Genomic DNA, 98,738 nt, shown 5'->3' with positions numbered 1-98,738 from the left:
GATCCGCCCCAACGGCGACAACACCCGCCCCGCCATCGCATAACCGAACGCGAACGCCACGATCGTCAAACCCAACAACGCCAGCAGCGACCGGTTGAGGAGGTTGTTGAGGGCCACCGCCCGCTGGTGCATCAGGCAGTTGTTGACCGCCTCCTGGAGCAGCGCCCCGGAGGTCTCGGTGGGCAGGTCGCAGATGTCGCTGGTGGACTGGAACTTCCCGCCGAGGATCTTCAACGGCAGGGCGCTGCCGTCGTGCAGGGCGGCCGCGGCGAGCATGTAGATGATCGTGAGCAGCACGATGCCGGCCATCAGGAACATGCCGCCGTAGAGCAGCGTGAGCCGTATCCGGATCGTGGGGCGCAGCCAGGGGAAGGGCCGCACGTTGACCGGTTTCGGGTCCCAGGCGGGTTTGGGCGGGACCGGAGGCGGCGGTGGTGCGGCCTTGGAACTGGAGAAGGAGGGCAGGGAGGGCATCGGCGGTCAGATCCGGTATCCCGAGCCGGGCACGGTGACGATCACCGCGGGCTCGCCGAGCTTGCGGCGCAGCGTCATGACCGTGACCCGGACGACGTTGGTGAACGGGTCGGTGTTCTCGTCCCAGGCCTTCTCCAGGAGCTGCTCGGCCGAGACGACGGTGCCCTCACTGCGCATGAGGACCTCCAGGACCGCGAACTCCTTCGGGGCGAGCTGGACCTCCCGGCCGTCTCGGAAGACCTCGCGGCGGTTGGGGTCGAGCTTGATCCCGGCGCGCTCCAGGACGGGCGGCAGGGCCACCGTGGTCCGGCGGCCCAGGGCGCGGACCCGGGCGGTCAGCTCGGTGAACGCGAACGGCTTGGGCAGGTAGTCGTCCGCGCCGATCTCCAGGCCCTCGACGCGGTCGCTGACGTCACCGGAGGCGGTGAGCATCAGGACGCGGGTGGGCATGCCCAGCTCCACGAGCTTGCGGCAGACGTCGTCGCCGTGGACCAGCGGCAGGTCCCGGTCGAGGACCACCACGTCGTAGTCGTTGACCGCGATCCGTTCCAGCGCGGCGGCGCCGTCGTAGACCACGTCGACGGCCATGGCCTCCCGGCGCAGTCCGGTGGCCACAGCATCGGCGAGCAGCTGCTCGTCCTCGACGACGAGAACACGCACGTCGCAGTCCTTCCTTACGGCCCGCGATGAGCAGGGCACAACAACGTTCAGAGCCCTTCCATCCTGCCCCGAAGAGTCATAAACCGGCGGTAAGAGGGGTGGAGGAAGGGGTCGGGGGCGGCTGCGGCCCGGATTCCCGGACCGGTTGAGGTTTCCCTGAGCGTGCGCGTGGGGAGGACGACTGCACACCCGCGATCACGCCCTGTATCGGCGTCTTGGCACGCTCCGTTTCCCTCGCAGGGACCACGCCGTGATCGACCCACCCGTCGGCACACCCCCGTGCCCACCGACCCACGACGAGGGGGCGCACCATGGACGCGTTCACCGCAGGTATTTTGCAGCGCATACGGAACACCGAAGCCGATCTGGTCCGGGCCCGCGAGTCGGGTGACGAGCTCCTTGCCGAGGTTGAGCTGGCAGAGCTTGAGGACTTGCAGCGCCTGGCGACCGAGCACGGCGTGCGGTACACCGTCAGCGCCTGATCCGGCCCGCCCAGGACGGCGGCTGCGCCCCGGCACCAGGGGAAGGTGCCGGGGCGCAGCCATGTCCGCACCCGGTGCGGGCAAGGTCAGTCGTGCCAGGCGCCGAGGTCGTCCAGCAGCGGCTGGAGTGCGCCGAAGACACCCGGGGAGGCGGCGACGGTCAGTTCGTGGGCGGCGGGGAGGCCGGGGCGGCCACCGGTGAGCGCGCCGGCCTCGTCGGCGATGAGGACACCGGCCGCGTGGTCCCAGGGGTTCAGGCCGCGCTCGTAGTAGCCGTCGAGGCGGCCGCAGGCCACGTCGCACAGGTCGATGGCGGCCGAGCCACCGCGGCGGATGTCGCGGACCTGCGGCAGCAGGGCGCGGACGACCTCGGCCTGGGCGGCGCGCCGCTCGGTGAGGTAGCCGAAGCCGGTGGCGATCAGGGCCTGCGAGAGCGGCGGGGCGGGCCGGTGGCGGATCGGCTCGCCGTTGAGGTGGGCGCCGCGGCCGCGGACGGCCTGGAAGGTCTCGCCCCGCATCGGGACCGCGACCACGCCGACGACCGTCTCGCCGTCCTGCTCCGCGGCGATGGACACCGCCCAGGAGGGCAGCCCGTAGAGGTAGTTGACGGTGCCGTCCACGGGATCGATGACCCAGCGCACGCCACTGGTGCCGGGGCTGCCGGCGCCCTCCTCCCCCAGGAAGCCGTCGGCGGGACGGTGCTCCCCGATGAAGTCGGTGATCAGCTTCTCGGAGGCGAGGTCCATCTCGGTGACGACGTCGATGGGGCTGCTCTTGGTGGCGGCCACCCCCAGGTCGGCGGGGCGGCCGTCGCGCAGCAGGGTGGCGGCGCGGTGCGCGGCCTCCAGGGCCAGTTCGAGGAGTTCGTCGCGGAGTTCGTCGTGGACGGGGTCGGGGTGCTGCGGGTCGGGCACGGTGCTCCTTGCTCGGACGAGCGGTGGTCGGGGGCTCAGGCGGAGGTCTGGGCCGTGGGGCCGGTCCAGTCCGCGCCGGCGGCGGCCGGACGGGCGGCGCGGGCCGGGCAGCAGCCGAGGGGGCACAGGTCGTGCGAGGCGCCGAGGGCGCCCAGGGCGCACCGTTCGGGGGTGGTGCCCCGTTCGGCGGCTGCGCGCTCCAGGAGGAGGTCGCGGACGGCGGCGGCGAACCGGGGGTCGGCGCCGACGGTGGCGGAGCGGGCGACCGGCAGGCCCAGGTCGGCGGCCTTGGCGGTGGCCTCGGTGTCGAGGTCGTACTTGACCTCCATGTGGTCCGAGACGAAGCCGATGGGGGCCATGACGACGGCCGGGACACCGGCGCCGTGCAGGTCCTCCAGGTGGTCGCAGATGTCGGGTTCCAGCCAGGGGATGTGCGGCGCGCCGCTGCGGGACTGGTAGACGAGTTGCCAGGGGTGATCGATGCCGGTCTCGTCCCGTACGGCATCGGCGATGACCCGGGCGACGTCCAGGTGCTGGGCGACGTAGGCGCCACCGGTGCCGTCGTCGGTGTGGTCCTCGGGGGTGCCGGAGGTGTCGGCGGCCGCGGTCGGGATGGAGTGCGTCGTGAAGGCGATGTGGGCGCCGGCGCGGGCCTCCTCGGGGAGTCCGGCGAGGGAGGCGAGGACGCCGTCGACCATGGGCCGGATGAAGCCGGGGTGATTGAAGTAGTGGCGGAGCTTGTCGACCTGCGGGACGTCCAGGCCCTCGGCCTGGAGGGTGGCGAGCGCGTCGGCGAGGTTCTCGCGGTACTGGCGGCAGCCGGAGTACGAGGCGTAGGCGCTGGTGGCGAGGACGGCGATGCGGCGGTGGCCGTCGGTGACCATGGTGCGCAGGGTGTCGGTCAGGTAGGGCGCCCAGTTGCGGTTGCCCCAGTAGACCGGCACGTCGAGGCCGTGGTCGGCGAAGTCCTTGCGGAGTGCGTCGAGGAGCTCGCGGTTCTGGGCGTTGATCGGGCTGACGCCGCCGAACAGGAAGTAGTGCTGGCCCACCTCCTTGAGGCGCTCGCGGGGGATGCCGCGGCCGCGGGTGACGTTCTCCAGGAACGGCACGACGTCGTCGGGGCCTTCGGGGCCTCCGAAGGACAGCAGCAGCAGGGCGTCATAGGGGCGGGGGTCGCACTGTTCTGGCATGCCTCCGATCCTCCCACCCCCCGGGCGACAGCGAGGGGTCAGGCCCCGGTTGGGCGGGCCGGAACCGGGGCCGAAACCGGGAGGCGCCGGACGCCCCGCCACCCGTAAGCTGTATCGACCACAGACATTCCTTACCGACTTCCTCACCCGGCGGAGCACCCCGTTGCCCAGTCCCTACCGCGCCATCTTCGGGCGCCCCGGCACCAAGTCGTTCTCCGCCGCAGGGCTGCTGGGGCGGATGCCGCTGTCGATGATGGGCATCGGCATCGTCACGATGGTGTCCCAGCTGACCGGCCGGTACGGGCTGGCGGGGGCGCTGTCCGCGACGCTCGCGCTGTCGGCGGCGGTCCTGGGGCCGCAGATCTCCCGCCTGGTGGACCGGCACGGGCAGCGCCGCGTGCTGCGTCCGGCGACGCTGGTGTCGCTGGCGGCGGTCGCCGGGCTGCTGCTGAGCGCCCAGCAGCGGTGGGCGGACTGGACGCTGTTCGCCTTCGCGGCCTGTGCGGGCTGCGTGCCGAGCGTGGGCTCCATGGTGCGGGCGCGCTGGGCCGAGCTGTACCGGGGCTCGCCGCGGGAGCTGCACACCGCGTACTCGTGGGAGTCGATCGTCGACGAGATGTGCTTCATCGTCGGCCCGATCCTCTCGATCGGGCTGTCGACGGCGTGGTTCCCGGAGGCCGGGCCGCTGTTGGCCGGGGTGTTCCTGACGGTCGGGGTGATCTGGCTGACCGCGCAGCGCGCGACGGAGCCGGTGCCGCATCCGCGCGAGCAGCACACCGGAGGATCCGCGCTGCGGTCGCCGGGACTGCGGGTGTTGGTGGCGACGTTCGTGGCGACCGGCGCGATCTTCGGGGCGATCGACGTGGTGACCGTGGCGTTCGCGCAGGAGACCGGGCACAAGGCGGCGGCGAGCCTGGTGCTGGCGGTGTACGCGTTGGGGTCGTGCGTGGCCGGCGCGGTGTTCGGGCTGCTGCACCTGGCGGGGCCGCCGTCGCGGCGGTGGCTGGTGGGGATGGTCGCGATGGCGGTGAGCATGGTGCCGCTCCAGTTGGCGGCGTCGCTGAGCGCTTCGCTGGTGCTGCTGGCCGCCACGCTGTTCCTCGCCGGGTTGTCGATCGCGCCGACGATGGTGACGACCATGGCGTTGGTCGAGGAGCACGTGCCGCGGACGAAGTTGACCGAGGGCATGACGTGGACGAGCACCGGACTCGCGGTGGGGGTGGCGCTCGGCTCGTCGGCGGCCGGCTGGGTGGTGGACGCGGCCGGGGCCGCGCGCGGCTACCTGGTGCCGCTCACCGCGGGCGTCCTGGCCGCGCTGGTGGCGCTGGCCGGCTACCGCTGGCTCCGTCCCCGGGGCGTGCTGGCCCCCGCCTCCCCCGCGGCCGGCAGCGTTCCGGCCCCGACGCAGTCCGCCGCCGATCACCACGACGAGACACGGGCGGGCTGAACCGCGCCTCCTGGCGCAACGGCGCGGACCGGTGTCCCACGGGCACGCGGTCCGCGCCGTTGCCGCACCGACGCTCCTCGTCCCACGGGAGCGCGCCCTTCTGCCCTCCGTTCCGTCCCCGCGCCCTGGCCGCCTTCCCGTCCACCGCGCCGGCACGACCGTCGCTCCTTTTCCGCGCCACCCCGCGTGGCGCCCCACCACCCCACCACCGCGGGTGACTTCACAGGCGCGCCGTTGACTTCGGGCGCGGCCGCGCACGGCCGGCCTCCCCGCGCTCGTGCCCAGCGGACGCCCCCTCGCGACGGCTCCGCGAACATTCCCTGTTACCGCCGGTACGAGATGTCCGGGAGCCTTGCGATTACGCCCGTTTTCCCAGTGGTGTGATTCCGCTCACCCCTCCTGGCAGCGCCGTCGGCGGCTGGCATCATGCGCTGACCAACGGCGGCCGAACACGGCCGGCCCGCGCGGAGGGGAGGGATCGTCACCATGGCAGTCACCGACGTCATCGGCGGCTCGGGAGGGCGCGGTTCGGGAGGGCCCTGGCGCAACTGGGCGGGCAACGTGACCGCCCGCCCGGCCCGGAGCGTGGCGCCGTCGAACACCGAGGAACTGGCGGCCGCCGTCCGGTCCGCCGCGACGGACGGCCTGACCGTCAAAGCAGCCGGCACCGGGCACTCGTTCACCGCGGCCGCGGCCACCGACGGGCTGCTGATCCGCCCCGAGCGGCTGACCGGGATCCGCCGGATCGACCGTGCGGCAGGCACCGTCACCGTGGCCGCCGGCACCCCGCTCAAGCACCTCAACCAGACGCTGTCCGCGCACGGCCTGTCGCTGACGAACATGGGCGACATCATGGAGCAGACCGTGTCGGGCGCCACCAGCACCGGCACCCACGGCACCGGCCGGGACTCCGCATCGCTCGCCGCGCAGATCACCGCCCTGGAACTGGTCACCGCCGACGGCTCGGTGCTGCGCTGCTCCGCCGAGGAGAACCCGGACGTGTTCGCCGGGGCGCGGCTGGGTCTGGGCGCACTGGGCGTGGTCAGCGAGTTGACGTTCGCGGTGGAGCCGGAGTTCCTGCTGACCGCCCGCGAGGAGCCGATGGCGTTCGACGAGGTGAGCGGACGCTTCGACGAACTGGTCGCCGAGAACGAGCACTTCGAGTTCTACTGGTTCCCGCACACCGGCAACTGCAACACCAAACGCAACAACCGCAGCCAGGGGCCGGCCGCGCCTCCCGGTCGGCTGAGCGGCTGGATCGAGGACGAGCTGCTGTCCAACGGCGTCTTCCAGGTGGCGTGCACGGTCGGTCGGGCTGCGCCGGCCGCGATACCGGGCATCGCGAAGGTCTCCAGCCGCGCGCTGTCGGCCCGTACGTACACCGACATCCCCTACAAGGTGTTCACCTCGCCCCGTCGGGTGCGGTTCGTGGAGATGGAGTACGCGCTCCCCCGGGCGGCGGCGATCGAGGCACTGAGCGAGCTGAAGGCGACGGTCGAGCGCTCGGACTTCAAGATCAGTTTCCCGGTGGAGGTGCGGACGGCACCCGCCGACGACATCGCACTGTCCACGGCCTCGGGCCGGGACACCGTGTACGTCGCGGTCCACATGTACCGCGGGACGCCCCACCAGGCGTACTTCGGGGCCGCCGAGCGGATCATGACGGCCCACGGGGGCCGGCCGCACTGGGGGAAGCTGCACACCCGCGACGCGGCGTACCTCGCCGGGGTCTATCCGCGGTTCGGCGAGTTCACGGCGCTGCGCGACCGGCTGGACCCGGAGCGCCGGTTCGCCAACGGGTACCTGCGACAGGTACTGGGTGACTGAGCGACGACGGGCCGGTCACTGACGCGCCGCGGCCCGGTGTCCCAGAGGGGGCACCGGGCCGCGGTCGTGGGTGGTCCGCCGGACGGGCGGGCCGCCCGGGGGCGATCCTTCGTCAGGGGGTTCAGGGTGCGTTGGGATCGGGCGACTGTCGGCCGCCGGGGTTCTGCTCGCTCTGCTGGTGCCCGGGAGTGGCGCCGCCACCGGTCGAACCGGATCCGTCGCCCTTGCCACCGTCGGTCCCGGTGGACGGGCTCGGCGACGCGTCGGGGGACGAGGAGGTGCCGGGGCTGGGGGAGCCGGTGGCACCGTCGCTCGGGGTCGGCGTCGGGTTCTCGCCCTGGTGGCCCGTGCCGCTGTCGGTGCCGCTGCCGCCGGAACGGCTGGGGTCGTGCGACGGAGTGCCGCCGTCGTGGCCGGTGCCGTTGCCGGTCGAGCGGCCCGGGTCCGGGGTCTGCGGCGTACTGGGCCGGTGCGGGGCGACGTTGCCGGTGGTGAGGTTGCCGATGGTGGTACCGCCGTTGCCGCTGGCCGACTCGCCGACGAGCAACTCGGTGGCGGTGACCGCCCCCATGGCGAGCACGAAGACGGCGAGCGCCCCCAGTGCCGGCCGCTTCCAGCCGCGCAGCCGGGTGCCGTAGGTGGCAGTTGCCTCCTCGGTACCGGGCGGCATGCTGCCGGGCACCGGGGCACCGGGCGCACCGACCTCGGGCAGTATCGCGGTCGTGGCCGGTGCCGTGTCCCGCTGAGCCGCCCGGCCCAGCGCCATGGTCTGCTCGGCCGGCCGCGCCATCAGCCGGGTCGCTTCCGCGTCCGGGCCGGGTGGCTGCTGGGCCCGCGGGATCAGCTGGGTGCGGGCGGTGGCGGGCCCGGGATCGCGGGCCCGGACGGAGGTGACCGGGTCCTCCGTGCCGTGTTTGTCGAAGGTGGGCAACACCATCGTGGGACCGGCGGGTCCCGTGTGGTTGGTGGTGGTCTGGGATCGGGTGGTGGAGTCGCGGCGCGGCTTGGGCCTGGTGGTGACCGCCGCTTCCTTGATCTGCTCACCGGTGCGCCGGAACAGGTGCTGGAATATCGTGCCGCCGGTCGTGGCGACGATGCTGACGACGCCTGCGCCGATGATGGTTCCGTACACACCGAGCTGACCCGCGAGGAACGCGGCGACGGCCGCGGCGAGCGCGCTGCCGGAGACCTGGGCGAGGCTCAGGTCGATCCGCTTCTCCTTCTGCTTCGTGTCGGCTTCGGTTTTTTCGTCCATCTCCTACCTTTGATCGCCCCTTCGATCCATCTTGCATGGAGAAGTGACCAAATGGCGGAGCTATTAGTTCCGAATCTGTGGAATCTGTGAAGCACGCCACCTTCGCCGCAGGTAGAGAGGTCGACAAGGCGACTTGCCCCCGTGGGACGCCCAGAACTTCCGCGGCGCGGCGGTCCACTTCGGTGGCCCGAATGGAGTACTGTGGCGAGCCCTGGCCCCGGTTCCCGTCCGGCTGCCCGGACCCGCGGGAGGGGCACCGAAGGCGACACCCTCCCTGGGCCACCGTCGCTCGGCACGGGTCGTCGGTGACAGGGGAAGCGGCATGGTCACCGAGCGTTGCAAACTGGTAACCGTGTCATAACGGCGTTTCTGGGCCAAGCCCCGACACGCCGGGCAACTCGGCAATGTTGTGGCAGGCTGCACCCGGGCAGGCCACACTCGACTAGCGGAAGCAGCGACGCACGTGACGTCGGCAGGCACCACCCGGGAGGTCCCCATGCCCGAACTGCGTGTCGTGGCCGTCTCCAACGACGGCACACGGCTGGTGCTCAAGGCTGCGGACAGCACCGAGTACACGCTTCCGATCGACGAGCGGCTGCGCGCCGCCGTCCGCAACGACAGAGCGCGGCTCGGCCAGATCGAGATCGAGGTCGAGAGTCATCTGCGCCCCCGGGACATCCAGGCGCGGATACGAGCCGGTGCCTCCGCTGAGGAGGTCGCACAACTCGCCGGCATCCCCGTCGACCGGGTGCGCCGCTTCGAGGGGCCGGTGCTGGCCGAGCGGGCGTTCATGGCCGAGCGGGCCCGCAAGACCCCCGTCCGTCGCCCCGGCGAGAACACCGGCCCGCAGTTGGGCGAGGCCGTCGCGGAGCGGCTGCTGCTGCGCGGTGCCGACAAGGACAGCGCGCAGTGGGACTCCTGGCGCCGGGACGACGGCACCTGGGAGGTGCTGCTCGTCTACCGGGTCGCAGGGGAACCGCGGTCGGCGACCTGGACGTACGACCCGCCGCGTCGCCTGGTGCAGGCCGTGGACGACGAGGCGCGCGCGCTGATCGGCGAGAGCGACGACACCCCCGAGCCGAGCTTCCCCTTCGTGCCCCGCATCGCCCGGTTGCCGCGCGACCGGCCGCTGGACCGTGCACTGGACCGGCAGATGCCCGAGCGGTCCGGCGAGGACCGCGAGCGCGAGGCCCGGACCGAGGAGGCCACCGGCGAGCGGGAGCGGGATTCGCTGACCAGCCTGCTGGAGGCGGTACCGAGCTTCCGGGGTGACATGGTCGTCCCGGAGAGCGCCAAGACGGCACAGCCGGACGAGGCCGAGGAGTCCGAGGTCGAGGAGCCGCCGGCTCCGGCGGCGAGCGCGGGGGCGGGTGCGGGTTCCGCGTACGCCGACGTACTCATGCCGCGGGCCGTCGCCGGTCACCGCGATCGGCTCACCGGGACGACGGACCGGCAGGCCGAAGCGGACGGCGTGCGTCCCGGGCGCCGGGCCGCGGTGCCCAGCTGGGACGAGATCGTCTTCGGCACCCGGAGGAAGAAGCCGGAGTAACCCGGAACGACACCGTCCGGCCCTGTTCATGCAGGGCGTTCCGCCCGCTCCCGTACGTCGGGGGCGGGCGGACGTCGTTGCGCAGGGCCGCGGCGGGCCCCAGCGGCTGCTCAGCCGGGCTGCGGGCCAGTGGCGACGGGGCGGGAGGGGTCGGCGCACCATTCGCTCCAGGAGCCGACGTACAGCGCCGCGGGAATGCCGGCGACGGCGAGGGCGAGGACCTGGTGGGCGGCGGAGACACCGGAGCCGCAGTAGACACCGACCTCGGCGTCGGCCGTGGCACCCAGCGCCGCGAACCGCTCGGTGAGTTCGGCGGCGGGCCGGAAGGCCGTCGTGCCGTCGGCGACGTTCTCGGTCGTGGGGGCGGACACCGCGCCGGGGATGTGGCCGGCCACCGGGTCGATGGGTTCGGTCTCGCCCCGGTAGCGCTCCCCCGCCCGCGCGTCCAGGAGGACGCCGCGGCGGGCGAGTGCGGCCGCGTCGTCCGCGGTGAGCAGCGGTACCGCTCCGGGAGCCGGGGTGAAGTCACCCGCCTCCGGAGTCACTTTGTCGACACTCATGGTGCCGCCGGACGCCCGCCAGGCGGCGAGGCCGCCATCGAGGACCCGCACGTCCGGGTGACCCGCCCAGCGCAGCAGCCACCACGCGCGGGCGGCGGCCCAGCCCTGACCGCCGTCGTAGGTGACCACCGGACGGTCGGCGTCGACACCGGCGGCCCGCATCGCGGCGGTGAAGGCGGCGAGGTCGGGAAGCGGGTGCCGACCCGTCGCGCCGGGCGTCCCGGCGAGTTCGCCGTCGAGGTCCACGTAGACCGCGCCGGGCAGATGGCCGGCCTCGTACTCGGGGCGACCGGGCGGGCCGCCCAGCTGGTAACGCACGTCCAGGAGGAGCGGAGCGTCGGGGCCGGCCAACTCGCTCGCGAGTTCGGTAGCGGTGATGATGGCATTCATGGGACTCATCCTTGCGTAGCGGTGACTACGTACAGAAGGCGGGTGCCCACCCTCCGTATGACGGAGTTACGGGGCGTCGCCACGCCGCCGGAACGGAAGATCAACGTTAAAACGGGCATTCTCCCTCGTGGACGCGTCGTGAACGGCGCGGCCGGGGCGCACACCCAGTGACAGGGTGCGAGCATCTGCTCGGGACCCGCGCCCGTACCGCACATGGCCAGCACCCCGATGCTCCGAGGAGAGAGTGACGATGACGACCGAGGCAGCAGCCCGGCGGATGCCCGGTGCGCCCTGCTGGGTGAGCCTCCTGGCGCACAGCCTGCCCGCGACGCAGGAGTTCTACGGCGCGCTCTTCGGCTGGGAGTTCCGTCCGGGACCGCAACACTTCGGTCCGTACGCCCGCGCCTTCCTCGACGGCCTAGAAGTGGCCGGGGTCGGTGAGCTAGCGGCCGACCGGCATCTGCCGGTCGCCTGGACCACCTACCTGGCCAGCGACGACGCGGACGTGACCGCCGAGCAGATCCGCTCCTGCGGCGGCACGGTCGGCGTCGGCCCGCTCGACGCCGACGACGCCGGCCGGATGGCGATCGCCTCCGACCCCCAGGGCGCGATCTTCGGCGTCTGGCAGGGGCGGACGATGCTGGGCACCGCGGTCAGCGGCGAGCCGGGCACCCCGGTCTGGAACGAACTCGTCACCCAGGAGACGAACTCCGTCGCACCGTTCTACGAGCACGTCTTCGGCTTCGAGTCGGAGGCCGTGGTGTCGGCCGACTTCGACTATCTGACGCTGCACATCAAGGGGAAGCCGGTCGCCGGCATCCACGGCGTCGGCAACGCGCTGCCGCGCGACCGGGGTCCGCACTGGATGACGTACTTCGCCGTGCCGGACACCGACGCCGCCGCGCGCCGGGTCGTCGAGTTGGGCGGGCACGTGCTGCGGTCGGCACGGGACTCGGCGCACGGCCGGGTGGCGACCGTCGCCGACACCGAGGGCGCGGTCTTCGCCATCATCCAACGGCGCTGAGCGGCCTTGCGGCAGCCCGGGCCCCAAGGAGCGTCCGGCGGACCAGGCTCGGGGCCGGCGGCTAGCGCTGGGCGTCGACCGGCAGGACGTCGGGCGACAGGGCGGCCGCGCGGGCGGTCGCCGCGGTCTGTCGGCGGCGGTGGTGGCGCCGACACAGGACTTCGTAGCCGACCTCGGCCGGCCGCTCCGCGCCGGCACCGTCACTGCGCACGTCACCGACGACGACCTGCGCGCCCTCGACGACCATCCGCCCGTCGACCGTGCGGGCGTTGTGCGTGGCCCGGGCGCCGCACCAGCACAGGGCCTCCACCTTCAGCACCTCTATCCGGTCGGCGAGTTCGACCAGCCGCTGGGAGCCGGGGAAGAGCTTGCTGCGGAAGTCGGTGGTGATGCCGAAGGCGAAGACGTCGAGTTCGAGGTCGTCGACGACCCGGGCGAGTTGGTCGACCTGGCCGGGGGCGAGGAACTGGGCCTCGTCGATGATGACGTAGTCGACCCGGCCGCCGGAGCTGAGGGATTCGACGACGTGGAGGTAGAGGTCCAGGTCGTCGACCACCTCGACGGCCTCCGTGACCAGGCCCAGGCGGGAGGAGAGCTTGCCGTGGCCGGCCCGGTCGTCGCGACTGAAGATCATGCCCTGAAGGCCGCGGGTCGAGCGGTTGTGCTCGATCTGCAGCGCCAGTGTCGACTTTCCGCAGTCCATCGTTCCGGAGAAGAACACCAGCTCGGGCATGGGGGTTTGCGGGCCTTTCGGGCTCGTACGGAAGGGACGGTGCGGGGCGGACGATGCGGAGGCGCGCAGTCGGGTGCGGCCGCGGGTCAGGTACGGACCTCAAGGAGCGGAACCAACTGCTCCACCGGGGTCATCGAGCCGTGCAGGCCGACCATCTGCGACTCCCCTGGTTCCCGTTCGCTGGCGATGATCGCCATGTCGGCGTGGGCGGCGGCGACCACGTCGCCGATCCGGGCGCGGACCCGGTCGTCGACGTGCGGTCCGAACCAGCCCGCGGCGATGGCCTCCTCGCGGCTGGCGACCCACATCTGGTCACCGACCACCTCGCGCCAGACGGCGAGCACGTCGGCCGCCGCGCCCGGGTGGGCGTACACGTGGCGGGCCCGCCCCTCGCCGCCCAACAGGCGGACGCCGGCGCGGAGTTCCCAGTCCTCGTCGAAGTCGATCCGGGACTCCGGGTCGAAGGGGATGTCGATCATGCCGTGGTCGGCGGTGACGTACAGGGCGCTGCGCGGTGGGAGTTGTTCGGCCAGGCGCTGGGCGAGGCGGTCCACGTAGAGGAGTTGGCCGCGCCAGGCGTCGGAGTCGACGCCGTAGCGGTGGCCCTTGCCGTCGACCTCGGAGTAGTACGTGTAGACCAGCGAGCGGTCAGCGGCGGCGAGTTGTTCGGCGGCGAGGTCCATGCGTTCCTCGCCGGAGAGACGGCCGTGGAAGGTGCCGCCGCTGAGCGCGATCCGGGTGAGCGGGGTCTGCGCGAAGTCCGGTGCGGAGACCTGGCAGGTGTGGATGCCGGCGGCGTCGGCGAGCTGGAAGACGGTGGGGTACGGCTGCCAGGCGTGCGGGTCGGTCCACGGGCGCCAGCGCAGCTGGTTCATCAGCGCACCGGTCGCCGGGTCCTCGCAGGTGTAGCCGGGCAGGCCGTGGGCGCCCGGTGGCAGGCCGGTGCCGACCGAGGCGAGGGAGGTGGCGGTGGTGGCCGGGAAGCCGGCGGTGAGCGGCTGGCCGGTGCCGTTGGACGAGGTGTCCAGGAGGGAGGTGAGGAACGGCGCCTCCCCCGGGTGGGCGCGCAGCAGTTCCCAGCCGAGGCCGTCGATCAGGAAGACGCAGGCGCGGTCGGCGGGGGCCAGCGCCATGTCGGTGGTGACGCCGGGCAGGCCCTGGCCCGCGGTGATGGCGGGCAGGAGGTCGGCGAGCGAGCCGGTGCCGTAGCGGGGCACCGGGGCGGTCAGCGGGTCGAGCGGTTCCGGTTCCGGCCAGATGGGGGCGGCGTGGACCATCAGCGAGTGCTGGTGGTGGCCGCGGTGGCCTCGGAGAGCGCCTGGGCGAACGCGAGCGTCTCGCGCACCGAGTCCGGGCCGTCGCCGGCCTCGCTGACCCGGAGGGAGAGGTCGTCGGCGGTGGACGAACCGGTGTAGCCGTGGTCCGCGTCGCAGTTGGGGTCGCCGCAGCTGGCCGGCTCCAGGTCGAGGCGGGCGACGGCGCCCCAGCCGATGGTCAGCACGACCTCGCGGGGCAGCTGGCCGGGGGTGTAGGACTCGGGGTTGGCGACGACGCGGCTGAGCACCACGGACGAGATCCGGCCGAGCTTGACGGACTCCGTGGAGGTGGTGGCGTAAGGGGACGGCGAGGTGGCGTCGGCGGCCTGCTCGTCGGTGTGGCTGACGATGAAGCGGGTGCCGGTCAGGACCAGGACCGTGACGTGCCGGCGGACCTCGTTGGCGTCGAAGGTCGTCTCCTGGTGGACGAGGTACGACACCACCGGCTCGCCGCCGACCGCGGCCTGCACCGCCTCGGCCACGAGCGTCGGGTAATAGCCACTGCGCTCGATCGCCGCGCGCAGCCCCTGGGTCGTCGTACCGGTCTTAGCCATGGGGTCCATCTTACGGGGCCCAACGGGTCGCGAGACCCTCAGTAGACGGGCAGCCGACGGGGCCCGAGGTCAGTGGTGGCGGGCGGTCGGGCGAGCCGGACCGAGGCGCCCAGGACGGCCAGGCCGTGCGGGGCGACGACGACGGGTTCGAGGTCGACGGCGACCACCTCCGGATGGTCGTCGACGAGCCGGGAGACCCGCAGCAGCAGGTCCTCCAGGGCGGCGGTGTCCACCGGCTGGGAGCCGCGCCAGCCGAACAGCAGCGGGGCGCTGCGGATCGACCTGATCTGCTCGTTGACCTCGCGGTCGGTGGCCGGAATGAGCCGGTGAGCTATGTCGCCGAGAAGCTGGGAGGGCGCACCGGCCAGCCCGAAGGAGAGGACCGCGCCGGCAGCGGGGTCGATGGCGGCGCGGACGACGGTGTCGACCCCGCGCGGCACCATCGCCTGGACGACCGGTCGCAGCTCTTCGGGGGAGCCCAGGAAGTCGGTCAATTCGGCGTAGGTGCGGCGGAGTTCCGCCTCGCCGGCGATGTCGAGGCGGACGCCGCCGAGATCGGCGCGGTGCCGCAGGTGGGGGGCGGTGGTCTTGAGGGCGACGGGGTAGCCCAGGCGGGCTGCGGCCTGGACGGCGGCGTCCGGGTCGGGGGCGGGGAGGGTGGGGCGGGGGTGGATGCCGTAGCGGGCCAGCAGGGCGTCGGCGTCGGCGGGCGGCAGGGCGACGGAGCGGCCGGGGGCGATGTCGGTGGTGAGGCGGTCGAGCAGCCGCTCGATGTCGGCGCCGGCCGCCGCCTCCTGGATGTCGTCGTACTCGGGCACCCGGCCTGGTTCGGCGGCGGCGCGGCGCCACGCGGCATACCGGACGGCCTCGGCGAGGGCGCGGACGGCGCGCTCGGCGGCGGGGTAGGCGGGGATCCGGACGGGGCGGGGGTCGGCCGGGGCCTCGGGGGCCGGCGCCCGATCCGGGGTCCCCGGGGTGGCGCTCCGGGGTAGGGCGGTCGGTTCCGGCGCGTGCGGGTCGTGGGGGGCGGGTGGGGCGGCGAGCGTCTCGGCCAGGTCGTCCATCGCGAGGTGGACGACGGTGACCGGCTTGCCCGCGTTGGTGGCGGCGGCGGCGCGCAGGGCGGCGGCGAGTGCGGTGCCCTCGCTCTCCCCGTGGGCGGTGGCGCCCTCCTCCCCCATCCAGGGGATGGCGGTGACGACGACGGCGTCGCAGGTGTCCCCGGCGAGCGTTTCAGCCAGGGCGGCGCGGAAGTCCTCGGGGGTCGCGGCGGACGGCAGCACCCGGGGGCGTTGGGGGCGCAGTCCTTCGGTGAGGCAGGCGTCGTAGGCCAGGAGGGCCAGCGATTCGGAGTTGCCCAGGATGGCGATGCGCGGGCCGGCCGGCAGTGGCTGGGCGGCCAGCACCAGGCCGGCGTCGATGAGTTCGGTGACGGTGTCGACGCGGATCACGCCGGCCTGGCGCATCAGGGCGGCGACGGTGCTGTCGGGGACGCGGACGGTGGGGACGGCGTGGCCCAGGGGGGCGGTGCCGTGGTGCCGGGCCCCCTTGGCGACCACCACGGGCTTCACGGCGGCGGTGCGGCGGGCCAGCCGGGCGAACTTCCGGGGGTTGCCGATGGACTCCAGGTAGAGGATCGCGACGTCGGTGTGCGGGTCGTCGTACCAGAACTGGAGGAGGTCGTTGCCGGAGACGTCGGCGCGGTTGCCGGTCGAGACGAAGGTGGAGATGCCGGCGATGCCGCCGTCGCCGGGGCCGCGCTCGTGGAGACCGCTGAGCAGCGCGATGCCGATCGCGCCGGACTGGGTGAACAGGCCGATCCGGCCGGAGCCGGGCATCTGGGGGGCGAACGAGGCGTTCAGCCGGACGTCGGGGGCGGTGTTGATCAGGCCGAAGGCGTTGGGGCCGATGAGGCGCATGCCGTAGGAGCGGGCCTGCTGGAGCAGGGCGCGCTGCCGCTCGCGGCCGTCGGTGCCGGCCTCGGCGTAGCCGGAGGAGAGGACCAGTACTCCTTGGACGCCGTGTTCGCCGCAGTCGCGGACGACGTCCGGGACTGCGTCCGCGGGGACGGCGATCACCGCCAGGTCGACCGGTTCGCGGATGTCGCGCAGCGTGCGGGCGGCGGGGACGCCCTCGGGCTCCAGACGGCGCAGGTCCTCGGGGAAGGCGTGGTTGACGGCGTGCACCTGGCCGGTGAAGCCGGCGTCGAGGATGTTGCGCAGGGCGGTGCGGCCGACGCCACCGGGGGCGCGCCCGGTGCCGACGACGGCGATCGAGCCGGGTGCGAGCAGCCGCTGGACGGAGCGGGCCTCGGCGCGCTGCTCGCGGCCGCGCATCACGGCCAGGGACTGCTCGGTCGGTTCGAGGTCGAATTCGAGGCGGACGACGCCGTCCTCGAAGGTGCGCTTCTGGGTGTAGCCCGCGTCCGTGAACACCTTGATCATTTTGGTGTTGGCGGGCAGCACCTCGGCGGTGAACCTACGGATGCCGCGTTCCCGGGCGACGGCGGCGATGTGCTCCAGGAGGGCGGAGGCGACGCCGCGGCCCTGGTGGGCGTCCTGGACCAGGAAGGCGACCTCGGCCTGGTCGTCCTCCGGGCTCTTGGCGGGCAGCCCGCGGGCGTCGATCCGGTCGTAGCGGACGGTGGCGATGAACTCGCCGCCCACGGTGGCGGCCAGGCCGACCCGGTCGACGTAGTCGTGGTGGGTGAACCGGTGGACGTCCCGGTCCGACAGCCGCGGATACGGCGCGAAGAAGCGGTAGTACTTCGATTCGTCCGAGACCTGCTCGTAGAAGGAGACCAACCGCTCGGCGTCGGCCGGCGTGATGGGCCGGATGCGCGCCGTCCCGCCGTCGCGCAGCACCACGTCGGCTTCCCAGTGGGACGGGTACGCGTGATCCGGCGGCGTCTGCATGCGGACAGCGTACGGCGGGGCACCGACAACCGGCTCGACGTGCGTACGCTCGATTTCCCGGGCCCACCGCAGCGGGTCCGAGGGCCCGGAAAGAGGGCCGCAAGGCGGTCGGGAACCGGGACGAAGGGCTGCGGGACCACTCCTGGCAGCGTGCGAGAATGGTCTAGACAACAGTCACGACTTTGAAGGGCAACACCATGGCTGAGCGCCGCGTCAATGTCGGTTGGGCCGAGGGCCTGCACGCCCGCCCCGCGTCGATCTTCGTCCGAGCGGCCACCGCCTCCGGTGTCCCGATGACGATCTCCAAGGCCGGCGGCAACCCCGTCAACGCCGCCTCCATGCTCGCGGTCCTGGGCCTGGGCGCCCAGGGCGGCGAGGAGATCGTGCTGGCTTCCGACGCGGACGGCGCCGAGGCCGCGCTCGACCGCCTGGCGAAGCTGGTCGCGGAAGGTCTCGAGGAGCTCCCCGAGACCGTCTGAGGAGCACCGGGGCCACTCGCCCCTCCTTCCCTTCTCCTGATGCGGCCCCACCGCGGCAACCGGGACATCCGGCTGCTGCGGCGGGGTCGTTTTCTGTTGCGCGGCGGCGGAGCCCGCCCCTCGTTCAATTCCCCGCGTAAAGAATCAACCGGCCGGGCGAACAATCTCCTCGCGCACGGAAATGAGTCACCGGCCCACGAACAGTGCCCGGCACGTTCCCGACACCGAGATTCGGAAATCAGCACAACCGTGCTCGAACTTGCCCGCCCGATTTCGCGCCGCTTCTCCGTTCCCGAACTTCTCGCTCGCGTGCACCGGCCATTCCCGAGGACATCGGCACATTCCTGCCACTCCCCTTTTGTATACGGGGTGATTGTTAAGCGCGGGCGCGTGCCGTGTTGACGGGCCGTTTCGCCTCGCTCACAGGGGGAGCGGCGCGACGCAGCCGGTACACGGGCCGGGACCGCTCGATGTGCGCCGCCATGAGGGCGCGCGCCCGCTCCGCGTCACCACGGACCACGGCGTCCAGCACGGCGCCGTGCTCGTCCCAGGAGGCGGAGGGGCGGGCGGGCGGCTCCACGACGTACATCCACTCGATCTTGCGCCGTAGTTGCATGAGCAGGGCGCTGAGGCTGGGGCTGCCGGTGGCCTGGGCGAGCGTTTCGTGGAACCAGGCGTCCAGTTGGTGCAGGTCAGCGGGGTGGCCGTGCCGGACCCGCTCACGACCGAGTCGCACCAGGCCGCGCAACACCTTGAGGTGGGCGGCGCTGCGCCGGGCGGCCGCGCGGGCGGCGCCCAGCGGCTCCAGGGCGGCCCGGATGTCGAGGAGGTCGACGGCCTCCCGTTCGGTGAGTTCGGCGACGCAGGCACCCGCGTGCAGGCGCGTGGTGACGAATCCTTCGGACTGGAGGGTGCGCAGCGCTTCCCGCACCGGGACCCGGGAAACGCCGTATCGCGTGGCGAGAACGTCCTCGATCAGCCGGCTTCCCGGCGCGAGTGCTCCCGAGACGATGTCGTCGCGAATTGCCGTGCACACCGCATGCGCGGAAATGTGACCTCGCATCGTCTGCGCCTCCACCGTAATCGCCGGAAACCGCCGCCGTTCGACGGCTTTCCCCGACTGTATTCGACCGGCGCGCATTTCCTCTCGCGAGGTCGGGAATTCATGGGTGCTTTTCGGACGGCGGGCGGGGCGCCATTCGGGCGGCGGGTCGATGGCCATGCGGAAGCGCCCGCGTGGCCAGGAGGAGGGCCGCCCACCCTGGGGCAACAGCAGAGCCCCGGCTCACCAGGTGGTGGGCCGGGGCTCCGGGGGACGGTACTGCGGCGGAGAGGTTCGCGGTCGGATCAGACGCTGACGCCGTGCGCGCGGAGGTAGGCGATCGGGTCGATGTCCGAGCCGTAGTCGGGGCCGGTCCGGGCCTCGAAGTGGAGGTGCGGGCCGGTGGTGTTGCCGGTGTTGCCGGAGAGGGCGATCTGCTCGCCCCGGCTGACGGACTGGCCGACCGTCACCCCGATCGACGAAAGGTGACCGTATTGGGTGTAAGTGCCGTCGTTCATCCGGAGCACGATGTTGTTGCCGTACGCGCCGCCCCAGCCGGCTTCGACGACGGTGCCGGCGCCCACCGCGTGGACCGACGTGCCGGAGGCGGCGTGGAAGTCGATGCCGGTGTGGCTACCGGAGGACCACAGTCCGCTGGACGCCTTGTACCCGGTGGAGACGTAGGAGCCGGTGACGGGGGCGACGAAGGTGTTGAGGAGCTTGCGCTCGGCCTCGCGAGCGGCGCGCACCTTGGCCGCGCGCTCCTCGTCCGCCTTCTTCTTCGCCTCGTCGGCCCTCTTCTTCGCCGCGTCGGCCAGCCGGACGGCCTCGGCCTCGGCCTTCGCGCGGGCCGCGGTGGCCTCGGCGGCCGCCTGCTGCGCGTCGGCCTGCGCCTCGATCCGGCCGGCGAGCTCGTCGCCCATCACGACCGCCTGCTGGAGGCCGGTGTCATGCGGGGCCGACTCGTCCGTCGCGGCCAGGGCGGGCGACGCGACGGAGGCGACGACGCCGGAGGCCGCGAGGGTGGCTATGCCGGCGAGGTTGCGGGTGGTGCGAGCGGTGCGGCTCGCACGGCGGTGCTTCCCGGTGGCACGGGTGAACGCCATGTACTGGCTGGTCCTTTCCTTCCCTCTCGCCTACCGGGTTAGCTGACGGGTTCGGAGCAGGAAGGTCTCCTACGGGCTCCTCCGGAGAGGGGTCCGATTCACCCCAAGGGACGGTTGGGTCCCCGGCTCCCCTGGCTCGCGCCGTACGGGGACTCGGCGATGGCTGTCCGGTGCCACTGTTGTGGCGGACTTGTGACGAACAGCCGGACCGACGCTAATCGGGACAACTTTCAATCGGCAAACAGAACCGGATTTTTGTGCGCCACGCCACACGCGAATCGGGCAACCGACGCAACCGGCCGGTCACCACCGCCCCATCACGACGGCGGCTGTCCGGAGCCGCAGGTTCCGGACCGGTGGCCCCACGGGGCGCACGAACGAAGCGGCCCCCGTGGCAAGTGACCGCCACGGGAGCCGCTTTGTCAATGACTGACGAGGCGTTCGATGACGCCCCGTCACAGGAGGGGTCAGCCGCTGACGACCGTCACCTCTCCGATGCCCAGCGCCTTGACCGGCTCGGCGATCTGCGCCGCGTCACCGACCAGGACCGTCACCAACCGGTCCACCGGGAAGGCGTTGACGACCGCGGCGGTCGCCTCGACCGTGCCGGTCTCCGCGAGCCGGACGTACAGCTGCGCCTGGTAGTCGTCGGGGAGCTGCTGCTCCACCTGGTCGGCCAGCGTGCCGGCGACGGCGGCGGAGGTCTCGTACTTCAGCGGCGCGACGCCGACGAGGTTCTGCACGGCGACGTCGCGCTCGGCGTCCGTCAGCCCCTCGGCGGCGAGGGTGCGCAGCACCGTCCACAGGTCCTGGAGGGCCGGCCCGGTGGAGGCGGTGTCCACCGACCCGCTGATGGCGAGCATGGCGGCGCCGGTCGCGCCCTCCGGGGAGGACGGCGCCGAGGAGCGCAGGACCTGCCCGAAGGCGCGCACGCCGTAGGTGTAGCCCTTCTCCTCGCGCAGCACCCGGTCCAGGCGGGAGGTGAGGGTGCCGCCGAGGCAGTACGTGCCGAGCACCTGGGCGGGCCACACCCGGTCGTGCCGGTCCGCGCCGATCCGGCCGATGAGCAGCTGGGTCTGGACGGCACCGGGGCGGTCGACGATCACGACGCGGCCGGTGTCGTCCGCGACGACCGGGGACGGCTTCTGCGGCTCGGCGGTGGAACCCGTCCAGGCGCCCAGGGTGTCGGCCAGCGCGGCGTCCAGGTCGACGCCGGTGAAGTCACCGACGATGACGGCGGTGCCGGTGGCGGGGCGGATGTGCGTGTCGTAGAAGGCCCGGACGGCGGCCGCGTCGATCCGGGCGACGGTCTCCTCGGTGCCCTGACGGGGCCGGGACATCCGGGAGGTGGCCGGGAAGAGCTCCTTGGACAGCGCCATCGCGGCCCGCCGGGCCGGGTTGGCGAGCTCGTGCGGGATCTCGTCGAGGCGGTTGCCGACCAGCCGCTCGACCTCCCCGTCCGGGAAGGCGGGGGCGCGCAGCGCGTCGGCGAGCAGGCCCAGCGCGCGCGGCAACCGGGACGCCGGGACCTCCAGGGAGACCCGTACGCCGGGGTGGTCGGCGTGCGCGTCCAGGGTGGCGCCGCAACGCTCCAGCTCGGCGGCGAACTCCTCGGCGGTGTGCTTGTCGGTGCCCTCGGACAGGGCCCGGGACATGATCGTGGCGACGCCGTCGAGGCCCTCGGGCTCGGCCTCCAGCGGGGCGACGAGGTTGACCTCCACGGCGACGACCTGCTGGCCGGGGCGGTGGCTCGTCAGGAGAGTGAGCCCGTTGGGCAGCTGGCTGCGCTCGGGAGCCGGGAAGGCCCACGGCTTGGCGGCACCGCTGCGCGGCTGCGGGTGGAACTCCATGGTGCTCACGGGGGTGGTGGCGTCGGTCACTTGGCCGCCTCCTCTTCCTCGGTGCCGGCGGCGTCGGTCTGCGCGGTGGGCTCGTAGACGAGCGCGGCGCGGTTGTCGGGGCGCAGCCGGGCCTTGGCGACCGCCTGCACCTCCAGCGGGGAGATCTCCAGGACGCGCTGGACGGCGGTCAGCGCGAGCTGCGGGTCGCCGAACAGGACGGCGAAGCGGCACAGTTCGTCGGCGCGGCCGCTGACCGTGGCGAGCCGGTCCAACCACTCGCGCTCCAGCTGGGCCTGGGCGCGCTCCATCTCCTCCGGGGTGGGCCCCTCTTCGGCGAAGCGGGCCAGCTCCTCGTCGACGGCCGCCTCGATGGCGGGCACCTCCACGCCACCGGACGCCTTGACGTCCAGCCACCCGAGCGAGGGCGCGCCGGCCAGCCGGAGCAGGCCGAAGCCGGCGGCGACGGCGCTGCGGTCGCGCCGCACCAGGCGGTTGTAGAGCCGGGAGGACTCGCCGCCGCCCAGGATGGTGAGGGCGAGGTCGGCGGCGTCGGCCTCACGGGTCCCGTCGTGCGGGAGGCGGTACGCGGCCATCAGGGCGCGGGAGGGGACCTCCTCCGCCACCACGGTGCGCAGCTGCTCGCCGATGGTCTCGGGCAGGCTGCCGTCGCGCGGCGGCTGCTTGCCGTCGTGCGAGGGGATCGAGCCGAAGTACTTCTCCACCCAGGCCAGCGTCTGCTCGGGGTCGATGTCGCCCACGATGGACAGGACCGCGTTGTTGGGCGCGTAGTAGGTGCGGAAGAAGGACCGCGCGTCCTCCAGGGAGGCGGCGTCGAGGTCGGCCATCGACCCGATGGGGGTGTGGTGGTAGGGGTGGCCGTCCGGGTAGGCCATCGCCGTCAGCTTCTCGAACGCCGTGCCGTAGGGGACGTTGTCGTAGCGCTGGCGGCGCTCGTTCTTGACGACGTCGCGCTGGTTCTCCAGGGACTCTTCGTCGAGCGCGGCCAACAGCGAGCCCATCCGGTCCGCCTCCAGCCAGAGCGCGAGCTCCAGCTCGTGGGCGGGCATGGTCTCGAAGTAGTTGGTGCGCTCGAAGCTCGTGGTGCCGTTGAGCGAGCCGCCGGCGCCCTGGACGAGCTCGAAGTGGCCGTTGCCCTTCACCTGCGCGGAACCCTGGAACATCAGGTGCTCGAAGAGGTGAGCCAGGCCGGTGCGGCCCTTGACCTCGTGGCGCGAGCCGACGTCGTACCACAGGCAGACGGCCGCCACCGGCGTCAGGTGGTCTTCGGAGAGCACCACGCGCAGGCCGTTGGCCAGCCGGTGCTCGGTTGCTGTCAGGCCGCCGGAGCCGGCTTCTTCAGTGGCCGTGTGACCCATGGGCATGTACGTCCCTTCGATCCGCTTGCGAGGAAGTTCTGTCACTGTATGCAACCGCGTCGGCATCTGGCGAAGTTCCCGTGAGGAAGGCCCCGAACGTGCGCCGCGCTCCACGGCGGGGCGGGAAGGGGGGAGTCGTGGTGAGCGTTGTCAGTGGGGCGGTCCACAATGGTCCGCGTCAGACTCATCAGACTCGCCGGTCGGTCCACCGGCCGGCCGGTCAACGTGGATCCCAGCGTTGGTCCGAAGCGTTGACCCAATAGCGTTGATCCCACAGCGTTGATCACACATCGGCAGTAGACGCAGCAGAAGGAGCCGCAGCCGCGATGGCCCGCCGCAGCACGAAGACCCCGCCGCCGGACGACTTCGAGGAGAGGATCCTCGACATCGACGTCGTCGACGAGATGCAGGGATCCTTCCTCGAGTACGCGTACTCGGTCATCTACTCGCGCGCCCTGCCGGACGCCCGCGACGGTCTCAAGCCCGTGCACCGCCGCATCCTCTACCAGATGAACGAGATGGGCCTGCGGCCCGAGCGCGGGTACGTGAAGTGCGCCCGGGTCGTCGGTGAGGTGATGGGCAAGCTCCACCCGCACGGTGACGCGTCGATCTACGACGCCCTGGTCCGCATGGCGCAGCCGTTCTCGATGCGGCTGCCCCTGGTGGACGGGCACGGCAACTTCGGTTCCCTGGGCAACGACGACCCGCCCGCCGCGATGCGGTACACCGAGTGCCGGATGGCGTCGGCGACGTCCCTGATGACGGAGTCCATCGAAGAGGACACCGTCGACTTCACGCCCAACTACGACGGCCAGGAGCAGGAGCCGGTCGCCCTCCCCGCCGCGTACCCCAATCTCCTCGTCAACGGGACGTCCGGCATCGCCGTCGGCATGGCCACGAACATGCCGCCGCACAACCTCGGCGAGGTGATCGCCGCAGCCCGCCACCTGATCAAGCACCCGAACGCCGATCTCGAGGCCCTGATGCGCTTCGTGCCCGGTCCGGACCTGCCGACGGGCGGCCGGATCGTGGGCCTGGGCGGGGTGCGGGACGCGTACGAGAAGGGCCGCGGCACGTTCAAGATCCGTGCGACGGTCGCGGTGGAGAACGTCACCGCCCGCCGCAAGGGCCTGGTCGTCACCGAACTCCCCTTCGCGGTCGGCCCGGAGAAGGTCATCTCCAAGATCAAGGATCTGGTGGGGACCAAGAAGCTGCAGGGCATCGCGGACGTGAAGGACCTCACCGACCGCGAGCACGGCCTGCGGCTGGTGATCGAGGTCAAGAACGGCTTCCACCCCGAGGCCGTGCTGGAGCAGCTCTACAAGCTCACGCCGATGGAAGAGTCCTTCGGCATCAACAACGTCGCCCTGGTGGACGGGCAGCCACTGACGCTGGGCCTCAAGGAGCTGCTGGAGGTCTACGTCGACCACCGCTTCAACGTGGTGCGCCGACGCAGCGAGTTCCGCCGCACCAAGCGGCGCGACCGGCTCCACCTGGTCGAGGGCCTGCTGACCGCCCTGGTGGACATCGACGAGGTCATCCGCCTGATCCGCTCCAGCGAGAACAGCGCCCAGGCCAAGGAGCGTCTGATCGACCGCTTCGCGCTGAGCGAGGTGCAGACCCAGTACATCCTCGACACCCCGCTGCGCCGGTTGACCAAGTTCGACCGGATCGAGTTGGAGGCCGAGCGCGACCGGCTGGAGTCCGAGATCGCGGAACTGACCCGGATCCTGGAGTCGGACGCCGAACTCCGCAAGCTGGTCTCCGGCGAGCTGGCGGCGGTCGCCAAGAAGTACGGCACGCCGCGCCGGACGGTCCTGCTGGAGTCGGCGGGGGCCCCGGTCGCCGCCGTACCGCTGGAGGTCTCCGACGACCCGTGCCGGGTGCTGCTGTCCTCCACGGGGTTGCTGGCGCGCACCACCACGGCGGAAACGGCGTTCGATCCCGACGCCAGGCGCGCCAGGCACGATGTGATCATCTCGGCGGTGCCGGCGACCGCACGCGGTGAGGTCGGCGCGGTGACGTCCGACGGGCGGCTGCTGCGGCTGTCGGTGATCGACCTGCCGCAGCTTCCGGACACCACGACGCCCAGCCTCTCCGGTGGCGCCCCGATCTCGGAGTTCCTGAGCCTCCAGGACGGCGAACAGTTGGTGTGCCTGACGACCCTGGACGAGTCCTCGCCGGGTCTGGCCCTCGGTACGGAACAGGGCGTCGTGAAGCGGGTGGTGCCCGACTACCCGTCCAACAAGGACGAGTTGGAGGTCATCACCCTCAAGGACGGCGACCGCATCGTGGGCGCGGCGGAGCTGCGCACCGGGGAGGAAGACCTGGTCTTCATCACCGACGAGGCACAGTTGCTGCGCTACCCGGCGTCGCAAGTCCGACCACAAGGCCGGCCGGCGGGCGGGATGGCGGGCATCAAGCTGGGCGAGGGCGCGAAGGTCATCGCCTTCGCGGCGGTCGATCCGGCCGTGGACGGCGTGGTGTTCACGGTCGCCGGGTCGCACGGCACGCTGGACGATTCGGTGGCCACGGCCAAGCTGACGCCGTTCGACCAGTACCCGCGCAAGGGCAGAGCTACCGGTGGCGTGCGCTGCCAGCGGTTCCTCAAGGGCGAGGACTGCCTGACGATGGCCTGGGCCGGCTCGGCACCGGTGCGGGCCGCCGACGCCAAGGGCGCGGCTGTGGAACTGCCGGAACCAGATCCGCGCCGGGACGGCTCCGGCATGCCACTGACCACGAAGGTGGCAGCACTGGCCGGTCCCGTGTAACCACGACGAGCTGGGTACGCGACGCCGCCGGGATGGTGAAGAGCCACCTCGGCGGCGTCATTCGTAGGCGGGGGATCACCTCGACGGGGAGGGCGCCGGGGGCATGCCGCTGTTTCTCCCTCCTGTGACCGCAGCCGGCAGGGGCAACGTAGGACGAGCGGACGGAGTGGACAGGCCATAACCAGTTCCCCCGCCCCACTTCATTCCTCCCGCGAAGGCACGTACCTCAGCACACCCCACATGCTGTTCTCGTCAGCCTCCTCAGGGATCAGCTGGCGGCAGTTCTCCAGCTCCTTACGCAACGCCGGGGCGTCGATCCCGCTGCCGATCATCACCAGTTGGGTGGTCCGCTCCTCCCTCTTCGCCCAGGGCTCGGGAAAGAAGCGCAGGAAGTTGCCGACCGCGTGCAGCACGAACTTCTGGCGGTTCTCCGGGACGTCGAAGTGGACGAACCCCTTAATGCGGTAGAGGCCTCCGGGACGGCTGTCAAGGAACTCCATCAGCCGACGGGGATGCATCGGCTCGCGGGACACGAACTCCACGCTTTCGTAAACGGCGTGGAGATGCCCGGCGTGGTCGTGGTCGCATGCGTAACAGCCCAAGTGATCACGCTCATCGCCTGGTTCCTCACTCCGCCCGGGAACCCTGTCAGCGGAAGCCTCACGCAGCAGATCTTCGAACGACAGCTGGCGTACGGTGGCATCGCGGTCCTCCCCCGGCCCGCGGTCGAAGAACATCTCCGGATCGATCCGCCCGAAGGCCGTACAGAGCACCGGCCGACCAGGAGCAAGATCCGCGAGCCTGCCGATCAGTTCGTGACGCGCCTCGTCCTCGATCCGGTCGGCCTTGTTGAGTACCACGAGATCGGCGATCGCCACGTGCCGGTCGAGTTCGGGGTGCCGCGCACGGGTGTCGTCGAATTCCGCGGCATCGACGACCTCGATCAGCCCTCCGTAGACGATGCGGTCGTTGTCACTCGCAAGGATCATCCGGATCAGCTCCTGCGGCTCGGCCAACCCGCTGGCTTCGATGACGATCACGTCGATACGCGCGGCAGGGCGAGCCAGCCGCTCCAGATAGTCGTCCAGTTCGCTGGTGTCGACCGCACAACACAGGCACCCGTTGCCGAGCGAGACCATCGAGTCCACCTGCCCGGCGACCGTCATGGCATCGATCTCGATGCTGCCGAAATCATTGACGATCGCGCCGATCCGGGTGCCGTCGCCAGCACGCAGCAGATGGTTGAGGAGGGTGGTCTTGCCTGACCCCAGGAAGCCCGCGAGGACGACGACCGGGATCTGTTGCGTGGCCAAGGGAGCGCCTCCATGGAGCGGGCGGCGGGCCGCACGGCCCGGTGGCGGACGGCTGTCGATCGTAACGGACCACCTACGTCGCGGCCCGACCTGCTTCACCCCATTCGATCCCCCGGGCCAAACGTGCCACGATCGCGACCACCCGCCGTGACGCACCGGGCACCCGGACGCCCCCGACCACCCCGCAAGGCGCACTCACATCTTCGAACCCTGCCGACTTGGAAGGACTACCGCGCCGACCATCTGAAGCAGGCCACTCGCCCCGTGCTCAGGGCTTCCGCTGATCCACAGGGGGTTTGGCTGACGCTGGCCGCCGGCGCCTCGCGCTCACCGGTCGGCGCCGCAGCCGTCGGCCTCCGTGCCCGACTCCGCTGTACCGGAAGCCGCACACGCCACCGCCACTGGTCGTAGCTTGCCTCGCCACTCTTCCGGCATTCCGGACATGGAGCTCCGGGTTAGGCTCACCTTCGTGAGCACATGCACCAGCGCTTCTCTCGACGCCGCCGAACCCCTCGCCGGAACGGCAGCCACCGCCCGGACCTGGCTTCTGATCGAACAAACCGGGCCGTGGGGTGCCAGGGCGCTGACGGACAGCCACTTCGACCCGGACCTCGGCCGGGCCCTGGAAGCCGCGGCAGACGGCACTGGCGTACGTGTTGCTCTCATCCGCCGTCCCGGACGCCACGCCGACCTTCATGGCGCTCCCCGACGCCGGCTCTTTCTCGCGCACACCGCGCCGGGCCACTCCTGGATCCGCACCACCACCGTCACCGATGTGCGGGCCGCGCTCGGCCTGGATTTCAGCGCCGCGGGAGCCGGAGACCATCGTGGCCTGTGGGAGCCGTACACCGGCGAACCTGTGGTCTTGGTGTGCACCAACGGCAAACGGGATCGCTGTTGCGCGCTTTTCGGCCGCCCGCTGGCCGCCCGCCTGGCCGCCGAGGGCTGCGTTACCTGGGAGGTGACACACATCGGCGGCCACCGCTTCTCCCCCACCCTTTTTGTCCTCCCCTACGGCTACGCCTACGGTCGCGTCACGGCTGAGCTCATCGAGAATGTCGTGGAAGCGGCGCGTGGTGGCCTCGTCGCCCTCGACCAGTGCCGCGGCCGCTCGACGTGGGACCGACCGGCCCAGGTCGCTGACCTCGCGGTCCGTAAACTGCTTCGGGAATGGCGCGCGGACGCACTCGACGTCGTAGGGACCGACTCGGTGCGGCCCGAACCGGGGGATGCCGACGGCGAGTCTCCCGCTGCCGGGGCTTCTGCGGGCTCCGTTCGCAGTTGGGCGATTACTGTCGCGCACACCGACGGCCGCGCCTGGCGCGTGGTAATCGACCAGCGGACCGATGGCGCTCCGGCGCCCGCCAGCTGTGGTGCGCCGCTCGGTCCACCGACGCGTATGGCGGTCGCGTCCATCACCGCTCTTGCAGGCAGCGCTGCCGCCGGGGGGCCTCTCGTACCGGCTCTGCCGCCGCGCTGACGTCCGGGGCGGTTCCGGCCCGGCGGCCTCCCCACCTCGCTTCGATTGACACGTTTCGCTGGCTGGCTCCCCATGTGCCCCAACGGCACGAGCCAACACGATCCCCAGGGCCAGTCCCAGCGCAGCGCCACATCCGAGGCCCAACACCAGCCCTGCGGCGCGCAAGCCGATGGCCCGATACCCGGTGCCTCGCACCACCGCTCCGGCCGTCCCTGCACGACCCACCACAGCACACACGCCTGCGCTCCCCTCCGCACGCGGCCATCGCGCGCACTCAGCTGGTTCCGTCACCACGCACGGTGATCCGCGGCGTGACGAACGGGCACGAGACACCCACTGGCTCTCGCACCTGACCTCGCGAGATTACGCACGCCCAACGCGCCACCGCAGAGGCTGTGGATAACCCCAACTCCGCTCCTGGCACCGGCTTGACCATGCTTCGAAGAGCCCTGCCGAAGCCCCACGAAGTGGACGCCGCCCGGCGTCCGTCTCTGCAGATCGCCTCCGGCGCAAAACTCAGATCAGAACCGCCGAACCGCCGCCGCCAACAGCGCCTGCTCATCCCGCAGCGCAGACGAGTCACCACAACCGGTCACGACGCTGACGTACCTGGAGGATCGGCAAGGCCGTGCCGATAGGCATAGTGAATCGCCTGCGCCCGATCACGCAGTCCGGCCTTGGCGAAGAGATTGTTGATGTGGGTCTTCACGGTCGCTGCGGAGACATGCAAGGTCCGGGCAATTTCGGGATTGGTCTGCCCTCCCGCAACGAGACGCAGGACGTCGACCTCCCGCGCCGTGAGCCCGTCCGGCGGCTCATCGGGTGGTGAGGGGCGGCCCGGGGCAGGTTCGGCGATGCGCTCCAGCAGGCGACGCTGGATCTTCGGCGACAACCCGGCCTCGCCCGAGAGCACATCGTCGATGGCGCGGACGATCTCGTCCCCGTCCGCGTCCTTGGTGAGGTATCCACGAGCGCCGGCCTGCAAGGCAGGGAAGAGCGAGTCGTCGTCGGCATACGTGGTGAGCACGACGACCTGGGTTCCCGGGTGATCCGTGCGGATGCGGCGGGTGGCTTCAACACCGTCACAGCGCGGCATCCGCAAGTCCATGAGGACAACGTCGGGGCCAAGTTCAGCGACCATGCGGACGGCCTCGTCACCGTCGGCGGCCGAACCGACAACCTCAATGCCCGGCAGCAGTCCCAGCAGCATCACGATGCCTTCGCGGACCACCGTCTGGTCATCGGCCACGACCACGCGCGCCGTAGTACGCGCCGTCATGCCGGCACCCACAACCGCACCACAAAACCCTCCTCATCAGGGCCGGACTCCAGAGTTCCGCCGAGGAGTTCGGCCCGCTCCCGCATCCCGAGGAGACCGTACCCGGAACCGCTCTGCCCGAGTTCCCCCGGTTGGCCTCGACCGCCCCGGTCACGCACCACCAGTCCCACGTTGGCGTCGGCGTACTCCAACCGCACCCGGACCTGGGCACCCGGTGCGTGCTTGCGCACGTTCGTCAGCGCCTCCTGCGCGACCCGTCGCACCGTGAGCCCCGCCTCCGCGGTCAGTGCGCGCTGCTCGCCCACGACGTCCAGCTGCGCGCCTTCAGCGGCCGTCAGGCGGCGCAGGAAGTCCTCGACCGGGGACATCTCTCCGCGCAGTGCAGAAAGGGCCTCACGCGTGCCGTCAAGCCCTTCTCGCGCCATTCCACGGCAGGCCACCACCCGCTCCAGGAGCTGATCACGGTCTGCCTCCAGGTCGGCGCTGCGCTGGATCAACTGCCGGGCCGCCTCCAAGTGCACCAACTGGGCGCTGAGGCTGTGCGCGAGGATGTCGTGGATCTCGCGTGCGATCCGGCCCCGTTCAGCGAGCGCTGCCGATTCTGCCTCGGCTTTACGGGCTGCACGCTCCTGAGTCAACAGCCTCTGAGCGTTCCCCCGCGCCTCGGCATCGAGGCGGACGACATAGCCGGCCAGGGCTAGGCCCACCGCAGTCACCGTAGTGGTCAGCCAGTTGCCGTTGTTCACCGCGGCGAACGCACCGAGTGCAACGGCAGAGCACGGCACCGCGGCCCTGAGGGGCAGTCGTTCCATCGCCGTCAGGGCGCAGGCGCACCACAGCACGATCGCCGGCAGACGGGCGCCGACCAGGAAGAAGCCGAAAGCCGCGGCCTCCAGAACGACGAACAATCCGATGGAGAGCCAGAGCCGCCGCTGCAACGTCATGCGGAAGAAGCCCCGGAACGCCACCACGGCGATGCCCAATGCGGCGCCCGCTGCAGCCAGCCCCCAACCGTCGAAGGTGCCCCTCCCGAAGGTGGCCCAGAGCATGCCGGCGATCACCAGGACGCGGACGCCACGGCCGATCCACAGACGAGTCTCGCTCAGGCCCTCATGGGTGAGTGACTCCCGCAGCGGCCATCTCGTCCAGGCGTTCGACGGCACGTCGGGTCCTTTCGGTGCGGGGCGCAGGGGCTCAGCCCGCAACAGGGACACGGTACGTCTGCTGCGCTCCCTGGGCCCGCCACGCAGTGACGCCGGCACGGGTGAGCAGCATCGCAGCTACGGACAGCAGCGTCGTCTGGCTGCTCTGGTGAACGCCGAAGGCAGCCGCTATGCCCATGAGCCCCAGACGCAGGGCCATGCCGCCCAGCCACACTCCTGCCGCCGCCCAGGTTCCCTTGGTCCAGACCGCACCGTTCTCGTCCGTCCAGATGCGTGTCGTCCACGCCCATGCCGCACCACTGGCCAGGCCGATCAGCAGGGTCACGATCAGCAGCACCACGGAGGTGGCGCGGTGCGACGGGTCCACGAGACCGGGCTGCCGCAGTCCCATGAAGATCAGGATGACTGGCATGAGCCACCATTTCCGGCCTTCGGACGTGATGCGCTGCGCCGTGAACTGCCGGGCGAAGACGATCGCGACAACTGCGATGAGCACAGCGATGTTGAGCAAGCCGCTCATGGCCTGAGCCTCCGTGGAACGGGAATTTTCGACGTTCCCGACGCTACGGAGAGGACCCGGCCTCCTGGATCGGCGCCAGGGTGGGGCGCGGGTGGAAATGCCGACGGGCGTCTCTCCACCCGCGGGTGGAGAGACGCCCGTGTCGCGCGGGTGCCGGCTCAGGTGTCGATGCGCGAAAGGTCCAGAGTCGCGGCGGAGTTGGTGATGAACTCCTTGCGCGGTGCGACTTCGTTGCCCATCAGGAGGTCGAACGCCTTCTCCGCGGCTTCGAGATCGCTGATGTTGATGCGACGCAGCGTGCGGTGGCGCGGGTCCATGGTCGTTTCGGCGAGCTGGTCGGCATCCATCTCACCGAGACCCTTGTAGCGCTGCACGCTGTCCTTGTAGCGGACGTTCTTGCGCTGGAGCTCCAGGATGGTCTGTCGCAGCTCGTTGTCCGAGTACGTGTAGATGTACTTCTCCTGGCCCTTTTTGGGGTTGATCAACTCGACTCGGTGCAGCGGCGGGACGGCGGAGAAGACCCGGCCCTGCTCGACCATCGGCCGCATGTAGCGCTGGAACAGCGTCAGCAGCAGACAGCGGATGTGGGCGCCGTCGACGTCGGCGTCGGCGAGGAAGATGACCTTCCCGTAGCGGGCGGCGTCGATGTCGAAGGTACGGCCGGATCCAGCCCCTATGACCTGAATGATGGCGCCGCATTCGGCGTTCTTCAGCATGTCCGAAACCGACGACTTCTGGACGTTGAGGATCTTGCCGCGGATCGGCAGCAGCGCCTGGAACTCTGAATTCCGGGCCAGCTTGGCGGTGCCGAGTGCCGAGTCCCCCTCGACGATGAACAGCTCGCTCCGGTCGACGTCGTCACTGCGGCAGTCGGCCAGCTTGGCCGGCAGCGACGAGGACTCCAGCGCCGTCTTCCGACGCTGGGCCTCCTTGTGCTGGCGTGCGGCGATGCGCGTACGGGCCGCGGCGACGACCTTGTCCAGGACGGAACGCGCCTGCTGCTTGGCGTCCCGCTTGGTGGAGGTCAGGAACGCCTTGAGTTCCTTGCCGACGACCTGCGCGACGATCCGGGACGCGGCGGAAGTGCCCAGTACCTCCTTGGTCTGGCCCTCGAACTGGGGCTCAGCGAGCCGCACCGTCACGACGGCGGTGAGGCCCTCCATGGCGTCGTCCTTGACGACGTCGTCCTCGGCCACGCGCAGCAGCTTGCTGGACCGCAGCACCTCGTTGACCGTCTTCGTCACGGACCGCTCGAAGCCGGCGACGTGGGTGCCGCCCTTGGGGGTGGCGATGATGTTGACGAACGACTTGAGCGTCGAGTCGTAACCGGTGCCCCAACGGAGGGCGATGTCGACGCCCAGTTCCCGAGTGACTTCGGTGGGCGTCATGTGGCCGCGCTCGTCCAGGACCGGCACGGTCTCCTTGAAGGTGCCCTGGCCGGTGAGCCGCAGGACGTCGCAGACGGCCTTGTCCTGCGCGAGGTACTCGCAGAACTCGCTGATGCCGCCGTCGTAGCGGAACGTCTCTTCCGTCTTCCCGGCGCCGTCGATGCCGCGCTCGTCCCGGACCACGAGCGTCAGGCCCGGCACCAGGAAGGCGGTCTGGCGGGCGCGGGCGTGCAGCGTCTCCAGGGAGAGCTTGGCGTCCTTGAGGAAGATCTGCCGGTCCGCCCAGTAGCGGACGCGGGTGCCGGTCTTCGTCTTGGTGATGCGCTTGCCCTTGTGGAGCCCGTTCGCCGGCTCGAAGGGGGCGTCCGGGCCGGCCTTGGCGAAGGTGCCGGGGACGCCGCGGCGGAAACTGATCGAGTGCGTCTTGCTGTTGCGGTCGACCTCGACGTCCAGCCGCGCGGAGAGCGCGTTGACGACGGAGGCACCGACGCCGTGCAGACCGCCGGAGGCGGCGTACGAGCCACCACCGAACTTTCCGCCGGCGTGCAGTTTGGTCATCACGACCTCGACGCCGCTGAGCCCGGTCTTGGGTTCGACGTCGACGGGGATGCCGCGGCCGTTGTCCTGGACCTCCACGGACCCGTCGCCGTGGAGGATCACCTCGATGTGGTCGCAGTAGCCGCCGAGCGCCTCGTCGACGGAATTGTCGATGATCTCCCACAGGCAGTGCATCAGTCCGCGACTGTCCGTCGAGCCGATGTACATGCCGGGACGCTTCCGGACGGCTTCCAGACCCTCAAGGACGAGCAGGTGCCGCGCGGTGTAGTTGGAACCGTCCCGGTCTGCCCCGGTCAGCACTGCGGTGGACGGCACGGACATCTCGGCGGTCACGCGGTTCGCTCCTCGCTGAATTTCTGGCAGTCCGCATTCCGCGGACTCGGTTGTGGCGGTGTCGCCGGTGAGAGGGTACCGAGGCCTAGTAGAGCCGATGTGACGCCACCCGTGAGCGTGACCATGGTAGTAGAATTTCGCTCGTACGTTCGATCGCTCGATGGGGTGACGTCCGAGTGACGTGCACATCACGTTCCCTTCGAGGCATGAACCATTTAGGCTCCGGGCACGTCCTCATCAACAACCGGCAAGCCAGCCGGGGGGACAGACTTCAGCAACCAACGTGAATCAGACCACCACGCAATACGGCTCATTCGCCGCCACCCGGCAGCACCCGGCTCCCTCGAAAGAAATTTTCGGGGAAAAGGCACGAGCGGGAACGTTTTCGGCCTGGTTGGATGTTGACCCTGGTACGACAGCTCGTCGAGCTAGAGAAGAGGCGACGTGACTACTGTTCTGACACCCGCGAGCCCGCTGACGGCCGCTGACCGGTGCGACCGCTGCGGCGCCCAGGCATACCTGCGCGTCGTCCTGATGTCCGGCGGAGAACTGCTCTTCTGCGCCCACCACGGCCGCAAGTTCGAGCCAGAACTCAAGAAGATCGCCGCGGAAATACAGGACGAGACGGAGCGGCTCACCACCACTCCGCAGTCTGCGTCCGAAGAGGAACGCTGACACTTCGCATCCACGACGAGCGAGTAGCGGCCCAGTGCCGTGCGGCGGGCGGTCTTTCCGGCACCACCGGGGAGGCCGCCCGTACTCGTCCCTTTTGCAGCGCCTACGGGTCCCGTGAGCCGTTCAGCCGGCGCCGTGCGTCAAAACCGCCGGGAGGAGCGCGGAAGCCCGCGTGTACACCCCCGGGCTGCCCACACGCCCGCAGCCGGTCCCCCACGACACCAGCCCCACCAATTGCCCCCGCACCACCAGCGGGCCCCCACTGTCCCCCTGACAGGCGTCCCGCCCGCCCTTCGGCTCTCCCGCGCAGAGCATGGAGGCCGCGTTGTACGTCCCGTCGGCACTTCCCGGGTAAGCCTGCGCGCACACCGTGTCACGCAGGACGTTCACCCTCGCCGACCGCAGCCGGGACGCGTAGCTGCCGTCCCCTGTCATGTCGCCCCACCCGTAGACGGTGGCGGTGTTTCCCGCCTCGTAGACGCCGTCGTTCGGGGGGGCTATCCGGATCGGCTGATTCGGGACGCGCTCCTGGAGGGCTATGACCGCCATGTCGTCCTCGTTGGTCCAGCTGTTGTAGTGCGGATGGATCCACACCTTGGCGACCTTGACCTCCTGCCCTTCCTTGGCGGTGAGGTTGTTGCGCCCGACGACGACGCGCAGGTCCTTCACCTCTTGCCACGGCAGTCCCAGCACTTCCCGCCCCAGGCAGTGCGCGGCCGTGACCACCGTGGCGTGCCCGACCAGGACACCGCCGCAGAACTGACCGGAGCGCTGCTCTCCGAACCGCTGATGGGAAGCCAGGGCGACCGCCCAGGGGCTCCGCGAGGGGCGAACGGGCTTCCCCCCGACCACCGACTCATCCGCGGCCGCCGCGGACGGCACAGCGAGGATCAGCGCAAGGGCCCCGAGGGCGGCGCGTATGGTCGGGCGCATACGGACTCCTGACTCTGGGACAGCGGTCACCCACCCAGAGTGACCCAAACGGGCGCGCCCCGCACCCGGACGGCCGCGAGCCCGGCCTCCCACAGAGTGGAGGGCCGGGCTCGCGGCGCGGTGGGCCGTTACGGCTAGTCGAGGTAGTCCCGCAGCACCTGGGAGCGCGACGGGTGGCGCAGCTTCGACATGGTCTTGGACTCGATCTGGCGGATCCGCTCACGGGTGACGCCGTAGACCTTGCCGATCTCGTCGAGCGTCTTGGGCTGGCCGTCCGTGAGGCCGAAGCGCATGGACACCACGCCGGCCTCGCGCTCGGAGAGGGTGTCCAGCACCGAGTGCAGCTGCTCCTGCAGGAGCGTGAAGCTGACCGCGTCGGCCGGGACGACGGCCTCGGAGTCCTCGATGAGGTCACCGAACTCGCTGTCGCCGTCCTCGCCCAGCGGGGTGTGCAGGGAGATCGGCTCGCGGCCGTACTTCTGGACCTCGATGACCTTCTCGGGGGTCATGTCGAGTTCCTTGGCCAGCTCCTCCGGGGTGGGCTCGCGGCCCAGGTCCTGGAGCATCTGGCGCTGGACACGGGCCAGCTTGTTGATGACCTCGACCATGTGGACCGGGATACGGATGGTCCGGGCCTGGTCGGCCATGGCGCGGGTGATGGCCTGGCGGATCCACCACGTCGCGTAGGTCGAGAACTTGTAGCCCTTGGTGTAGTCGAACTTCTCGACCGCGCGGATGAGACCGAGGTTGCCCTCCTGGATCAGGTCCAGGAAGAGCATGCCGCGACCGGTGTACCGCTTGGCCAGGGAGACGACCAGGCGGAGGTTGGCCTCCAGCAGGTGGTTCTTCGCCCGGCGGCCGTCCTCGGCGATGATCTCCAGTTCGCGCTTGAGCTTCGGCGCGAGCTTGTCGCTGTTGGCGAGCTTGTCCTCGGCGAACAGGCCGGCCTCGATGCGCTTGGCGAGCTCGACCTCCTGCTCGGCGTTGAGGAGCGGGACCTTGCCGATCTGCTTCAGGTAGTCCTTGACCGGGTCGGCGGTGGCGCCGGCCGCGGCGACCTGCTGGGCGGGGGCGTCGTCCTCGTCCTCGTCCGACAGCACGAAGCCGGCGTTCTCGGCGGTCTCGGCCTCGGTGGGCTCGCCCTTGCCGGGAGCCGGGGTCTCCTCGGTGAGCTCGTCCTCGAGCAGGTCGTCGACGTCCTTCTTGGACGACGTCTTCTTGGCCGTGGCCTTCTTGGCCGTGGTCTTCTTCGCGACCGCCTTCTTGGCGGTCGTCTTCTTCGCCGCGGCCTTCTTGGCGGGCTCGGACTCACCGGCGGCCGGGTCCGCCATGGGGGCGGCGGTCGCGGCGGTGGTGGTCTTCTTCACCGTGGCGGTCTTGGCCGCGACGGTCTTGGTGGCGGTGCGCTTCGCCGGACTCTTCGCTGCGACGCTCTTGCGGGTGCGCTTGGGCGCCTCTGCGGCACTGACCATCAGCGTCACACCCTCCTCGTCGAGGATTTGGTTGAGGCTGCGCAGAACGTTCTTCCACTGGGTTGGCGGAATCTGGTCAGCCTCGAAGGCCCGACGCACGTCATCGCCGGCGATCTGCCCATCTGCCTTTCCCCGCTCGATGAGCGCCATCACAGACTCGGACTCGGCGATCTCCGGCGGGAGCGTACGGGATGTGCTGGCCGACACGAACAACCTCTCGGAACGATGGAAACGGCTTCCGACCCCGTCCACTGTGGATCGGAGCCGACGACCGCCGGTGGGGATGGACCGACGGCGCAGGGGCAACCGGGGAGTTGAACAGCGCCACGAACGCCGCTCGTATTCCCTCCTCGGCTATCACCTCTTACGTCATCGCGCTCCCCCCGAGAGCGTTACGCCCAATCTGCGTGGCCCGAGTCACACCCCATAACGACCCCTTCCCCGCCATATGCCATGCAATCCTCTCAAAACCTTCCGCCGGATCCGGTAGAGGGCCCGGATCCGGCGATCTTGTGCTCCTTCGGTACGTACGGCGCGCCCTCGACAGCGGCATACGGAGCACGAGCGCGCGCGGTGCTTACGGTCCGCACGTGGTCGGGTACGCGCCTTCAGTGCTCGCGCGGCGCGGGGACGACGTGGTCCGCGGGGGTGCCGGCACCCTGACCGCCGTTCTCCCCGTGGGAGGCGAGGAGCTGGCGCATCGCGGACTCGGCGGCGGTGGCGTCGCCGGAACCGATGGCGTCGACCACCCGCATGTGCTGACCCACGGACGTCTCGACCGGCCGCTCGCAGCCGCCGCTGGCTCCGCCGGAGACGTGCAGGGCGGAGGTGACGATGCCCGCGAGGTGCTCGAGCATGCGGTTGCCGGCGAGCTGGAGGAGCAGGGTGTGGAACTCGGCGTCCGCGCGGGCGAACGTCATGGTGTCCCCCTGGGCCGCGGAGTGGCCCATGATCTCGACCATGTCGGCGAGCCGCTGCTGGATGTCCTCCCGGGCGTGGCCGGCGGCGAGCCGGGCGGCGAGCGGTTCGATCGTCCAGCGCAGCTCGCACAGCTCGCGTCGCTGGTCGTCCCGCTGCGGCCCGTAGGCACGCCACTCGATGATGTCGGGGTCGAGGAGGTTCCAGTCGCTGACCGGACGCACGCGGGTGCCGACGTTCGGGCGCGCGCTCACCAGGCCCTTGGCCTCGAGGACGCGCAGTGACTCGCGGACGACGGTGCGGGAGACCTCGAAGCGCTGGCCGATCTCCTCGGGGACGAGCGGACGGTCGGCGCCGAGATCACCGGAGACGATCATCTGGCCGAGCTGCTGGACGAGTTGGCCGTGCAGGCCGCGACCGCGGCTGCCCGCCGCGCGTCGGCCGACCCGGCCGATGTCTGTCTCGGAGCCGTCCCAGACCGAGGAGACGCGCTCCGAGCGCTCCTGGCCGGTCGCGTTGGCGGCGTTGGCAGCGTTGGCGTAGGGATAGCGGTCAAGCTCGCCGGGGCCTGCGAGGCCGGTGTCGCCGGGGCGAGCCGCGGTCATCATGGTGTGCGCAAGGGTACTCACGCATCTTTTGTCGGCGGCACGCTGAACGGCCTTGAGGTCTTTGGTGAAAAGCACACGAAAGGGTGATCGCCCGTTATCTCGCAATTGACGCTTTATCGGAAAGAAATGCGCTTTCGGGGGCGAGTTGTGGGCAGCGGGCGCAACAACGGGGCCTGAAAGCGGGCGTTTTGGTCACACAGGGCCGCCATCGCGTTAGCACGGTGAACACATAAGCGCAGACCAGAGCCAGGGGCAGCAACCGCCTTATGACCGGGGCCGGTTGGGGCTTTGGATGACGGCGCGAACGGTGTGCGTCGATCACTTCCGGACGCCAGGTGGTGCGCGGCGGGCGGACGTGGGAAGGGTGCCGTGGCGCGGGCCGTCGTTGTCGTGGTGCGCCATCGTGCCCGGCGGTCAGTTGGGACGGGTGGACGGGGAGTTGCCGGGTGCTGCCTGGCGGGCCGGGTGATGACCGTGGGGCGGAAATGTGGCGGTGTCGGTGAAGTCGCCTGGGGATTCACCGTCGCGGGGTCGCCGGGTTCCGGCATCACGGTGGGGGTGGGCATGCGGTGGTCGCCGGTGCCGCTGGAGTGCCGAGGTCACCGAGGACGGTGGGTTCGGTGGCGGCTCGTTGACGGTGAGGAGCATCTAAGCCCGGGAACCGGCAGGTGGCGCGCAGCGGAGGTTGGTGGCTGGCCGCCGCCCGAGGGCGCAAGCCAGCAACCCGGCCCGGTGGTGGCGGGAGGGCTCGGCTGCCGTGGGACGGCACCGGTCCGTGCGGGGCGCGGGGGTGGGTCAGACCTCCGGGCGCAGCATCGGTGGGTTGAGCAGGGTTGCGCCGCCGGCGCGGAAGAGCTGGGCCGGGCGGCCGCCCTGGCGGGTGGTGGTGCCGCCGGTGGGGACCAGGAAGCCGGGGGTGCCGGTCACCTTGCGGTGGAAGTTGCGCGGGTCGAGGGCGACGCCCCAGACCGCTTCGTAGACGCGGCGCAGCTCGCCGACGGTGAACTCCTGCGGGCAGAAGGCCGTCGCGAGCGAGGAGTATTCGATCTTGGATCGGGCGCGTTCCACCCCGTCGGTGAGGATGCGGGCGTGGTCGAAGGCGAGCGGGGCGGCCAGGTCGCCTTCGCGGGCGTGGGTGTTGTTCTCCTGGTCCAGGAGGGTTTCGACGGGGGCCCAGCGGGCGCTGTGGGCGTCCCCGCCGGCCCGGGGTGCGGGCAGGTCGGGGGCGAGGACCAGGTGCGCGACGCTGACCACGCGCATGCGGGGGTCGCGCTTCGGATCGCCGTAGGTGGCGAGCTGTTCGAGGTGCGCGCCGTACGCGGGCGGCGGGCTGCCCTCGGGCGGGTACGCGTGCAGGCCGGTCTCCTCGACGAGCTCCCGCGCGGCCGCCTCCGCCAGGTCCTCGTCGGCCCGGACGAACCCGCCGGGCAGGGCCCAGCGGCCCTGGAACGGCGGCTCACCGCGGCGTACCGCCAGCGCGCACAGGGCGTGGCGGCGCACGGTGAGCACGACCAGGTCGACGGTGACAGCGAAGGGCGGGAAGGCCGACGGGTCGTAGGGAGGCATGTCGTGATCATAGTCGTCCGCCTGACGATAAACAGGTCATGCGGGCGTCAGGCCCTCAGTTGCAGACCGTCCGCGGCTTCCTCGACCATGCCCATCCCGAGGCGGCTGATCCGCACGGCGAAGGGGTGCTCGGCGATGGTCAGTCCGGTCAGTTGCACCGCCCCGAGCGGGGCGTTGCCGAGCGGGCGGACGGCGACCGTGCCGGCCGGCACGTCGGGGCGCAGTCCGGCGAGGGTGATGAGTATCTGCACCGCGCCGGCCGCCGCGAGGGCTGCGGGACGGCAGGCCGCAGGGTGCGGGACGGGGACGCTGCCGGCCGTGCGCTGCTCCCCAGCGAACATCTCCGGCAGGCGGTAGCCGAAGTGCTCGGCGGCGTCGAGGAGTCCCTTGGCCAGGGCTCCGGCGGCGGCTTCGTGGCCGGCGGCGGCCAGGCCGATGGCGGCGACGGCGGTTTCGTGGACGCGGACCGCTCCGCTGCGGTGGCCGAAGGGGTTGTAGCCCCTCTCCTTCGCGCCGAGTCCGCGCAGGCCCCAGCCGGAGTCCAGGGCGGGGCCGCGGAGCAGTCGGGACAGTTGATCGGTCTGGGGTGCGTCCAGCAGGCCGGGGGCGAAGGCGCCGCCGCCCAGCAGGCCGGTGTCGAGGAGGTGGGCCGCGGTGGCCCCGAGGTGCGGGACGGGGCGGCCGTCGCCGGTGAGCAGGGCGGCGGGGTGGCCGCCACTGCGGTCGTCCACCCAGAAGTCGGTGCGGAAGCGGGCGCGCAGTTCCGCCGCCCAGTCGCGGAGCTCGGGGGCGCCGGGGGATCCGCAGGCGTCGAGGAGGTCGGCGCCGAGGACGGCGGCACGGTGAGCGTGGGCCTGGGTTTCGCAGCGGTAGGGGCCGTCGGGTGCGGGGTCGGGGAGGTAGCCGCCGCGGTCCGCGCCGCGTGGGTCGGTGGCGGTGCGCAGCCATTGGAGGCAGCGTGCGGCGGCGGGTAGCAGTCGCTCGGTCTCCTCGTCGGGCAGGCCCCAGCGGCGGGCCTCCGCCAGGACGGCCGGGAAGAGGAGCGTGGCTTCGATGCCGGTGCACCCGGCCGGGGCGTGTGGTCCGGCGTCCCGGAGCGGGCCGGGAATTCGGCCGAAATCCGCTCCCGGGGTGGCCTGTTGGGTGCGGGCGAGGGTGCGCAGGGTGCTGGCGACGAGCCGCGTGCCGAGTGGGAGGAGCATCCGGGCGGTCCAGAGGGCCTCGGCGGGTGCGAGGCCGCAGCGCCAGGGGAAGCCGCCGGCGACGAAGACGTCGGTGGGCAGGGCCGGGTCGCGCATGAGCAGCCCGTGCAGGTCGTCGAGGCTGCCCGCCATGAGGGCGTCGGCCCGGGGGTCGTCGCATTCGAGGCGGCCGGCGGACCAGGACCGCGGGGGCCGATCGTGTCGGCTGCGGGGGCCGGCGTGGCCGGTGCGGGGGCCGGGGACGAGGGTTCCGCCGTTCCGCCTGACCGGACTGGGCGGGCCGGCCGGGCCGCTCTCCAGGCGGGGGTGGAGTTCGATGGTGCGTCGGCCGCCGGGCGGCAGGTCGAGTTCCCAGCGGAGTAGGCCCACAGCGGCGAGGACGTCCTGGGGCGCGGGGGTGGCGGTCACCACTGCGTGGGCGCCGCGTCCGGACCAGCGGAGGCCGGATCCGTGGACGGCGGCGCGGAGTTCGGCGCCGGGGAGGCCGACGGCGGCCGCTCCGAGGTCGGCCAGGTCGGTGCCCAGGTGGATCTCGACGGGCAGTCGGACGGGGCGGGTGGCGCTGCTGTGGAAGGTGATCCGCTCGGTGCCGTCGGCGGACCGCAGGCGCTCCATGCGGATCTCCGGGTCCGGCCCGCACTCGCCCGATCTGCGGATCACGCCGGTGAAGTGGGCACGGTCCGCGCCGACCAACCGCCCCTGGACGGCGAGGGGTTCCTCGCCCGCGACGCGTACTTCGCAGCGGGCGAGGATCCGCCGGCCGTCGCGGTAGCAGCCGTCCAGTCCCTGGCCGGTCAGCTGGCCCGTGGGGGGCGACACGGCGAGCGACGGCAGGGCCATGCAGACGAGCACCGCATGGACCGCTTGGGGTTGGGGCGGACGGGTCGGCGGGGTGTGCCGTTCCGTGGTGGTTCGGTGGGCCTGGGTGAGGGGGACGATCCCTGGCACGCTCTGCGCTCCCTGGTGAGGTCGGGGCTCCAATACGGCCTACGCCACTCAGGTGAACGGTGCGGCCGGCGCCCAGGTCACGCCGGCCGTGCCCGGCCCGGTGCGGTCACTGTCGGCTTCGGTCACCGTCCTTCCCCGTCCGGCGGGTGTCGGTCGTGCGGGGACGGGGGCCGGTGCCGCCGCGTGGCCCGCGGGAGCGGGTGGCGTTCGCCGGGCGCGAGGGTGCCGGCCGCTTGGTGGATCGTCGTCGGCCCGGCGTGGCGGTGCCGCCGCCGGCGGCGGCCTCTGTCTCGTCGCGCTGTTGGCGCAGGCAGCGGCGGAGCGGCTCGGGGTCCAGGCCCTCGTTGATGGCGCGGTGCAGCAGTTGGGCGAAGAGGCAGTCGGGGTCGGCGGCCAGGGCTCGGCTGAGGGCGACGCGGGCGGAGGGGCCGTCCGCCGTGGACCAGCACACCCAGCCGGCGAGGGTCAGGGGCGCCGCCGCGTGTTCGACGTAGCCGCCGGTGCAGCGGCGGGCCAGGGCGCGCCACAGGCGGAGCGCCGCGGCGGCGTCGGGGCCGTCCATCCATTCCGCGGCCCGGTCGCGGGTGGCGCGGTCCTGGAGGCCGAGGATGAGGGTGGCGGCCTCGGCGTCGGTGATCAGTGCGTCGTCGCAGGCGTCGCGGGCGCGGTTGCTGCCGGCGGGGGTGTCCTGGCGGAACCGGTGGATCATGGCGGTGGCCAGTCGGAGGGTGGCGCGGTGGACGGTGGTGACGCCGTCCGGTCGGAGCATCTGCGGCAGGAGTTCGGAGGCGGCGGTGTCGAGCGCCTCCTCCTGGTCGGTGCCGCGCCGGCCGGTGCGGGGCGCGAGCCGGGACTCCATCTCCTTGAGCGAGCCGCGCACCTGCATGCCGGCGTAGGCGGCGGCCGCGGCCATCACGGACGTACCGGGCAGGCACAGGGCGGTGCCGTCGGCGGGGCAGCAGCGGTAGTCGGGGCAACAGTAGGACCAGTAGCGGCCGTTGGAGAGGCACAGGGCTTCCAGGACGGGCACGTCCAGGGCGCCGCAGGCGGTGCGCAGTCGCTGGGCCAGGGGGCGGAGACGCTCCTTGACGTCCCGGCCGCTCTCACCCGGCGCCGGTTCCTTGCAGAGGAAGACGAGGATGCCGACGAGGCGGTCGGTGCGCTTGCGGGCGCCGGAGATCAGGGAGTCGGCGAGTTGGTCGCTGACGTCGGGCCAGTGGGACGGGTCGGCGGGGATGCCGAGGCGCAGCCGGCCGCCGAAGCGGGTGCGCTCGCCGTGCAGGGCGACCATCACGATGCTGTCGTCCGGGTAGAAGCCGAGCAGGTACGGCAGTGCGTCGGCGAGCTCGGCGGGGCCGCGCAGGACGACCTGGGGTGCGGCGGGCGGGCTCGCGGCCGCGTCGGGGGATCCGGATCCGTCGGTGGGGTCGGCCGGGGTGTGGGGTGCGGCGGGGTCGGTGGTGGGTGGTCCGTAGGCGCTGCAGGAGAGGGCGGGGGTCGGCGGGTCGTAGGGGGTGCCGGGGGTGCGGTCGGGGGTCGGCGGGCGGGACGGGTCCGGGCCGGGCGTGGTGGTCGGCGGTGCGGGGTCGCCTCCGGTGCCGGGCCGGGTGCTGCCCCGACCGCGGGGGCCGGGCACTCGGCTCCCGCGGTCGGGGGCGCCGTTGTCGTCGGGCGAGGGGGCGCCGTCGGCGCGGGGGTCGTCGGAGTGCGGCTCGTGCGGTTCGCTGTGCGGATTCATGGCTCGAAGATCCCGCGGTCGTGCGGGGTTCCGCGACCCCTGTGGATAACTCTCGACCGGCGCGGTTTTCCACAGTTCGAGGTGGGGGTTCGCGCGTTGTCAGTGACATCGGGTTGCATGGGGGCATGAGCAACGAAGACCTGCGTGCCGCGGCCGATGCCGTCCTCAGCCGACTCGTCGGGGATCCCGGCGGGACGGCCCGGCTGCGCGAGGACCAGTGGCGGGCGATCGAGGCGCTGGTGGCCGACCACCGCCGTGCCCTGGTCGTGCAGCGCACCGGCTGGGGCAAGTCCGCGGTCTACTTCGTCGCGACGGCGCTGCTGCGGGCGCGCGGCAGCGGGCCGACGGTGATCGTCTCGCCGCTGCTCGCGCTGATGCGCAACCAGGTCGACGCGGCGGCCCGCGCCGGGATCCGGGCGCGCACCATCAACTCCGCCAACACCGAGGAGTGGGACACCGTGCAGGCCGAGGTGGCGGCCGGTGAGGTGGACGTCCTGCTGGTGAGCCCCGAGCGGCTCAACAACCCGGACTTCCGCGATCAGGTGTTGCCCAAGCTCGCGGCGGCCACCGGGCTGCTGGTGGTGGACGAGGCGCACTGCATCTCCGACTGGGGCCATGACTTCCGTCCGGACTACCGGCGGCTGCGCACGATGCTGGCCGATCTCCCGCCCGGGGTTCCGGTGCTCGCCACGACGGCCACCGCCAACGCCCGGGTGACGGCCGACGTCGCCGAGCAGCTGGGGACGGGTGAGGGCGCCGCCGAGGCCCTGGTGCTGCGCGGGCCCTTGGACCGGGAGAGCCTGAGCCTGGGGGTGCTGCCGCTGCCGGACGCCGCGCACCGGCTGGCGTGGCTGGCGGACCATCTGGACGACCTGCCGGGCTCGGGGATCATCTACACGCTCACCGTCGCGGCCGCCGAGGAGGTCACCGCGTTCCTGCGGCACCGGGGGCACACGGTCGCCTCGTACACCGGCAAGACGGAGAACGCCGACCGTCAGCAGGCGGAGGACGACCTGCTCGCCAACCGGGTGAAGGCGCTGGTGGCGACGTCCGCGCTGGGGATGGGCTTCGACAAGCCCGACTTGGGGTTCGTCGTGCACCTGGGTTCGCCGTCGTCGCCGATCGCGTACTACCAGCAGGTGGGCCGGGCCGGCCGCGGTGTCGAGCACGCGGAGGTGCTGCTGCTGCCGGGCCGGGAGGACGAGGCGATCTGGAAGTACTTCGCCTCGCTGGCGTTCCCGCCGGAGGAGCAGGTACGGCGGACGCTGGACGTGTTGGCGGCGGCGGACCGGCCGGTGTCGCTGCCGGCGCTGGAGCCGCAGGTCGAACTCCGCCGCTCCCGCCTGGAGATCATGCTCAAGGTGCTCGACGTGGACGGTGCCGTCCACCGGGTCAAGGGCGGTTGGACGGCCACCGGCCGGCCGTGGGCGTACGACGCGGAGCGCTATGCGTGGGTGGCGCGGCAGCGGGCGGCCGAGCAGCAGGCGATGCGGGACTACGCCGCGGGGTCGGGGTGCCGGATGGAGTTCCTGCGGCGGCAGTTGGACGACGAGGAGGCGGCCCCGTGCGGCCGGTGCGACAACTGCGCGGGAGCGCGGTTCACCCCGGAGGTGTCCGCCGCCGCGCTGGACGCGGCCCGTGGTGAGCTGGGCCGCCCCGGCGTCGAGGTGGAACCGCGGCGGATGTGGCCGACGGGGCTGCCGGCCGTCGGCGTCGACCTCAAGGGTCGGATCCCGGCGGGTGAACTGGCCGCGACGGGCCGTGCGTTGGGGCGGCTTTCGGACATCGGGTGGGGCAACCGGCTGCGGCCGATGCTCGCCCCGCAGGCGCCGGACGGTCCGGTGCCCGACGACGTGGCATCCGCGGTGGTGACGGTGCTCGCCGACTGGGCCAAGGGTCCCGGGGGCTGGGCCTCGGGGGCCCCGGACGCCCCGGCGCGCCCGGCGGGCGTCGTCAGCCTCGGCTCGCACAGCCGCCCGCAGTTGATCCGGTCGCTCGCCGAACGGATCGCGGCGGTGGGCCGGATGCCGTTCCTGGGCACCGTGGCCTCGATGGACGACGACCCCGGGACGAGGATCCCGCGGAGCAACAGCGCCCAACGGCTGCGGGCCCTGCACAGCACGCTGGTGGTGCCGCCGGAACTGGCCGAGGCGTTGGCGTCGGCCGGCGGTCCGGTGCTCCTGGTGGATGACTTCGCGGACACCGGTTGGACGCTGGCGGTGGCCGCGCGGTTGCTGCGCAGGGCCGGGGCCGACGCGGTGTTCCCGCTGGTCCTCGCCGTGCAGGGGTAGCCGGCACGGCCGCCGGGGCCGCGGGGGACGGGACGGATCACCCGGGTATCGGAGGGCGGTGCGGTGGGCAGGGATAGCGGCGGTGTACCGGGATTTCCAGCCGTGCGCGGGGATTTGCTCGTTGCCGCAAGCCTGTACGAGCCGCGAGAATGGGAAGTGCTTCCCGGTGTCCGGCCGTGCGCGGTCCGACAGGGTCATGCCGTGGTGCGCCGGCGCGCCCGGTAGCAGCCCGGAGCGTGGACGCGCAGACGAAGGGAGGACGATGGCCTTCGGATTCGCCCGGCCCCCGCAGGACCCGCCGCCCGAATCGGCCGATTCCACCGCTCGCCTGGGGCGACTGTTGGAACCTGCGGAGTGGGCGTCGGCCGGAATCCCCCTCCTGCGCAACCCCCGTGACGTCGTCGCCGACCTGTACGGCCTCCATCTGCCGGGTCCGTCCAGCGTGATCGTGGCGGTGCTGGACGGTCAGGAACGGGTCGTCGCCAGCGCGTCGTTCACCGCTCCGACGGTGGCCCCCGACGGCTGGGCGTACCGCAACGCGCTGTTGGACCAGTTGCGTCGGGTCATTCCGCACGATCTGCGGCTGCGCGTTCCGGTCCGGACGGCCGTGCTTCTGCACTGCCGGGAGGACGGGCTCCGGTGGACGGAGGCGGACGGTGCGTGGATGTGGGGGCTGCGGGACGCCTGCACCCTGCACGGGCTCCGCTGCGGGGCGTTCATCGCGCTGACCCGGGACCACTGGCAGGTCCTGGGCGAAGGGCGGGGCGGGCGGCGGCCCAGGGCGCCGGCCCCCGGCAAGCCCCATGGTGCGGACGCGGTGCGCGCGGGCCCCGGCCACGGCGCGCGCGGCGGGACCGGAGCAGCCGCCCCCGGGGACGTCACTCCCCCGCCTGCGGCACCGCCGCGTGACGTGCGGCCCCCTGGGGGGCCGGCCGCCCCCCAGGACATGCCGTCCGGCCAGGGGCAGGCGGCCGCGCAGCATGTGCCGTCGGCGCGGAGTGCCGCGCCGGGCGAGCAGCCGCGGAACGGCGGTCGGGGCGCGTCCGTGCGGACTGCCGGCGGTACGGCGGACGCCCGGCGCAGCCGGGCGTCGCGCTGAGCGCCGCGGGCCCGGGCGGACGCCCGCAGTCCGGGCGCGCCAACGAGCCCGACCGGCCATGAGGGCCGGCGGGCCACGCCGGGCAGCGGCGATCAGGCGTGGGCGCCGAGCACCGCGTTGATCCGCTCCGGGTCGCCGCAGACGATCAGCAGCGCTCCGGCTCGGGCCAGGGCAGCGGGCAGTGCCCGCGCGGTGGCGTCTTCGTTGGCGGCATTGCCGTCGTTGACGGCGTTGCCGTCGTTGACGGCGACGACCACGACGGGCCGCCCGGTGACGCGTTCGGCGCCGGCGTCGGCGTAGAACACGTCGTCGGCGGCGTCCTGCTGGGCCCAGTAGGACGCCGCGCCGAAGGACAGTTCGTGGGTGGCCCACGGGTGGTTCTCGCCGGTGGTCAGCACCAGGATCTCGCCCGGCGGGCGGCCGGAGTCGAGGAGCAGGTCGACGGCCTCGTCGGCGGCGTCGACAGCTCCCCCGGCGGGCGCCGGGATCAGCTGGAGCTGGGGGCCCGCGGCGGTGCCGGTCGGGGCGACCGGCGGCTGCGGGGAGTCGGTGCGCTGCACCGGCGGGGCGGGAACGGGCCCGCGCGACGGGGCGGCGGGGCCGGGCTTGCCCGGACGGGCGCTGGAAGCCGGGGCGCCTCGCGGCGGGGCGGGGCGGGGACCAGGACCAGGGACGGGACGGGGGGTCGGCGCGGTGCGGCCGGCGGCCGGAGTTGCGCGGGGACCCGGGACACTCTCGTGAATCTGAGGCTCCTCGGGGATGAGAGGCATAAAGGGATGTCTATCAAACGTAGGTGCGGGACATGTCAGTGGGTACCGAATTCCTGCCCCGCTCCGCTCAGAAGTCGAAGCCGAGTTGGCCTCCGGCCTCCAGAGCGGCTGCTTCGGGGGTGACGCGCACCTTCTTGAGGTGCCGCCACCTGGGCAGGGCGTCCATGTAGGACCAGGACACCCGGTGGTACGGCGTGGGACCGTACTCCTCCAGGGCGGTGCGGTGGGTCGGCGAGGGGTAGCCGGCGTTGGTCGCGAAGTCGAAGTCGGCGTACTCCAGACCGAGTTCGGCCATCATGGCGTCCCGTTGCACCTTGGCGATCACGGACGCAGCGGCGACCGCGATACAGGACTGGTCTCCCTTGATGACCGTACGGACCCGCCACGGCGCGCCCAGGTAGTCGTGCTTGCCGTCGAGGATGACCGCGTCCGGTGGGACCGGGAGTGCCTCCAGGGCACGCACGGCGGCGAGCCGCAGTGCCGCGGTCATGCCCAGGGCGTCGATCTCCTCCGGAGAGGAGTGCCCCAGGGCGTACGAGGTGACCCAGGTGGCGAGCACCTCGCAGAGCTCGGTGCGGCGCTTGGGGGTCAGCAGCTTGGAATCGGTGAGTCCGTCCGGTGGTCGGCGCAGTCCGGTGATGGCGGCGCAGACGGTGACCGGGCCGGCCCAGGCTCCGCGCCCGACCTCGTCGATCCCTGCGACGATCTTGGCGCCCGTGGTGGCGCGCAGCGATCGTTCGACGGTATGGGTGGGGGGCTCGTACGGCATGGCGCCAGCCAGATTACGCCTATTCGGCGCGGCCGTCCGCATCGGATCCGAAGCTGGCGCCCACGGGCCTGTCCGAAGAGCCGGACGCGGCGGGCCGGAGCGCCCTTCGGCGGGTCGGTTCGGGCGGCCGGGCGGGCGCGCGGCAGGCGGGCACGGTGGGTGAAGTCACCCGTCGGCACGGCCCGTTGGGTGGCGGGGCGGACGGGTCGGGCGGGCAGGCGGTGCGGGGGCGGCGGTCAGAGGGCGGGGGTCCAGGCGGGGAGCGGCTCGGTGCGGTCGAGCCATTCCCGGGGCGGGGCACCACCGGGGGACGCAGCGACGATGCCGCCGACGATGCCGCAGGTGGTGTCGACGTCGCCACCGGCCCGTGCGGTGGTCCAGAACGCCTGCTCGAAGTTCCCGAGGTTGCGGGCGGCGGCCCACAGGGTGAACGGCACGGTGTCGTGGGCGCTGGTGCGGCGCCCGCAGCCCAGGACGGCGGCGACGGTGCCGGGGTCGGCGTAGTCGAGCATGTCGCGGGCCCGGCGGAGGCCGGCCTGTACCGCGCTGCGCGGGATGAGGGCCAGTACGCCGTCGATCAGCTCCTCCGGGCGGAGGGTCCGGTCCGGGTCGGCGACCAGGGCGGCCGCGGCGGCCACCGCCATGGCGCCGACGACGGCTTCGCGGTGCTGGTGGGTGGGGTAGGCGGAGATCTCCGCCTGGTGGGTGGCCTGCTCGGGGTCGTCGGCGTACCAGGCGCCGAGGGGGGCGATGCGCATGGCGGCGCCGTTGCCCCAGGACCCGTGGCCGTTGAAGAGCGCGGCGGACAGCTCGCGCCAGTCGCCGCCTCCCCGGATCAGGCGGAGCAGGCGGTCGACGGCCCGGCCGTAGTTGCGGGCGTCGTCGTGGCGGTCGGCGAAGGAGCGGGCCAGGGCGTCCTGGTCGACGCGGTGGTGGGTGGTGAGGACGGCCAGGACCGAACAGGCCATCTCGGTGTCGTCGGTCCACCGCCAGGGCGCGGGCGGCAGCTCGCGGCGCTTGAGGGTCGGGTAGTGGGCGGGGACGAAGAACTGCGCTCCGAGGGCGTCGCCCACGGAGAGACCGCGCAGGCTCGCCAGAGCCCGCGCACAGCGGTGCGCGTCACGGGGGTCGGGGGTCGTCATCGCTGTGCACTTTAACCGGTGATGCCGTACGGCTCGGGTTCGCACCAGCGGTCGAAGGGCCGGTCGAGGACGTAGCGGCCGTCCGGACCGAGGATCAGGGTGCGCCATTCGGCGTTGCCCGGGTTGGACAGCGATTCGAAGTCGGCGACCGACCAGTGGAACCACCGCATGCAGAACAACCGCATGGTGAGGCCGTGCGTGACGATCAGGACGTTGGGCGGGTGGTGGGGGTCCTCGAAGCTGCGCCAGAGGCTCTCCAGGAAGGCTCCGACGCGGTCGTAGACGTCGGCACCGGACTCGCCCTGTGCGAAGCGGTAGAAGAAGTGGCCGTAGGCGTCGCGGTAGGCCTTCTGGCGCCGTACGTCGTCACGGTCCTGCCAGTTGCCCCAGTCCTGCTCGCGGAGTCGGGGCTCCTCGCGGATCCGGACGTTGCCGGGGTCCAGGTCGAGGCTCCGGAAGGTCTGGTGGGTGCGGCGGTAGGGCGACACGTAGGCGGAGATCCGTTCGTTGCCGAACATCGCGCGCAGCCGGTGGCCGGCCTCCTGCGCCTGGCGCAGCCCGGTCCGGGTCAGGGCGAGCGCGTGGTCGGGCTCGCGCTCGTAGACGGTGTCGTCGACGTTCCCCACGGACTCGCCGTGGCGGAGCAGGACGATGCGTCGGGGCCTGGCCATGCGGCCAGCCTAGATCGCCTGCCCTGTACATGCCGGGCGTGGTGGGCGGGGCCGGCGGGGCGTCGTGCGCTTGGGTCGGCGCCCCGACCCGTCGGCCCTCGCGGCTCGCGCGACATGACGGCGTGGGGGACGGCGCGCCATGCGGCCACTAAGGCGACAGGAGTAGCCATTGCGTGGAGGGGGCTCGGCGCGAGCGCCGTCCCCGTTCCGGCTCCGACCGGCCGGTGGCGCGCCCCGGTCCACGGCACGGACCGGTCGCCGCAGCGGGCCGGTCGAGCGTCGCGCTCACACCGTCCAGGAGGGCTCGAGTTGCACCACGTCGCCCGCGATGGCCTGGACGTCGGCGGCTATCTGGGCGCGCAGCGCCAGCCGCTCCACCCGCTCCGGGCGGTACTTGCCCCGCTCGGCCGCCGACTGCCACATCGACAGGACCAGGAACTCCTCCCCCGGCGCCCGGCCGACCATCCCCCGGAGCATGCCGGGCGATCCGGCCATCGCCGGGTTCCAGACCTTCTCCTGCATGAGCACGAAGTGCTCGACCCGGTCCGGGCGCACCTGGCAGTGCGCCAACCGCAACACGTCCGCGTCCCCGAACGTCGGCCGGAACCCCACCTTCACGTCGAATTCATGCTCGAACAGCCGGATTTGGGTGTCCTTGTAGGTGCCGGACTGGGCGGCCGCCAACCGGTCGTGCGAGCGGGCCATGAAGGAGTCGTAGAACGCCCGGCTCTCCCAGAAGCCGACCAGGTGGGCCACACCGGGGCGGGACCGGCTCCAGCCCCCGGCCTGCCCCCGGAAGCCGGGCTCGCCCAAGAGCCCGGCCCATTTCCGCTGCCCCCGTTCGAACCCTCGGCGGTCCACGACGGTGAGGCGAATCCACTTGACCAGCACCGCGCCATCGTACGGCCCGACAGCCACCGAAACCCCTGTTCACCGACTATCGACCGCCCGAACTCCCTTACGGGGGAGTGACGGTGACCCCGGTCGCCCCGGGGCGGCGCGGACAGGCCGCACCGAGCCGCCCATCACCCCGCTGAACTACCGCACGGCAAAGCCGACTTGTCGGCAAAGCACGCCTCGCGCCTTCGGAACGCTCCGAGCGGGGGCGCAGACGCCGCGCGCGGCTGCGCGCATACGGGGCCGGGTTTCCCCGCAGCGTGGGACGATGGTCGAACACGGGGAAATCCCGGGGAGTTGTCCGCGGGGACGCGGACGGGCTGGGCCGCGGGAGCTGACGGAAGGGGAGCCCGGTGAGCACGCTCAACAAAGGGATCGAGAAGGTCGTGGTGGCGCTCGGATGGGATCCCAGCCCCATCGGTGAGCCGGACATCGACCTGGACATCATCGCGGCGACGTACACGACGGACGCGCCGCAGGGCGAACCGGCCTATCTGGTGCACTTCGACAGCCGGTCGCCCGACGGCACCATCACCCTCAACCGCGACAGCCGCACCGGTCAGGGCTTCGGCGACGACGAGGTCATGACGCTGGAGTTGGAGCGACTGTCCGAGCGCTACTCCCGCGTCGTGGTGGGTGTGGTGATCCAACAGGTGCACGGCCGGCGGGTCTTCGGCGAGGTGGCGAACACCCTCATCGAGGTGCGCGAGGGCTACAGCAGGCTCGCGCACGAGGACTTCGCCGGGGTCGCGGACGCCACCGCGGCGACCGTCGCCGAGTTCGCGCGGGACGCGTCCGGCGAATGGCGGTTCCGGTCCGTACTACGCGGGTTCGACGCCGAACCGGACGCGTTCAGCAGGCTGATGGGCGGCTGACGGCTCGGTCGACGGACGCGGAGGGGAGGCGGTGACGAGCCGCCTCCCCTCCGACGTTCCCGGGGCGCGGCGCACCCGTCGTCCGCCCGCCCGCGTTCCACGTCGGGAGGGCCGCCCCCACCGAGCAATTCCCCCGCCACCACATAAGGCTCTCCCGCCCCACCCTGCCCAGGGGAATGCCGTCTTCCCCCCTTCCGCCATTCCGCCATTCCGCCATTCACCCGTTCCTCCATTCCCGCCTTCCCCCTCCCTCCTTCCTCCTTCCTCCTTCCTCCGTTCACCGGCTTCCACTGCCGTCCACTGCCGTCCGCCAGCCCCCTCATCACCCCTTGCCGCACCGTTCCCACATACCGAGGATTGCCGCCATGCCTGTTCTCACCGCGCCCGACGGGACCCCGCTCGCCTATCACGTCGTGGGGGAGGGCGAACCGCTGCTCTGCCTGCCCGGCGGACCGATGCGCGCTTCCGCCTACCTCGGTGATCTCGGGGGAATGGCCGCCCACCGCCAATTGATCCGGCTCGATCTGCGCGGCACCGGTGAATCCGGCGTGCCGGCCGATCCGGCGACCTACCGCTGCGACCGGCAGGTCGACGACGTCGAAACGCTGCGTGCCCACCTCGGACTCGACCGCGTGGACGTCCTCGCGCACTCCGCGGCGGGCGACCTGGCCCTGCTCCACGCCGCCCGTCACCCGGACCGGATCCGCAGCCTCACCCTGGTCACCGCCCGGGCCCGCGCCCTGGGGATCGACTTCACCGAGGAGCACCGGCGCGAAGCCGCCGCCCTGCGGTCCGCCGAACCGTGGTTCCCGGCCGCGTACCGCAGCTACGAGGCGGTGTGGTCGGGTACCGCAACGGACGCCGACTGGGACGCCATCGCGCCGTTCTTCTACGGCCGTTGGGACGCGGCCGCGCAACGGCACGCCGCGCAGGAGGTGCCGCAGAGCAACGAGGAGGCCGGGGAGCGGTACGCCGCCGCCGGCGCCTTCGACCCGGCCGCGACGCGGGCCGCCCTGGCCGCGCTGGACGCGCCGGTGCTGCTCCTCGTGGGCGCCCTGGACAGCGGCCCGCTGCCCCGCGTCGCCGAGGAGGTCGCCGCACTGCTGCCGGGCGCCGCCCTGACCGTCCAGCCGGGGGCCGGTCACTACCCCTGGCTCGACGCCCCGGAACGCTTCACCCGGACCGTCACGGCATTCCTCCGTGCGGCAAAGGTCCCGGCGTAGGCCGACCCTCCCCCCCTGGGCCGGCCGGCACCGCGCCGGCCTCCCAGCACGGCAGGGCGGCGACCCCGGGTCATCCGGGGCCGCCGCCCTGTTCAGCTCATGCCCGGCGGCCGGTCATCGGCCGCCGCCCCGAGGGGCGCCGGGCTCAGCTGCACCCGCTGGTCGAGCCGCAGCCCTCGCAGAGGTAGCAGCTGCCGGCCCGCTGCATCTTGGTGCCGCAGGAGAAGCACAGCGGCGCGTCGGCGTTGATGCCCAGTTGCATCTCCACCAGCTCGGCGTTGGTGTGCGCCTGCTTGGGAGCCGGCGCCGCGGCCTCCTCGACGGCCTTCGCCACCGGCGCGGCCTCCTTCGGCGGCTCGATCTGCCGCGGTGCGGACTGGGCCAGGCCCTCCACGTCGACCTCGTCCTCGGGCAGTTCGTACGAGCCGGTCTCCAGGTGGCGCTGACGCTCCTCCACGGAGTGGATGCCGAGGGCCGAGCGGGTCTCGAACGGCAGGAAGTCCAGCGCCAGGCGGCGGAAGATGTAGTCGACGATCGACTGCGCCATCCGCACGTCCGGGTCGTCCGTCATGCCGGCCGGCTCGAAGCGCATGTTGACGAACTTCGCGACGTAGGTCTCCAGCGGCACGCCGTACTGGAGGCCGACCGACACCGCGATGGAGAAGGCGTCCATCATGCCCGCGAGGGTCGAGCCCTGCTTGGACATCTTCAGGAAGACCTCACCGAGACCGTCGTCCGGGTAGGAGTTGGCGGTCATGTAGCCCTCGGCACCGCCGACCGTGAAGGACGTGGTGATCCCCGGGCGCCCCTTGGGGAGGCGCTTGCGGACCGGGCGGTACTCGACGACCTTCTTCTCGGCGGTCTGCGCGACGGCCTCGGGCTTCTTCTCCTCCTCCTCCTTCTTCTTGGCGGAGAGGGGCTGCCCGACCTTGCAGTTGTCGCGGTAGATCGCGAGGGCCTTCAGGCCGAGCTTCCAGCCCTGGAAGTAGACGTCCTCGATCTCCTCGACGGTGGCGGTCTCCGGGACGTTGACCGTCTTGGAGATCGCACCGGACAGGAACGGCTGGGCCGCGGCCATCATGCGGACGTGGCCCATCGGGGAGATGGAGCGCTCGCCCATGGCGCAGTCGAAGACCTCGTAGTGCTCCAGCTTGAGGCCGGGGGCGTCGACGACGTTGCCGTGGTCGGCGATGTGGGCGACGATCGCCTCGACCTGCTCGGGCTGGTAGCCGAGCCGCTTCAGCGCCTTGGGGACCGTGTTGTTCACGATCTGCATGGAGCCGCCGCCGACCAGCTTCTTGAACTTGACGAGCGCCAGGTCCGGCTCGACGCCGGTGGTGTCGCAGTCCATCATCAGGCCGATGGTGCCGGTCGGGGCCAGCACCGACGCCTGGGCGTTGCGGAAGCCGTTCTTCTCGCCGAGGCGCAGCACGTCCTGCCATGCCTCGGTCGCCGCGGCCCACACCGGGGTGTCCAGGTCGTCCATGCGCAGCGCGACGCCGTTGGCGTCGGAGTGCTGCTTCATGACGCGCTTGTGGGCGTCGGCGTTGCGGGCGTAGCCGTCGTACGGGCCGACGACCGAGGCCAGCTCGGCGGAGCGCTTGTAGGAGGTGCCGGTCATCAGCGAGGTGATGGCACCGGCCAGCGCGCGGCCGCCGTCGGAGTCGTAGGCGTGACCGGTGGCCATCAGCAGCGCGCCGAGGTTGGCGTAGCCGATGCCCAGCTGGCGGAAGGCGCGGGTGGTCTCACCGATCTTCTCGGTGGGGAAGTCCGCGAAGCAGATCGAGATGTCCATGGCCGTGATGACCAGCTCGACGACCTTGGCGAACCGCGCGGCGTCGAAGGACTGGTTGCCCTTGTCGTCGTCGCGGAGGAACTTCAGGAGGTTGAGCGAGGCGAGGTTGCACGAGGAGTTGTCCAGGTGCATGTACTCGCTGCACGGGTTGGACGCGGTGATCCGGCCCGTCTCCGGCGAGGTGTGCCAGTGGTTGATGGTGTCGTCGTACTGGATGCCGGGGTCGGCGCAGGCCCAGGCGGCCTCGGCCATCTTGCGGAACAGGCCCTTGGCGTCGACCTCCTCGATGACCTCGCCGCTCATCCGGCCGCGCAGGCCGAACTTCGAGCCGGACTCGACGGCCTTCATGAACTCGTCGTTCACGCGGACCGAGTTGTTGGCGTTCTGGTACTGGACGGACGTGATGTCGTCGCCGCCCAGGTCCATGTCGAAGCCCGCGTCGCGCAGCGCGCGGATCTTCTCCTCTTCCTTGACCTTGGTCTCGATGAACGCCTCGACGTCGGGGTGGTCGACGTCCAGGACGACCATCTTGGCCGCGCGGCGGGTGGCGCCGCCCGACTTGATGGTGCCGGCGGAGGCGTCGGCGCCGCGCATGAAGGAGACCGGGCCGGAGGCGTTGCCGCCGGAGGACAGCAGCTCCTTGGAGGAGCGGATGCGGGAGAGGTTCAGGCCGGCGCCGGAGCCGCCCTTGAAGATCATCCCCTCTTCCTTGTACCAGTCCAGGATCGACTCCATGGAGTCGTCCACGGAGAGGATGAAGCAGGCGCTGACCTGCTGCGGCTGCTGGGTGCCGACGTTGAACCAGACCGGGGAGTTGAAGCTGAAGACCTGGTGGAGCAGGGCGTAGGCCAGCTCGTGCTCGAAGATCTCGGCGTCGTCCGCGGAGGCGAAGTAGCCGTGGTCCTCGCCGCCCTTGCGGTACGTCTTGACCACGCGGTCGATGAGCTGCCTCAGGCTCGACTCGCGGGCCGGGGAGCCCACCGCGCCGCGGAAGTACTTGCTCGTGACGATGTTGACCGCGTTCACCGACCAGAAGTCGGGGAACTCGACGCCACGCTGCTCGAAGTTGACCGAGCCGTCGCGCCAGTTGGTCATGACGACGTCACGGCGCGCCCACTCAACCTCGTCGTACGGATGCACGCCGGGGGTGGTGTGGATGCGCTCGATGCGCAGACCCTTGCTCGCCTTGCTGCCCTTGGCGCGGGAGCCTCGTGCCGGGCCGCTCGTCGTCTCTGTCATTCCGCCTCCCTATACGGGCAAACGCCCATATGTGCACACAAATTCCGTGGCACGGTGTATGTCTTGCCGGAACCGGGGCGCCCTGCTCTCGCCCCGGTTCAGGATTGGATGCGTGCCGAACTCAGTCGGCAGCGGTGGCGGGCACGGGAACGGCCGGGTCGCCGGCCTCCTCGTCACTCCCGCCGTGCGCGGGCGGCCCCTGCTCGCGCTGCTCACGCAGCTCGGCGATGGCCGCCTCGAAGTCTTCAAGCGAGTCGAACGCCCGGTAGACGGACGCGAAGCGCAGGTACGCGACGAGGTCGAGTTCCTGCAGCGGGCCCAGTATGGCGAGCCCGACGTCATGGGTGGTCAGCTCGGCGCTGCCGGTGGCACGCACCGCCTCCTCGACCCGCTGGCCGAGCTTGGCGAGGGCGTCCTCGGTGACCGGCCGCCCCTGGCACGCCTTGCGCACCCCGGCGATGACCTTGGTGCGGCTGAAGGGCTCGGTGACCCCGCTCCGCTTGATCACCATCAGCGACGCCGTCTCGACGGTCGTGAAACGGCGGGAGCAGTCCGGGCACTGGCGACGCCGACGGATCGACGTCCCGTCGTCCGTGGTGCGGCTGTCGACGACCCGGCTGTCCGGGTGCCTGCAGAAGGGGCAGTGCATGGCTCCACCCTCCTCACCCTCGGAAACGGACGCACGCCGAAGAGAACCGGCGTACGGCGACTGACCTCCGGCCGGTCCGTACGGGCCCTTCGGAGCAGTCACAAGCATAGGCGATCCTTGGGGCCCGACAGACCCGACACCACAACTTGTAGGAGGCCGAACGCATCTAAGCACTACATGTGGTGTCGGGGCGCTTATATCTGCCTACCGCGTGTCGCGGCGGCGGCGGGCCGGCGGGCCGTCCACGAGAGTACGGGAAGCCACCCGGCGCGGGGACCGGAGGGGCGGGGATGACACAATCGGCGAGGCCGCGGAGAAGCTCCGCCGCGGTACCGCCCGCCGCTTTTCGGGACGGGTTCCAGCCGGCATTCCGCAGGGGATTCCGGACGGGAATCCGGGGCAGGACGTCCCGGAGGCCCGAATTGCCATTCGGCCATACACCTCGCTGCTTGATCAGGTCAGCCAATCGCGGAATTTTTCACTCGAACGTGTGTTTGGCGCAACCTTTCGAAAGCAACTACCGTTGGCTAACTAGGGAGAACATTTCGAGAGGGGCCGACGTGACCACCACCGCAGACAGCGCGACCATCACCGCACAAAGCCACTCCCCGAGCCGATTCGAGCAACCGCAAAGGGCACCGCGGCCGATGGACGACACCACGTCGGACTCCGAAGAGCACAAGCCGACCCGCTCGCTCCCGGGGCGCCCGCCGGGTATTCGCGCCGACAGTTCCGGACTCACCGACCGCCAGCGCCGCGTGATCGAAGTGATCCGGGATTCGGTGCAGCGGCGCGGATATCCACCGTCGATGCGGGAGATCGGGCAGGCCGTCGGGCTCTCCAGCACCTCGTCCGTCGCCCACCAGCTGATGGCGCTGGAGCGGAAGGGCTTCCTCCGCCGCGACCCGCACCGCCCGCGGGCGTACGAGGTGCGCGCCTCGGACCAGCCCACGAGCGCGGCGACCGAGACCGCCGGCAAGCCCGCGGCGTCCTACGTCCCGCTGGTCGGCCGGATCGCGGCCGGCGGCCCGATCCTCGCCGAGGAGTCCGTCGAGGACGTCTTCCCCCTCCCCCGCCAGTTGGTCGGCGACGGTGAGCTGTTCGTGCTGAAGGTCGTCGGCGACTCCATGATCGAGGCCGCGATCTGCGACGGCGACTGGGTCACCGTCCGCCGCCAGCCGGTCGCCGAGAACGGCGACATCGTCGCCGCGATGCTCGACGGCGAAGCGACCGTCAAGCGCTTCAAGCGCGAGGACGGCCACGTCTGGCTGCTGCCGCACAACGCCGCGTACCAGCCCATCCCCGGTGACGAGGCGACGATCCTCGGCAAGGTGGTCGCGGTGCTGCGCCGGGTCTGACCGCCCGGCCCCCACGACCGAGCCCCGGGACGGAACCACTGCGCCGGTTCCGTCCCGGGGCTCTGTGCTGCCCCGACGGGCCCGCTACTCCCCCGCCGCGTCCGCGCCCGCCGCACCCTCGCCCACGGCGGCCTTGGCCGCCTGGTCGATGCGGGCCAGTGAACCGCGGACCAGATTGCGGTCGGTGGTGTACCAGAAGTCCGGCATGGACTTGCGGAGGAAGGAGCCGTAGCGGGCCCGCTCCACCCGCGGGTCCAGCACCGCCACCACGCCTCGGTCCCCCGTGGCCCGCACCAGACGGCCCGCCCCCTGGGCCATCAACAGCGCGGCATGGGTCGCCGCGACCGCCATGAAGCCGTTGCCGCCGGCCTCCTCCACCGACTTCTGCCGGGCGCTCATCAACGGATCGTCCGGCCGCGGGAAGGGCACCCGGTCCATGACCACCAGCTGGCAGTTCGGCCCCGGCACGTCCACGCCCTGCCACAGCGACAGGGTCCCGAACAGGCACGTCCTGGCGTCCGCCGCGAACGTCCGGATCAGCTCGCCGAGGGTCTCCTCGCCCTGGAGCAGGACCGGGACGTCGAGCCGGCCGCGCATCGTCTCCGCCGCGGCCTGGGCGCCCCGCATCGACGAGAAGAGCCCCAGCGTCCGACCGCCGGCCGCCTCGATCAGCTCGGCGAGTTCGTCGAGCATGTCGTCGCGGCTGCCCTCCCGGCCGGGCTGGGTGAGGTGCTTGGCGACGTAGAGGATGCCCTGCTTGCCGTAGTCGAAGGGCGAGCCGACGTCGAGGCCCTTCCACACCGGCTCGTCCTCGCGCGCGGTGCCCTCCGGGCCCAGGCCCAGCGAGGCGGCCACGCCGTTGAAGTCACCGCCCAGCTTGAGGGTGGCGGAGGTCAGCACCACCGAACGGTCGGTGAAGAGCTTCTCCCGCAGCAGGCCGGAGACCGACAGCGGCGCCACCCGCAGCGACGCGCCGAACCGGTCGTGGCGCTCGTACCAGACCACGTCGTACTCGGAGCCGTTCACGATCCGCTCGGCGACGTCGTGGACGTTCTCCACCGCGGCCAGGGCCTGCTTGCGGACCGCGTCCTCGTCCTGGACGGACTTGTCGCGGGTCGAACCGAGGGCGACGATCACCGTGCGGGCCGCGTCCCGCAGCGCCATCAGGCAGTACCCCAGGTCCTCGGGGACCTCCTCCAGACGGCCGGGCAGGGCCAGCTCCATCAGGCGCTCGAAGGTGTCCGAAGCGGTCTGGAGCTGATCGGCGACCTTCTCGTTGACCAACTTGGCGGCGCGCCGGACCGCCCGGCTGACCTGGCCTGGGGTGAGCTCGCCGGTGGCCACGCCGGTGACCCGGGAGACCAGCTCGTGCGCCTCGTCGATGATCAGGACCTCGTGCTGCGGCAGGATCGGGGCGCCCTCGATGGCGTCGATCGCCAGCAGCGCGTGGTTGGTGATCACCACGTCGGCGAGTTTGGCCCGCTCCCGGGCCGCCTCGGCGAAGCACTCCGCGCCGTAGGCGCACTTCGAGGCGCCCAGGCACTCCCGGGAGGCGACCGAGACCTGGCCCCAGGCGCGGTCGGAGACGCCGGGGGTCAGGTCGTCGCGGTCGCCGGTCTCGGTCTCGTCCGCCCAGTCGCGCAGCCGCAGCAGGTCCTTGCCGAGCTTGCTGGTCGGCGTCGCCTGCTCGAAGACGTCGAAGAGGCCGTCCTCCTCTTCCTGCGGGACGCCCTCATGGAGGCGGTGCAGGCAGAGGTAGTTCGAGCGGCCCTTGAGCATCGCGAACTGCGGCCGGCGGCGCAGCTGGGGATGGAGCGCCTCGACCGTCCGCGGCAGATCGCGCTCGACGAGCTGGCGCTGGAGGGCCAAGGTGGCCGTGGCCACCACCACCCGCTCGCCGTGGGCCAGCGCCGGCACCAGATAGCCGAGGGACTTTCCGGTGCCGGTGCCGGCCTGGACCAGCAGGTGGGCCTGGTCGTCCACGGCGTCGGCGACAGCCTCGGCCATGGCCACCTGGCCGGGCCGCTCGGTGCCGCCGACGGCGGAGACGGCGGCGTGGAGCAGATCGGGGAGAGAGGGCTTCGTCATAGCGTCTGCAAGCCTACGCGGGACCACCGACAGCACGCGGCGGTCACGTGGCGTACAGGGGTCACGGACCGTGCAGGGGATTGGGGACGGTGCCGTGGACGGCGGCGTGCGGGCGGTCGCGGCGGTCGCGGTAGCCGTCCACGTGCAGCCGGTTGCGGTTCAGACACAGCCGCTCGATCTCCGGGGTGAGCAGGTCGAAGGTCTCCTGCCGCGCCTTGAGGTGCGGGAAGCGCTCGTGGTGGCGCAGGATCTCCGCCCGGACGAGCGACCAGAACTCCTCCTCGGGCACGCCCAGTTGGTCCTCGCACAGCGGCGCGAGGTAGCGGAAGACGCCGACGAAGAGGCCGGAGTGGATGAACTGGGTGAGGAACGCGGGGGGTTCGGTCAGCAGCACCGCCCGCACGTCGTCCGGCATCGCGTCGTGCTCGGGGAGCGGTTGGGCGCTGGTGTTCACGTCGTCGACGAAGTCCTTCATCGCCAGGCGGGTGGGGACGTCGTCCTCGTCGAAGACGACGATGGCGTTCTCGCCGTGCGGGGAGAAGACCGTGCCGTACTGGTAGAGGAAGTGCAGCAGCGGCGGCAGCAGGGCGGCGAACAGGTGGGCCAGCCAGGTCCGCGCGGGCAGGCCGGACCGGTGCACCAGCTCCGCGGTCAGCGCCCGGCCCCTCGGGTCGGTCTGGAGGAGGGAGGCCAGGGTGCGGGCCCGCTCCCCCGGGTCGAGGTGGTCGGCGAGCGGTTCCCGCCAGATGCAGCCGAGCAGTTCCTTGTACTGGTAGGGGACGCCGGGCAGCCGGTCGTAGAGGGGGTGCTCGACGGTGACGGAGGCGGTCTCGCCGAGCAGGATCACCCGGGTCTCGTCGCGCAGGTACGTATCGCCGTCGCGCAGGCCGTGCACCCAGCCGGTGACGGCGGGGGCGGCGAGGGTGCGCTCGGTGGGCAGACCGCGCCAGACCAGGGTGTTGAGGATGGACAGCGGGAGCTTGACGGTGCGGGCGTGGGGGCGGGTGAGGTTGAGGAAGGTGCGGATCGACTGCTGCGGGAGCCGGAGGTCGCCGTCGACGGGGAGCGGGACGAGGGAGCCGTCGGCGAGCTGCGGGGCGAAGAGCGGGGCGATGGTCTCGTCCCACTGCCAGGGGTGGACGGGGAGGTAGAGGTAGTCGGCGGGGTCGTGGCCCGCGTCGGTGAGGGTGGTGGCGAAGGCGTGCCGGAGGGCGGGCGCGAGCTCCTCGCGGTAGAGGCGGTCGGGGGTGGCCAGGGCGGGGACGCCGCGGTAGTGGGCGAGGCTGCGGTGCGCGGCGAGCCAGGGCAGGCGCTGGGGGCTGCGGGCTTCGGGGGCCCAGGTCTGCGCGTCGGTCGCCGAGAAGCCGAGCCGGCCCTTGTTGGCGACGAGCCAGGGATGGCCGGTCTGGTGGCCTTCGAGGGCGGCGTAGTCGAGGTCGGCGAGTTCCGCGGCGCTCAGCGCGGTGGCGTCCAGGCGGGTGTCGGCGGCGAGGGTGGCGGTCAGTTCGCGGATGAGGTGGCCGGTGGTGTCGCCGGACAGGCCGAGGACGGTGTCGTGGGCGTGGGTGAGGAAGTGCAGCGGGTCGGCGTGCGGGGTGATCGAGTGGGGGTCGATGCGCCAGTGGCCGTAGGAGCCCCTGCGGGCGGTGAAGCGGTAGGTGAGGTCGTCGGTGATCGGCAGGCGGTAGCGGGGGCTGCCGTCGGGGGCGGTGCCGTCGGGTTGCGGGGCCAGGATCTCCTCGTAGGCGAACTCCGCCAGGGTCTTGGCGAAGAGCCGGCGGGCGGCGCGCTGCCAGGCGTCGGACGCGGGAGGTCCGGCGGGCGCGGGGGACGGGCCGGCGGTGGCCGGGCCGGGCCGGCCGGTGGGGACGGAGGGACGGGACACGGGAGACAAGGTGGGACTCCTCGGTACGGGACCGGCCCGGCACGTGCGGGGGACAACCGGGCCGGCGGGATGGATGGCGGACCGGACCGGGGCCGTCGACGGACGGCCCCGGGGTCAGAGCTGGTGGCGGTGGGCGCGGTCGCGGACCATCAGCGCCGCGCGCTTCTCCGGTAGGCGGATCTCCTCGGCGTAGCGGAAGCCGGCGCCCAGGAACGCCGCGACGGACGCGGTGTTGCGCAGGTCGGGTTCGGCGAGGACCCGGCCGCACCGGGGGCGCTGGTCGAGGACGAGGTCGGCGGTGGCGCGCAGCAGCGACGTGCCGAGGCCCCGGCCGCGGTCGCGGTCGGGGCCGATGAGCAGGTGGATGCCGGTGTCGTGCGGGCGGGCCCGGTAGTACCCGGCGAGGCGGTCCAGGTCGGCGCGGTAGATCTCCCAGTAGCTCATCGGGACGCCGTCCAGGACGCCCAGACAGGGCACGCTGCGGCCGTCGCCGGCCAGTTGGGGACGCAGGTGGGCGGCGGTGACCTCCGGGGAGCCGGCCAACTCCCAGAAGGCGGCGACGGCGGGGTCGTTCATCCAGGCGGCGATCCGGTCGAGGTCGCGGTCCGGGTCCACGGGGACGAGGGCGAACGGCCCGGCGGGGGTGTCGGCCGGCGGCCAGTGGGCGAGGTCGTCCAGCAGCGGGCCCGCGGCCGGGGTGGTGGCAGCGGGCGGCAGCGCGCCGGGGTCGGGCGCGGGCGGGCCTCCGAGGGTGTCGTCCGGCGCGGGGGTGAGGCCGGATTCGAGGGGTGACACGTGACGCACTCCTGTGGGGCTGGGTCGACGGGGACGACGGGGCCTAGGGCGCGAGCGGATTGGACAGGGTGACGTAGACGGATTGGGTGTCGACCGGGCCGACGAGTTCGTCCAGGCCGTGCAGGCGGGTGGCGAGGTTGGCCTTGCAGCGCAGCGTGCGGGCGGAGAGCAGCCGCTCCGGCAGCGTCGAGCGGTGGGCCCGGGGGGCCGCGGCGGCGTCGACGAGGAACCGCCGGAAGGCGGCGAGCAGGACCTCCTCGCGGATCAGGCGGGCCGCGCCGAACGCCCCGATGAGCCCGAAGACGTTGTTGATGCCGAGGTAGTAGGCGAAGCGCTCGTCGGTGACGTCGTCGGCGACGAAGGTGTCACTGGCGGTGCCGACGCCCGGCAGCCGGCGCTCCAACTCGGCGCGGCGGGAGGCCCGGAAATAGTAGCCCTGGTTGTCTCGGTAGCGGCCGCCGGCCGGCCAGCCGTCGGCGTCCAGCAGGACCAGGGTGTTCTGCTGGTGGGCCTCCAGGGCGACGCCGGCCGTGCCGTCGAGCCAGAGGACGGGCCGGACGACGGTTTCGAGGTAGCGCAGGAACCACTCGATGGCCACCGGCCCGGCCGGCCGGCCGGTGCGGGAGCTGAGCGCACCGACCACGCTCTCCAGGCGCGAGCGCATCGCGCCGTGGCCCGGCCAGGGGCGCGGGGCGGTGAGCCCGGCGATGCAGACGGCGTCGTCGGCGGGGCCGAAGGGCTGGTGGCGGATGACGACGTCGAGGCCCTGGACGGGGGTGCCGTCCGGTCCGTCGACGGCGAGGTACGCCGGGTCGCGGACGACGTCGAAGCCGGGCGTGCCGGGGAAGGCGGCCCGCCACTGCGCGGCCAGGCCGGTGCGCAGCAGCCGGTGGACCTCGACGCCGCGGAGCAGTTCCTTGCGGAGGTTCTCCCGGCGGGAGTTGGTGATGCGCAGTCCCAGGGAGAGCTTGAGCATCGCGGGTGCGCCGGGGCGGTAGACGGTGCGGACGGAGGAGGTGGGGTACCAGTGGGGTCCGTGCGGGCCGAGGTCGTGCAGCAGTCCGGCGTCGCGCAGGGCCGCGGTCTCGGGACGGGCGGCGAGATCCCGGGCCTGCCAGGGGTGCAGCGGCAGCGGCACGGTGCCGTCGGGCAACGGCAGCCCGTCGCCGGCGAGTTCGGCGGCGAGTTGGGCGGCCGGGACGGTGCGGCCGCGCTCGGTCCAGGCGGAGTCGGTGGCGACCGCGGAGGGGTGGACGGCCATCCAGTGCAGCGGGAAGGCGCCGCGGAGTTCGGGCGAGTAGGCGTGGGTCTCGGCTTCGGTGAGGCCCTCGCGGCTCTTGGGCGTGGGGTGCAGGGGGTGGCCCAGCAGGAGCGACTGCTCGGCTTCGAGGAAGCGGGAGCCCTGGTCCGCGGCGGGGTGGGCGCGCCGGTCGGCGATGAACAGGGCGGTGGTGCGGACGGAGTTGGCGACCCGGCCGACGAGTTCGGCGCCGTCGCCGTCCGGGGCCTGCGGGGCGTCGTCGGCGGCGGGCGGCCCGTCGCCGTCGGCGACCCGGTGCTCGCCGCCGTCGGAGGCCCGTCGGTCGCCGTGGTGCGCGGCCTCGCGGCGCAGGAGGGCGGCGAGGGTGACGGCGTCCAACGGGGCGGAGCCGGGCGGGGCGCCTTCGAGGGTGGGGGCGCCCAGGCGGTGCCAGCCGGTGGGTGACCAGTAGCGGACGGGGATGTGCAGGGCGGCGGCGCTGGCGTGCAGGGCCAGGCGCAGCCGGCCGGCGGCCGGGCGGGGCGTGCCGTGCTCGCGGAGCCAGCAGCGGAGCAGGTTCTCGATGCCGGCGGCGTCGGCGGCGGCGGCCGGGTCGGGGTGGTCGAGGGGGTCGGCGTCGGGGTGGCGCACGGGGTCGTACGGGTCGGGCTCGCGGTGGTCGGCGGCCGGGGTCTGCTGGTGGCAGGTGTCGTCGCCGGGGCGGCGCTGTTGACGGGGGACGGACTCGATGAGGCCGGCGCCCGGGTGGTGGGCGGGGAACCGTTCGGTCGCCTGGGTGCCGTCGGGACCGGGGCGTTCGTTCATGCGGGGGTGCCTCGCAGGGTGGTGGGTGGCGAGCCCAGGGGCCCGGGAGTGGCGCGGACGGCCGCCGCGATGGCGTCGGCGAGGCGGTCGAGGACCGCGTCCGCCTGTTCGTCGGTGAGGGTCAGGGGCGGCAGCAGGCGGATGACGGCGGAGTGCCGGCCGCCGAGTTCGACGATCAGGCCGCGGTCCAGGCAGGCCCGTTGGACGGCGGCGGCGAGGGCCGGGTCGGCGGGCCGGGCGCCCAGGGCGTCGGCGGCGCCGTCCCGGTCGACGATCTCGACGCCGAGCATCAGGCCGCGGCCGCGGACGTCGCCGATGCAGTCGTGGGCGGCGGCGAGGGCGCGGAGCCGGCCGAGCATCGTGGCGCCGAGCTCGGCGGCGCGGGCGGCGAGGCCGTTGCGGCGGACGTAGGAGAGGGTGGCGGTGCCGGCGGCCATGGCGAGTTGGTTGCCGCGGAAGGTGCCGGCGTGCGCGCCGGGGCGCCAGGCGTCCAGTTCCTCGCGGTAGACGATGACGGCGAGCGGGAGGCTGCCGCCGATGGCCTTGGAGAGCACCAGGACGTCGGGCACGATGCCGCTCTGTTCGACGGCCCAGAAGGTGCCGGTGCGGCCGACGCCGGTCTGCACCTCGTCGACGATGAGCGGGACGCCGCGGGCGGCGGTGAGCTCCCGCATCCGGCGCAGCCAGCCGACCGGCGCGGGGATCACGCCGCCCTCGCCCTGGACCGGTTCGAGGATCATCCCGGCGGGCCGGGGCACCCCGCCCTTGGGGTCGTCGAGGAGGTTCTCGGTGAAGCGCGCGGAGAGTTCGGCGCCGTGCTCGCCGCCGACGCCGAAGGGGCAGCGGTAGGCGTACGGGTAGGGCAGCCGGGTCACGCCGGGGTGGCGGGCGCCCCCGGAGGCGGCCAGGGCGTCCGCGGTCATGCCGTGGTAGGCGCCGGAGAAGGCCGCCAGGCCGTCCCGTCCGGTGGCGGTGCGGACGAGGGTGAAGGCGGCCTCGACGGCGTCGGTGCCGGCCGGGCCGCAGAACTGGATCCGTCCCTTTTCGGCCAACTCGCCGGGCAGGGTGGCGAACAGCTCGGTGGTGAACGCGTCCTTGACCGGGGTGGCCAGGTCGAGGACGTGCAGCGGCGCGCCGGAGTCGAGGACGGCGCGGACGGCTTCCAGGACCACGGGGTGGTTGTGGCCCAGGGCCAGGGTGCCGGCTCCGGAGAGGCAGTCGAGGTAGCGCCGGCCGTCGGCACCCTCGATGGTCAGCCCGCGGGCGCGTACCGGGACGATCGGCAGCGAGCGCGCGTAGGTGCGGGCGGCGGACTCACGCAGGGCCTGGCGGCGCAGGATCCCCTCGTGGGCCGGCGGCACGGCCGCCGGCACGGTTTCGGTCAACGCCACGGCAGTTGTGTCCTCCTGCTGGTGAACGGCTGGATACCGCGCGGGCCCGGCCGGCGGCCCGGCCGTCCCCCGTACGTACCAACGACGCCGGCCGCACGGGAACACGGCCGACGGCAAGATCCTTGCCGGCCGGGAACCGGGGACCCGGGTACCGCCGTCCCTGCGAACACCGGCATAGTGGGGGGCTGCACCCGGATCTTGCGGTTCATGACAAGGCCCTGACCGGGGCACCGCTCACGAGCCCTACCGGCTCCGTCCGTTTGACACAGGGGGAGAACCACCCATGCGATCGATACGTCGGCCCGTGCTGGCCGCCGCCGCCCTCACCGCCGTGGTGGCGCTCACCGCGACGGGCTGCGGGCCCTCGGGCGACAACGCGGACGCCAAGCCGTCCGAGTCGGCCCAGGACACCGCGGGCGGAGGTGCGATCAAGATCCCCAAGGAGCTCCAGGACAAGCTCAAGGAACACGGCGTCGACCTGGACAAGTGGAAGAACGGCGAGTGGAAGAACTGGGACAAGGACACCTGGCTCCGCGAGGCCGGCGAGTTCATCAACCCGGTCATCAAGAACTTCTGGAACCCGGACAAGATCGGTAAGGTCAAGCCCCCGCAGGACCCGAGCAAGATCTCGGACATCACCGAGGACCAGGGCAAGACGGACCCGGAGCCGACCGCGGTGCCCGCGCAGGCGGTGAAGACCCCGTACACCTCCACCGCTCCGGGCGTCGGCCTGCTGCTCTTCAGCACGCCGCAGGGCGAGTCCCGTTGCTCCGCCACCGTCGTCAAGGACCCGGCGCACCCGGGCAAGTCCAACCTCGTGTGGACCGCCGCGCACTGCGTGCACGCCGGCAAGAGCGGCGGTTGGTACCGGAACATGATGTTCGTCCCGAACTTCAACCGGACCGGCGTCTCGGCCGCCCAGATGAAGACCACGCCCTACGAGGACCGAGTCCCGTCGGGCAAGTGGTGGGCGGACGACATGGCGACGACCAAGGAGTGGATCGCCGGCGGCGGCGCCGTGCCGGGCGTGCCGATGGCCCCGTACGACTTCGCGCTGATGCACGTGAAGCCGGAGGAGAGCACCGGCGGCAAGTCGCTGGAGGAGATGGCCGGCGGCGCGTACGCGGTGGACTTCGGCGCCCCGGCGATGTCGAAGATCCCGAGCCTGACGGCGCAGGGCTACCCGGCCGAGGCCCCGTTCGACGGTGCGGCGCAGCAGTCCTGCACCGACAAGCCCAGCCGGCTGACGATGGACGCCAAGAAGCCGACCATGTACCGGATCGGCTGCACCATGACCGGCGGTTCGTCCGGTGGCCCCTGGTTCATCAAGGGTTCCGACGGTCAGCCGGTGCTGATCTCGAACACCTCGATGGGGCCGCGTCCGGCCCAGTGGCTGGCCGGTCCGCACCTGGGCACCGAGGCCAAGTCGATCTTCGACGCGATGAGCAAGAAGTGGGCCAACCAGCAGTAGCGACCCACTGGGTGGCGCCGGGTCACGGCGCCACCCCGCCGCGCGGTCCGCTCCGCTCGGCGCACGACGAAGGCCCGCCCCCGACGATCCGGGGGCGGGCCTTCGTCACGTGCGCGCCGCGGTGCGCTCCGCGGCCGTCAGGCGGCCGGTCAGGCGGCCGGTCAGGCGGCCGGGACGAACGGCCGGAATTCGGCGGCCAGTTCCTCGTGGACGCGGGCCTTGAGGACCGTGCCGTCGGCGGTGTGCTCCTCGGAGAGGACCTCGCCCTCGGCGTGCGCCCGGGAGACCAGGGCACCCTGGGTGTAGGGCACCAGCACCTCGATCTCGACCTGCGGGCGCGGGAGTTCCTCGTCGAGCAGGGTCAACAGCTCGGTGATGCCCTCGCCGGTGCGGGCGGAGACCACCAGGGCGCGCTTCTCCTGGCGGAGCAGCCGCTGGAGCGTCAACGGGTCGGCCGCGTCGGCCTTGTTGACCACGACGATCTCGGGCACCTCGGTGGCGCCCACGTCGCGGATCACCTCGCGGACCGCCGCCAGCTGCTCCTCCGGCACCGGGTGCGAGCCGTCGACCACGTGCAGGATGAGGTCGGCGTCGGCGACCTCCTCCATGGTGGAGCGGAACGCCTCGACAAGGTGGTGCGGCAGGTGGCGGACGAAGCCGACGGTGTCGGCGAGGGTGTAGAGCCGCCCGCTGGGGGTCTCGGCCCGCCGGACGGTCGGGTCCAGGGTGGCGAACAGGGCGTTCTCCACCAGGACGCCGGCGCCGGTGAGGCGGTTGAGCAGGGAGGACTTGCCGGCGTTGGTGTAGCCGGCGATGGCGACCGAGGGGACCTTGTTGCGCCGGCGCTCCTGGCGCTTGACGTCCCGGCCGGTCTTCATCTCCGCGATCTCCCGGCGCATCTTCGCCATCTTCTCGCGGATCCGCCGCCGGTCCGTCTCGATCTTGGTCTCACCGGGACCACGGGTGGCCATGCCGCCGCCCGCCGAACCGGAGCCGCCGCCACCCATCTGCCGGGACAGCGACTGGCCCCAACCACGGAGCCTGGGCAGCATGTACTGCATCTGTGCCAGTGAGACCTGCGCCTTGCCCTCCCGGGACTTGGCGTGCTGGGCGAAGATGTCGAGGATCAGGGCGGTCCGGTCGACCACCTTGACCTTGACGACGTCCTCCAGGTGGATCAGCTGGCCCGGGGAGAGCTCACCGTCGCAGACCACGGTGTCGGCCCCGGATTCGAGGACGATGTCGCGCAGCTCCAGGGCCTTGCCGGAGCCGATGTAGGTGGCCGGGTCCGGCTTGTCGCGGCGCTGGACGACGCCGTCGAGCACCATCGCACCGGCGGTCTCGGCCAGCGCGGCCAGCTCGGCGAGGGAGTTCTCCGCCTCCTGCACCGTCCCGGACGTCCAGACGCCGACCAGCACCACGCGCTCCAGGCGCAGCTGTCGGTACTCGACCTCGGTGACGTCCTCGAGCTCGGTGGAGAGCCCGGCGACGCGGCGCAGTGCCGCGCGTGCGGAGCGGTCGTACTGGTCGCCGTCGCGCTCCCCGTCGATCTCGTGGCTCCAGGCGACGTCCTCTTCCATCAGGGCGTCGGCCCGAAGGCTCTCGGGGAGGCGCTGCCGGTCCTGCGGAAGGGAAGAAGAGGAGGTCATTTGATCCTTTGTGTCGTTGGGAGCCCCCGGGGACCGGTCGGTCCCGCCGGGGCTGGTTGGCTGTGCCGTTCGCTGTGTCAACGTCCGGGCCGGCCCGGAGATTCCCGGGCGCCGGCCCGGCCCGACCCGATGATGGTCGCACGGCCGGGAGACGGGCGTCACGCGGGTTTTCCGGTGCTTTCGGCGGGGTTCCCGTGCGGGGCGGGGGCTCCCGCACGGGCCGCGGGGCGCCCGCCCCCGACCGCGGTCACGCCTTGTGCAGGTGCGGCGCACCCGGCGTGACGGCGACCCTCGGTGCCGGTTGCGGCGTCTTGCCGTCCGCCGCGGCCTGCTTGGCCGCCTGCGGCTTCCACTCGGGGTGTCCGGGCATCGGCGGGGTCTTGGCCCCGTAGAGCCACTCCCAGAAGAAGCCGGAGAGGTTGTGGCCGTAGATGTCGGAGGCCAGCGAGATGAAGTCGGCGGTGCCGGCCGAACCGTCGTGGTGCTTGGCCACCCACTCCCGTTCCAGACGGTCGAAGCCGGCCTGGCCCATCTTGTGCTGCAGGGCGTACAGGACCAGGGCGCTGCCGTCGTAGATCACCGGCCGGAAGATGCCGATCTTGCGGCCCTGGTCGGGGAGCTTGGGCAGGGCCGGCGGGCCACCCTCCGCGCGCCACCCGTCGGACGCCTGGTAGGCCCGCTGCATCCGGGCTTCCAGGGAGGCCCGCGGGCCGCCCTTCTCCTGGGCGTAGAGCGCCTCGTACCAGGTGGCGTGGGCCTCGTTGAGCCAGACGTCGGACCACCGGCGGGGGCTGACGCTGTCGCCGAACCACTGGTGGGACAGCTCGTGCACCATCACCGACTCCACGTACCAGTCCGGCAGCTGGGTGGTGGTGAACAGCCGCTTCTCGAAGAGCGAGAGCGTCTGCGTCTCCAGCTCGAAACCGGTGCTGGCGTCGGCCATCAGCACCCCGTACGTCTCGAACGGGTACGGGCCGACCTTCTGCTCCATCCACGCCACCTGGTCCGGCGTCTTGGCGAGCCAGCGGTCGAGCGCGCCGCGCGAGCCGGCCGGGACGACGTCGCGCAGCGGCAGCCCGTGCGGCCCGCGGTGCGTCACCACGCTGGAGTGGCCGATGGACACCTGCGCGAGTTCGGTGGCCATGGGGTGGGCGGTGCGGTAGGTCCAGGTGCGGCGCGGGCCGCGGGTGCCCTCGCCGACGGGCAGCCCGTTGGCGACGACCGTCAGCCCCTGGGGGGCGGTGACGTGGAAGGTGAAGTAGGCCTTGTCGGACGGGTGGTCGTTGCAGGGGAAGACCCGGTGGGCGGCGTCGGCCTGATTGGCCATCGCCAGTCCGTCGGTGGTGCGGATCCAGCCGCCGTTGCCCTTGCCGCGCGGGTCGCTGGTGTGGTGGACGACGATGCGGAGCTTCTGCCCGGGGGAGATGTGCGCGGCCGGGGTGAGCACGAGGTCCTCGCCGGCCTGTTGGTGCGCGGCGGGCCGGCCGTCGATCTGGACGGAGCGCACGGCGCCGTCGGCGAAGTCGAGGTTGAGTTGTTCGAGGGTGGCGGTGGCCTCGGCGTTGATCACGGTGACCGCGTCGATCGGGCGGTCGTTGTGGCCCGAGTAGTCGAGGGAGATGTCGTACGAGGTGACGTGGTAGCCGGGGTTGCCGAGGAAGGGGAAGAGGCGGTCGCCGATGCCCTGCGGTTCGGCGGGCTGCGGGGCGGCCGCGGCGACGGTGGCGGCGATCGCCAGGCCGAGGGCGGCGACCCGGCGGGGCGTCCGGCCGTGGCGGGCGCCGGGGCGCCGGCCGGCGGTGGCGTCCGCGGAACGGTCGGTGGTGCGGTCGAAAGCGGTCCCGTCGGGCTCGCGGGACGGGCGGCGCAAGGGAAGCGACATGGGCTACCGCTATCAGCGCGGCCCGCCCGCCCGTGGACGGCACGTCAGCACGGCACCCGAACGAGCGGCACCTCGGCCATCCGGCTTGCGCCCGCGCGCCGGATCTGACCCCGGTCCTGCCCGCGGGTGCCCGGGGGCTAGGAACGCACCGTCGTGGTGGCCCTGACCACGTCGAAGACGCCCGGTACGTCGCGCATCGCGCGCATCAGGGAGGGCAGGCCGGCGGCGTTGGGCAGGTGGAGGGTGTAGGTGTGCCGGACCAGTTGCTCGTGCGGGGGTTCGACGGCAGCGGAGACCACGGCGGCGCCCTGGGCGGCGATCGCCTCGGTCAGGTCGGGCAGCAGGTGCGGCCGGCTGAACGCCTCGGCCAGCAGCGTCACCCGACAGCCGGGGCCGTCCGGGCCGGCGCCGCGCCAGCGCACCCCGACCGGCTGCCGGCCCATCGCCGCCATCCGGGCCACCGCGGGGCACAGGGCGCGGTGCACGGTGACCGCGCCGCCGCGGACCGCGAAGCCGGTGACGGTGTCCGGCGGCACCGGTGTGCAGCAGCCGGCCAGGCGGACGGCGGCGCCGGGCAGGTCGGCCACCGCGAGGCCGGAGGCGGTGGCGGCGTGGTCCGGGCCGGCGAGCCGCCCGGCACGCCCGCCGGCCGGCACCCGACGGCGTTCGGTGCGCCGGCCGGCGGGCGTGGCGGGCGGCTCGCCGGTGTCCTGTGGGCGGGCCAGCCACCGGGAGATGGCGAGCCGGGCGGCGGGGGTGCGTGCGTGGTCGAGCCACTGCGGCGAGGGGCCGGCGGCGTCCTGGGCCATCAGCAGGTGGAGGCTGTCGCCGTCGTGCAGGACGGTGCCGAGGGTGACCAGGCGGCCGTTGACGCGGGCGCCGATGCAGCCGTGCCCCGCGTCGCCGTGCCGGGCGTACGCCGCGTCCACGCAACTCGCCCCGGCGGGCAGTCCGATCGTGCCGCCGGGGTCGTCCGCGGCGGCGCCGGTGCAGAAGACGGTGATCTCGCCCTCCTGGGCGAGGTCGTCGCGGAGCGAGGTCCAGAAGGTGTCCGGATCGGGGGTGGTGCGCTGCCATGTCAGCAGCCGGTCGAGCCAGCCGGGGCGGGTCGGGTCGGCCCGCTCGCCCTCGGGGGCGTCGGCGCCGTCGGTGGGGACGTGCGGATCGCCCAGGGCGATCACCCCGGCCTCGGCGACCCGGTGCATGCGGTGGGTGCGGATCAGGGTTTCGGCGACGTCGCCGGTCTCGCCGCTGATGGCGGTGTGCAGCGACTGGTAGAGGTTGAACTTGGGGGTCGCGATGAAGTCCTTGAACTCCGAGACCACCGGGGTGAAGCAGGTGTGCAGTTCGCCGAGGACGGCGTAGCAGTCGGCGTCCTCGGCCACCAGGACCAGCAGGCGCCCCAGGTCCGCGGCGGTGAGCCGGCCGCGGGCCAGCAGGACCCGGTGCACGGAGACGAAGTGCCGCGGTCGGACGAGGACTTGGGCCTCGATGCCGGCGTCGGCGAGGATCGCGCGGGCCCGGGCGGCGATCGCGGCGAGCGGGTCGGGGCGGCCGGCGTACGAGGCGACGAGGTGCCGGGTCGCGGTGTACTCCTCGGGGTGCAGGACCGCGAAGACCATGTCCTCCAGCTCGGTCTTGAGCGCCTGGACGCCGAGGCGTTCGGCGAGCGGGATCAGCACGTCCCGGGTGACGCCGGCGATCCGGGCCTGCTTCTCCGGGCGCATCACGCCGAGGGTGCGCATGTTGTGCAGCCGGTCGGCGAGTTTGATGGACATCACCCGGACGTCGTTGCCGGTGGCGACGAGCATCTTGCGGAAGGTCTCCGGCTCGGCGGCGGCGCCGTAGTCGACCTTCTCCAGCTTGGTGACGCCGTCGACCAGGTAACAGACCTCGGCGCCGAACTCCGTGCGCACCTGATCGAGGGTCATGTCGGTGTCCTCGACGGTGTCGTGCAGCAGGGAGGCGGTCAACGTGGTGGTTTCCGCGCCGAGTTCGGCGAGGATCAGGGTCACCGCGAGCGGGTGGGTGATGTACGGCTCGCCGCTCTTGCGCGTCTGACCGCGGTGCGAGGACTCGGCGCGCTGGTACGCCTTGCTGAGGATGTCCAGGTCGGCGTCGGGGTGGTGGCGGCGGTGCACCTTGGCGACGTGTTCCAGGGCGTCCGGGAGGCCGTCGCGGGCGGCCGGGCCGAGGAGCGCGGCACGACCGATGCGGCGCAGCCCCCGGAGCGCCGGCCGGGGGCGGCCGCGCCTGCGATCCGCTGCTTCAGGGTTTCCAGGATTCGTGGCCTCTGCGCTCATGGGCACCTCCGGCGGCGTCGACCGGCGGTGGGAGGCCGTCAGTTCGGGCGCCCGGGCCGGTGCTTGATGCTACCGAGCCCATCACGCAGCGCTGTCCGCCTCTCGCTCAGCGTGAAACGGATCACCCATTCGAGGGAAGTTTCTGGCCGGAATCGTTTCTCCTCGCCGAAACCGTTTCCCCTGGTCGAGGGGCGTGCTCCGGCGCTCGCGGCCCGTCCCCGTCAGCCGGCGAGTGCGCCCGCCAGCCACTCCGGTGCGAAGGTGCCCTCGGCGACGATCACGGCCGGCCCGGTCATCTCGACCGTGCCGTCCGGCAGCTCGGTGATGGTCAGGCTGCCGCCGAGGACGTCGACGGTGTACGTGACCGGGGTGCCGGTCACGGCCGGGTCCAGGCCGTCCCGGCGGGCGGTGGCGACGGCCACCGCGCAGGCGCCGGTGCCGCAGGAGCGGGTCTCGCCGGAGCCGCGCTCGTGGACCCGCATCGCCACGTGGCGTGGTCCGCGGTCCACGACGAACTCGATGTTGACGCCGTGCGGGTAGACCGCGGCCGGGCTGAACTGCGGTTGTGCGCGCAGCTCCCCGGCGTGCGCCAGGTCCTCGACGAACGCGACGGCGTGCGGATTGCCCATGTTGACGTTGCGGGCCGGCCAGCTGCGCCCGTCGACCTCGACCACCACGCCGTCCTCGGGGAGCGCGGCGCGCCCCATGGCGACGGTGACGTCACCGGTCTTGGCGAGGTGCACGCGGAGCACTCCGGCGCGGGTGGCGATCGCCACGTCGCCGGCCTCGACCAGCTCGGCGTGCAGGAGGTAGCGGGCGAAGACCCGCAGGCCGTTGCCGCACATCTCGGCGATCGAGCCGTCGCCGTTGCGGTAGTCCATGAACCACTCGGCCTCGTCGGCCATCGCCCGCGCGTCGGGGTGCGCGGCGGACCGCACCACGTGCAGCAGTCCGTCGCCGCCCACTCCGGCACGGCGGTCGCAGATCCGGGCGACGGCGGTCGCGGGCAGGTCGAGCCGGCCGTCCGGATCCGGGACGATCACGAAGTCGTTCTCGGTGCCGTGGCCCTTGAGGAAGGCGATGCGCTGCGTGCTGGTCACCCCTGAATCCTACGGCCAGCGCGGCGCGCCGGCCGGACGGGGCGGGGCCCGGCGACGGACCGGGCCGCGGGCCTCAGCGGAGGCGGGCCACCCGCCAGATGGCCAGGGCCGCGAGGACGGCGACCACGGCGGTGTAGAGGAGGACCACCCGCCAGTTCGCGCGGCGGCCGGAACCGCGGGCCGGCAGGCCGGGCCAGGTGTGGCCGACCCGGCGGGCCGCCATCATGCCGGTGCCGGCGGCGCAGCAGCACAGCAGCAGGCCGAGCATCGCGATGACCGCGCCGCCGTCGCCGCCGAACTCGAAGGCCAACGGGAAGGCGAACATCAGCGAGCCGAGGGCGGCCAGCGCCACGATCGGGGCGAGCTGCCACAGCCGCAGCCGCCGGGGCGGGCGCAGGTCGCGGAAGGACTCGCCGCCCTCGGGGGACGGGCCCGGCTCGGCGTCGGGGCCGTCCGAGGCGTCGAGGGTGGCCGGGGGACCGTCGGGGAGGCCGTCGGCGTCGTGGACCGGCGGGCCGTCCTCGGCCGGCGGTGCGGTTCCGGCGCCGTCCTGGTCCGGTTGTTGGGCACGGTTGCGAGGGCTGGCCTCCATTGCCACGCGCCCTCCCCACTGCCAGATTGCACGCCTCGATCGAAGGTCGATGATGACACGCCCTCAGCGACCCGGATGACGGCCGGAGCGTCCCGATGCCATGACGTGATCAGGCTGTGACCGGTCGTTCGAGCAACGCCAGTGCCAGGGGCGCGAGGTCGGCCCGGCGGTCGGCGGCCCCGCTGAGCCAGTGGACCCTCGGGTCGCGGCGGAACCACGAGTCCTGGCGGCGGGCGAAGCGCTTGGTGGCGCGCACCGTCTCGTCGCGCGCGGCCTGCTCGGTGCACTCCCCCGCCAGGTAGCCGAGCACCTGCTGGTAGCCGAGCGCCCGCGAGGCGGTCCGGCCCTCGCGCAGCCCTTCGGCGGCCAGCCGCCGCACCTCGTCGACCAGGCCGGCCTCCCACATCCGGTCGACCCGGGTGGCGATGCGCTCGTCGAGTTCGGGGCGCTCGACGTCCACGCCGATCTGCAGGGTGTCGTAGACCGCTTCGTGCCCGGGGAGGTTGGCGGTGAACGGGCGGCCGGTGATCTCGATGACCTCCAGCGCGCGCACGATCCGGCGGCCGTTTCCGGCCAGGATCGCGCGGCCGGCCTCCGGGTCGGCCTCGGCGAGCCGGGCGTGCAGGGCGCCGCTGCCCAGTTCGGCGAGCTCGGCCTCCAGGCGGGCCCGGACCGCGGGGTCGGTGCCGGGGAACTCCAGGGCGTCGAGGGCGCCGCGGACGTAGAGGCCGGAGCCGCCGACCAGGACCGGGGTGCGGCCCTCGGCGAGCAGCCGGTCGATCTCGGCGCGGGCGAGCCGCTGGTACTCGGCGACGTTGGCGGCGCGGGTGACGTCCCAGATGTCGAGGAGGCGGTGCGGCACGCCCTGCTGTTCCTCGGGGGTGAGCTTGGCGGTGCCGATGTCCATGCCCCGGTAGAGCTGCATCGAGTCGGCGTTGATCACTTCGCCGCCGAGGTGTTGGGCGAGCGCGACGCCCAGGTCGGACTTTCCGGCCGCGGTGGGGCCGACGACGGCGATGACCCGGGGGGTGGGGACGACGGTGTTCACCCCGTCAGTCTCGCAAACCTCGCCCGGTCATCTCGAACGAGCGACGTGACGGGGCACGGACGGCGTCGTTGCCTGTTGCGAGATCCCGAATGCCGGTGCGCTGCCGGGGCCCGTCGGGCGGCGCAAGGTGACGCTCCGGGCGACGCGGGATTTCCCCCACACGAGGAGCGTAGGAGCAAGTTATGGGCGTGTTTTCGCGGTTCCGCCGGCGCAAGTCCGACGCGGCGGAGGAGAGTGCCGCGGCGGCCGCGGCGGAGGCTGCGGCGGAGGGGACGCCGGGGACGGACGAGGCCGCCGCCCCGGAAGCGGCGGAGTCGGGTGCGCCGGCCGAGGCTGCGGCGGAGCCCGCGGCGGCCGGCGCCGCGGAGGTGCCGGAGGCCGTGGTGACGGACTCCCCGGCCGAGCCGGTCGAACCGGTCGGGGAACCGGCGGCGGACGGTGCGGCCGGCGCGGAGGGCGCCGGGGCCACCGCGGAGGCCGACTCGGCGGAGCGGGCGGAAGCGGCGCCGGAGCCGGCCGGGGCGGGTCCGGCGGAGGGCGGCGCCGCGATCCCGCGGCAGCAGTCGGTGGCGGCCGCGGTGGACAGCGAGGCCGGCGAGGGCGCGCAGAAGTAGCCGCTCGACGCGAGGGCGCGGCGGACGGGGAGCCGGTGGGGCTCCCGGTGCGCCGCGCCCTCGCGTGCGGTGCGGGTGGCGTGCGCCGCCGGTGCGGTTACGTCCAGGCCGCCACGGCGTAGCCGACGCCGTACGGGGCCTCCTCGTGCAGCAGCTGGCCGCGCAGCCCGGCGCCCTCGGCGGCGCCCGCCAGGACCTGCCAGCAGGACCGCCCGGACACCATGAGGTCGGCGGCGAGCCGCTCGTCCAGGGCCTCCAGGGCGGCGGTGTCGGCGGCCCCCAGGGCGCGGGCCGCGCCGGCGTCGAACGCCTCGGCCCGCTCGTCGAAGTAGCCGGGCGCCTTGACGGAGCGGCGGGCGCTGCCGTCGCCGAGCACCAGCAGGGCCACTCGGGGCGCGGATCCGGCGAGCTCACGGCCCAGCGGCCGGCAGCGGTCGCCGGGCAGGGACTCGGGCACGCCGAACCCTTCCACGGGCATCTCCCACCGGTCCGCCCAGGACAGCAGCCAGGCGCCGACGGCCAGCGCGGGCGGCAGCTGCGGCCCGCCCGACGGCGTCGGGCCGGCGGCCCCCAGCGTCACGTCGAGGTCCACCCCGAAGCCGCGGAAGGAGCCGGTGGAGCCCTGCGGATACCGGGCCTCGGTGGTCCCCCCGTCGGTGGTCGGGGCGAGCACGACCAGCCGGTCGGGACGGGCCGCGGCGAGCACCCCGAGCGCGTCCCGGCAGGCGGCCCGCACCGGGTCCAGTTCCGGTGCGGCGCCCGTGGCGACCTCGGGGACGAGCAGCGGCGGGCAGGGGCAGATGGCGGCGGCTACGAGCATGCACGCAGCGTAACGCCCGGGTCGCCGCCCGGATCCTGGGTGGCCGGGATCAGTCGCAGCCGCAGCCGCCCGCGGCGGCCGGCAGCGGCTCGGGGACGCCGACCTTCGGCAGGCCCAGCAGCACCCCGGCCGACGCGGCGGGCTGCGCGGTGTCCTTGGCGTTGCGCTTCTCCCAGGCGTCGCCGGCGCGGGTGCGGCGCACGCCGAGCACCTCGCCCTCGGCCAGGAGGTGGTGCGGGGCGGCGTAGGTGATCTCGACGGTGACCACGTCACCGGGGCGCACCGGCTCGTCCGGCTTGGTGAAGTGGACCAGGCGGTTGTCGGGGGCGCGGCCGGAGAGGCGGTGGGTGGCGCCGTCCTTGCGGCCCTCGCCCTCCGCGACCATCAGCTCCAGGGTGCGGCCGACCTGCTTCTTGTTCTCGCTCCAGGAGATCTCCTCCTGGAGGGCGACCAGGCGCTCGTAGCGGGCCTGCACGACCTCCTTGGGGATCTGGTCGGCCATCTCGGCGGCCGGGGTGCCGGGCCGCTTGGAGTACTGGAAGGTGAACGCCTGGGCGAACCGGGCCTCGCGGACGACGTGCAGGGTCTGCTCGAAGTCCTCCTCGGTCTCGCCGGGGAAGCCGACGATGATGTCGGTGGTGAGCGCCGCATGCGGGATGGCGGCGCGCACCTTCTCGATGATGCCGAGGTAGCGCTCCTGGCGGTACGAGCGGCGCATCGCCTTCAGGACGGTGTCGGACCCCGACTGGAGCGGCATGTGCAGTTGCGGCATCACGTTGGGCGTCTCGGCCATCGCCGCGATCACGTCGTCGGTGAAGTCGCGCGGGTGCGGGGAGGTGAAGCGGACCCGCTCCAGCCCCTCGATCGCGCCGCAGGCCCGCAGCAGCTTGCTGAACGCCTCGCGGTCGCCCATGTCGGAGCCGTAGGCGTTGACGTTCTGGCCGAGCAGGGTGATCTCGGAGACGCCCTCGGCGACCAGCGCCTCGACCTCGGCGAGGATCTCGCCGGGGCGGCGGTCCTTCTCCTTGCCGCGCAGCGCCGGGACGATGCAGAAGGTGCAGGTGTTGTTGCAGCCGACGGAGATGGAGACCCAGGCCGCGTAGGCGCTCTCGCGGCGGGTGGGCAGCGTGGAGGGGAACGCCTCCAGCGACTCGGCGATCTCGACCTGCGCCTCCTCCTGGACGCGGGCGCGCTCCAGGAGGACCGGCAGCTTGCCGATGTTGTGCGTGCCGAAGACGACGTCCACCCAGGGCGCCTTCTTCACGATGGTGTCGCGGTCCTTCTGGGCCAGGCAGCCGCCGACCGCGATCTGCATGCCGGGGCGGCGGGCCTTCATCGGCGCGAGCCGGCCGAGGTTGCCGTACAGCCGGTTGTCGGCGTTCTCCCGCACCGCGCAGGTGTTGAAGACGACGACGTCCGCATCGCCCTCGCCGGTGCCCTCCGGGGCCCGTACGTAGCCCGCGTCCTCCAACAGGCCCGAGAGCCGTTCGGAGTCATGGACGTTCATCTGGCACCCGTAGGTGCGCACCTCGTACGTTTTCACTTCGGCCACTGCTCCACCGGGCACGTCGTTACCGCTCACCCGTCCAGGGTACGGGCTCCCGGCGGGGCGTTCGGCGGCCTGCCACGCGCGGCGGTACCACGGGGCGCTGCCGGGCTCAGGCCGCGGCGAAGCGGGCCTGCGGCGCGCCGTGCAGCCGGCCCGGGGGCAGCTTCCTGCCGAAGGCGACCAGGAGGAGGTCCTGGGCGGCGCCGCGGAGCGCGGTGCCGGTGCCGTAGGACCAGTCGAGGTCGTCGGCGTGCAGGGCGACGCCGTCGAGGTCGGCGCCGAAGAACTTCGTGCCGCGCGGGGTGAGGCCGTCGAGCAGGACGCGCAGCCGGTCCTCGGGGACGCGGCGGTCCAGACCGAGCGGGACGGCGATGTCGAGGCCGTGCACGACGTCGTGGCCCAGGGCCGCCGCCAGGCCGCCGACGGGCGGCGTCCAGGGGTGGTGGGCGTGGTCCCGCAGGGCCGCGGCGAGGGCCGCCGGCGTCAGGGCGGCGGCGTCCTGGCGGGCGCACCGGTCGGTCATCCGGTCCAGGCTGCCGCGGGCCTTGAGGAGCTCGACGGCGAGTGTGCGCAGCGGGCGGCGGAAGCCCAGCGACATGTGGGCGGCGACCTCCCGGACCCGCCAGCCCGCGCACAGCGAGGGCGCGTCCCACTGCGCGGGGGTGAGGGTGTCCAGCAGGTCGGCCAGTTCGCGGCGTTCGGCGGCGATCGCGGCGCGGATGTCCATCGGTGCTCCCCCTGTCCGGTGCGGCCCGGGTGTGCGGTGGGCCGCTCGTCCTCCAGGCTGGTGGGGGACCGGCCATAAGTCCAAGAGTGGGTTCTTCTGGTCACTAGAATCGGTGGTTATGGAACTGCGGCAGCTGCGCTACTTCGTGGCGGTGGCGGAGGAGGCCAACTTCACCCGGGCCGCGGCCCGCCTGCACCTGGCGCAGCCGGGGGTCAGCGCGCAGGTCCGGCAGCTCGAACGGGAGCTGGGGGAAACGCTGCTGGACCGCTCGGGCCGGTCGGTGACGCTGACCGAGGTGGGCGCGGCCGTGCTGCCGTACGCGCGGGCGGCGCTGGCCGCCGTCGAGGGTGCGCGGCAGACCGTGGCGGAGTTCACGGGGCTGCTGCGCGGCCACGTGGCCTTCGGGCTGGTGTCGGGGGCCGACGCGGGCTGGGAGGGCCGGGCGGTGTCGCTGTTGGCGGACTTCCACGACGCACATCCCCAGGTGGACGTCGCCGTCACCACGGACGGTTCACAACGGATGCTCCTCGCCCTGCAGCGCGGGGAGTTGGACCTGGCACTGCTGGGGACCGCCGAGGCGGAGCCGCCGGCGGGCCTGTCGTTCCGGATCGTCGTGGACGAGGCGCTGGTCGCGGTGGTCGCCCCGGACAGTCCGCTGCTGGCGCTCGCGGAGGACGGGCGGATCCCGCCGGCGGCGCTGCGCGACCAGCCGTTGATCTGCCTGCCGCGCGGCACCGGGGTCCGCGGGGTGCTGGAGCGGGTCTGTGCCGACGCCGGGTTTAGGCCGCGGATCGCGTTCGAGGCGGCCGCGCCGAAGCTGCTGGCCGGGCTCGCGGCCCGCGGTCTGGGCGTGGCGGTCGTGCCGGCGCCGGCCGCCGTGAGGGCCGAGGGGGTGCGGACGCTGGAGTTCGACGGGGCCCGGCCGCGTGGCCGGATCGCGTTGGCGTGGCGGGCCGACGGACCGGCCGGACCGGCGGCCAGGGCGCTGCTGGACCACCTGCGGACGGCCTTGGGAACACCGGGCCGCAAGGGTGATCGGACGGCGGCGAAGCCGTAACCTTCCGGACCCTCCCGTCGGGGCCTGCGGACTGGCAGGATCTCGCCCATGGCGATACTCCCCCGCCCTGGCCGGCGCCGGGCGCTGACCGCGGCTGCCGCGGCCCTGGCCCTCCTCGGGCTGGTGCTGTGGTGTCTGCAGCCGGGCGGGACCGCCGCGCCCCGTGGCCGGGTGACGCTGGCCACCGGCGTGCCGACCGGGGTGTACGCGCGCTACGGGGAGTTGCTGAAGGACGACGTCGCGCGGGACCTGCCGGGCGTGGACCTGCGGCTCCTGCGGAGCGAGGGGTCGATCGACAATCTGCGCCAACTGGCCACCGGGCGGGCGGCGTTCACCATCGCGACCGCGGACGCGGTGGCCGACTACCAGGCCCGTGACGAGTCCGGCGCGGACCGGCTGCGGGCCTGCGCCCGGCTCTACGACGACTACATGCAGTTGGTGGTGCCCCGGGGCTCCGCGGTGGGTTCGGCCCGTGCCCTGAAGGGGCTGCGGGTGGGCGTCGGCTCCGACGGGTCGGGCGTCCAGCTCATCACCCGGCGGCTGCTGGAGGCGGCGGGGCTGGACTTCGCCACCGACATCACCCCGGTGCGGGTGGGCATCGACCGGATGCCGAGCATGCTGGAGCACGGGCAGATCGACGCGTTCTTCTGGTCGGGCGGGCTGCCGACGCTGGCGGTGCAGCGGTTGGCACAGCGGTTCCCGGTGCGGTTGGTGCAGCTCGGGGATCTGATCCCGGCCCTGCACCGGCAGGGCGAGTCGACCCGTTACTACCGGGCGGCGGTGATGCCGGCCGACGCGTATCCGCGGGTGCAGAACGGCGAGGCGGTGAAGACGATCGCGGTGGCGAACCTGCTGGTGACCACGGACCGGGAGGACGCCGCGCTGACGTTCGGGATCACCAAGGCCGTGATCAACAGCCGGGACGCGATCGGGCACGTGGTGCACGCGGCGCAGAACGTGGACCTGCGGACGGCGGTGTTCACCGATCCACTGCCGCTGCACGCCGGTGCCCGGGAGTACTACGTCTCGGCCAAGCAGTGACGGCGGCGGTGCGCGCGGCGCGTCCGGGCGGCGTCGGCGCGCCGCGGCGCGGGGGCCGGCCGCTCAGGGGGCGTTGCGCGGGACCGAGACGGTGACCTCCAAGCCGTGCGGCGGGTGCGGCGCGTAGTCGATGGTGGCGCCGCCGGCCGCGAGCAGTGCGCGGGTGATGGACAGGCCCAGGCCGGAGCCCGAGACGTTCTGGTGGCGGCTGCTGCGCCAGAAGCGGTCGCCGATCCGGGCCAGTTCGTCCTCGGTGAGCCCGGGGCCGCGGTCGGCGACGGTGACGGTGACGCGTTCGCCGTCGGGGGCCACGGCCACCGTGACGGGTTCGCCGGCCGGGGTGAACTTCAGGGCGTTGTCGACCACCGCGTCCAGGGCGCTGGAGAGGGCCACCGGGTCGGCCCAGCCGGTGACCGCCAGGTGGCCCTCGTAGCTGAGGCGGACGCCCCGGTCCTCGGCGAGCGGGCGCCAGGCGTCGACGCGTTCGACGGTCAGCGCCGCGATGTCGGTGAGGTGGAGGTCGGCGGCGGTGTGCTCGGCGAGCGCCAGGTCGAGGAGGTCGTCCAGGACCCGGGCCAGCCGCTTGCCCTCGGTGCGCACGGAGGCGATCTCCTCGTTGCCCTCGGGGAGTTCGAGGGCCAGCAGCTCGATCCGCAGCAGCAGCGCGGAGAGCGGGTTGCGCAGTTGGTGCGAGGCGTCGGCGACGAAGGCGCGCTGCTGCTCCAGGACGTCCTCGACGTGGTCGGCCATCTCGTTGAACGAGCGTGCCAGTCGGCGGAGTTCGGGCGGTCCTGCGGTGGCGGCGACCCGGGCCTTCATCAGGCCGGTGGCGATGTCGTGGCTGGCCGCGTCGAGCACCCGCACCGGCCGCAGCACCCAGCCGGTGAGCCGGAACGCCGCCGCGACGGCCACCAGCATGGCCGCGCACTCGCCGGCCGCGATCAGCAGCCAGCCGTGCAGGATGCGGCTGCGCATCTGCCCGGTGGGCGAGTCGGTGACGACCACGGCGATCACGTCGCCGTCCCGGACGACGGGCGAGGCGACCGCGATCCGGCCGGTGTCGTCCCAGGGCCAGACCTGGTGCGGGTCGTGGCTGCGGCGGCCGGCCAGCGCCTCGCTGAACGCCTGGGCGCCCTCGCCGTCGGCGGGCACCGTCAGGTCCCGGGGGGCGGCGGCCATCGGGGTGCGGTCGCGGTAGAAGACGCCGGCGCGGATCCCGTAGAGCTCCTGGTAGCGCAGGAGTTCGGCGCGCAGGGTGGCCAGCCGTTCGTCCTCCTCGGGGGTCTTGCTGTCGGCGGCGGCGCTGGGGCGGGCGGTGACGAACTGGGCGAGGGAGGCGAACCGGGCGGCGTCGTCGATCCGGTCGACCACCACCTTCTGCTGCTCCACCCCGGCGGTGATCACGCCGAGCGGGACGCCGAGCGCGAGCAGCACGCCGGCCATCAGCACGATGAGGAGCGGGAGGAGTCGGGTGCGCACGGGGCCGGGCAGCCGTCAGGGGGCCGGCGGGCGGAGGCCCGCGGCGGGGCCGGCGGCCGGTGCGACCAGGCGGTAGCCGACGCCGCGGATCGTCTCGATCAGCGCCGGCATGCGGAGTTTGGCGCGGAGCGAGGCGACGTGCACCTCCAGCGTGCGGCCGGTGCCCTCCCAACTCGTCCGCCAGACCTCGCTGATGATCTGCTCCCGGCGGAAGACCACGCCGGGGCGCTGCGCGAGCAGCGCGAGCAGGTCGAACTCCTTGCGGGTCAGCGGGACCACGGAGCCGTCCACGGACACCTGGCGGGTGGGGAGTTCGACGGTGAGCGCGCCGAGGCGGAGCGGCTCGCCGGGGCCGGGTTCCTCGACCGGTGCGTCGCCGGGACCGCCCGGGGCGCCGGTGCGCCGGCTCACCGCGTGGATGCGGGCGAGGAGTTCACCGGTGTCGTAGGGCTTGACGACGTAGTCGTCGGCGCCGAGGTTGAGGCCGTGTATCCGGGAGCGGACGTCGGAGCGCGCGGTGACCATGATGACCGGGGTGGCGGAGACCTTCCGGATCCGGCCGCACACCTCGAAGCCGTCCTGGTCGGGCAGCCCGAGGTCGAGCAGCACCACGGCGAACGGTTCGGCGTCGTCGGGCAGCAGCGCCTGGAGCGCCTCCCCGCCGCTGCGGGCGTGCACGACGGTCAGCCCGTGCCGGGACAGCACCGCGGACAGGGCCGCGGCGACGTGGTCGTCGTCCTCGACGAGCAGCAGTCTCATGGGCCCCTCCCCTCCGGTGTGCGTACGGGCCACAGGGCATCTACGGCGATGGGTGGCCCGCCCGTCAAGAGGACGCCGCCTCCGCGCCGCCATCCGTTACCCAGCCGGTACCCCCCGACCGCATACCGTCGGTAACCGCGCCGAGGGCCCCCAGCCGCCCGTTCACCCTAAGTGTCCGTTTGCGGCCGGATCGTTATGCTCAATTCTCCCTCAGATGTAATGACGCTGGTCGCGGGCCGTCATTAGGGTCCTCCCAACCGAGGAGGACGGAGCTGTACGCCGATGAGCGAAGTACCGGTGACCAAGAACGCCGGGGGCCCTGCGCCCACGGGTGAGCCGTTGGTCGTCCTGGACAAGGTGAACAAGCACTTCGGCGCGCTGCACGTGCTCCAGGACATCAACCTGACGATCCGACGCGGCGAGGTGGTCGTGGTGATCGGGCCCTCCGGGTCCGGCAAGTCCACCCTCTGCCGCACGATCAACCGCCTGGAGACCATCGACACCGGCGACATCAGCATCGACGCCAAGCCGCTGCCCCAGGAGGGGCGCGAGCTGGCCCGACTGCGCGCCGACGTGGGCATGGTGTTCCAGTCCTTCAACCTCTTCGCGCACAAGACGGTGCTGGAGAACGTGATGCTGGGCCAGACCAAGGTCCGCAAGACGGACAAGGCGGCCGCGGAGGAGAAGGCCCGCGCGCTGCTCGACCGGGTCGGCGTCGGCGCCCAGGCGGAGAAGTACCCCGCACAGCTTTCCGGCGGCCAGCAGCAGCGGGTGGCGATCGCCCGCGCCCTGGCGATGGACCCGAAGGTGATGCTCTTCGACGAGCCGACCTCGGCCCTGGACCCGGAGATGATCAACGAGGTGCTGGAGGTCATGCAGCAGCTCGCCCGGGACGGGATGACGATGGTCGTGGTCACCCACGAGATGGGGTTCGCGCGCTCCGCGGCGAACCGGGTCGTCTTCATGGCGGACGGCAAGATCATCGAAGAGGCCGAACCGAACCAGTTCTTCAACAACCCGCGCAGCGACCGGGCAAAGGACTTCCTGTCGAAGATCCTCCATCACTGAGGCCGCGGTTGGGCCACCATGATTGCCAACACCTGTTGAACCAAAGGATGTTCACCATGAGGATGCGTAAGACGGCTGCTGCGGGTGCCATGGTGCTCGCGCTCGCGGCGACGGCGACCGCCTGCGGTGGCGAGTCGGGCTCGGCGGGCGACAAGCAGCCCGGAAGCGACGTCTACAGCGCCGACTACAAGGTCGCCAAGGACGTCAAGGTCGACTCCGCGACGCTGAAGAAGGCCCAGAAGGCCGGCAAGATCACCATCGGTGTCAAGGCCGACCAGCCGTTCCTCGGCTTCAAGGACCCGGCGACCAACACCTACTCCGGCTTCGACATCGAGATCGCCAAGATGGTCGCCGCCGACCTGGGCTTCTCCGACAAGCAGATCAACTTCCAGACGGTCGACTCGAACGTCCGTGAGACCGCCATCTCCAAGGGCCAGGTCGACTACTACGTCGGCACGTACACGATCAACGACGAGCGCAAGAAGCAGGTCAGCTTCGCGGGCCCGTACTACACCGCCGGCGCCGACCTCCTGGTGCGCCAGGACGACAAGGCCATCACCGGGCCGGATGCCCTCCAGGGCAAGAAGGTCTGCTCGATCGTCGGCTCCACCCCGCTCCAGGAGATCAAGAAGCCGAAGTACGGCGCGGTCACCACCGAGCTGTCGAAGTACTCGGACTGCGTGAAGTCCCTGCTGGACGGGTCGGTCGACGCGGTCACCACCGACGACGCGATCCTCAAGGGCTACGCCGCCCAGCGCCCGGGCAAGCTGCGGGTCGTCGGGAAGCCCTTCACCAAGGAGCCCTACGGCGTCGGCCTGGGCAAGGACGACAAGGCCCTGCGCGACGCGATCACCACCGCGCTGGAGAACCACATCAAGAACGGTGACTACAAGAAGGCGTACGAGGGCACGCTCGGCAAGTCCGGCTCCCCCTACGTCGCCCCGGAGACGCCGCTGCCGCGCTACTGACGGCCCGCGCAACGCACCGGACAGCGCCGCCCCGTACGCCCGCCGCGACGGGTGTGCGGGGCGCGCTGCCTTCCGCGCGCCCCACCGACCTGCGGGCGGTGCCGCGCGGTGCCCCCGTAGTACCCCGCCGTTCCCCGCCGCCGACCCGACCGCTACCGCGGAGACCCCATGAACGTACTCCTCGATTATCTGCCCGAGTTCCGGGACGGGTTCCTCGGAACCCTGGCGATCACCGCGTCCGCCGCGCTGCTCGCGCTGGTGCTCGGCGTGCTCATAGCCGGTTTCCGGGTCTCTCCGGTCCCGCCGCTGCGCGTCTTCGGCACGGCCTGGGTGACGGTGCTGCGCAACACGCCCCTGACGCTGCTCTTCCTGGTCGCGTTCTTCGTCGTGCCACAGATCATCTTCCAGGGGGCCAGCCCCTACGTCCTGGGCACGTTGGCGCTCGGCTTCTACACGTCGTCGTTCGTGTGCGAGGCGGTGCGGTCCGGCATCAGCACCGTGCCGCTGGGGCAGGCGGAGGCGGCCCGGAGCCTGGGCATGAGCTTCTCCCAGACGCTCCGGCTGATCGTGCTCCCGCAGGCCACCCGCACCGTGATCCCGCCGCTGAGCAGCATCATCATCGCGCTCACCAAGAACTCCGCGATCGCCGGCGCGTTCGGGTACGGCGAGCTCTTCAACGTCTCCAAGCTGCTCAACGACAAGGGCTACGCGATCGCCTGGATCTTCCTGTGGACGGCGCTCGCCTACCTCGTCATCACCTTCGCGATCAGCGGCCTGTTCCGGCTGCTGGAGCGCCGGATGGGGGTCGCCCGATGAGCGGATCCGACGGCCGCAACACCAGGAACGACACCCACGGACGGGCGCCGTCGCCGCGCACCGGCGCAACGGGACGAAGCGAGGTAAGGGCATGAGTGGCGCGAGCGTCCTCTACGACGTGCCGGGGCCGAAGGCGAAGGCCCGCAACCGCATCTACAGCGTCATCGGCGCGCTGGCGGTGCTGGGACTGATCGCCTTCGCGATCCTGCGGCTGGACTCCAAGGGCCAGCTGGACCCCGAGGTCTGGCGGATCTTCAACTACGCCGGCGTGCGGACCAGCATCCGCGACGGCGTGCTGACCACCCTCCAGGTCTTCGCGGTGGCGGCGGTGCTGTCGCTGGCCCTGGGCGTGCTGCTGGCGGTGGCCCGGCTCTCCGACCACAAGCCGGTCCGCTGGCTGGCCACCGGCTTCATCGAGCTGTTCCGCGCCGTCCCGCTGCTGATCACCATCTACGCGCTGTGGGTCATCCTCCTCACCAACCGTGACGCGCTGGGCCTGACCGGCAGCCAGCCGCAGTTCTGGGCCCTGGTCGTGGGCCTGACGGTCTACAACGGTTCGGTGCAGGCCGAGGTGCTGCGGGCCGGCATCAACGCCGTGCCCAAGGGCCAGCGGGAGGCCGCGTACGCGCTCGGCATGACCAAGACGCAGGTCATGACGACGGTGCTGGTCCCCCAGGCGATCCGCGCGATGCTGCCGACGATCATCAGCCAGCTGGTGGTGACCCTGAAGGACACCTCGCTGGGCTACATCATCACCTTCGAGGAACTCCTCTACACCGCCCGGCTGATGAGCACCAACATCATCGTCAACGGGAACGACACCTACATCCCGGTGATCACCGTCATCGGCAGCATCTACGTGGCGATGTGCCTGGCGCTGTCCGCCCTGGCCAACTGGATCGAGCGGCGCGGCCGCCGGGCCCGCACCGGCATCGGCGTGGCCCCGGCCGCGGAGCCGGTGGCGGCCGCGGACGCCGCGGAACCGACCGGTCCGGTCGCCGACGCGCCGGCGGCCACGAAGGACTGACGGAACGTCCGGTCGCCCCGCGGCCGGCACCGACCGTCCGGAGGCGGTGGCAACGGCGCCACCGCCTCCGTCACTTGACGCCAGCGGCCGCAATGGGTTGCATACGCTGTGTGATCACGCACCGGGCCCCCACCGTCAGTTCCCGCACGTCCCGTACGCACCGCCGGATCCAGGGAGCCGCCCCGTGGAGCCGGTGATCGTCGTCGGGGCCGGCCCGGTCGGTCTCGCCCTCGCCCTCACCCTGACCCGGCACGGCGTCCCCGTCGTCGTCCTCGACGAGACCGGCGGCAAGGAGGAGGTCCGGCCGGCCCGCACCGTCGTGCTCCGCCCGGACACCGCGGCGTTCGCCGCCCGGCTCGGCTGCGCGGAGTCCCTGGCGGCCGACGGCGCCCGCTGGTCGGCGTGGCGCACCATGCGCCGCCGCCGACTGCTGGAACGGGTCGCGTTCGCCGCCGACGGCACCGGCGCGCCGGACCGGGACGACTCCGGTGCCGGCGCGTCCCCGGTGCACCTGCCCCAGCACGCGCTGACCCGCGCGCTGCGCGCCGCGCTGGCCGGCGAACCGCTCGCCCAGATCGTCCACGACAGCCGGCTGGCCGCCGTCGAACAGGACGACAAGGGCGTCAGCGCCCAGACCCGCGGGGACAACGGGACGTGGTGGCGCGGGAGTTACCTGGTCGGCTGCGACGGCCCGCGGTCCACCGTCCGCAAGCTGCTGGACGTCCGCTTCCCGGGCCGCACCGCCGTCGAGCGGCACGCGGTGGCCACGCTGCGCACCGAACTCCCCTGGCCCGACGAGGCCCTGCTGCACCGCGCGCCGGCCCGGCACGGGGGCGGCCGGGTCAGCGAGGTGTCCGCCCGGCCGCTGCCCGGCGGGGTCTGGCGGCTGGACTGGCTGCTGCCCCCGGGCCGCGAGCTGGTCACCCCGGACGCGCTGGTGGCCCGGATCCGCGACTCGCTGGCCGGCTGGGCCGCCGAGGCCGCCGACGGGTCCGCCGACGAGGGCGCCGCGGGCGGACGCCCGCACACCGGCCTGGTCCCGCCCTACGAACTCCTCGACACCGGCGTCCACACCGTCCACCACCGGCTGGCCCGGACCTGGCGGCGGGGTCGCGCCTTCCTGGCCGGCGACGCCGCCCACCTGCTCGGCGCCCTGGGCACCCAGGGCCTGGACGAGGGCCTGCGGGACGCCGAGAACCTCGCCTGGAAACTGGGCCTGGCCTGGCATCACGGTGCCACCGAGGACCTCTTGGACAGCTACCAGATCGAGCGGCGGGGCGCGGTCGCCGCCCGGCTGCGGGCCGCGGACTCGGCGTTGCCGCTGCTGCGGGACGGTGGCGCGGTGCGGTGGCGGACGGTGCTGCCCGGCGCGGCGCGCGGACGCAGCACCCTGCTGACCGACGGCCATCTGGGCCGCGGTCCGCTCGGCGCGGCCCCGGCCTACCCGCGGACGCCGCTGGCCGCCCCCGACGGCCTGCCCGGCGAGACGGCGGTCGGCACCCTCCCGGGGGCACCGGTGGTGGACGTGCCGGTGACCGCCTCCGACGGTGCGTCGGTGGGGCTGCGCGACCGGCTCGGGCGCGGGCTGTTGGTGGTGCTGGTGGCGCCCGGCACCGGGGTCTGGGACCGACGGCACTGGCAGTCGGCGGGGTTGATGCCGCGGCTGACGGACGCGGTCGGGGCGCTGCCGATGCGTGCGGAGATCCTGGTCACCGAGGCGTATCCGGGCGCCGCGGCGCACACCGTGCTCGTGGTGCGGCCCGACGGCCATCTGGTCGCCGCGCTGTCCGGGGTCCGGCCCGACGAACTGGCCGCCTGCGCCGAGGCGGTGCGCGGCGGGGCGAACGGGACGGACGGGGCGGCGGGCCGCCGAACGACCGCGGACGTGCCGGCCCAAGGGGGCGGACCGCTCGACGCCGTGGCGGAGCCGGTGGGGGACGCGGTGCCGGTTGACCCTCCGGGAAGCTCCGTGCTTGACTCCGAGGGTGACTGATCACAGCTCGCGGTTCTGGCGGAGGGTCCATCTGGACCTGGTCCGCTACGCGGGCTGCACGTGTCGTCCGTCCTGTTGATCCCCACCGCCGCGGCCGTTCGCCGCGGTGGTCCTCCCCGCGCGGCAGTGCGCCGGACTCCGGCGGTCGCGCTCCCGATCACTCAGGACGGTTCCCGTGCCCGACGTACATCTGCCTGCGCGCTCGCGCGCCCGCGCCCAGGACGGCGGCCCCAGCGCCGCCGAACTCCTCGACTTCGCCCGCCGCACCGCCGCCGACCGCGCGCTGGTCGCGTCCCTGCCGCTCGATCCGGAAGGCCGCACCTGGGTCCGGCTGGACGGGCCCGGCGGCAGCGAGGCGTGGCTGATCGGCTGGCCGCCCGGCACCGGCACCGGCTGGCACGACCACGGCGGTTCCCGCGGCGCCTTCGCGGCGGCCGCCGGGGAGTTGACCGAGCAGTCGCTCGCCGCCGCGATCCCCACCGAGGGGTGGAAGACCCTGGAACTCGCCGACGACGTCGACCGGGAGCGTCGGTTGAGCGACGGCCGGGGAAGGGCGTTCGGCCCGCACCACGTGCACCAGGTGCTCAACCTCTCGTCCGACACCCATGCGGTGTCGGTGCACGCCTACTACCCGCCACTGCCGCTGATGCGGCGGTACAGCCGCACCGGCGCGGTGCTGCGGCTGGAAGAGGTCGAACGTCCGGAGGAGTGGTGATGAGCGCGGTCGACGAACTGCTGGCACGGGCCCGGCGCGGACTGGACCGGGTGGACCCCGCACGGGCCGCGGCGCTCCAGGAGGCCGGCGGGCTGCTGGTGGACATCCGCTACGCACGGCTGCGGGAATGCGACGGGACCATCCCCGGGGCGTTGGTCGTCGAGCGCAACGAGCTGGAGTGGCGCCTCGATCCCACGGGTGAGCACCGCGCCCCCGAGGCGACCCACCACGACCTGCCGATCGTGGTGATCTGCAACGAGGGGTACGCCTCCAGCCTCGCCGCGGTCTCCCTGCACGCCCTCGGCCTGCACCGCGCCACCGACCTGATCGGCGGCTTCCAGGCGTGGCGGGAGGCGGGGCTGCCGGTGCAGGGGGCGGGGTTGCCGGCGGAGGGCTAGCGCCGGCGGCGAGTCGACTCCCGTCGTGGGGCGGCGGGTTGGGCGGCGCCGCGGCCCGGCCCGCTCAACTCCCCCGACCGGGTCGGCCGGGCCCCGGGAGTCGTGGGCCGGGGCGAGCGCGGCGCGGTCCGGTATCCCGGGCCCGGTCAGGCGTCCGGGAGGTGGTGGTCGAGGAGGTCCGGGTCCTCGCCCTCCTCCTCCAGGGCTCGGCGGACGACGCGGAGGGCGAGGCCCTCCGGATAGCCCTTGCGGGCCAGCATGCCGGCCAGCCGGCGCAACCGCTTGTCGCGGTCCAGACCGCGGGTCGTGCGCAGCTTGCGCGCGACCAGCTCGCGCGCGGTGGACTCCTCCTGTTCGGCGTCGAGCCGACCGACGGCCTCGTCGATCAGGGCGGAGTCCACCCCCTTGGTACGCAGCTCCCGGGCGAGGGCGCGGCGGGCCAGGCCCCGGCCGTGGTGCCGGGACTCCACCCAGGCGTCGGCGAAAGCCGCGTCGTCGATCAACCCGACGTCCTCGAAGCGGGCGAGCACCTCCTCCGCGGCCTCGTCGGGGATGCCCCGCTCGCGCAGGGCGTCCGCCAGCTGCCGGCGGGTGCGCGCGCTCCCGGTGAGCAGGCGCAGGCAGATCGCCCGCGCCTGCTCCTCGGGTGTGCGCGGCGGCCCCGACCCGGCCCTCGACGGGAGGGAGCCACCGCCGTCCCTGACGGCGCCGTCCTCTTCGGGGGCGGCACCGCGGTTGCGGCGGCTACGGTTCTCGGCGTCGCCGGCAGCGCTGCCGAAACCGGCGCTGTCCGGCCATTCCGTTCGCCGTGTCATGGCCCGTCAGCTCTTGGCCGCCGCGGCCTTGACGCCCTTGGCGCTCTTGGCGGCCGCGACCGGTGCGGCGGCCTTGGCCGGCGCCTCGGCCGGGCCGGCGGCGTCCGTACCGGGCTCCGCCACGACGTCCTCGGGCTTCACGCCGACGCCCAGCTTCTCCTTGATCTTCTTCTCGACCTCGTTGGCGAGGTCGGGGTTGTCCTTGAGGAAGTTGCGGGCGTTCTCCTTGCCCTGGCCGAGCTGGTCGCCCTCGTAGGTGTACCAGGCGCCGGACTTGCGGATGAAGCCGTGCTCGACGCCCATGTCGATCAGGCCGCCCTCGCGGCTGATGCCCTGGCCGTAGAGGATGTCGAACTCGGCCTGCTTGAAGGGGGGTGCGACCTTGTTCTTGACGACCTTGCAGCGGGTGCGGTTGCCGACCGCCTCGGTGCCGTCCTTGAGGGTCTCGATCCTGCGGATGTCGATCCGGACGGAGGCGTAGAACTTCAGCGCACGGCCACCGGTCGTGGTCTCCGGGGAGCCGAACATCACGCCGATCTTCTCGCGGAGCTGGTTGATGAAGATCGCGGTGGTCTTGGACTGGTTGAGCGCGCTGGTGATCTTCCGCAGGGCCTGGCTCATCAGACGGGCCTGGAGGCCGACGTGGGAGTCGCCCATCTCGCCCTCGATCTCGGCCCGCGGCACCAGGGCGGCCACGGAGTCGATCACGATGAGGTCCAGGGCGCCGGAGCGGACCAGCATGTCGACGATCTCCAGCGCCTGCTCGCCGTTGTCCGGCTGGGACAGGATGAGGTTGTCGATGTCGACGCCGAGCTTCTGCGCGTACTCGGGGTCCAGGGCGTGCTCGGCGTCGATGAACGCGACCTGGCCGCCGGCCTTCTGTGCGTTCGCCACCGCGTGCAGGGTCAGGGTGGTCTTACCGGAGGACTCCGGTCCGTAGATCTCCACGACCCGGCCGCGCGGCAGGCCGCCGACGCCGAGCGCGACGTCGAGGGCGGTCGAGCCGGTCGGGATGATCTCGATGGGCTCCCTGGACCGCTCGCCCATGCGCATGACCGCGCCCTTGCCGAATTGCCGTTCAATCTGTGCGAGTGCGGCGTCCAGCGCCTTCTCGCGGTCGGTGCCTGCCATGGGTTCCACCCGGTTTGCTTGAGTCGATCGCTTCACGTCCATGACGCTAACGCCTGCCACTGACAATGCGCCCGGACCCGGACCCGGCCTGTGGATAACTCGGCGCTCGGCCCGGGATTCCCGTGGGCCGGAGCCGCGTGGAGCGGCCGGAGCCCCCATAAGAATGGATGTTCGATTTTGGTGTCAAGCGCGCCGCACCCGGCACCGCGGCACCGCCGGCCTCACTCGCCGGCCGGCCGCGCCGCCTGCGGCACGGCCCCCTCCTCACCGCCCGGCGCACCGGCGGCCGGCTCCCGCTCCGGGGCCCGCGCCGGCTCCCCGTGCGCCGCCCGGGCCGGCTCCGACGCGCCCTCGCCGTCACCGTCCCTGGCTCGGCTCCGACGCCTCGCCCGGAAGCCGGCCCGCGGGTCCGCGGTGACCTCGTAGCGCTTGACGTAGGCGCCGAGGAACGCCTGGAGGGTCGCGGTGGCCGGGATCGCGATCAGCGCGCCGACCGCGCCCATCAGGGCCGTGCCGGCGATCACCGAGCCGAACGCGACGGCGGGGTGGATGTCCACGGTCTTCGCGGTGATCCGGGGCTGGAGGAGGTAGTTCTCGAACTGCTGGTAGACCACGACGAAGCCGAAGACCCACAGCGCGTACCAGGGGTTGACGGTGAACGCGATCAGGATGGGCAGCGCACCCGCCAGGTACGTGCCGATCGTCGGCACGAACTGCGAGATCAGGCCGACCCAGATGCCGAGCGCCGGCGCGTAGGGCACGCCCAGGATCTCCAGCAGGACGTAGTGCGAGACGCCGGAGATCAGCGCCATCAGGCCGCGGGAGTAGAGGTAGCCGCCGGTCTTGGCGACCGCGATCTCCCAGGCGCGCAGCACCTCGGCCTGCCGGCGGGGCGGCAGCACCGAGCACAGCGCCCGTCGCAGCCGGGGGCCGTCGGCGGCGAAGTAGAACGAGAACAGCGCGATGGTGAGGAGGTTGAAGAGCCCGCCGAGCACCTGCGCGGAGACCGCCAGGACGTTGTTGGCGCTGTCCTGGACGTACTTCTGCAACCAGTCGGAGTTCAGCAGGTTGTTCTGCACCTGGACCCGGGAGAGGTGGGTGTGGAAGGTGTCGTTGATCCAGCTGATGACGGAGTCCAGGTACTGCGGGAACTCCTCGACCATGGTGGCGATCTGCCCGGCCACCATGGAGCCCAGCAGCGCGAAGAAGCCGATCGTGCCGACGAGGATCGCGAGGAACACCAGGCCGGTGGCGAGTCCGCGCCGCATGCCGCGGGCGGCCATCCAGTCGACGGCCGGCTCGACGGCCAGGGCCAGGAAGAACGCGATCAGCACGTTCAGCAGCAGCCCGATCAGCTGGTGGAAGCCCCAGGTGGCGAGCTGGAAGCACGCCACCAGGGCGAGCGCGAGCACCATGGCGCGCGGCAGCCAGCGCGGCATCCGCGCCCCGTACCGGTCGTCGTCGGGCCGGGCCGGGGGCGGGTCGGCGGGGCGGGAGCCGTCGCGGCTGCTGGTCTCATCTGTCACGCGCACGCTGCCCAGTGTCGCGCACCGGGCCGACACCGGGTCCGGGCCGGCTCAGCGCTTGTCCTGCGGCACGTCCATCACCGTGCAGACCACGTGCCAGACCTCCTTGGCGCTCCAGCCCGCCGCCAGCGCCTCGTGGACGGTGCGGCCACCGAGCCCCGCCATCACGTGGTCGCGCGCGAACGAGTCGGCGTAGGCCGCACCGAAGTGGTCCGCCATCCGCTCCCAGAACACCGTCAACCGCATGATTCCCGCCTCACACCCGCTTCGGCCTGCACCTTCCCCGGCTTCCCGCCGCCCGGTGCACGCGCCCCAGGGGCGTTCCGGGTCCGGCCCCTTCATACCGCCGGAGCCGGTCGAAGGGCCAGCGAGGGCGGGCGGCCGTCCGGGCCTCGGGGCGTGCCGGCGGGGCGGGGCGGCCCGCTCGCCCGCACCCCGGCCGGTCGCGGCGCGCCCCGGGAGGCTGGCACGGACCACCCCGACACACTTGCTAGATTGCGCAATCAAGCAGTCGAACGTGAAACCGGCTCGGCCCAATCGTCGTCTTCCTGGCCGGAACCACTCTCTTCCGCCACCGTGCGGCATGCCCCGAGACCGCTTCGCCGGTCCGACCGTCCAAAGGATGCGAATGACAGGTCAGCGCACCGAAGCCCCTGACGGCTACGACGACCTGGCCCGGAACCCGACACGGGTGTCACGCCGGGTGCCGGGTCCCCGCCGCCGCGGGGAGCGGCATCCGGGAACGGACCTCGGGCCGGCGCCAGGGCGGGCCGGCGCCCGACCGGACCGGGCGGGCCGCGGGCGCCGGGCGGCCCGGGCCGCCGCGGTGGCGCTGGTGGTGGCCGCCGCCGGCGCCCTGGTCGACACGGTGCTCTGGGGCCGGCCGGGCTGGGTGTTCGCGGTCACCGCGGCGCTCGGTGCGGCGCTGGCCGCGCGGACCTGCACCCGGGCCGGTGCCTGGTGGCTGATATCCGCGCCGCCCCTGGTGGTGGCGGTGGTCACCGTGGCGTGCGAGGAGGCGGCCGGCATCACCACCCTCCAGGGCAAGGGGCTGGCGACGGCGGCGGTGCGCTGGGCCGTGGACGGGTTCCCGGCCATGGCGGCGGCCGAGGCGGTGCTGATCGCGGTGCTGTTGGTCCGGGGCGTGCGGGCGGGCCGGCACGGCGGCCGGAAGCGGAGTGGGAGGAACAGCGGTGCATGACGAGCGGAGCCCCTACGGGCGGAGTCCGTACGGACCGGACGACCGGGAGTCCGGCGGGACGGGCGGCCGGGCCGCACGCCGCCGCGCGCCCAGTGGGCGGGGCGGCCGACGGCGCTCCCCGTTGGTCGTCGCCGGCCGGACCGCGCTGGCGCTGTCCTCGGCGCTGGTCCTCCTGGCCAGCGGGGTGTCGTGGGCGGCGTACAACTGGGTCAGCAGCGGGCTGACCACCTCCGACGCGCTCAACGCCATCGGCGGCAAGGACGCGCCCAAGCACCTGGACAACTCCGTCAACCTGCTGCTGATCGGCCTGGACTCGCGCAAGGACATGAACGGCAACGACCTGCCGCGGGAGTTCGTCCGGGACCAGTTGCACGCCGGGTCCAGCGACATCGGCTACTACAACACCAACACCCTGATCCTGATGCACATCCCGGCGGACGGCGGGAAGGTCACCGCGTTCTCCATCCCGCGCGACGACTACGTGCAGACCTTCAACGGGGACGGCACCTCCCAGGGGCACTTCAAGATCAAGGAGGCGTACGCCAACGCCTACACGGTCGCCCACGACAAGTTCTCCGCCCAGGGGGTCAAGGGCGCCGACCTGGAGAGCCGGAGCCGGGAGGCCGGTCGGGAGGCGACGCTGGCCACCGTGCAGAACTTCCTCAAGGTGCCCATCGACCACTTCGCCGAGGTCAACCTGCTGGGCTTCTACGACATCGCCAAGGTCCTCCAGCCCATCGAGGTCTGCCTGAAGCACCCGGTGAAGGACCGCTACTCGGGCGCCGACTTCCCGGCGGGCCGCCAGCAGCTCGACCCGAAGCAGGCGCTCGCCTTCGTCCGGCAGCGGCACGGCCTGGAGGGCGGCGACCTGGACCGCACCCACCGCCAGCAGGCGTTCCTGTCCTCGGTGACCCACAAGCTGAAGAGCGAGGGGGTCTTCGGCGACCTGGGCAAGCTCCAGGGGCTGTTCGACGTGGTGAAGAAGGACCTGGTGATCGACAGCAAGTTCGACGTGCTGGACTTCGCCCAACAGGCCACCAACCTGACCGGCGGGAACGTGGTGTTCCACACCCTGCCGATCGCCGGATTCGCCACCCGCAACCGCGAGTCCGTCAACCTGGTGGACGTCCCCAAGATCCAGTCCATCGTGCAGTCCCTGATCGGCGGGAAGTCCGAAAGCGCGGGCGACGCGGGCGACGGCGCATCGTCGCCCGCGCCGTCGACGAAGGCCGCGCCGGGCACCGTCGACGTCCTCAACGGCGCCGGGCAGACGAAGCCGGGGGCCGCCGGCGACGAACTCAAGGCGCTGACCGCGCTCGGCTACACCCCGGGCCGCGCGGACAACGCCGCGCCCCGGCAGCGCACCACCGTCCTGTACGGCGCCGGCGCCCAGGACGCCGCCCGGCAGATCGCCGACCGCGTGAGCGCCGGCGCGCCGGTCTCCTCGGCCTCGGTGCCCGCCGGGCACGTACAGGTCGTCCTCGGCGCCGACTTCACCGCCCCGCCGGCCACCGGGGCCACCACCCCGCCGGCGACGTCGGGCAAGTCCACCGGCTCGGGCGGGCAGGACGCCGCCCCCACGCCCGTGCCGTCCGACGCCTTCGCCGGCGACTCCGTCAAGGAGGGCGGCATCCCGTGCGTCAACTGACGCCCGAGGGGCGGCCGGTGGCCCCGTCGGCCACCGGGTGCCCCGGCCGCCCCCGGGGCACCGCCCGCCCCGGCGACCGTACGGGCCGGGGGTGCGCCGCCTAGACTGGGCCGACCGGGGGCCTAATACGGGGAGAGCCGCAGTGGTGAAGAGCGTCGAAGGTGCGGGCGGGAGTACGGGCGCGGCGGTCGACCCGTCGGCCGAAGTGCTGGCCGAGGCGGCCGGGATGTTCGGCCTGCTGGCCTCGCCGCCGCGGCTGCACATCGTCTGGGCGCTCGCCCAGGGCGAGAGCGACGTCAGCGGCCTCGCCGAACGCGTGGGCGGCGCCCTGCCCGCCATC

Annotated in this window: 78 protein-coding genes, 3 pseudogenes and 1 riboswitch; of the genes and pseudogenes, 29 read left to right on the top strand and 52 right to left on the bottom strand. The window is 72.6% G+C overall.

Annotated features, from left to right (window positions below; genetic code table 11):
• Together ACJ6WD_RS32955 and ACJ6WD_RS32950 are read right to left on the bottom strand one after the other, a co-directional pair.
• Positions 1-474 (bottom strand): annotated as a pseudogene (locus ACJ6WD_RS32955) (two-component sensor histidine kinase); the annotation flags it as partial.
• Between the two features lie 6 nt (positions 475-480).
• Positions 481-1,134, bottom strand: coding sequence for a response regulator transcription factor (locus tag ACJ6WD_RS32950; RefSeq protein WP_016576171.1), 654 nt, complete (start codon positions 1,132-1,134; stop codon positions 481-483).
• 311 nt (positions 1,135-1,445) lie between these two features.
• On the opposite strand from ACJ6WD_RS32950, the gene ACJ6WD_RS32945 reads away from it, so the two are divergent.
• Positions 1,446-1,616, top strand: coding sequence for a hypothetical protein (locus ACJ6WD_RS32945; protein WP_016576170.1), 171 nt, complete (start codon positions 1,446-1,448; stop codon positions 1,614-1,616).
• Positions 1,617-1,702: 86 nt separating this feature from the next.
• Here the strand turns inward: ACJ6WD_RS32945 and ACJ6WD_RS32940 are convergent, their stop codons facing one another.
• On the bottom strand, positions 1,703-2,530 hold the full coding sequence (locus tag ACJ6WD_RS32940) for an inositol monophosphatase family protein (protein WP_233662041.1): 828 nt from the start codon (positions 2,528-2,530) through the stop codon (positions 1,703-1,705).
• 35 nt (positions 2,531-2,565) lie between these two features.
• Complete coding sequence (locus tag ACJ6WD_RS32935; RefSeq protein WP_331249831.1) at positions 2,566-3,720, bottom strand: ferrochelatase; 1,155 nt, start codon at positions 3,718-3,720, stop codon at positions 2,566-2,568.
• 163 nt (positions 3,721-3,883) lie between these two features.
• Here ACJ6WD_RS32935 and ACJ6WD_RS32930 point away from each other — a divergent pair, with 163 nt between their 5' ends.
• Both ACJ6WD_RS32930 and ACJ6WD_RS32925 read left to right on the top strand, forming a co-directional pair.
• Positions 3,884-5,167, top strand: coding sequence for an MFS transporter (locus ACJ6WD_RS32930; RefSeq protein WP_038522191.1), 1,284 nt, complete (start codon positions 3,884-3,886; stop codon positions 5,165-5,167).
• Positions 5,168-5,653: 486 nt separating this feature from the next.
• Complete coding sequence (locus ACJ6WD_RS32925) at positions 5,654-6,994, top strand: D-arabinono-1,4-lactone oxidase (protein ID WP_233662044.1); 1,341 nt, start codon at positions 5,654-5,656, stop codon at positions 6,992-6,994.
• Positions 6,995-7,115: 121 nt separating this feature from the next.
• Here the strand turns inward: ACJ6WD_RS32925 and ACJ6WD_RS32920 are convergent, their stop codons facing one another.
• The gene (locus ACJ6WD_RS32920) at positions 7,116-8,249 is read right to left on the bottom strand and encodes a hypothetical protein (RefSeq protein ID WP_407617109.1); all 1,134 of its coding nucleotides are present in this window, start codon (positions 8,247-8,249) and stop codon (positions 7,116-7,118) included.
• Between the two features lie 496 nt (positions 8,250-8,745).
• Here ACJ6WD_RS32920 and sepH point away from each other — a divergent pair, with 496 nt between their 5' ends.
• The gene (gene sepH / locus ACJ6WD_RS32915) at positions 8,746-9,798 is read left to right on the top strand and encodes a septation protein SepH (RefSeq protein WP_233662046.1); all 1,053 of its coding nucleotides are present in this window, start codon (positions 8,746-8,748) and stop codon (positions 9,796-9,798) included.
• A 110-nt stretch (positions 9,799-9,908) separates the two neighbouring features.
• Here the strand turns inward: sepH and ACJ6WD_RS32910 are convergent, their stop codons facing one another.
• Positions 9,909-10,748, bottom strand: coding sequence for a sulfurtransferase (locus tag ACJ6WD_RS32910; protein WP_233662047.1), 840 nt, complete (start codon positions 10,746-10,748; stop codon positions 9,909-9,911).
• Between the two features lie 250 nt (positions 10,749-10,998).
• On the opposite strand from ACJ6WD_RS32910, the gene ACJ6WD_RS32905 reads away from it, so the two are divergent.
• Entirely contained in the window at positions 10,999-11,772 is a 774-nt protein-coding gene (locus ACJ6WD_RS32905) for a VOC family protein (protein WP_044379893.1), read from the top strand.
• 61 nt (positions 11,773-11,833) lie between these two features.
• On the opposite strand, the gene ACJ6WD_RS32900 is transcribed toward ACJ6WD_RS32905, so the two are convergent.
• The 4 genes from ACJ6WD_RS32900 to ACJ6WD_RS32885 all read right to left on the bottom strand — a co-directional run bounded on the left by ACJ6WD_RS32900 (position 11,834) and on the right by ACJ6WD_RS32885 (position 17,290).
• Positions 11,834-12,505 (bottom strand): thymidine kinase, encoded by a 672-nt coding sequence (locus tag ACJ6WD_RS32900; protein ID WP_331249826.1) that lies wholly within the window; start codon positions 12,503-12,505, stop codon positions 11,834-11,836.
• An 86-nt stretch (positions 12,506-12,591) separates the two neighbouring features.
• Complete coding sequence (locus ACJ6WD_RS32895; protein WP_016571515.1) at positions 12,592-13,782, bottom strand: alkaline phosphatase family protein; 1,191 nt, start codon at positions 13,780-13,782, stop codon at positions 12,592-12,594.
• A complete protein-coding gene (locus tag ACJ6WD_RS32890; protein ID WP_016571516.1) occupies positions 13,782-14,375 on the bottom strand; it encodes a DUF5998 family protein in 594 nt (197 codons plus the stop codon). Before ACJ6WD_RS32890 ends, ACJ6WD_RS32895 begins: the two co-directional genes overlap by 1 nt.
• Positions 14,376-14,413: 38 nt before the next feature.
• Entirely contained in the window at positions 14,414-17,290 is a 2,877-nt protein-coding gene (locus ACJ6WD_RS32885) for a GNAT family N-acetyltransferase (protein WP_407617108.1), read from the bottom strand.
• Between the two features lie 197 nt (positions 17,291-17,487).
• Here ACJ6WD_RS32885 and ACJ6WD_RS32880 point away from each other — a divergent pair, with 197 nt between their 5' ends.
• Complete coding sequence (locus ACJ6WD_RS32880) at positions 17,488-17,769, top strand: HPr family phosphocarrier protein (RefSeq protein ID WP_016578898.1); 282 nt, start codon at positions 17,488-17,490, stop codon at positions 17,767-17,769.
• A gap of 376 nt (positions 17,770-18,145) precedes the next feature.
• Here the strand turns inward: ACJ6WD_RS32880 and ACJ6WD_RS32875 are convergent, their stop codons facing one another.
• From ACJ6WD_RS32875 to ACJ6WD_RS32860, 4 genes are all read right to left on the bottom strand, one after another.
• Positions 18,146-18,832, bottom strand: a complete 687-nt coding sequence (locus ACJ6WD_RS32875) for a GntR family transcriptional regulator (RefSeq protein WP_233660320.1) — start codon at positions 18,830-18,832, stop codon at positions 18,146-18,148.
• Between the two features lie 284 nt (positions 18,833-19,116).
• Positions 19,117-19,917, bottom strand: coding sequence for a M23 family metallopeptidase (locus ACJ6WD_RS32870; protein WP_016578900.1), 801 nt, complete (start codon positions 19,915-19,917; stop codon positions 19,117-19,119).
• A 12-nt stretch (positions 19,918-19,929) separates the two neighbouring features.
• Positions 19,930-20,086, bottom strand: a riboswitch (cyclic di-AMP (ydaO/yuaA leader).
• Between the two features lie 298 nt (positions 20,087-20,384).
• Positions 20,385-21,767 (bottom strand): pitrilysin family protein, encoded by a 1,383-nt coding sequence (locus ACJ6WD_RS32865; protein ID WP_038526555.1) that lies wholly within the window; start codon positions 21,765-21,767, stop codon positions 20,385-20,387.
• A 26-nt stretch (positions 21,768-21,793) separates the two neighbouring features.
• A complete protein-coding gene (locus ACJ6WD_RS32860) occupies positions 21,794-23,134 on the bottom strand; it encodes a pitrilysin family protein (RefSeq protein WP_016572943.1) in 1,341 nt (446 codons plus the stop codon).
• Between the two features lie 326 nt (positions 23,135-23,460).
• On the opposite strand from ACJ6WD_RS32860, the gene ACJ6WD_RS32855 reads away from it, so the two are divergent.
• Positions 23,461-25,905, top strand: a complete 2,445-nt coding sequence (locus ACJ6WD_RS32855) for a DNA topoisomerase IV subunit A (protein WP_331249766.1) — start codon at positions 23,461-23,463, stop codon at positions 25,903-25,905.
• 200 nt (positions 25,906-26,105) lie between these two features.
• Here ACJ6WD_RS32855 and ACJ6WD_RS32850 read toward each other — a convergent pair whose 3' ends face one another.
• Complete coding sequence (locus ACJ6WD_RS32850) at positions 26,106-27,218, bottom strand: CobW family GTP-binding protein (RefSeq protein ID WP_376446153.1); 1,113 nt, start codon at positions 27,216-27,218, stop codon at positions 26,106-26,108.
• Between the two features lie 469 nt (positions 27,219-27,687).
• On the opposite strand from ACJ6WD_RS32850, the gene ACJ6WD_RS32845 reads away from it, so the two are divergent.
• Positions 27,688-28,698: a sucrase ferredoxin gene (locus tag ACJ6WD_RS32845; RefSeq protein ID WP_407617107.1), complete on the top strand. Its 1,011-nt coding sequence runs from the start codon at positions 27,688-27,690 to the stop codon at positions 28,696-28,698.
• A 592-nt stretch (positions 28,699-29,290) separates the two neighbouring features.
• Here ACJ6WD_RS32845 and ACJ6WD_RS32840 read toward each other — a convergent pair.
• From ACJ6WD_RS32840 to ACJ6WD_RS32825, 4 genes are all read right to left on the bottom strand, one after another.
• Positions 29,291-29,977 carry a response regulator gene (locus ACJ6WD_RS32840; RefSeq protein WP_407617106.1) on the bottom strand — a complete coding sequence of 229 codons (687 nt, stop codon included), beginning with the start codon at positions 29,975-29,977 and terminating at the stop codon, positions 29,291-29,293.
• On the bottom strand, positions 29,974-31,140 hold the full coding sequence (locus ACJ6WD_RS32835) for a sensor histidine kinase (RefSeq protein WP_407617105.1): 1,167 nt from the start codon (positions 31,138-31,140) through the stop codon (positions 29,974-29,976). The genes ACJ6WD_RS32840 and ACJ6WD_RS32835 overlap by 4 nt, the downstream gene beginning before the upstream one ends.
• Before the next feature lie 31 nt (positions 31,141-31,171).
• Positions 31,172-31,660, bottom strand: coding sequence for a DUF1453 domain-containing protein (locus ACJ6WD_RS32830; protein ID WP_407617104.1), 489 nt, complete (start codon positions 31,658-31,660; stop codon positions 31,172-31,174).
• Between the two features lie 158 nt (positions 31,661-31,818).
• On the bottom strand, positions 31,819-33,939 hold the full coding sequence (locus ACJ6WD_RS32825) for a type IIA DNA topoisomerase subunit B (RefSeq protein WP_233660313.1): 2,121 nt from the start codon (positions 33,937-33,939) through the stop codon (positions 31,819-31,821).
• Between the two features lie 444 nt (positions 33,940-34,383).
• Between ACJ6WD_RS32825 and ACJ6WD_RS32820 the strand changes: the two genes are divergently transcribed.
• Positions 34,384-34,614 carry a hypothetical protein gene (locus tag ACJ6WD_RS32820; protein WP_016572951.1) on the top strand — a complete coding sequence of 77 codons (231 nt, stop codon included), beginning with the start codon at positions 34,384-34,386 and terminating at the stop codon, positions 34,612-34,614.
• Positions 34,615-34,737: 123 nt separating this feature from the next.
• Here the strand turns inward: ACJ6WD_RS32820 and ACJ6WD_RS32815 are convergent, their stop codons facing one another.
• The 6 genes from ACJ6WD_RS32815 to ACJ6WD_RS32790 form a co-directional block, all read right to left on the bottom strand.
• Positions 34,738-35,547 (bottom strand): serine protease, encoded by an 810-nt coding sequence (locus ACJ6WD_RS32815; RefSeq protein ID WP_233660312.1) that lies wholly within the window; start codon positions 35,545-35,547, stop codon positions 34,738-34,740.
• Between the two features lie 134 nt (positions 35,548-35,681).
• Entirely contained in the window at positions 35,682-37,232 is a 1,551-nt protein-coding gene (locus ACJ6WD_RS32810) for an RNA polymerase sigma factor (RefSeq protein ID WP_078488660.1), read from the bottom strand.
• A 395-nt stretch (positions 37,233-37,627) separates the two neighbouring features.
• Positions 37,628-38,620: a FadR/GntR family transcriptional regulator gene (locus ACJ6WD_RS32805; protein WP_055583220.1), complete on the bottom strand. Its 993-nt coding sequence runs from the start codon at positions 38,618-38,620 to the stop codon at positions 37,628-37,630.
• Between the two features lie 720 nt (positions 38,621-39,340).
• Positions 39,341-40,111, bottom strand: coding sequence for an NUDIX domain-containing protein (locus ACJ6WD_RS32800; protein WP_233660310.1), 771 nt, complete (start codon positions 40,109-40,111; stop codon positions 39,341-39,343).
• A 47-nt stretch (positions 40,112-40,158) separates the two neighbouring features.
• On the bottom strand, positions 40,159-42,153 hold the full coding sequence (locus ACJ6WD_RS32795; protein ID WP_407617110.1) for a glycogen debranching N-terminal domain-containing protein: 1,995 nt from the start codon (positions 42,151-42,153) through the stop codon (positions 40,159-40,161).
• A gap of 214 nt (positions 42,154-42,367) precedes the next feature.
• Positions 42,368-43,999 carry a DUF4192 domain-containing protein gene (locus ACJ6WD_RS32790; RefSeq protein ID WP_407617103.1) on the bottom strand — a complete coding sequence of 544 codons (1,632 nt, stop codon included), beginning with the start codon at positions 43,997-43,999 and terminating at the stop codon, positions 42,368-42,370.
• Positions 44,000-44,124: 125 nt separating this feature from the next.
• On the opposite strand from ACJ6WD_RS32790, the gene ACJ6WD_RS32785 reads away from it, so the two are divergent.
• Positions 44,125-46,290, top strand: a complete 2,166-nt coding sequence (locus tag ACJ6WD_RS32785; RefSeq protein ID WP_407617102.1) for a RecQ family ATP-dependent DNA helicase — start codon at positions 44,125-44,127, stop codon at positions 46,288-46,290.
• Positions 46,291-46,552: 262 nt separating this feature from the next.
• Positions 46,553-47,098, top strand: a pseudogene (locus ACJ6WD_RS32780) (hypothetical protein); the annotation flags it as partial.
• Positions 47,099-47,481: 383 nt separating this feature from the next.
• On the opposite strand, the gene ACJ6WD_RS32775 reads toward ACJ6WD_RS32780, so the two are convergent.
• The 5 genes from ACJ6WD_RS32775 to ACJ6WD_RS32755 form a co-directional block, all read right to left on the bottom strand.
• On the bottom strand, positions 47,482-48,159 hold the full coding sequence (locus ACJ6WD_RS32775) for a hypothetical protein (RefSeq protein ID WP_407617101.1): 678 nt from the start codon (positions 48,157-48,159) through the stop codon (positions 47,482-47,484).
• Positions 48,160-48,226: 67 nt separating this feature from the next.
• On the bottom strand, positions 48,227-48,928 hold the full coding sequence (locus ACJ6WD_RS32770; protein ID WP_016576566.1) for a ribonuclease HII: 702 nt from the start codon (positions 48,926-48,928) through the stop codon (positions 48,227-48,229).
• A gap of 236 nt (positions 48,929-49,164) precedes the next feature.
• The gene (locus ACJ6WD_RS32765; protein ID WP_037633649.1) at positions 49,165-50,070 is read right to left on the bottom strand and encodes an ADP-ribosylglycohydrolase family protein; all 906 of its coding nucleotides are present in this window, start codon (positions 50,068-50,070) and stop codon (positions 49,165-49,167) included.
• Positions 50,071-50,081: 11 nt separating this feature from the next.
• Complete coding sequence (locus ACJ6WD_RS32760) at positions 50,082-50,741, bottom strand: histidine phosphatase family protein (RefSeq protein ID WP_016575346.1); 660 nt, start codon at positions 50,739-50,741, stop codon at positions 50,082-50,084.
• Between the two features lie 285 nt (positions 50,742-51,026).
• Positions 51,027-51,632, bottom strand: a complete 606-nt coding sequence (locus ACJ6WD_RS32755; protein WP_016575347.1) for a YdbC family protein — start codon at positions 51,630-51,632, stop codon at positions 51,027-51,029.
• Positions 51,633-51,991: 359 nt separating this feature from the next.
• On the opposite strand from ACJ6WD_RS32755, the gene ACJ6WD_RS32750 reads away from it, so the two are divergent.
• Complete coding sequence (locus tag ACJ6WD_RS32750; protein WP_233660304.1) at positions 51,992-52,513, top strand: TerD family protein; 522 nt, start codon at positions 51,992-51,994, stop codon at positions 52,511-52,513.
• 365 nt (positions 52,514-52,878) lie between these two features.
• Positions 52,879-53,736, top strand: coding sequence for an alpha/beta hydrolase (locus ACJ6WD_RS32745; RefSeq protein ID WP_331248642.1), 858 nt, complete (start codon positions 52,879-52,881; stop codon positions 53,734-53,736).
• A gap of 145 nt (positions 53,737-53,881) precedes the next feature.
• Here ACJ6WD_RS32745 and ACJ6WD_RS32740 read toward each other — a convergent pair whose 3' ends face one another.
• Together ACJ6WD_RS32740 and nrdR are read right to left on the bottom strand one after the other, a co-directional pair.
• Entirely contained in the window at positions 53,882-56,770 is a 2,889-nt protein-coding gene (locus ACJ6WD_RS32740; protein ID WP_407617100.1) for a vitamin B12-dependent ribonucleotide reductase, read from the bottom strand.
• Positions 56,771-56,891: 121 nt separating this feature from the next.
• Entirely contained in the window at positions 56,892-57,419 is a 528-nt protein-coding gene (gene nrdR / locus ACJ6WD_RS32735; protein ID WP_016572372.1) for a transcriptional regulator NrdR, read from the bottom strand.
• 560 nt (positions 57,420-57,979) lie between these two features.
• Between nrdR and lexA the strand changes: the two genes are divergently transcribed.
• The gene (gene lexA / locus ACJ6WD_RS32730) at positions 57,980-58,777 is read left to right on the top strand and encodes a transcriptional repressor LexA (protein ID WP_037633651.1); all 798 of its coding nucleotides are present in this window, start codon (positions 57,980-57,982) and stop codon (positions 58,775-58,777) included.
• A gap of 84 nt (positions 58,778-58,861) precedes the next feature.
• Here the strand turns inward: lexA and ACJ6WD_RS32725 are convergent, their stop codons facing one another.
• The 5 genes from ACJ6WD_RS32725 to ACJ6WD_RS32705 form a co-directional block, all read right to left on the bottom strand.
• Complete coding sequence (locus ACJ6WD_RS32725) at positions 58,862-60,865, bottom strand: ATP-dependent DNA helicase (RefSeq protein WP_407617099.1); 2,004 nt, start codon at positions 60,863-60,865, stop codon at positions 58,862-58,864.
• A 61-nt stretch (positions 60,866-60,926) separates the two neighbouring features.
• Complete coding sequence (locus tag ACJ6WD_RS32720; protein WP_376447252.1) at positions 60,927-62,750, bottom strand: IucA/IucC family protein; 1,824 nt, start codon at positions 62,748-62,750, stop codon at positions 60,927-60,929.
• Between the two features lie 114 nt (positions 62,751-62,864).
• The gene (locus ACJ6WD_RS32715; protein WP_376447251.1) at positions 62,865-63,545 is read right to left on the bottom strand and encodes a GNAT family N-acetyltransferase; all 681 of its coding nucleotides are present in this window, start codon (positions 63,543-63,545) and stop codon (positions 62,865-62,867) included.
• A 43-nt stretch (positions 63,546-63,588) separates the two neighbouring features.
• Positions 63,589-65,610 carry an IucA/IucC family protein gene (locus ACJ6WD_RS32710; protein WP_407617098.1) on the bottom strand — a complete coding sequence of 674 codons (2,022 nt, stop codon included), beginning with the start codon at positions 65,608-65,610 and terminating at the stop codon, positions 63,589-63,591.
• Positions 65,607-67,001 carry a diaminobutyrate--2-oxoglutarate transaminase family protein gene (locus ACJ6WD_RS32705; protein WP_233660297.1) on the bottom strand — a complete coding sequence of 465 codons (1,395 nt, stop codon included), beginning with the start codon at positions 66,999-67,001 and terminating at the stop codon, positions 65,607-65,609. The genes ACJ6WD_RS32710 and ACJ6WD_RS32705 overlap by 4 nt, the downstream gene beginning before the upstream one ends.
• Before the next feature lie 283 nt (positions 67,002-67,284).
• Between ACJ6WD_RS32705 and ACJ6WD_RS32700 the strand changes: the two genes are divergently transcribed.
• Positions 67,285-68,472, top strand: a complete 1,188-nt coding sequence (locus ACJ6WD_RS32700) for a serine protease (RefSeq protein WP_174505027.1) — start codon at positions 67,285-67,287, stop codon at positions 68,470-68,472.
• A gap of 161 nt (positions 68,473-68,633) precedes the next feature.
• Here the strand turns inward: ACJ6WD_RS32700 and hflX are convergent, their stop codons facing one another.
• From hflX to miaA, 6 genes are all read right to left on the bottom strand, one after another.
• Entirely contained in the window at positions 68,634-70,121 is a 1,488-nt protein-coding gene (hflX, locus tag ACJ6WD_RS32695) for a GTPase HflX (protein ID WP_233660296.1), read from the bottom strand.
• 247 nt (positions 70,122-70,368) lie between these two features.
• Positions 70,369-72,003 (bottom strand): M1 family metallopeptidase, encoded by a 1,635-nt coding sequence (locus ACJ6WD_RS32690; RefSeq protein WP_376447250.1) that lies wholly within the window; start codon positions 72,001-72,003, stop codon positions 70,369-70,371.
• Positions 72,004-72,140: 137 nt separating this feature from the next.
• Positions 72,141-74,306, bottom strand: coding sequence for a RelA/SpoT family protein (locus ACJ6WD_RS32685; RefSeq protein ID WP_407617097.1), 2,166 nt, complete (start codon positions 74,304-74,306; stop codon positions 72,141-72,143).
• Between the two features lie 221 nt (positions 74,307-74,527).
• Positions 74,528-75,406 carry a diaminopimelate epimerase gene (gene dapF / locus ACJ6WD_RS32680; protein ID WP_233660293.1) on the bottom strand — a complete coding sequence of 293 codons (879 nt, stop codon included), beginning with the start codon at positions 75,404-75,406 and terminating at the stop codon, positions 74,528-74,530.
• Between the two features lie 73 nt (positions 75,407-75,479).
• Positions 75,480-75,998 (bottom strand): hypothetical protein, encoded by a 519-nt coding sequence (locus ACJ6WD_RS32675; protein ID WP_407617096.1) that lies wholly within the window; start codon positions 75,996-75,998, stop codon positions 75,480-75,482.
• Positions 75,999-76,107: 109 nt separating this feature from the next.
• Positions 76,108-77,046: a tRNA (adenosine(37)-N6)-dimethylallyltransferase MiaA gene (miaA, locus tag ACJ6WD_RS32670; protein WP_016572966.1), complete on the bottom strand. Its 939-nt coding sequence runs from the start codon at positions 77,044-77,046 to the stop codon at positions 76,108-76,110.
• 182 nt (positions 77,047-77,228) lie between these two features.
• Between miaA and ACJ6WD_RS32665 the strand changes: the two genes are divergently transcribed.
• Entirely contained in the window at positions 77,229-77,660 is a 432-nt protein-coding gene (locus tag ACJ6WD_RS32665) for a hypothetical protein (protein WP_376447796.1), read from the top strand.
• Between the two features lie 97 nt (positions 77,661-77,757).
• Here the strand turns inward: ACJ6WD_RS32665 and ACJ6WD_RS32660 are convergent, their stop codons facing one another.
• From ACJ6WD_RS32660 to ACJ6WD_RS32650, 3 genes are all read right to left on the bottom strand, one after another.
• Positions 77,758-78,480 carry a class III extradiol dioxygenase subunit B-like domain-containing protein gene (locus tag ACJ6WD_RS32660; protein WP_233660289.1) on the bottom strand — a complete coding sequence of 241 codons (723 nt, stop codon included), beginning with the start codon at positions 78,478-78,480 and terminating at the stop codon, positions 77,758-77,760.
• A gap of 49 nt (positions 78,481-78,529) precedes the next feature.
• Complete coding sequence (miaB, locus tag ACJ6WD_RS32655) at positions 78,530-80,047, bottom strand: tRNA (N6-isopentenyl adenosine(37)-C2)-methylthiotransferase MiaB (RefSeq protein ID WP_374206857.1); 1,518 nt, start codon at positions 80,045-80,047, stop codon at positions 78,530-78,532.
• Positions 80,048-80,138: 91 nt separating this feature from the next.
• Positions 80,139-80,756, bottom strand: a complete 618-nt coding sequence (locus ACJ6WD_RS32650) for a maleylpyruvate isomerase family mycothiol-dependent enzyme (protein WP_233660288.1) — start codon at positions 80,754-80,756, stop codon at positions 80,139-80,141.
• Positions 80,757-80,874: 118 nt separating this feature from the next.
• Here ACJ6WD_RS32650 and ACJ6WD_RS32645 point away from each other — a divergent pair, with 118 nt between their 5' ends.
• On the top strand, positions 80,875-81,813 hold the full coding sequence (locus tag ACJ6WD_RS32645) for a LysR family transcriptional regulator (RefSeq protein ID WP_407617095.1): 939 nt from the start codon (positions 80,875-80,877) through the stop codon (positions 81,811-81,813).
• Positions 81,814-81,861: 48 nt separating this feature from the next.
• Complete coding sequence (locus ACJ6WD_RS32640) at positions 81,862-82,854, top strand: TAXI family TRAP transporter solute-binding subunit (protein ID WP_233660286.1); 993 nt, start codon at positions 81,862-81,864, stop codon at positions 82,852-82,854.
• A gap of 63 nt (positions 82,855-82,917) precedes the next feature.
• On the opposite strand, the gene ACJ6WD_RS32635 is transcribed toward ACJ6WD_RS32640, so the two are convergent.
• Positions 82,918-84,333 (bottom strand): sensor histidine kinase, encoded by a 1,416-nt coding sequence (locus ACJ6WD_RS32635; RefSeq protein WP_376442289.1) that lies wholly within the window; start codon positions 84,331-84,333, stop codon positions 82,918-82,920.
• Positions 84,334-84,348: 15 nt separating this feature from the next.
• The gene (locus ACJ6WD_RS32630) at positions 84,349-85,092 is read right to left on the bottom strand and encodes a response regulator transcription factor (protein ID WP_331248635.1); all 744 of its coding nucleotides are present in this window, start codon (positions 85,090-85,092) and stop codon (positions 84,349-84,351) included.
• Positions 85,093-85,374: 282 nt separating this feature from the next.
• On the opposite strand from ACJ6WD_RS32630, the gene ACJ6WD_RS32625 reads away from it, so the two are divergent.
• From ACJ6WD_RS32625 to ACJ6WD_RS32590, 8 genes are all read left to right on the top strand, one after another.
• Positions 85,375-86,160 (top strand): amino acid ABC transporter ATP-binding protein, encoded by a 786-nt coding sequence (locus tag ACJ6WD_RS32625; protein WP_407617094.1) that lies wholly within the window; start codon positions 85,375-85,377, stop codon positions 86,158-86,160.
• A gap of 56 nt (positions 86,161-86,216) precedes the next feature.
• Entirely contained in the window at positions 86,217-87,128 is a 912-nt protein-coding gene (locus tag ACJ6WD_RS32620; RefSeq protein ID WP_233660283.1) for a glutamate ABC transporter substrate-binding protein, read from the top strand.
• A 168-nt stretch (positions 87,129-87,296) separates the two neighbouring features.
• On the top strand, positions 87,297-87,944 hold the full coding sequence (locus ACJ6WD_RS32615; protein WP_233660282.1) for an amino acid ABC transporter permease: 648 nt from the start codon (positions 87,297-87,299) through the stop codon (positions 87,942-87,944).
• Positions 87,945-88,035: 91 nt separating this feature from the next.
• On the top strand, positions 88,036-88,971 hold the full coding sequence (locus ACJ6WD_RS32610) for an amino acid ABC transporter permease (RefSeq protein ID WP_233660281.1): 936 nt from the start codon (positions 88,036-88,038) through the stop codon (positions 88,969-88,971).
• 184 nt (positions 88,972-89,155) lie between these two features.
• The gene (locus tag ACJ6WD_RS32605; RefSeq protein WP_407617093.1) at positions 89,156-90,964 is read left to right on the top strand and encodes an FAD-dependent monooxygenase; all 1,809 of its coding nucleotides are present in this window, start codon (positions 89,156-89,158) and stop codon (positions 90,962-90,964) included.
• Positions 90,957-91,043: a putative leader peptide gene (locus tag ACJ6WD_RS32600; RefSeq protein ID WP_311203421.1), complete on the top strand. Its 87-nt coding sequence runs from the start codon at positions 90,957-90,959 to the stop codon at positions 91,041-91,043. The genes ACJ6WD_RS32605 and ACJ6WD_RS32600 overlap by 8 nt, the downstream gene beginning before the upstream one ends.
• A 96-nt stretch (positions 91,044-91,139) precedes the next feature.
• Complete coding sequence (locus tag ACJ6WD_RS32595) at positions 91,140-91,679, top strand: cysteine dioxygenase type I (protein ID WP_016574520.1); 540 nt, start codon at positions 91,140-91,142, stop codon at positions 91,677-91,679.
• The gene (locus ACJ6WD_RS32590; RefSeq protein ID WP_407617092.1) at positions 91,679-92,077 is read left to right on the top strand and encodes a rhodanese-like domain-containing protein; all 399 of its coding nucleotides are present in this window, start codon (positions 91,679-91,681) and stop codon (positions 92,075-92,077) included. The genes ACJ6WD_RS32595 and ACJ6WD_RS32590 overlap by 1 nt, the downstream gene beginning before the upstream one ends.
• 146 nt (positions 92,078-92,223) lie before the next feature.
• Here the strand turns inward: ACJ6WD_RS32590 and recX are convergent, their stop codons facing one another.
• From recX to ACJ6WD_RS32570, 4 genes are all read right to left on the bottom strand, one after another.
• Entirely contained in the window at positions 92,224-92,892 is a 669-nt protein-coding gene (gene recX / locus ACJ6WD_RS32585) for a recombination regulator RecX (RefSeq protein WP_038522120.1), read from the bottom strand.
• 6 nt (positions 92,893-92,898) lie between these two features.
• Positions 92,899-94,023 carry a recombinase RecA gene (gene recA, locus ACJ6WD_RS32580; protein WP_233660277.1) on the bottom strand — a complete coding sequence of 375 codons (1,125 nt, stop codon included), beginning with the start codon at positions 94,021-94,023 and terminating at the stop codon, positions 92,899-92,901.
• 221 nt (positions 94,024-94,244) lie between these two features.
• Positions 94,245-95,555, bottom strand: a complete 1,311-nt coding sequence (locus ACJ6WD_RS32575; protein ID WP_331248632.1) for an AI-2E family transporter — start codon at positions 95,553-95,555, stop codon at positions 94,245-94,247.
• A 45-nt stretch (positions 95,556-95,600) separates the two neighbouring features.
• The gene (locus ACJ6WD_RS32570; RefSeq protein ID WP_016572781.1) at positions 95,601-95,795 is read right to left on the bottom strand and encodes a DUF3046 domain-containing protein; all 195 of its coding nucleotides are present in this window, start codon (positions 95,793-95,795) and stop codon (positions 95,601-95,603) included.
• A gap of 382 nt (positions 95,796-96,177) precedes the next feature.
• Between ACJ6WD_RS32570 and ACJ6WD_RS32565 the strand changes: the two genes are divergently transcribed.
• The 3 genes and pseudogenes from ACJ6WD_RS32565 to ACJ6WD_RS32555 form a co-directional block, all read left to right on the top strand.
• Complete coding sequence (locus tag ACJ6WD_RS32565; protein WP_233660275.1) at positions 96,178-96,750, top strand: DUF6542 domain-containing protein; 573 nt, start codon at positions 96,178-96,180, stop codon at positions 96,748-96,750.
• A complete protein-coding gene (locus ACJ6WD_RS32560) occupies positions 96,743-98,398 on the top strand; it encodes an LCP family protein (protein ID WP_233660274.1) in 1,656 nt (551 codons plus the stop codon). The genes ACJ6WD_RS32565 and ACJ6WD_RS32560 overlap by 8 nt, the downstream gene beginning before the upstream one ends.
• A 142-nt stretch (positions 98,399-98,540) precedes the next feature.
• A pseudogene (locus ACJ6WD_RS32555) lies at positions 98,541-98,738 on the top strand (transcriptional regulator); the annotation flags it as partial.

Source organism: Streptomyces sp. VTCC 41912, assembly GCF_045799175.1.
GTDB classification, from domain to species: Bacteria; Actinomycetota; Actinomycetes; order Streptomycetales; family Streptomycetaceae; genus Streptomyces; species Streptomyces albulus_C.
The sequence above is the reverse complement of the archived record's forward strand: the minus strand, read 5'-3'. Positions and strand labels throughout refer to the sequence as shown.

Bases quoted from the DNA above. Each gene is read 5' to 3' on its own strand.
- ACJ6WD_RS32945 (WP_016576170.1), top strand. From the start codon at position 1,446: ATGGACGCGTTCACCGCAGGTATTTTGCAGCGCATACGGAACACCGAA.
- ACJ6WD_RS32935 (WP_331249831.1), bottom strand. From the start codon at position 3,720: ATGCCAGAACAGTGCGACCCCCGCCCCTATGACGCCCTGCTGCTGCTG.
- ACJ6WD_RS32925 (WP_233662044.1), top strand. From the start codon at position 5,654: ATGGCAGTCACCGACGTCATCGGCGGCTCGGGAGGGCGCGGTTCGGGA.
- ACJ6WD_RS32920 (WP_407617109.1), bottom strand. From the start codon at position 8,249: ATGGACGAAAAAACCGAAGCCGACACGAAGCAGAAGGAGAAGCGGATC.
- sepH (WP_233662046.1), top strand. From the start codon at position 8,746: ATGCCCGAACTGCGTGTCGTGGCCGTCTCCAACGACGGCACACGGCTG.
- ACJ6WD_RS32910 (WP_233662047.1), bottom strand. From the start codon at position 10,748: ATGAATGCCATCATCACCGCTACCGAACTCGCGAGCGAGTTGGCCGGC.
- ACJ6WD_RS32905 (WP_044379893.1), top strand. From the start codon at position 10,999: ATGACGACCGAGGCAGCAGCCCGGCGGATGCCCGGTGCGCCCTGCTGG.
- ACJ6WD_RS32900 (WP_331249826.1), bottom strand. From the start codon at position 12,505: ATGCCCGAGCTGGTGTTCTTCTCCGGAACGATGGACTGCGGAAAGTCG.
- ACJ6WD_RS32895 (WP_016571515.1), bottom strand. From the start codon at position 13,782: ATGGTCCACGCCGCCCCCATCTGGCCGGAACCGGAACCGCTCGACCCG.
- ACJ6WD_RS32890 (WP_016571516.1), bottom strand. From the start codon at position 14,375: ATGGCTAAGACCGGTACGACGACCCAGGGGCTGCGCGCGGCGATCGAG.
- ACJ6WD_RS32885 (WP_407617108.1), bottom strand. From the start codon at position 17,290: ATGCAGACGCCGCCGGATCACGCGTACCCGTCCCACTGGGAAGCCGAC.
- ACJ6WD_RS32880 (WP_016578898.1), top strand. From the start codon at position 17,488: ATGGCTGAGCGCCGCGTCAATGTCGGTTGGGCCGAGGGCCTGCACGCC.
- ACJ6WD_RS32875 (WP_233660320.1), bottom strand. From the start codon at position 18,832: ATGCGAGGTCACATTTCCGCGCATGCGGTGTGCACGGCAATTCGCGAC.
- ACJ6WD_RS32870 (WP_016578900.1), bottom strand. From the start codon at position 19,917: ATGGCGTTCACCCGTGCCACCGGGAAGCACCGCCGTGCGAGCCGCACC.
- ACJ6WD_RS32865 (WP_038526555.1), bottom strand. From the start codon at position 21,767: ATGGAGTTCCACCCGCAGCCGCGCAGCGGTGCCGCCAAGCCGTGGGCC.
- ACJ6WD_RS32860 (WP_016572943.1), bottom strand. From the start codon at position 23,134: ATGGGTCACACGGCCACTGAAGAAGCCGGCTCCGGCGGCCTGACAGCA.
- ACJ6WD_RS32855 (WP_331249766.1), top strand. From the start codon at position 23,461: ATGGCCCGCCGCAGCACGAAGACCCCGCCGCCGGACGACTTCGAGGAG.
- ACJ6WD_RS32840 (WP_407617106.1), bottom strand. From the start codon at position 29,977: ATGACGGCGCGTACTACGGCGCGCGTGGTCGTGGCCGATGACCAGACG.
- ACJ6WD_RS32830 (WP_407617104.1), bottom strand. From the start codon at position 31,660: ATGAGCGGCTTGCTCAACATCGCTGTGCTCATCGCAGTTGTCGCGATC.
- ACJ6WD_RS32815 (WP_233660312.1), bottom strand. From the start codon at position 35,547: ATGCGCCCGACCATACGCGCCGCCCTCGGGGCCCTTGCGCTGATCCTC.
- ACJ6WD_RS32800 (WP_233660310.1), bottom strand. From the start codon at position 40,111: ATGCCTCCCTACGACCCGTCGGCCTTCCCGCCCTTCGCTGTCACCGTC.
- ACJ6WD_RS32795 (WP_407617110.1), bottom strand. From the start codon at position 42,153: ATGGCCCTGCCGTCGCTCGCCGTGTCGCCCCCCACGGGCCAGCTGACC.
- ACJ6WD_RS32790 (WP_407617103.1), bottom strand. From the start codon at position 43,999: ATGAATCCGCACAGCGAACCGCACGAGCCGCACTCCGACGACCCCCGC.
- ACJ6WD_RS32785 (WP_407617102.1), top strand. From the start codon at position 44,125: ATGAGCAACGAAGACCTGCGTGCCGCGGCCGATGCCGTCCTCAGCCGA.
- ACJ6WD_RS32775 (WP_407617101.1), bottom strand. From the start codon at position 48,159: ATGCCTCTCATCCCCGAGGAGCCTCAGATTCACGAGAGTGTCCCGGGT.
- ACJ6WD_RS32770 (WP_016576566.1), bottom strand. From the start codon at position 48,928: ATGCCGTACGAGCCCCCCACCCATACCGTCGAACGATCGCTGCGCGCC.
- ACJ6WD_RS32765 (WP_037633649.1), bottom strand. From the start codon at position 50,070: ATGACGACCCCCGACCCCCGTGACGCGCACCGCTGTGCGCGGGCTCTG.
- ACJ6WD_RS32760 (WP_016575346.1), bottom strand. From the start codon at position 50,741: ATGGCCAGGCCCCGACGCATCGTCCTGCTCCGCCACGGCGAGTCCGTG.
- ACJ6WD_RS32745 (WP_331248642.1), top strand. From the start codon at position 52,879: ATGCCTGTTCTCACCGCGCCCGACGGGACCCCGCTCGCCTATCACGTC.
- ACJ6WD_RS32740 (WP_407617100.1), bottom strand. From the start codon at position 56,770: ATGACAGAGACGACGAGCGGCCCGGCACGAGGCTCCCGCGCCAAGGGC.
- nrdR (WP_016572372.1), bottom strand. From the start codon at position 57,419: ATGCACTGCCCCTTCTGCAGGCACCCGGACAGCCGGGTCGTCGACAGC.
- ACJ6WD_RS32725 (WP_407617099.1), bottom strand. From the start codon at position 60,865: ATGACGAAGCCCTCTCTCCCCGATCTGCTCCACGCCGCCGTCTCCGCC.
- ACJ6WD_RS32710 (WP_407617098.1), bottom strand. From the start codon at position 65,610: ATGAACGAACGCCCCGGTCCCGACGGCACCCAGGCGACCGAACGGTTC.
- ACJ6WD_RS32700 (WP_174505027.1), top strand. From the start codon at position 67,285: ATGCGATCGATACGTCGGCCCGTGCTGGCCGCCGCCGCCCTCACCGCC.
- hflX (WP_233660296.1), bottom strand. From the start codon at position 70,121: ATGACCTCCTCTTCTTCCCTTCCGCAGGACCGGCAGCGCCTCCCCGAG.
- ACJ6WD_RS32690 (WP_376447250.1), bottom strand. From the start codon at position 72,003: ATGTCGCTTCCCTTGCGCCGCCCGTCCCGCGAGCCCGACGGGACCGCT.
- ACJ6WD_RS32685 (WP_407617097.1), bottom strand. From the start codon at position 74,306: ATGAGCGCAGAGGCCACGAATCCTGGAAACCCTGAAGCAGCGGATCGC.
- ACJ6WD_RS32675 (WP_407617096.1), bottom strand. From the start codon at position 75,998: ATGGAGGCCAGCCCTCGCAACCGTGCCCAACAACCGGACCAGGACGGC.
- ACJ6WD_RS32665 (WP_376447796.1), top strand. From the start codon at position 77,229: ATGGGCGTGTTTTCGCGGTTCCGCCGGCGCAAGTCCGACGCGGCGGAG.
- ACJ6WD_RS32660 (WP_233660289.1), bottom strand. From the start codon at position 78,480: ATGCTCGTAGCCGCCGCCATCTGCCCCTGCCCGCCGCTGCTCGTCCCC.
- ACJ6WD_RS32650 (WP_233660288.1), bottom strand. From the start codon at position 80,756: ATGGACATCCGCGCCGCGATCGCCGCCGAACGCCGCGAACTGGCCGAC.
- ACJ6WD_RS32645 (WP_407617095.1), top strand. From the start codon at position 80,875: ATGGAACTGCGGCAGCTGCGCTACTTCGTGGCGGTGGCGGAGGAGGCC.
- ACJ6WD_RS32640 (WP_233660286.1), top strand. From the start codon at position 81,862: ATGGCGATACTCCCCCGCCCTGGCCGGCGCCGGGCGCTGACCGCGGCT.
- ACJ6WD_RS32630 (WP_331248635.1), bottom strand. From the start codon at position 85,092: ATGAGACTGCTGCTCGTCGAGGACGACGACCACGTCGCCGCGGCCCTG.
- ACJ6WD_RS32625 (WP_407617094.1), top strand. From the start codon at position 85,375: ATGAGCGAAGTACCGGTGACCAAGAACGCCGGGGGCCCTGCGCCCACG.
- ACJ6WD_RS32620 (WP_233660283.1), top strand. From the start codon at position 86,217: ATGAGGATGCGTAAGACGGCTGCTGCGGGTGCCATGGTGCTCGCGCTC.
- ACJ6WD_RS32615 (WP_233660282.1), top strand. From the start codon at position 87,297: ATGAACGTACTCCTCGATTATCTGCCCGAGTTCCGGGACGGGTTCCTC.
- ACJ6WD_RS32610 (WP_233660281.1), top strand. From the start codon at position 88,036: ATGAGTGGCGCGAGCGTCCTCTACGACGTGCCGGGGCCGAAGGCGAAG.
- ACJ6WD_RS32590 (WP_407617092.1), top strand. From the start codon at position 91,679: ATGAGCGCGGTCGACGAACTGCTGGCACGGGCCCGGCGCGGACTGGAC.
- recX (WP_038522120.1), bottom strand. From the start codon at position 92,892: ATGACACGGCGAACGGAATGGCCGGACAGCGCCGGTTTCGGCAGCGCT.
- recA (WP_233660277.1), bottom strand. From the start codon at position 94,023: ATGGCAGGCACCGACCGCGAGAAGGCGCTGGACGCCGCACTCGCACAG.
- ACJ6WD_RS32570 (WP_016572781.1), bottom strand. From the start codon at position 95,795: ATGCGGTTGACGGTGTTCTGGGAGCGGATGGCGGACCACTTCGGTGCG.
- ACJ6WD_RS32565 (WP_233660275.1), top strand. From the start codon at position 96,178: ATGACAGGTCAGCGCACCGAAGCCCCTGACGGCTACGACGACCTGGCC.